At 40.2% G+C, this 115,343-nt stretch carries 108 protein-coding genes, 4 tRNA genes, 3 rRNA genes and 15 pseudogenes (1 of these 130 only partly in view); 51 read left to right on the forward strand and 79 right to left on the reverse strand.

Going from position 1 to position 115,343, the window contains the following annotated elements:
- The 4 genes and pseudogenes from NYZ99_RS15020 to porV all read right to left on the reverse strand — a co-directional run.
- Positions 1-1,135, reverse strand: a pseudogene (locus NYZ99_RS15020) (pyruvate dehydrogenase complex dihydrolipoamide acetyltransferase); it reaches 531 nt to the left of the window's first position.
- A 4-nt stretch (positions 1,136-1,139) separates the two neighbouring features.
- A complete protein-coding gene (pdhA, locus tag NYZ99_RS15025; RefSeq protein ID WP_260572048.1) occupies positions 1,140-2,138 on the reverse strand; it encodes a pyruvate dehydrogenase (acetyl-transferring) E1 component subunit alpha in 999 nt (332 codons plus the stop codon).
- Between the two features lie 401 nt (positions 2,139-2,539).
- The gene (locus tag NYZ99_RS22145; RefSeq protein ID WP_338039046.1) at positions 2,540-2,812 is read right to left on the reverse strand and encodes a cytidine deaminase family protein; all 273 of its coding nucleotides are present in this window, start codon (positions 2,810-2,812) and stop codon (positions 2,540-2,542) included.
- Between the two features lie 77 nt (positions 2,813-2,889).
- Positions 2,890-4,041 (reverse strand): type IX secretion system outer membrane channel protein PorV, encoded by a 1,152-nt coding sequence (gene porV / locus NYZ99_RS15035; RefSeq protein WP_260572050.1) that lies wholly within the window; start codon positions 4,039-4,041, stop codon positions 2,890-2,892.
- 365 nt (positions 4,042-4,406) lie between these two features.
- Between porV and gldJ the strand changes: the two genes are divergently transcribed.
- Both gldJ and NYZ99_RS15045 read left to right on the forward strand, forming a co-directional pair.
- Positions 4,407-6,071: a gliding motility lipoprotein GldJ gene (gene gldJ / locus NYZ99_RS15040; protein WP_260572052.1), complete on the forward strand. Its 1,665-nt coding sequence runs from the start codon at positions 4,407-4,409 to the stop codon at positions 6,069-6,071.
- Positions 6,072-6,136: 65 nt separating this feature from the next.
- Positions 6,137-7,409: pseudogene (locus tag NYZ99_RS15045) on the forward strand (UDP-N-acetylmuramoyl-tripeptide--D-alanyl-D-alanine ligase).
- 38 nt (positions 7,410-7,447) lie between these two features.
- Here the strand turns inward: NYZ99_RS15045 and NYZ99_RS15050 are convergent.
- Positions 7,448-7,522: transfer RNA gene (locus NYZ99_RS15050), tRNA-Val, on the reverse strand.
- A 170-nt stretch (positions 7,523-7,692) separates the two neighbouring features.
- Between NYZ99_RS15050 and NYZ99_RS15055 the strand changes: the two genes are divergently transcribed.
- From NYZ99_RS15055 to NYZ99_RS15085, 7 genes are all read left to right on the forward strand, one after another.
- Positions 7,693-8,301, forward strand: a complete 609-nt coding sequence (locus tag NYZ99_RS15055; protein WP_260572053.1) for a c-type cytochrome domain-containing protein — start codon at positions 7,693-7,695, stop codon at positions 8,299-8,301.
- Complete coding sequence (locus NYZ99_RS15060) at positions 8,270-10,894, forward strand: DUF1553 domain-containing protein (RefSeq protein WP_260572054.1); 2,625 nt, start codon at positions 8,270-8,272, stop codon at positions 10,892-10,894. The genes NYZ99_RS15055 and NYZ99_RS15060 overlap by 32 nt, the downstream gene beginning before the upstream one ends.
- 11 nt (positions 10,895-10,905) lie before the next feature.
- A complete protein-coding gene (locus NYZ99_RS15065) occupies positions 10,906-12,372 on the forward strand; it encodes a DUF1501 domain-containing protein (protein WP_260572055.1) in 1,467 nt (488 codons plus the stop codon).
- Positions 12,373-12,385: 13 nt separating this feature from the next.
- Positions 12,386-13,438, forward strand: coding sequence for an NHL repeat-containing protein (locus NYZ99_RS15070; protein WP_260572057.1), 1,053 nt, complete (start codon positions 12,386-12,388; stop codon positions 13,436-13,438).
- A gap of 14 nt (positions 13,439-13,452) precedes the next feature.
- A complete protein-coding gene (locus tag NYZ99_RS15075; RefSeq protein WP_260572058.1) occupies positions 13,453-13,758 on the forward strand; it encodes a DUF2231 domain-containing protein in 306 nt (101 codons plus the stop codon).
- Between the two features lie 58 nt (positions 13,759-13,816).
- Entirely contained in the window at positions 13,817-14,818 is a 1,002-nt protein-coding gene (locus NYZ99_RS15080) for a c-type cytochrome domain-containing protein (RefSeq protein ID WP_260572059.1), read from the forward strand.
- Positions 14,819-15,077: 259 nt separating this feature from the next.
- Positions 15,078-16,301, forward strand: a complete 1,224-nt coding sequence (locus NYZ99_RS15085) for a site-specific integrase (RefSeq protein ID WP_260572060.1) — start codon at positions 15,078-15,080, stop codon at positions 16,299-16,301.
- Between the two features lie 424 nt (positions 16,302-16,725).
- Here NYZ99_RS15085 and NYZ99_RS15090 read toward each other — a convergent pair whose 3' ends face one another.
- The 4 genes from NYZ99_RS15090 to NYZ99_RS15105 form a co-directional block, all read right to left on the reverse strand.
- Complete coding sequence (locus NYZ99_RS15090; protein WP_260572063.1) at positions 16,726-17,100, reverse strand: hypothetical protein; 375 nt, start codon at positions 17,098-17,100, stop codon at positions 16,726-16,728.
- 183 nt (positions 17,101-17,283) lie between these two features.
- Positions 17,284-17,619 (reverse strand): hypothetical protein, encoded by a 336-nt coding sequence (locus tag NYZ99_RS15095; RefSeq protein ID WP_260572066.1) that lies wholly within the window; start codon positions 17,617-17,619, stop codon positions 17,284-17,286.
- Positions 17,620-17,661: 42 nt separating this feature from the next.
- A complete protein-coding gene (locus NYZ99_RS15100) occupies positions 17,662-18,306 on the reverse strand; it encodes a DUF1593 domain-containing protein (protein ID WP_260572068.1) in 645 nt (214 codons plus the stop codon).
- A gap of 219 nt (positions 18,307-18,525) precedes the next feature.
- A complete protein-coding gene (locus NYZ99_RS15105; RefSeq protein ID WP_260572072.1) occupies positions 18,526-19,530 on the reverse strand; it encodes an SMP-30/gluconolactonase/LRE family protein in 1,005 nt (334 codons plus the stop codon).
- Positions 19,531-19,827: 297 nt separating this feature from the next.
- Between NYZ99_RS15105 and NYZ99_RS15110 the strand changes: the two genes are divergently transcribed.
- From NYZ99_RS15110 to NYZ99_RS15120, 3 genes and pseudogenes are all read left to right on the forward strand, one after another.
- Complete coding sequence (locus NYZ99_RS15110) at positions 19,828-21,099, forward strand: DUF1593 domain-containing protein (protein ID WP_260572075.1); 1,272 nt, start codon at positions 19,828-19,830, stop codon at positions 21,097-21,099.
- 144 nt (positions 21,100-21,243) lie between these two features.
- Positions 21,244-21,446, forward strand: a pseudogene (locus tag NYZ99_RS15115) (hypothetical protein).
- Positions 21,447-21,463: 17 nt separating this feature from the next.
- Positions 21,464-22,657 carry an esterase gene (locus tag NYZ99_RS15120; protein ID WP_260572078.1) on the forward strand — a complete coding sequence of 398 codons (1,194 nt, stop codon included), beginning with the start codon at positions 21,464-21,466 and terminating at the stop codon, positions 22,655-22,657.
- A 110-nt stretch (positions 22,658-22,767) separates the two neighbouring features.
- Here NYZ99_RS15120 and NYZ99_RS15125 read toward each other — a convergent pair whose 3' ends face one another.
- The 20 genes and pseudogenes from NYZ99_RS15125 to NYZ99_RS15220 all read right to left on the reverse strand — a co-directional run bounded on the left by NYZ99_RS15125 (position 22,768) and on the right by NYZ99_RS15220 (position 37,966).
- Entirely contained in the window at positions 22,768-24,261 is a 1,494-nt protein-coding gene (locus tag NYZ99_RS15125; protein WP_260572081.1) for a DUF1593 domain-containing protein, read from the reverse strand.
- A gap of 11 nt (positions 24,262-24,272) precedes the next feature.
- Positions 24,273-25,448: an alpha/beta hydrolase-fold protein gene (locus tag NYZ99_RS15130; RefSeq protein WP_260572083.1), complete on the reverse strand. Its 1,176-nt coding sequence runs from the start codon at positions 25,446-25,448 to the stop codon at positions 24,273-24,275.
- 10 nt (positions 25,449-25,458) lie between these two features.
- Positions 25,459-26,214, reverse strand: a complete 756-nt coding sequence (locus NYZ99_RS15135) for an FGGY-family carbohydrate kinase (RefSeq protein ID WP_338039458.1) — start codon at positions 26,212-26,214, stop codon at positions 25,459-25,461.
- 27 nt (positions 26,215-26,241) lie between these two features.
- Positions 26,242-26,913 (reverse strand): annotated as a pseudogene (locus NYZ99_RS15140) (FGGY family carbohydrate kinase); the annotation flags it as partial.
- Between the two features lie 2 nt (positions 26,914-26,915).
- Entirely contained in the window at positions 26,916-27,719 is an 804-nt protein-coding gene (locus NYZ99_RS15145; RefSeq protein ID WP_420845133.1) for an ABC transporter permease, read from the reverse strand.
- Positions 27,720-27,883: 164 nt separating this feature from the next.
- Complete coding sequence (locus NYZ99_RS15150; RefSeq protein WP_420845134.1) at positions 27,884-28,246, reverse strand: ATP-binding cassette domain-containing protein; 363 nt, start codon at positions 28,244-28,246, stop codon at positions 27,884-27,886.
- Between the two features lie 16 nt (positions 28,247-28,262).
- Positions 28,263-28,634 (reverse strand): ATP-binding cassette domain-containing protein, encoded by a 372-nt coding sequence (locus NYZ99_RS15155; RefSeq protein ID WP_260572089.1) that lies wholly within the window; start codon positions 28,632-28,634, stop codon positions 28,263-28,265.
- Positions 28,612-29,373, reverse strand: coding sequence for an ATP-binding cassette domain-containing protein (locus tag NYZ99_RS15160; protein WP_260572091.1), 762 nt, complete (start codon positions 29,371-29,373; stop codon positions 28,612-28,614). Before NYZ99_RS15160 ends, NYZ99_RS15155 begins: the two co-directional genes overlap by 23 nt.
- Positions 29,373-29,941: pseudogene (locus NYZ99_RS15165) on the reverse strand (DUF2291 family protein). The gene NYZ99_RS15160 and the pseudogene NYZ99_RS15165 overlap by 1 nt, the downstream one beginning before the upstream one ends.
- A gap of 67 nt (positions 29,942-30,008) precedes the next feature.
- Positions 30,009-30,947 (reverse strand): D-ribose ABC transporter substrate-binding protein, encoded by a 939-nt coding sequence (locus tag NYZ99_RS15170; protein WP_260572096.1) that lies wholly within the window; start codon positions 30,945-30,947, stop codon positions 30,009-30,011.
- 7 nt (positions 30,948-30,954) lie between these two features.
- The gene (locus tag NYZ99_RS15175) at positions 30,955-31,410 is read right to left on the reverse strand and encodes a PKD domain-containing protein (protein WP_260572099.1); all 456 of its coding nucleotides are present in this window, start codon (positions 31,408-31,410) and stop codon (positions 30,955-30,957) included.
- Positions 31,411-31,428: 18 nt separating this feature from the next.
- Positions 31,429-32,400 (reverse strand): annotated as a pseudogene (locus NYZ99_RS15180) (DUF1593 domain-containing protein).
- A 7-nt stretch (positions 32,401-32,407) separates the two neighbouring features.
- Positions 32,408-32,833, reverse strand: a complete 426-nt coding sequence (locus NYZ99_RS15185) for a PKD domain-containing protein (RefSeq protein WP_260572102.1) — start codon at positions 32,831-32,833, stop codon at positions 32,408-32,410.
- Positions 32,834-33,005: 172 nt separating this feature from the next.
- Complete coding sequence (locus NYZ99_RS22150) at positions 33,006-33,074, reverse strand: hypothetical protein (RefSeq protein ID WP_338039460.1); 69 nt, start codon at positions 33,072-33,074, stop codon at positions 33,006-33,008.
- A 67-nt stretch (positions 33,075-33,141) separates the two neighbouring features.
- Positions 33,142-33,900 (reverse strand): annotated as a pseudogene (locus NYZ99_RS15190) (DUF1593 domain-containing protein); the annotation flags it as partial.
- Complete coding sequence (locus NYZ99_RS15195; RefSeq protein ID WP_338039461.1) at positions 33,845-34,654, reverse strand: transketolase family protein; 810 nt, start codon at positions 34,652-34,654, stop codon at positions 33,845-33,847. The gene NYZ99_RS15195 and the pseudogene NYZ99_RS15190, both read right to left, overlap by 56 nt.
- Positions 34,540-34,815 (reverse strand): transketolase family protein, encoded by a 276-nt coding sequence (locus NYZ99_RS15200; RefSeq protein ID WP_260572107.1) that lies wholly within the window; start codon positions 34,813-34,815, stop codon positions 34,540-34,542. Before NYZ99_RS15200 ends, NYZ99_RS15195 begins: the two co-directional genes overlap by 115 nt.
- Before the next feature lie 6 nt (positions 34,816-34,821).
- The gene (locus NYZ99_RS15205) at positions 34,822-35,646 is read right to left on the reverse strand and encodes a transketolase (protein WP_260572110.1); all 825 of its coding nucleotides are present in this window, start codon (positions 35,644-35,646) and stop codon (positions 34,822-34,824) included.
- Positions 35,647-35,652: 6 nt separating this feature from the next.
- Complete coding sequence (locus tag NYZ99_RS15210; RefSeq protein ID WP_260572112.1) at positions 35,653-36,936, reverse strand: L-fucose/L-arabinose isomerase family protein; 1,284 nt, start codon at positions 36,934-36,936, stop codon at positions 35,653-35,655.
- 260 nt (positions 36,937-37,196) lie between these two features.
- Positions 37,197-37,966, reverse strand: a pseudogene (locus NYZ99_RS15220) (DeoR/GlpR family DNA-binding transcription regulator).
- Between the two features lie 763 nt (positions 37,967-38,729).
- Here NYZ99_RS15220 and NYZ99_RS15225 point away from each other — a divergent pair.
- The 8 genes from NYZ99_RS15225 to NYZ99_RS15260 all read left to right on the forward strand — a co-directional run bounded on the left by NYZ99_RS15225 (position 38,730) and on the right by NYZ99_RS15260 (position 44,976).
- Entirely contained in the window at positions 38,730-39,569 is an 840-nt protein-coding gene (locus NYZ99_RS15225; protein ID WP_260572117.1) for an esterase, read from the forward strand.
- Between the two features lie 8 nt (positions 39,570-39,577).
- Positions 39,578-39,886 carry an alpha/beta hydrolase gene (locus tag NYZ99_RS15230; RefSeq protein WP_260572119.1) on the forward strand — a complete coding sequence of 103 codons (309 nt, stop codon included), beginning with the start codon at positions 39,578-39,580 and terminating at the stop codon, positions 39,884-39,886.
- 184 nt (positions 39,887-40,070) lie between these two features.
- Positions 40,071-41,627 (forward strand): SusC/RagA family TonB-linked outer membrane protein, encoded by a 1,557-nt coding sequence (locus NYZ99_RS15235; RefSeq protein ID WP_260572121.1) that lies wholly within the window; start codon positions 40,071-40,073, stop codon positions 41,625-41,627.
- Positions 41,588-43,183, forward strand: coding sequence for a TonB-dependent receptor (locus NYZ99_RS15240; RefSeq protein WP_260572122.1), 1,596 nt, complete (start codon positions 41,588-41,590; stop codon positions 43,181-43,183). Before NYZ99_RS15235 ends, NYZ99_RS15240 begins: the two co-directional genes overlap by 40 nt.
- 96 nt (positions 43,184-43,279) lie before the next feature.
- Positions 43,280-43,792, forward strand: coding sequence for a RagB/SusD family nutrient uptake outer membrane protein (locus NYZ99_RS15245; protein WP_260572123.1), 513 nt, complete (start codon positions 43,280-43,282; stop codon positions 43,790-43,792).
- Positions 43,780-44,259, forward strand: coding sequence for a hypothetical protein (locus NYZ99_RS15250; RefSeq protein ID WP_260572124.1), 480 nt, complete (start codon positions 43,780-43,782; stop codon positions 44,257-44,259). The genes NYZ99_RS15245 and NYZ99_RS15250 overlap by 13 nt, the downstream gene beginning before the upstream one ends.
- A complete protein-coding gene (locus NYZ99_RS15255) occupies positions 44,193-44,561 on the forward strand; it encodes a hypothetical protein (RefSeq protein ID WP_338039048.1) in 369 nt (122 codons plus the stop codon). The genes NYZ99_RS15250 and NYZ99_RS15255 overlap by 67 nt, the downstream gene beginning before the upstream one ends.
- Positions 44,524-44,976: a RagB/SusD family nutrient uptake outer membrane protein gene (locus tag NYZ99_RS15260; RefSeq protein ID WP_260572126.1), complete on the forward strand. Its 453-nt coding sequence runs from the start codon at positions 44,524-44,526 to the stop codon at positions 44,974-44,976. Before NYZ99_RS15255 ends, NYZ99_RS15260 begins: the two co-directional genes overlap by 38 nt.
- Positions 44,977-45,182: 206 nt before the next feature.
- Here the strand turns inward: NYZ99_RS15260 and NYZ99_RS15265 are convergent, their stop codons facing one another.
- The 3 genes from NYZ99_RS15265 to NYZ99_RS15275 all read right to left on the reverse strand — a co-directional run bounded on the left by NYZ99_RS15265 (position 45,183) and on the right by NYZ99_RS15275 (position 48,276).
- Positions 45,183-46,544 (reverse strand): ATP-binding protein, encoded by a 1,362-nt coding sequence (locus tag NYZ99_RS15265; protein ID WP_260572127.1) that lies wholly within the window; start codon positions 46,542-46,544, stop codon positions 45,183-45,185.
- Between the two features lie 168 nt (positions 46,545-46,712).
- Entirely contained in the window at positions 46,713-47,165 is a 453-nt protein-coding gene (locus tag NYZ99_RS15270) for a JAB domain-containing protein (protein ID WP_260572129.1), read from the reverse strand.
- A gap of 307 nt (positions 47,166-47,472) precedes the next feature.
- Positions 47,473-48,276, reverse strand: coding sequence for a M23 family metallopeptidase (locus NYZ99_RS15275; RefSeq protein ID WP_260572131.1), 804 nt, complete (start codon positions 48,274-48,276; stop codon positions 47,473-47,475).
- A 96-nt stretch (positions 48,277-48,372) separates the two neighbouring features.
- Between NYZ99_RS15275 and NYZ99_RS15280 the strand changes: the two genes are divergently transcribed.
- The 10 genes from NYZ99_RS15280 to NYZ99_RS15325 all read left to right on the forward strand — a co-directional run bounded on the left by NYZ99_RS15280 (position 48,373) and on the right by NYZ99_RS15325 (position 55,039).
- Entirely contained in the window at positions 48,373-49,563 is a 1,191-nt protein-coding gene (locus NYZ99_RS15280; protein WP_260572133.1) for a hypothetical protein, read from the forward strand.
- A gap of 120 nt (positions 49,564-49,683) precedes the next feature.
- Positions 49,684-50,511 carry a hypothetical protein gene (locus NYZ99_RS15285; protein WP_260572135.1) on the forward strand — a complete coding sequence of 276 codons (828 nt, stop codon included), beginning with the start codon at positions 49,684-49,686 and terminating at the stop codon, positions 50,509-50,511.
- A 49-nt stretch (positions 50,512-50,560) separates the two neighbouring features.
- Complete coding sequence (locus tag NYZ99_RS15290) at positions 50,561-50,773, forward strand: hypothetical protein (protein WP_260572136.1); 213 nt, start codon at positions 50,561-50,563, stop codon at positions 50,771-50,773.
- Positions 50,751-50,987, forward strand: coding sequence for a hypothetical protein (locus tag NYZ99_RS15295; protein WP_260572138.1), 237 nt, complete (start codon positions 50,751-50,753; stop codon positions 50,985-50,987). The genes NYZ99_RS15290 and NYZ99_RS15295 overlap by 23 nt, the downstream gene beginning before the upstream one ends.
- Positions 50,987-51,427 carry a hypothetical protein gene (locus tag NYZ99_RS15300; RefSeq protein ID WP_260572139.1) on the forward strand — a complete coding sequence of 147 codons (441 nt, stop codon included), beginning with the start codon at positions 50,987-50,989 and terminating at the stop codon, positions 51,425-51,427. The genes NYZ99_RS15295 and NYZ99_RS15300 overlap by 1 nt, the downstream gene beginning before the upstream one ends.
- Positions 51,399-52,103: a hypothetical protein gene (locus tag NYZ99_RS15305; protein WP_260572141.1), complete on the forward strand. Its 705-nt coding sequence runs from the start codon at positions 51,399-51,401 to the stop codon at positions 52,101-52,103. The genes NYZ99_RS15300 and NYZ99_RS15305 overlap by 29 nt, the downstream gene beginning before the upstream one ends.
- Before the next feature lie 15 nt (positions 52,104-52,118).
- Positions 52,119-52,904, forward strand: coding sequence for a hypothetical protein (locus NYZ99_RS15310; protein WP_260572142.1), 786 nt, complete (start codon positions 52,119-52,121; stop codon positions 52,902-52,904).
- Positions 52,905-52,942: 38 nt separating this feature from the next.
- Positions 52,943-53,116 carry a hypothetical protein gene (locus NYZ99_RS15315; RefSeq protein WP_260572143.1) on the forward strand — a complete coding sequence of 58 codons (174 nt, stop codon included), beginning with the start codon at positions 52,943-52,945 and terminating at the stop codon, positions 53,114-53,116.
- The gene (locus NYZ99_RS15320) at positions 53,088-54,641 is read left to right on the forward strand and encodes a TraM recognition domain-containing protein (protein WP_260572144.1); all 1,554 of its coding nucleotides are present in this window, start codon (positions 53,088-53,090) and stop codon (positions 54,639-54,641) included. Before NYZ99_RS15315 ends, NYZ99_RS15320 begins: the two co-directional genes overlap by 29 nt.
- A 5-nt stretch (positions 54,642-54,646) precedes the next feature.
- Entirely contained in the window at positions 54,647-55,039 is a 393-nt protein-coding gene (locus tag NYZ99_RS15325; protein WP_260572146.1) for a helix-turn-helix domain-containing protein, read from the forward strand.
- Positions 55,040-55,202: 163 nt separating this feature from the next.
- Here NYZ99_RS15325 and NYZ99_RS15330 read toward each other — a convergent pair whose 3' ends face one another.
- Positions 55,203-55,463 carry a hypothetical protein gene (locus NYZ99_RS15330; protein WP_260572148.1) on the reverse strand — a complete coding sequence of 87 codons (261 nt, stop codon included), beginning with the start codon at positions 55,461-55,463 and terminating at the stop codon, positions 55,203-55,205.
- Between the two features lie 111 nt (positions 55,464-55,574).
- On the opposite strand from NYZ99_RS15330, the gene NYZ99_RS15335 reads away from it, so the two are divergent.
- Positions 55,575-56,354 carry an SOS response-associated peptidase gene (locus tag NYZ99_RS15335; protein ID WP_260572150.1) on the forward strand — a complete coding sequence of 260 codons (780 nt, stop codon included), beginning with the start codon at positions 55,575-55,577 and terminating at the stop codon, positions 56,352-56,354.
- Between the two features lie 102 nt (positions 56,355-56,456).
- Positions 56,457-56,639 (forward strand): hypothetical protein, encoded by a 183-nt coding sequence (locus tag NYZ99_RS15340; protein WP_260572152.1) that lies wholly within the window; start codon positions 56,457-56,459, stop codon positions 56,637-56,639.
- Between the two features lie 105 nt (positions 56,640-56,744).
- On the opposite strand, the gene NYZ99_RS15345 is transcribed toward NYZ99_RS15340, so the two are convergent.
- Genes NYZ99_RS15345 through NYZ99_RS15365 form a run of 5 tightly spaced genes read right to left on the reverse strand, consistent with a single transcriptional unit; the run spans position 56,745 to position 59,479 of the window.
- Positions 56,745-57,923 (reverse strand): hypothetical protein, encoded by a 1,179-nt coding sequence (locus NYZ99_RS15345; RefSeq protein WP_260572153.1) that lies wholly within the window; start codon positions 57,921-57,923, stop codon positions 56,745-56,747.
- A gap of 50 nt (positions 57,924-57,973) precedes the next feature.
- Positions 57,974-58,600, reverse strand: coding sequence for a hypothetical protein (locus NYZ99_RS15350; RefSeq protein ID WP_260572155.1), 627 nt, complete (start codon positions 58,598-58,600; stop codon positions 57,974-57,976).
- On the reverse strand, positions 58,588-59,022 hold the full coding sequence (locus NYZ99_RS15355; RefSeq protein WP_260572156.1) for a relaxase/mobilization nuclease domain-containing protein: 435 nt from the start codon (positions 59,020-59,022) through the stop codon (positions 58,588-58,590). Before NYZ99_RS15355 ends, NYZ99_RS15350 begins: the two co-directional genes overlap by 13 nt.
- A 13-nt stretch (positions 59,023-59,035) precedes the next feature.
- Complete coding sequence (gene mobC / locus NYZ99_RS15360; protein ID WP_260572158.1) at positions 59,036-59,230, reverse strand: plasmid mobilization relaxosome protein MobC; 195 nt, start codon at positions 59,228-59,230, stop codon at positions 59,036-59,038.
- Between the two features lie 45 nt (positions 59,231-59,275).
- Positions 59,276-59,479, reverse strand: coding sequence for a hypothetical protein (locus NYZ99_RS15365; RefSeq protein WP_260572160.1), 204 nt, complete (start codon positions 59,477-59,479; stop codon positions 59,276-59,278).
- A 531-nt stretch (positions 59,480-60,010) separates the two neighbouring features.
- Between NYZ99_RS15365 and NYZ99_RS15370 the strand changes: the two genes are divergently transcribed.
- The 15 genes from NYZ99_RS15370 (at position 60,011) to NYZ99_RS15440 (ending at position 71,137) form a co-directional block, all read left to right on the forward strand.
- Positions 60,011-60,238, forward strand: a complete 228-nt coding sequence (locus NYZ99_RS15370) for a hypothetical protein (RefSeq protein ID WP_260572162.1) — start codon at positions 60,011-60,013, stop codon at positions 60,236-60,238.
- A complete protein-coding gene (locus tag NYZ99_RS15375; RefSeq protein ID WP_154920396.1) occupies positions 60,195-60,530 on the forward strand; it encodes a TrbC/VirB2 family protein in 336 nt (111 codons plus the stop codon). Before NYZ99_RS15370 ends, NYZ99_RS15375 begins: the two co-directional genes overlap by 44 nt.
- 11 nt (positions 60,531-60,541) lie before the next feature.
- The gene (locus NYZ99_RS15380) at positions 60,542-60,865 is read left to right on the forward strand and encodes a DUF4133 domain-containing protein (RefSeq protein ID WP_260572165.1); all 324 of its coding nucleotides are present in this window, start codon (positions 60,542-60,544) and stop codon (positions 60,863-60,865) included.
- The gene (locus NYZ99_RS15385; RefSeq protein ID WP_260572166.1) at positions 60,850-61,722 is read left to right on the forward strand and encodes a hypothetical protein; all 873 of its coding nucleotides are present in this window, start codon (positions 60,850-60,852) and stop codon (positions 61,720-61,722) included. The genes NYZ99_RS15380 and NYZ99_RS15385 overlap by 16 nt, the downstream gene beginning before the upstream one ends.
- Before the next feature lie 48 nt (positions 61,723-61,770).
- Positions 61,771-63,387 (forward strand): TraG/VirB4 family ATPase, encoded by a 1,617-nt coding sequence (locus tag NYZ99_RS15390; protein ID WP_420845230.1) that lies wholly within the window; start codon positions 61,771-61,773, stop codon positions 63,385-63,387.
- A gap of 4 nt (positions 63,388-63,391) precedes the next feature.
- A complete protein-coding gene (locus tag NYZ99_RS15395) occupies positions 63,392-63,682 on the forward strand; it encodes a hypothetical protein (RefSeq protein WP_260572168.1) in 291 nt (96 codons plus the stop codon).
- 2 nt (positions 63,683-63,684) lie between these two features.
- Positions 63,685-64,011 (forward strand): hypothetical protein, encoded by a 327-nt coding sequence (locus NYZ99_RS15400; protein ID WP_260572170.1) that lies wholly within the window; start codon positions 63,685-63,687, stop codon positions 64,009-64,011.
- Positions 63,998-64,924 carry a TraJ family protein gene (locus NYZ99_RS15405; RefSeq protein ID WP_260572171.1) on the forward strand — a complete coding sequence of 309 codons (927 nt, stop codon included), beginning with the start codon at positions 63,998-64,000 and terminating at the stop codon, positions 64,922-64,924. Before NYZ99_RS15400 ends, NYZ99_RS15405 begins: the two co-directional genes overlap by 14 nt.
- 47 nt (positions 64,925-64,971) lie before the next feature.
- Positions 64,972-65,589: a hypothetical protein gene (locus NYZ99_RS15410; RefSeq protein ID WP_260572172.1), complete on the forward strand. Its 618-nt coding sequence runs from the start codon at positions 64,972-64,974 to the stop codon at positions 65,587-65,589.
- Positions 65,590-65,591: 2 nt separating this feature from the next.
- The gene (gene traM / locus NYZ99_RS15415) at positions 65,592-66,608 is read left to right on the forward strand and encodes a conjugative transposon protein TraM (protein WP_260572173.1); all 1,017 of its coding nucleotides are present in this window, start codon (positions 65,592-65,594) and stop codon (positions 66,606-66,608) included.
- A 177-nt stretch (positions 66,609-66,785) separates the two neighbouring features.
- Positions 66,786-67,547, forward strand: a complete 762-nt coding sequence (locus tag NYZ99_RS15420) for a conjugative transposon protein TraN (protein WP_260572175.1) — start codon at positions 66,786-66,788, stop codon at positions 67,545-67,547.
- Positions 67,547-68,086, forward strand: a complete 540-nt coding sequence (locus tag NYZ99_RS15425) for a conjugal transfer protein TraO (RefSeq protein ID WP_260572177.1) — start codon at positions 67,547-67,549, stop codon at positions 68,084-68,086. Before NYZ99_RS15420 ends, NYZ99_RS15425 begins: the two co-directional genes overlap by 1 nt.
- A 10-nt stretch (positions 68,087-68,096) precedes the next feature.
- On the forward strand, positions 68,097-70,145 hold the full coding sequence (locus tag NYZ99_RS15430; protein ID WP_260572178.1) for a DUF3872 domain-containing protein: 2,049 nt from the start codon (positions 68,097-68,099) through the stop codon (positions 70,143-70,145).
- Positions 70,084-70,623 carry a TraQ conjugal transfer family protein gene (locus NYZ99_RS15435; RefSeq protein ID WP_260572179.1) on the forward strand — a complete coding sequence of 180 codons (540 nt, stop codon included), beginning with the start codon at positions 70,084-70,086 and terminating at the stop codon, positions 70,621-70,623. The genes NYZ99_RS15430 and NYZ99_RS15435 overlap by 62 nt, the downstream gene beginning before the upstream one ends.
- Positions 70,610-71,137 carry a hypothetical protein gene (locus tag NYZ99_RS15440; protein WP_260572181.1) on the forward strand — a complete coding sequence of 176 codons (528 nt, stop codon included), beginning with the start codon at positions 70,610-70,612 and terminating at the stop codon, positions 71,135-71,137. The genes NYZ99_RS15435 and NYZ99_RS15440 overlap by 14 nt, the downstream gene beginning before the upstream one ends.
- On the opposite strand, the gene NYZ99_RS15445 is transcribed toward NYZ99_RS15440, so the two are convergent.
- The 31 genes and pseudogenes from NYZ99_RS15445 to nhaD all read right to left on the reverse strand — a co-directional run bounded on the left by NYZ99_RS15445 (position 71,138) and on the right by nhaD (position 94,259).
- A complete protein-coding gene (locus NYZ99_RS15445; protein ID WP_260572183.1) occupies positions 71,138-71,599 on the reverse strand; it encodes a hypothetical protein in 462 nt (153 codons plus the stop codon).
- Between the two features lie 1,451 nt (positions 71,600-73,050).
- A complete protein-coding gene (locus NYZ99_RS22155; RefSeq protein ID WP_338039051.1) occupies positions 73,051-73,389 on the reverse strand; it encodes a DUF5655 domain-containing protein in 339 nt (112 codons plus the stop codon).
- Positions 73,390-73,426: 37 nt separating this feature from the next.
- On the reverse strand, positions 73,427-73,957 hold the full coding sequence (locus NYZ99_RS22160; protein WP_338039052.1) for a PDDEXK family nuclease: 531 nt from the start codon (positions 73,955-73,957) through the stop codon (positions 73,427-73,429).
- Positions 73,958-74,058: 101 nt separating this feature from the next.
- Positions 74,059-74,667, reverse strand: a complete 609-nt coding sequence (locus NYZ99_RS15455; protein WP_260572185.1) for a M48 family metallopeptidase — start codon at positions 74,665-74,667, stop codon at positions 74,059-74,061.
- Positions 74,667-75,452, reverse strand: coding sequence for a DUF3387 domain-containing protein (locus NYZ99_RS15460; protein ID WP_260572187.1), 786 nt, complete (start codon positions 75,450-75,452; stop codon positions 74,667-74,669). Before NYZ99_RS15460 ends, NYZ99_RS15455 begins: the two co-directional genes overlap by 1 nt.
- A gap of 8 nt (positions 75,453-75,460) precedes the next feature.
- A complete protein-coding gene (locus NYZ99_RS15465; RefSeq protein ID WP_260572188.1) occupies positions 75,461-75,955 on the reverse strand; it encodes a type I restriction enzyme subunit R domain-containing protein in 495 nt (164 codons plus the stop codon).
- Entirely contained in the window at positions 75,952-76,350 is a 399-nt protein-coding gene (locus NYZ99_RS15470; RefSeq protein WP_260572189.1) for a hypothetical protein, read from the reverse strand. The genes NYZ99_RS15465 and NYZ99_RS15470 overlap by 4 nt, the downstream gene beginning before the upstream one ends.
- Positions 76,334-77,875 (reverse strand): type I restriction endonuclease subunit R, encoded by a 1,542-nt coding sequence (locus NYZ99_RS15475; RefSeq protein ID WP_260572190.1) that lies wholly within the window; start codon positions 77,873-77,875, stop codon positions 76,334-76,336. Before NYZ99_RS15475 ends, NYZ99_RS15470 begins: the two co-directional genes overlap by 17 nt.
- On the reverse strand, positions 77,875-78,393 hold the full coding sequence (locus tag NYZ99_RS15480) for a Pycsar system effector family protein (protein WP_260572192.1): 519 nt from the start codon (positions 78,391-78,393) through the stop codon (positions 77,875-77,877). The genes NYZ99_RS15475 and NYZ99_RS15480 overlap by 1 nt, the downstream gene beginning before the upstream one ends.
- On the reverse strand, positions 78,365-79,414 hold the full coding sequence (locus tag NYZ99_RS15485) for an adenylate/guanylate cyclase domain-containing protein (protein WP_260572193.1): 1,050 nt from the start codon (positions 79,412-79,414) through the stop codon (positions 78,365-78,367). Before NYZ99_RS15485 ends, NYZ99_RS15480 begins: the two co-directional genes overlap by 29 nt.
- Entirely contained in the window at positions 79,414-80,145 is a 732-nt protein-coding gene (locus tag NYZ99_RS15490; RefSeq protein WP_260572195.1) for an adenylate/guanylate cyclase domain-containing protein, read from the reverse strand. The genes NYZ99_RS15485 and NYZ99_RS15490 overlap by 1 nt, the downstream gene beginning before the upstream one ends.
- Positions 80,146-80,150: 5 nt before the next feature.
- On the reverse strand, positions 80,151-80,912 hold the full coding sequence (locus NYZ99_RS15495; RefSeq protein ID WP_260572197.1) for a DUF2971 domain-containing protein: 762 nt from the start codon (positions 80,910-80,912) through the stop codon (positions 80,151-80,153).
- Between the two features lie 78 nt (positions 80,913-80,990).
- Positions 80,991-81,419 carry a restriction endonuclease subunit S gene (locus NYZ99_RS15500; RefSeq protein WP_260572198.1) on the reverse strand — a complete coding sequence of 143 codons (429 nt, stop codon included), beginning with the start codon at positions 81,417-81,419 and terminating at the stop codon, positions 80,991-80,993.
- 97 nt (positions 81,420-81,516) lie between these two features.
- Positions 81,517-82,215 (reverse strand): restriction endonuclease subunit S, encoded by a 699-nt coding sequence (locus NYZ99_RS15505; protein ID WP_260572200.1) that lies wholly within the window; start codon positions 82,213-82,215, stop codon positions 81,517-81,519.
- A gap of 58 nt (positions 82,216-82,273) precedes the next feature.
- A complete protein-coding gene (locus NYZ99_RS15510) occupies positions 82,274-82,735 on the reverse strand; it encodes a hypothetical protein (protein WP_260572202.1) in 462 nt (153 codons plus the stop codon).
- The gene (locus NYZ99_RS15515) at positions 82,729-83,001 is read right to left on the reverse strand and encodes a hypothetical protein (RefSeq protein ID WP_260572204.1); all 273 of its coding nucleotides are present in this window, start codon (positions 82,999-83,001) and stop codon (positions 82,729-82,731) included. Before NYZ99_RS15515 ends, NYZ99_RS15510 begins: the two co-directional genes overlap by 7 nt.
- 14 nt (positions 83,002-83,015) lie before the next feature.
- Positions 83,016-83,633 (reverse strand): Fic family protein, encoded by a 618-nt coding sequence (locus NYZ99_RS15520; protein ID WP_260572206.1) that lies wholly within the window; start codon positions 83,631-83,633, stop codon positions 83,016-83,018.
- Between the two features lie 18 nt (positions 83,634-83,651).
- The gene (locus NYZ99_RS15525) at positions 83,652-84,710 is read right to left on the reverse strand and encodes an N-6 DNA methylase (protein ID WP_338039462.1); all 1,059 of its coding nucleotides are present in this window, start codon (positions 84,708-84,710) and stop codon (positions 83,652-83,654) included.
- The gene (locus NYZ99_RS15530; RefSeq protein ID WP_260572207.1) at positions 84,673-85,182 is read right to left on the reverse strand and encodes a type I restriction-modification system subunit M N-terminal domain-containing protein; all 510 of its coding nucleotides are present in this window, start codon (positions 85,180-85,182) and stop codon (positions 84,673-84,675) included. Before NYZ99_RS15530 ends, NYZ99_RS15525 begins: the two co-directional genes overlap by 38 nt.
- A 247-nt stretch (positions 85,183-85,429) precedes the next feature.
- Complete coding sequence (locus tag NYZ99_RS15535; protein WP_260572208.1) at positions 85,430-85,741, reverse strand: hypothetical protein; 312 nt, start codon at positions 85,739-85,741, stop codon at positions 85,430-85,432.
- 380 nt (positions 85,742-86,121) lie between these two features.
- Positions 86,122-86,757 (reverse strand): hypothetical protein, encoded by a 636-nt coding sequence (locus NYZ99_RS15540; RefSeq protein WP_260572209.1) that lies wholly within the window; start codon positions 86,755-86,757, stop codon positions 86,122-86,124.
- A 28-nt stretch (positions 86,758-86,785) separates the two neighbouring features.
- Positions 86,786-87,538, reverse strand: coding sequence for a DUF4230 domain-containing protein (locus NYZ99_RS15545; RefSeq protein ID WP_260572210.1), 753 nt, complete (start codon positions 87,536-87,538; stop codon positions 86,786-86,788).
- Between the two features lie 506 nt (positions 87,539-88,044).
- Positions 88,045-88,422, reverse strand: coding sequence for a hypothetical protein (locus NYZ99_RS15550; RefSeq protein WP_260572211.1), 378 nt, complete (start codon positions 88,420-88,422; stop codon positions 88,045-88,047).
- A 303-nt stretch (positions 88,423-88,725) separates the two neighbouring features.
- On the reverse strand, positions 88,726-88,980 hold the full coding sequence (locus NYZ99_RS15555) for a hypothetical protein (RefSeq protein ID WP_260572212.1): 255 nt from the start codon (positions 88,978-88,980) through the stop codon (positions 88,726-88,728).
- A 2-nt stretch (positions 88,981-88,982) separates the two neighbouring features.
- Positions 88,983-89,252, reverse strand: coding sequence for a helix-turn-helix domain-containing protein (locus NYZ99_RS15560; protein WP_260572213.1), 270 nt, complete (start codon positions 89,250-89,252; stop codon positions 88,983-88,985).
- Positions 89,253-89,505: 253 nt separating this feature from the next.
- A tRNA-Val gene (locus tag NYZ99_RS15565) sits at positions 89,506-89,580 on the reverse strand.
- A 58-nt stretch (positions 89,581-89,638) separates the two neighbouring features.
- A complete protein-coding gene (locus tag NYZ99_RS15570; protein WP_260572214.1) occupies positions 89,639-90,850 on the reverse strand; it encodes a bifunctional folylpolyglutamate synthase/dihydrofolate synthase in 1,212 nt (403 codons plus the stop codon).
- Positions 90,847-91,783, reverse strand: a pseudogene (locus tag NYZ99_RS15575) (energy transducer TonB). The gene NYZ99_RS15570 and the pseudogene NYZ99_RS15575 overlap by 4 nt, the downstream one beginning before the upstream one ends.
- A pseudogene (locus NYZ99_RS15580) lies at positions 91,784-92,171 on the reverse strand (ExbD/TolR family protein).
- Between the two features lie 9 nt (positions 92,172-92,180).
- Positions 92,181-92,873 (reverse strand): MotA/TolQ/ExbB proton channel family protein, encoded by a 693-nt coding sequence (locus NYZ99_RS15585; protein WP_260572215.1) that lies wholly within the window; start codon positions 92,871-92,873, stop codon positions 92,181-92,183.
- A gap of 50 nt (positions 92,874-92,923) precedes the next feature.
- A pseudogene (gene nhaD, locus NYZ99_RS15590) lies at positions 92,924-94,259 on the reverse strand (sodium:proton antiporter NhaD).
- Between the two features lie 287 nt (positions 94,260-94,546).
- On the opposite strand from nhaD, the pseudogene NYZ99_RS15595 reads away from it, so the two are divergent.
- The 3 pseudogenes from NYZ99_RS15595 to NYZ99_RS15605 all read left to right on the forward strand — a co-directional run bounded on the left by NYZ99_RS15595 (position 94,547) and on the right by NYZ99_RS15605 (position 101,988).
- A pseudogene (locus NYZ99_RS15595) lies at positions 94,547-95,687 on the forward strand (acyl-CoA dehydrogenase).
- 317 nt (positions 95,688-96,004) lie between these two features.
- Positions 96,005-100,512 (forward strand): annotated as a pseudogene (gene gltB, locus NYZ99_RS15600) (glutamate synthase large subunit).
- 9 nt (positions 100,513-100,521) lie between these two features.
- Positions 100,522-101,988 (forward strand): annotated as a pseudogene (locus NYZ99_RS15605) (glutamate synthase subunit beta).
- Between the two features lie 53 nt (positions 101,989-102,041).
- Here NYZ99_RS15605 and NYZ99_RS15610 read toward each other — a convergent pair.
- Genes NYZ99_RS15610 through NYZ99_RS15620 form a run of 3 tightly spaced genes read right to left on the reverse strand, consistent with a single transcriptional unit; the run spans position 102,042 to position 104,293 of the window.
- Positions 102,042-103,562, reverse strand: a complete 1,521-nt coding sequence (locus NYZ99_RS15610; protein WP_260572216.1) for a sensor histidine kinase — start codon at positions 103,560-103,562, stop codon at positions 102,042-102,044.
- Positions 103,555-104,142: a LytR/AlgR family response regulator transcription factor gene (locus tag NYZ99_RS15615; protein WP_260572217.1), complete on the reverse strand. Its 588-nt coding sequence runs from the start codon at positions 104,140-104,142 to the stop codon at positions 103,555-103,557. The genes NYZ99_RS15610 and NYZ99_RS15615 overlap by 8 nt, the downstream gene beginning before the upstream one ends.
- Positions 104,123-104,293, reverse strand: a complete 171-nt coding sequence (locus NYZ99_RS15620) for a hypothetical protein (RefSeq protein ID WP_260572218.1) — start codon at positions 104,291-104,293, stop codon at positions 104,123-104,125. Before NYZ99_RS15620 ends, NYZ99_RS15615 begins: the two co-directional genes overlap by 20 nt.
- Positions 104,294-104,634: 341 nt before the next feature.
- Here NYZ99_RS15620 and NYZ99_RS15625 point away from each other — a divergent pair, with 341 nt between their 5' ends.
- Positions 104,635-105,210: a hypothetical protein gene (locus NYZ99_RS15625; protein ID WP_260572219.1), complete on the forward strand. Its 576-nt coding sequence runs from the start codon at positions 104,635-104,637 to the stop codon at positions 105,208-105,210.
- Positions 105,211-106,272: 1,062 nt separating this feature from the next.
- Here the strand turns inward: NYZ99_RS15625 and rrf are convergent.
- From rrf to NYZ99_RS15665, 7 genes and pseudogenes are all read right to left on the reverse strand, one after another.
- Positions 106,273-106,384, reverse strand: a 5S ribosomal RNA gene (gene rrf, locus NYZ99_RS15630).
- Between the two features lie 133 nt (positions 106,385-106,517).
- Positions 106,518-109,347 (reverse strand): 23S ribosomal RNA (locus NYZ99_RS15635).
- A gap of 144 nt (positions 109,348-109,491) precedes the next feature.
- A tRNA-Ala gene (locus NYZ99_RS15640) sits at positions 109,492-109,565 on the reverse strand.
- 113 nt (positions 109,566-109,678) lie between these two features.
- A tRNA-Ile gene (locus NYZ99_RS15645) sits at positions 109,679-109,752 on the reverse strand.
- A 151-nt stretch (positions 109,753-109,903) separates the two neighbouring features.
- Positions 109,904-111,429 (reverse strand): 16S ribosomal RNA (locus tag NYZ99_RS15650).
- The 16S, 23S and 5S rRNA genes sit together here with 2 tRNA genes alongside, the layout of an rRNA operon.
- Before the next feature lie 427 nt (positions 111,430-111,856).
- Positions 111,857-113,862 (reverse strand): annotated as a pseudogene (locus NYZ99_RS23000) (putative porin).
- 116 nt (positions 113,863-113,978) lie between these two features.
- Positions 113,979-115,160: a RagB/SusD family nutrient uptake outer membrane protein gene (locus NYZ99_RS15665; RefSeq protein WP_260572222.1), complete on the reverse strand. Its 1,182-nt coding sequence runs from the start codon at positions 115,158-115,160 to the stop codon at positions 113,979-113,981.
- Between the last annotated feature and the right edge of the window lie 183 nt (positions 115,161-115,343).

A 115,343-nucleotide genomic window follows, 5' to 3' on the forward strand; every position in this document is an offset into this window, starting at 1 on the left:
GCAAAGTGTTTATCTGTGCGCGAGAGGCGATGGCATTATCCATATCCACCTCAATGGTCAAATAAAAATGAGGCGCTGTAAATTTAGAATTACCCAATGCCTTGGCAATAGCCTTACGCATATTGGAATTCTTGGTTTCCTCAACACCTTCTTCACCAGCTGGAATTGCCATAGATACAGCTGGCGAACTTGTAGCTTTTTCAGTTTTTGCAGCCTCCGGAGTCGATTTAGCGGCTTCCGAAGGTTTATAATTTTCAATATCCTTTTTGATGATTCTACCATTGTCACCGAGAACCTGATACCTTGGACAGGTCAATACCTTTATCCTCGGCTATTTTCTTGGCAAGTGGAGATGCAAAAATACGGTTGCCATCTGATGTTGATGTTCCAGTATCCTCGCTAGATGATTTTTTGGATTCTGAAGACTTACTTGTTTCCGCTTCCTTGGATTCGGATTTAGCGCTTTTTTTGGCTCCTGGTTTTGCATTTAGAACAGCATCAACATCTGTTCCCTCTGGTCCAATTACCGCTAGAACGGCATCCACCGGAGAAGATTCTCCTTCTTGTATACCTATATATAATAACTTTCCGGAATAGAATGATTCAAATTCCATCGTAGCCTTATCGGTTTCAATCTCAGCAAGAATATCCCCTTCTTCAACATCATCACCCACTTTTTTTAGCCAGCTGGCCACGGTTCCTTCTTCCATGGTATCGCTAAGTCGTGGCATCTTCACTATTTCCACTCCTTCAGGAATTTCTCCTCCGAAGCCTCATCCCCCTCAGTGACTTCATCATTAGAAGATTCATTAGTTGCTTCTTCTACTTTATCCTCTGAACTTTCTTCTTTCTTTTCTGAACTTCCACCACCATTCAACAGGGCGGAAATATCTTCTCCCTCTTCTCCTATAATAGCCAATAAAGTGTCAACAGGAGCTCCATCCCCTTCCTCAATACCAATATGAAGCAAGGTACCTTCATGGAAAGACTCAAATTCCATAGTGGCCTTGTCCGTTTCAATTTCGGCCAAGATATCACCTTCTTCTACTTTATCTCCTACGTTTTTCAACCACTTTGCGACCGTACCTTCTTCCATGGTGTCGCTTAGTCGCGGCATGTTAATTACTTCAGCCATTTAATTACAATTTATGTTGAACGAATGGAAAATCTTCTTGCTCGTATACCATATCATACAATTGCTGTACGGGTGGGTAATCAGATTTCTCAGCAAACTCCTCGCATTCCTTGACCAAATCCTTGACCCTTTTATCTATCTTCTTGATTTCCTCGTCCGTTGCGTATTTTTTCTCTTTGATAATATCCAAAACCTGGGTTATTGGATCAATTTTTTTATACTCCTCAACCTCCTCCTTAGTTCTATAATGCTGCGCATCCGACATAGAATGTCCTCTATATCTGTATGTTTTCATTTCAAGGAAAGTTGGACCTCCGCCGGAACGAGCCCTTTCGATGGCTTTGCTCATTTCTTGGGCCACGGTAACGGGATTCATTCCATCTACCGGTGCACAAGGCATTTCATAACCCAAGCCCAATTTCCAAATATCTGTAGAAAAAGAGGTTCTTGCTACGGATGTTCCCATAGCATACCCATTGTTCTCACAAACAAAAACTACAGGTAGTTGCCAAAGCATTGCCAAGTTAAAAGTCTCGTGAAGAGAACCCTGCCTTACGGCTCCGTCACCCATATAACATAACGTAACGGCATCGCTTCCGTGATACTTATCCCCAAATGCCATTCCTGCACCCAGTGGAATCTGACCTCCCACTATACCATGCCCTCCATGAAAACGATGTTCTTTGGAGAATATGTGCATGGACCCTCCCATACCTTTGGAAGTTCCGGTAACTTTCCCATAAAGCTCCGCCATAACTTTTCTAGGATCCACCCCCATTCCTATAGGCTGTACATGATTTCTATAGGCTGTGATCATTCTGTCCTTTGTCAAGTCCATAGCGTGCAAGGCTCCCGCCAAAACCGCTTCCTGACCATTATATAGGTGAAGAAAACCTCTTACTTTTTGCTGGATGTAAACTGCTGCAAGCTTGTCCTCGAACTTACGCCAAAACGACATGTCCTCGTACCATTTCAAATAAGTTTCCTTGGTGATTTTTTCCATCGATTTAAAAATTTAATACAAATTAGTCGGACTCAAAAGCAATGTTCAAGAAGTACATCACAAGAGAACAAAAATACACATATAAATGAATGGATAAAAATAATAGAAATAAAAGCAAGAAGAAATTACACCCTTAACAAAAAATGAAATTTCCGTGTTTTAAAGGGGTATTAAGAATCTATTTTTATCCTAAATATGAATTATCAAAACCCAAAGGCAAAATATCGGATATAGAGGAGCACTCAATGATCTTACCACTAGCACCCATCATTAATATTCTAATAGGCGATTTTTGCTTAAACTCGTACTCAAAAATAGCTTGACGACAATTTCCACATGGCGCTGCAGGTTCTGTAATTTCCTTAATTGTGGAAGAAACGGTTATAGCCAGTGCCTTAATACTAATATTTGGGAATTTCGCCCCAGCATGAAATACCGCCACTCTCTCGGCACATAGTCCGAGATGGATAAGAGGCATTTTCCTGGTTACTTCCTATCACAATTTCCCCATTGCCCATTTCCAATGCTGCTCCTACTTGAAAATTGGAATAGGGGGCGTAGGCATTTTCCTTGGCTTCCCTAGATTTTTCAATTAAGATTTTATCGTTCTCAGGTAACTCATCCAATGAATCATACACAATGATATCAAAACTAATTTTTAGTCTGTTCGCCATAGGATTGATTTGAATTGTGAAGATACGAAACAAAAAAACCCGCTAACTGCGGGTTTTCAGATATTTTGTGTTCTTCCTTAATCGTTATAAAATTCCTCGCCCAAACTAAACGTTAAACCAAAACGCAAAGTGTTTTCCAATGGGTTTCTCACTTGAGAGGTAGAGAATAAATACGAAAGATCAATTTGTGCGGATTTGAACTTGAATCCAGCCCCAAGGGTAAAAAACTTTCTAGACCCTTTTAATTCGCTTTCATTAAAATATCCTGTCCTTACCATAAAGGCATCTTGATAGACATATTCTGCTCCCAAAGCCCATGTAAACTCCTTTAATTCCTCACTAAAACCGTCAGGAGCATCCCCAAAAGAACCAAAGATACCGCTAAAGCCACTCTCATTCTGATAAATATCATTATCCGCGGAATCGATTACACCGTCACCATTTTGGTCTTTAGGGGTAGGAACTAACAATTTATTAAATTCAGAAGTGATTCCTATGAGATTGTCCTGATCTAATATAAAATCAAACCCAACTCCAAATTTTAAGTTGCTAGGTAAAAAGTTTTCCTGGCCACCTTCATCATATTGCATTTTGCCCCCAATATTGGAAATATTGAAACCTGCCCTCCAACGACCATCGAAGTTATTATAGGCAATTTCCCTGGAACGATAGAAACCGGCAACATCTACCGCAAAGGAACTAGCCGCTTGGGAATCTACCGAGCCACTTTGTTGGGGCAATCGTAAGTTTGAACGTATGTACCTACCCGCTACCGCCATGGAAAATGTTGGGCTCAATTTTAGGGAATAAGATCCATCCAACGCCAATTCGTTAGGTTTTGCCAAAGTACCTGGATCATTGGCAAATTGTCGAAGTTCTATTTCACCCAAGGTAAAATACCTTAAGCTAACTGCAAAAGCACTTTGCTCATTAATTTTATTGTAATAACTACCGTTTAAAAGGGAAATATCTGTTATAATACTTTCCAAATAAGGAGTGTAGCTTACCCCTATTCCCATTTTTCTTTCTGCAAAAGCAAATTTAGCGGGATTCCATTGCTGGGAAAAGGCATCCGTTGAGGTTGCAACCCCCATATCTCCCATACCCGCGGAACGGGCATCGGCAGCAATAGTCAAAAATGGGATCGCAGTGGTTATTACTCGTTGATCTTCCTGTGCATTGGCTTTTACCAATAACACGAGCATTAAAATAAAAATGACTTTTTTCATTAATTCAATAGTTGATATAAAGTGGGCCAATTTAGTATTTCAAATCTTTATTCCCCTTAATTTTATATGTAAACGCTGTTTTCAACGTTATCTTGCACCTTAAGGATATATTTTTAGTTTTTTTTTAAAGTAATCGAGAATTAGGCATCTAAATTCTTCCTTTATGTTATGCCACGAATATACTATATCCGCATTTGGTGCGTTATCCCTCATAGAAAAGAATTACATAAAAAATATTTTAATCGATGAAATATAATAATCAAAACATCGTTTTAACCAGCGAAAGCGATAAAATTTAATTAAAATCCAAATCAAATTAGACTAGCAAACTATTAGTTTAAACAGATTGAACTCAAGTCCTAATTATGAAAAAACAGTTTATTAAAGTTGTACTCTCATGCACCGTAATTGCGGGAGGTTTTACAGTTACCAGCTGTTCCAAATCTACATCCTCCAAAAATGTGTCTAGAGCTACAGGTTGGAAGATAAATGAAAAGGAAGGTGGTTTTCAATATAATACCGATTTTAAAGAGCAAGAAACCGCTCCGGGACTGGTATTTGTGGAAGGAGGGACCTTTACTAAGGGAAAGGTACAAGATGATGTGATGCATGATTGGAACAACACACCAACATCACAACATGTTCAATCCTTTTACATGGATGAGACCGAGGTTACCAATGTGATGTATCCGGAGTATTTGGATTACCTAAAAAGTGTTTATCCACCTGAAAATCCTAAATATGCAAATATTTATAAAGGTGCACTACCCGATACCTTGGTTTGGAGAAACAGGTTAGGATTTAATGAAACTATGACCAATAACTACTTGAGACATCCTGCATATGCAGAGTATCCGGTAGTTGGTGTCAACTGGATTCAAGCAACCCAGTTCGCAGAATGGAGAACTGACCGAGTGAATGAAATTATGTTGGAAAGGGAAGGATATTTGGCCAAAGACGCAAAATACCAAGCCTTAAATGGAGAGGTTGCGGGTACATTTAGCACAGAAGCTTATTTGAACCGACCTGAGTCCGTTTATAACGGACAAATTGATTCCCTGCAAGGTAAAATGAAAAAGGATAGTGTCCCTGCCTTTGCCAAAAGAAGCAGCGGAGTAATCATGCCGGAATATAGGCTTCCAACGGAAACGGAATGGGAATATGCGGCACAGGCCCAGGTTGGTCAAAGAGAGTATAACAACTATAGAGGAAGAAAAAAATATCCTTGGGAAGGAGATTATACCAGAAATGGACAAAGGGTTGGTAGAGGTGACCAATTGGCCAACTTTAAACAAGGTAAAGGTGATTACGGCGGAATTGCAGGATGGTCTGACGATGGTGCGGATATTACTGCCGAAGTTATGTCTTACAAACCGAACGACTTAGGTCTGTATGACATGGCAGGTAACGTAGCAGAATGGGTAGCCGATGTTTACCGACCTATAGTTGATGATGAAATAAGTGATTTTAACTATTACCGAGGTAACATTTACATGAAAACCGCCATAGGGGAAGATGGAAAAGTAAATATTCTAAGGGATTCTATCGTATACGATACTTTACCAAATGGAAAAGTTGTGGCCGTAAATCTTCCGGGTGAAATAAAAATGGTTCCTATCGACGAGGAGGAGACCTACTTAAGAACCAATTTCTCTTCAAGCGACAACAGAGGTTATAGAGATGGAGACCCGGGATCTTCCAGGTTCTTTGACAGATTTAGTGATGAGGAAGAAAACTCTAAGCAAACCATGTATAATTCTCCAAAACACAAAGTTGAGAGGGATTCTACTGGAAACTTGATAAGACAATATGACCAGTCCAACAATAGAACTTCTCTTATAAACGACGAAGTACGAGTTTACAAAGGAGGTTCTTGGAGAGATAGGGCATATTGGTTAGACCCTGCACAAAGAAGATATTTGCCACAGTATATGGCAACGGATTATATTGGTTTTAGGTGTGCAATGTCTAGAGTTGGATCTAAATCAAAGACTAAAAACAAAACAGTAAGAGGAAAAAAAGCAAAATAATTTTTCTTACCAGCACATAATATAAAAGCCCTTTTCATAAAGGGCTTTTTTTTATCTTCGAGTTCATGAAAATAAATGAGCTGCACGAGATTTTTCTGAACTACCCAAGTATTTGTACGGATACCGGAAAAATTAAATCCGGAGATATTTTTTTTGCGCTTAAAGGTGATAATTTCAATGGAAACAAATACGCTGATGAAGCCTTAAAAAAAGGAGCATCGTATGCCGTAATTGATGAAGGGAAGTCTTCCGGGAATCAAAAAATTTTAGTAGATGATGTCCTAAAAACGCTCCAAGAATTAGGAAATTTTCATAGAAAATTTTCCAAAGCAACAGTTATTGGCCTAACGGGTAGCAATGGCAAAACCACGACAAAGGAACTCATAAACGCCGTCTTATCCCAAGAATATAACACAGTGGCCACTTACGGAAATCTTAACAATCATATTGGGGTTCCCCTGACATTACTTTCCATTAAAAAAGACACTGAAATTGCGATTGTAGAGATGGGAGCGAATCACCAAAAAGAAATCGCTTTTTTATGCTCCTTAGCAGAACCAGATTTTGGATACATTACGAATTTTGGGAAGGCACATTTGGAAGGTTTCGGCGGTGTGGAAGGGGTTATAAAAGGTAAAAGCGAATTATATGATTTCCTCATTGAGAACAATAAAGGAGTCTTTATGAACGCCGATGACCCCATACAAAAAGAGAAACTCAAAGACTACATCAAAAAATACGGATTCAGCACTACTGATTCCAAATTCTATCCAATTTCCTTAGTAGAAGCAAATCCGTTTGTAGTTGTAAATTTCGAAAAAACCACCGTATCGACGCAGCTTATAGGCGAGTATAACTTCACCAACTGCTGTGCCGCAATCATTATGGGCAAATATTTTAATGTGGGATTGGAAAAAATAAAAGAGGGTATTGAAAGCTATATTCCATCTAACAATAGATCACAAATTATTGAACGTAAGGGTCACAAAATTATTCACGGACGCATATAACGCCAATCCAACAAGTATGGCTGCAGCTATACAAAACTTTTCTAGGATGTTCACTGGGAACAAAATTCTTTTTTTAGGCGATATGTTCGAACTTGGAGAAAGTGCACCCGAGGAGCATCAAAAAATAGCGGATTTGACCAAGGAACTAGGTTTCAAAAACGTATATCTTATTGGCGGAAATTTCTTTAAAGTGAAAAGCAAATTCAAAAAAGTGGAATCGTTTGAACATTTAAAACACCATCTTCAAACGGTTGAAATCGATAGTTCCATAATCTTTATAAAAGGTTCTAGGGGAATGGCCTTGGAAAGAATTTTGGAACTTCTTTGAAATACCTTTAGCTATCAAAATCAATGTGGAAAAGGAAGTGGGATATACTGGATTCGAACCAGTGACCTCTGCCCTGTCAAGGCAGCGCTCTAAACCAACTGAGCTAATATCCCATTTTGGATGGCTAAGTTACTACTAAATTTTAGTTCGCTAAAAAGAATGTAATTCAAATTAGAAAGGTCAATCTCCTTTGGACAAATATCTATAAAGTTCTTCTCATTATTAAATGTAACCTTTTCAAAAAAAGATGTACATTTAAAGAAGAACCTCGACACCTATCTAGATGAATTTCAAGTATTTTGGCCTCTTCTTTTTAATACTTTTCCTATTCGGTTGTCAATATAATGTTCCGGAAGAGTTAGAGGTAGCTTATGCTGATTTGCCTGAAAATATAGATTTCAACTACCATGTTAAGCCTATTTTGTCAGATCGATGTTATGCATGCCATGGGCCGGATGAAAATACACGAAAAGCAGGCCTGCGGTTAGACGTAGAAGAAATTGCATTCAAGATGCTCGAATCGGGCAATACCGCATTCGCTAAAGGAAGTCCAAGTGATAGCGAGTGTATTGAAAGAATCCTTAGCGACAATCCTGAAATTCAAATGCCACCTCCGGAATCTAACCTATCGCTCTCCAAAACAGAGAAGGCTATTTTGATCAAATGGGTAGAACAAGGGGCCAAATGGAGTAATCACTGGGCCTTCCTTAAGCCCAAAACACAACCTGTTCCCCAACATTTAAACCAAGATTGGCCATACCACAATGAAATTGATGGTTTTATACAGGAAAAACTGAAGACTAATAAATTTTCCCCTTCGCCGAGAAGCCGAGAAGGAAAAATTAATTCGAAGGGTAACAATGGATTTAACTGGGTTACCTCCCTCCATTGAGGAAATAGATGATTTTCTAAAGGACTCAAGTAATGAAGCTTATGAAAAATTGGTGGACAGACTGCTCGAGACCGATGCATATGCAGAAAGATTGGCCTTGGACTGGATGGACCTTTCAAGATATGCAGATTCCCACGGACTCCACGCCGATGGGGCCCGATTGATGTGGCCATGGCGTGATTGGGTCATAGATGCATTCAAAACTAACATGCCTTACGACCAATTTGTTACTTGGCAATTGGCGGGAGACCTTCTACCCAATTCCACAAAAGATCAGAAATTGGCTACGGCGTTTAATAGAAATCACCCTATGACCGCCGAGGGCGGGGCCATAGAAGAAGAATTTAGACTGAATTATGTTTTTGACCGTACAGAAACCGTTTCTACAGCTTTCATGGGACTTACAGTGGCCTGTGCAAAGTGTCATGATCATAAGTTCGACCCTATTAGCCAAGAGGACTACTTTCAAATGTCTGCATTCTTTAATAATGTCAAGGAATTGGGAATGACCGGTGACGATGGTAATTACGGGCCGATGCTCTCCCTTCCGGACAAAAATACAGAGGTAAAGTTGAACGATCTTCAAAGTAAGATTGGCAAGAAAGAAAAGCAACTGGCACTGACCAAAAATGAAATGGCACAACTTGAGAAATTTATCAAGTCCTTACCCGACTCATTTACTGAAACCGGAAAGTTGGATTACTATCCACTAGATAAGCTCTCAAAAACCAATAAAGGTCATGTTGCGGATCAAAACAAGGATGCCACTACAAGGGAGGCGCCAAAAGTGGTGCAGGGCATCAAGGGTAAAGCATTTCTTTTCAATGGGGAATATGACGAATTATATCTTCACAATATTCCAAACTTTGAATGGATGGATTCATTTTCTGCAAGTCTATGGATCAACACCGCAAAAAGGGATTCTTCAAAAACCCGGACCATTATGGGCACATCCGGGGACAAAAACAATTTTTGGCGCGGCTGGGATTTTTATCCGGATGGTTCCAATCGTCTTAACGCAAGGCTCATCCACTCCCTGCCCCATAATTATATTCAGGTTAGGACTAAGGATTCCATCAAAACAAATGAATGGAATCATGTGGCTTTTACCTATACCGGTTCATCAAAAGCAAAAGACCTGAACCTTTTTATCAATGGTAAAGAAGCTGATTCAGAAATAGTTTTCGACAATTTGTATAAAAGCATCAAGACGATTAGAAGCGGGGACCATTCGGCTTATCATGCTCCTGTAAGGGTAGCAAAAAGTTACAGAGGCTTTACTGGCGAGAATGGAATTTTTCTAGGTAAAATTGATGAAATACGACTTTTTACTAGGAGTCTGTCTCCTATTGAGATTAAAAGATTGGCATCGCTCCAAAACGAAACGGATAATCCTCCAATAGACAAGACTTATTGGGTTCAGCAATCCGCGGAAGTTCAAAATTTGGAAAAAGAATTAAAAGCGTTAAGGGCAGATTGGCTAACAACCATGGAACCTGTTATGGAAGTAATGGTTATGGAAGAAATGCCAACAAAAAGAAAAGCCTTTTTATATGATCGTGGAAATTATGACCAACCCACCTTGGAGGTCGATGCGAATACCCTATCCATTTTACCGGAATTTCCGGAAGATTTGCCAAAAAATAGATTGGGTTTCTCAAAATGGCTTTTTTCAAAAGATCATCCTTTGACCGCTCGGGTTACGGTCAATAGATACTGGCAACTCCTTTTTGGGAAAGGATTGGTGGACACACCTACAGATTTTGGTGTGCAAGGATCTCTCCCTAGTCATCCTGAGTTGTTGGACTGGTTGGCCATTACATTTATGGAAAGTAATTGGGATGTAAGGGCATTATTGAAAAAAATGGTTATGTCACATACCTATAGGCAATCTTCCAAAGTATCTGAGGAACTATGGCAAAAAGACCCCGAAAACCTTTATCCGGCAAGAAGCAATACCTACAGGTTACCTGCGGAACTAATAAGGGATAATGCATTGGCAGCCAGTGGGCTATTGGTAGAAACAGTTGGAGGTAAAAGTGTAAAACCATACCAACCCGCTGATCTCCGGATTGAAAAAACAAGCTTTTCACATGAATTAATGAGATATAAGGAATCAAAAGGCGATAGTCTATATCGCAAGAGCCTTTATACGTTTGTAAGACGTACGCAACTCCATCCAGCAATGATAGCCTTTGATGCTCCTTCTAGAGAGGTTTGTACCATCTCAAGGGAGAATACCAATACGCCACTGCAGGCTCTTGTGCTGTTAAACGACAAACAGTTTGTTGAAGCGTCTAGAGTACTTGCGGAAAGGATTCAAAAAGAAGGCGGCGACACCTTGGAGAATCAAATTACCCATGCTTTTAGACTGACAACAAGCCGTAAACCTAAAACAGCCGAGTTACAATTGTTAATGGAATTATTTAACCAACAAAAAAGCAGATTTCAAAAAAATCCAACCGAAGTCACACAGCTATTATCAGTAGGGAATAAAATTGCCGATAATTCCCTGGACATGACAAAGACGGCCGCATTGACAATAGTGGCCAATACCCTATTGAACCATGATGAGGCCTACACTAAAAGATAATCCAAAAACCTATGTGCAACAATCACAATAAAAATTATTCAAGAAGGGATTTTTTGACCAAGACATCTTTAGGCATGGGCGCACTTAGCCTTGGTTCACTAATGGATTCCTCATTGCTTTTTGGAAATACCCCAAAAACACTACAAAAAGATTTCGCAAACGGCGGAGGGGTTTTGGGTCAGCCTCATTTTGCACCAAAGGCCAAGAGGATTATTTACCTTTTTCAGAGTGGGGCTCCATCCCAATTAGATTTATTTGATTACAAACCACTCTTAAATAAAATGCAAGGCCAAGATTTGCCGGAAAGTGTGCATGGGGGACAACGATTGACCGGAATGACATCCGGGCAAGCCTCTCTACCTTTGGCAGGTACTTTGTCAACATTCAATCAATTTGGTGGCAGTGGTGCTTGGATGACGGATTTAATGCCGCATACTTCCAAAATAGTGGACGATCTATGTTTCATAAAATCTATGTATACGGAAGCTATCAATCACGACCCGGCCATTACCTTTATACAAACAGGATCCCAATTACCCGGAAGGCCGTCTATGGGCTCTTGGCTAAGCTATGGTCTTGGTACCGACAACAAAAATCTACCTGAATTTGTTGTGCTGGTAACAAAAGGAAAAACAGGAGGTCAGCCCTTGTATTCAAGACTATGGGGAAATGGATTCTTGCCTTCTCAGCATCAAGGAGTTCAATTTAGGGCGGGAAAAGACCCTGTACTATATTTAACCAATCCACCTGGAGTAGATTCACAAGGAAGAAGGGAGCAGTTAGATTATCTTCAAAAGTTGGAGCAATTAAACCAAAAGGACATCGGAGATCCAGAAATATTGGCAAGAATGGCTCAGTATGAAATGGCCTTTAGAATGCAAACCTCGGTTCCGGAAATTATGGACACATCGGACGAACCAGATTATATTTATTCCATGTATGGCGATGACAGTAAAATTCCCGGAACTTTTGCTGCCAATGCACTTCCGGCAAGGCGGTTGGCCGAAAGAGATGTGAAATTCATACAATTATATCACCAAGGGTGGGATCAACATGGAAATTTGCCCAGTGCCCTTAAAAGACAGTGTAAAGATACCGATCAGGCAACGGCCGCACTTATAACAGACTTGAAACAAAGGGGAATGCTTGAGGACACCTTGGTCATATGGGGTGGTGAATTTGGACGGATCAATTACTCACAAGGTCAGTTGACAGAGACGAATTTTGGCAGGGACCATCATGGTAAATGCTTTACAATTTTTATGGCTGGCGCTGGAATTAAAGGGGGAATGACCTTGGGTGCCACAGATGATTTTGGTTTTAATATCACGCAACGGCCCGTTCATATTCATGATTTTCAGGCCACTGTAATGCATTTATTGGGAATTGACCATGAACGCCTAACATTTAAATTTCAAGGAAGAAGATATCGCCTTACGGACGTTCACGGTGAAATTGTTAAAGAAATTTTGGCCTAAAATAAATCGGTACATGAAAAATAAGAGAAGAGTATTTATAAAAAATACGCTTGCAGCCACAACTGCAAGTATGATAATACCTAAGGAGACTTTCGGTATTTTAAAACCTAAAAAATATATGGACGGTATTGTTGGACATGGTGATTTTACCTATAAAGTGGATAAGGAGTGGGGAGTACAAGACCCATCTAAAGTACCTATTAATGATTGCCATGAAATGGTAATGGACAACCAAGGAAGAATATTGATGACGACTACCGGTGCAAACAATGATAATATCATCGTTTATGATACGTCCGGAAAAGTTTTAAAATCTTGGGGAAGGGAATTTCCAGGGGCCCATGGTCTTTCCATCATGGGAGAAGGAAGCGACCAATTTTTATTTATAACAGACCCGGAAACACATAAAGTTCATAAAACAACATTGGATGGCCAAATTTTAATGACATTGGAGAGACCTCGGGAAGTATCCGGTTACCAAAGTGATGAACAGTTTAAACCGACCGAAACCACCATTTTACCCAATGGTGAGTTCTTTGTAGCAGATGGCTACGGGCAAAATTATATCATCCACTACAACGAGAAAGGGGAATATTTAAATCATTTTGGGGGGAGCGGAGAAGATTCCGATAAGTTTAATTGTTGCCATGGTATCACCCTTGATACAAGAGATGCCACCAACCCGACACTTTTGATTACTTCACGTGCAAGTCAAGAGTTCAAAAGGTTTTCTTTGGATGGAGAACATTTGGAAAGTACTAAATTACCGGGGTGTTCCATTTGCAGGCCAGTTATTCATGGAAATAATATCTATTTTGCGGTAATTGTAACAAAAACTTGGGATTCCTGGGACGGTATGCTGGCCGTACTGGATGCAGATAATAAAGTAGTTTCTTTTCCGGGTGGTAGCGCACCTGAGTATTTAAACAATGTCCTCGTCGAACCTAAATATGACGGGACTACCTTCAGGAATCCGCACGACGTCCTAATCGATTCCGATGGTAATCTGTATGTTCCACAATGGGCATCGGGAAAAACATATCCCATTAAACTCCACAGGGTTTAAATCAAATATTATAAATGACGCTGTTCCTATCCTCAGACTTTACCTATTTTTTAGGTCGGTTTCATCCCGTTTTGGTCCACTTGCCCATCGGATTTCTGTTGTTGGCCATTTTTATGGAATGGTACCAACGACTCAAAGGAAGGAAAATTGATCCATTAATTGGGTACGCATGGTTATTGGGGAGTGTTGGAGGTTTAGCCTCCATTATTTACGGATGGTGGTTAGGGGAAACAGGACTATATCTCGGAAGAAGATTTGTTTTTTCATCGTTGGCTTGGAGTATCATTAGTGCTATTGGCATTTATTGGTTGGAGGCTTAAAAAAAATTGGAAACACTCTTCGACTTGGCTTCAGTCTACTGTAAACATACTTGTCCTTTTGGTTATTTTTATAGAGGGACATTTGGGAGGCACCCTTACCCATGAATCGGATTACCTTTTGGAATATGCTCCACCTTTCATCAAAAACAAGCTAACGGAAAAGAATGAATTTAGTAAAATCGATTTTTCCAGTCGGGATTCCATATTGGTTTATAAAGATTTATTAGAACCTATACTTCAGGAAAAATGTTGGGCATGCCACAATGCCGATGTCCAAAGGGGAGAATTGAATATGCAACATCCCGATTCATTGCTCATAGGAGGTGAATCCGGGTCAATTCTAATTGCTGGGAATTCTACCAAAAGTGAACTTTTTAGCAGGGTTACACTTTCGCAAAAGAGCCAAAAATATATGCCCCCTGTCGGGGAGCCCCTAACCTATTCGGAAATTCAACTATTGGATTGGTGGATTACAAATGGCGCAGATTTCAAAATGAAAATTGAAGAAGGAAATACGTCAGAGCCTATAAAATCAATACTTTCAAAAACATATGGAATCGATACCTCACCCGGACCTTGGTACGAATCGGTAAAAATCAAGCCAGCGGATTCTTTAGATATTGCAAAACTAATAGATAACGGGTTTTTGGTAAAAAAACTTGGAGAAGATAATAACCTGTTAGATATAGAGTATAACGAACAAAATCTTACCGAAGAAAAAATCAAATTGTTATTGAACGTGGCTAATCATATTACCTGGCTATCACTGGCACAAAGTAATATATCGGATAACCAAGCCAATTATATTTCCCAATTCCCTAACCTCACAAGGCTGCAATTAGAAAAAACCTATCTTACCGATGCAGGTATTAAGCAGATTTCGATGCTAGAGCATTTAGAAAGTATTAATCTATATGCGACCGGTGTTTCGGAAAAATGCCTGGAAGACCTGTCCAAGTTTCCAAACTTAAAACGCATTTATCTTTGGAATACATCGGCAGATAAAAACATAGTACAGGAGTTCAAAGTTAAAAACCCCGAAATGGAAATAATTTTCTAGAAAAATCAGGAAAATACATCTCTTTGTTCAAGTAAAAACAAAAAACCCGTACTACGTTAAGTACGGGTTTTTTTAATTCGTGGGCCCTACTGGATTCGAACCAGTGACCCCCTGCTTGTAAGACTGTTGAATTATGGTTTTATTTGGCTCCATAAATTTTTATATTACTGTATAACAACCACTTATAAAATATAATATTTCAAATAATACCGAATAAAACCTATATTTGTTTATAAATAGTTTATAAATTTTAAAACAGATGCTAACCACCAAGGTTCTACTTAATAAAGTTAGACAAAAAAAAGATGGAACCTATCCTCTAGTTATCAGGATAACTTACGACCGTAAAACCACCTATCTTCCTCTTGGAATAAATATGACAGATAAAGACTTTGATGCAAAGAATCAAAGAATAAAATCTTCAAGTAAAGTTACATCGAATGTTACCCGACTAAATAATGCTATTCAAGAAAAAATTAAAAAGGTATATGATACAGTTACTTTACTAGAACAAGAGGGAAGGGCTGAAGTTATATCTATGCCTTCTCTTAAAAAAGAAATACAAGGCAAAGGTAGGAACGATATCGATTTTTTTGCATTTACTGACCAAGTAATATCCGATTTAAAAACGGCAAGAAAGTTTGGCAACGCAGGAGTGTATAGAGATTTGAGAAATTGGATTGTTAGGTCATATGGAGAAAAACCTTTACCCTTTAGGCAAATAGATTATACATTTCTTAAAAAATTAGAGACCAAGCATTATGCCGAGGGAAATACGGCTGGGGGATTAAGCGTTTCTATGAGGACACTTCGTGCTGTATATAAAAGGGCTATCAAATCTGGAATAATCAATGAAAAGTACAATCCCTTTAGAGATTATGCCATAAAAAGCGGTACCCCAAAAAGAATGTTTTTAAACGAAGAACAACTGAATATTCTGAAAACTGCTGAATTTAAAGAAAATGTGCTTACAAAGGCAAGAGACCTATATCTAGTTTCATTTTACCTAAGAGGCATGAACTGGATGGATATGTCTTTATTAAAAGGCCGGGATATTCAAGGAGACTTAGATCGAATTACTTACATAAGAGCCAAGACAAGAAATAAATTATTTTCCATTAAAATTGTTCCAGCCTTGAAGGAACTGTTGAAAAAATACAATGAGGTCGATTTTGATAAAGATTCTTTCGTTTTACCCATTTTGCCAAATAAAAAAATGAGTCCCAACCAATTGTATGAAGCAGTGAAAAATAAAAGGAAGAGACAAAATGGGTATTTAAAACGTATTTCCAAAGTACTCGACCTTCCTCATTTCACAATCTATAGTGCACGACATACGTATGCAAATATTCTAAAAAGAAGTGGTGCACCAAGCAATATCATACAAGACAGTCTTGGCCACACGACTGAAGCAATGACTCAGGCCTATTTAAATTCATTTGAGACTAGCATAATAGATGAATTTGACTCCAAGATAATGTGAGACACAAAAGTCAAATGATTTTACCAAAATAGTACTTTATAAAATGAGCAGATGGTTTTAATAAAAAATCCACATCACCAATTATAGCATTTCAAATAATTTGTCATATTCTAAAGGTCTCGGACACATTAATTAAATGTAATTAAAGATGGTTTGATTTTGAAAAATCCAACTTTCACTCTTTAAAAATATAGCAGGGAACTGGCAACTCAGGTAATCTGTTAATTCAACTTATTGTCAGGAAAATTTAAATTATGTCATATTGAATAAAAGAGGTATGTAGGTAATGTTTAGTTAATAAATTAGAATCTGGACTGAGAATAGCGTACCAAGGATATAACATTTTAAGAATTAAAATTCATCCTATGACAATAACTATGATACGTTATGATAAATTCTCGAAGATTAATCTACCAACTAATGATTATCCAACGGTAATAATGTATTGTGCAAAACGTGTCATAGGTCTAGAAGCGTCATCCTTAACTTCTAGATTTATTACAAACACGTCGCCTTTCTTTGCGTCGTTGGGTACGACAAACTGTGTTTTCCAACCATTTTCAGAGGAAACTGCAAGGCCTTTCCCTTTTCCGTCCTTATAGGTGCAGGAAATAGCAGGAATCCACCATTTCGCCGTGAGATTGTCCCCGTCCGGGTCAACTGCTTTACCTGAAATTTCAACTGTTCGTCCAGGCTTTGCACTTAGTTCCAGATTGTCCTTGTTTACAATTGGAGCATGATTACAGTCTTCCGGCTCTTTTATCGCCCAATCAGCTCTTGCCGCTAATTCTTCCCACATTATGATAGTATAATGGTCACCCACACTGGTATCCTGCGATTGAGCATTTTCTCTAAATATATACTGACTTGTTCTATGAGTAACATCTGAACGCAGTCCAATATCTATATAAGAAGCGCAGCCAAATTGACAAATACTCCAATCATAAGGTTTAAAGTCGACACGCTTAAAATCTTTAAGGCTTTACGATTCCCAGCCTAGTTCTGCCGATTTTGCCCAATCCATGTAGGTAATAAGACCATAATTGTAAATAATAGGTTCGCCATAAATGGCACGACCTTCACCCATCAACTGGATTTCCTCCGGTAGCTTGCCATGCCCCTTTTTATATGCATCAAGAATAAAATCTGCATGTAGATATGGTTGCAATTTTTCATTAGCTCGCCTGTCTGAGTTATAACTGGCCGCAAAGAAGGAACCGTAGCTAAAAAATCCAGTTCCATATCCTAGGTCTTGCAAACCGGGGAACATCTCATCAATATTACTATCAGCGCGACAATTGTCCTCCCCGCTTCCCATGAAGCGAACTTTGGATATGACTTTTGCTAGAACAGTTTCCCATTACGGAGTGCCATGATACTTTTCGTAAATTGAGTAAAGCGCTCGAACTGTAGTATTAATTCCACCCCAATGTTGAATATGGAGTGGTCGCATATCATCATCCATAATGAGATCCATAATCAATTTAGAGCCTTCGGTCTCGAAACGGTAGTCCCCTTCAAATTCAATATTACCTACTTTAGATATACTTCGGATGTATTCGGGAGTCGGGAAATTGGGATTATTTTTACTCATCATTTGATAATCGATCTCATAATAATCCACTATTCTGTCAAGCCACGTAGGATCAACAGGACGGTATTCCGTAAGATCGGCTGCACTTTCCACACGATGTTCGCAATGCTGGGCGTTACACCGGTAATTTGGAGTAATCTCACCCAGTGTATGCTGCCCATTGTCCCCGTTAAAATGATACATACCTGAAGTCCAAACAATTCCAGCAAGGTCATATTGGTCAGAATACATTAGGCTTAAAATAAGACCATTCATATCATCTGCTTCTAAATCGGTTGTTATTATAATTCTAGCCTGTTTACTTTTATCCACCTTCAAAGCCAAATTATCGGGTTGAATTTGTTGTTGCCCTTGTACATTTAAATTGAACATTCCAACCACGATAATTAAAAACCTAAATACACGTTTCATTTTATTTATTTTTAATAATAATAATTAAAACAAACATATATAATAAATATTCATAAATAATAATAAATAATAAAAATTATATATTTCTTGTTTTCAATACTTCAATGGATTACTGGTTTTGTTGTGGTATTTTAAATAACGAGAACCGTTCTAAACTTTTGAATTTAGATTTGTAGTGGCACCTAACAATCTCCAAGCTCTATTTGAGGTAAATATGACTTAAAAATTTACTGGAAGCCCTTCGTTCTTCAACTCCATCGAAACCAATTTACCAGTTGCACCGAGTGTGATATAAGCTTTTTTGAAAAAAAATGAAATGCTCGTGGTCAGGAAATCACCAGTGGCAATATGCCCTAAAATTTGTCCTTGGGGAGAGATTATAGTAATCCCTCCATTTATCAAGGTAGCCACGTAAATATTGCCTTTGATATCAAGCGACAAAGAATCAAACATTTGATTTCCAGGTAAACCAACTATCAATTTTTTGGATTCTAGTTTAAGTTTCCCGGTATCCTTTATCTCATAACTATAGAGCCTACCTGTGGTGGTCTCGGCATAGTATAAATACTTTTCGTCGGGCGATAACCCAATACCATTAGGAGATTCGAGATTATCGGCCTGCAAACTAATGTAACTTCCATCCGGTTTGGCGTAATAAATGGCCCCATGTTCTTTATATTCTGAAAAATACTTTCCTTGATCAGTGAACCACATTCCACCCTTTTTATCGAAAACAATATCGTTTGGAGCGCTTAACCTTCGCCCATTACAGTGGGTGTAAACCGTTTCCGTTTCTTTGGTCTCCAAATGAACCCTTTGAATAGAACCATGCTTATAATCGTCAGCCGCTTCACCCGGTATCAACATATTTACTCTTTCTATCCATTTTAAGCCCCCATTATTACATATATAAACCGCTCTGTCCGGTCCTATGGCAGCCCCATTGGGACCTCCGCCGAGCTTGGCAACTTCGGTCACAACTCCATCAGGAGAAATATTGGTCAAAGTACCACGCGCCATTTCCACCACCAATACACTACCATCGGACAAAGGAATTGGCCCCTCCGGAAACTGTAGTTGACTTGCTATTTCATGATTGGAAGTGGCTACTTCATTCTCAACATATACGTCGTTTTTTATGCGCTTACATGAGAATATCGAAAGTAAAACAAAAAATATCAAAGTTGAATTAATATAGTTCACGATGTGCAGTGGATAGCTCATATTTATAAGGTTTTATTCAATTCGTAAGCACCATTTATGATTTAAAATAATTATTATTATTTTCTTTTATTATCTTTTTTTTGTCTTAATGGAGATTAATTACTAATATTACAAAATTAAAGTAACTTTAATGATACATTTAAAAAATAATACAAAGTTATTTGGGAATAAGGAAATATTTGGTCGTTATCCTTTTTGACCTTAAAAATACGAGGTGCTTCTTACCTATTCAAAAAGTTGATTTCCTCTAAGAGCATGAAAAATTAATCGAAATACTTAATAACGATAGAATACACAATGAGAAAATTAGTTTATTTGATATACACGGTGGTATTGGCCACAATGGTGTCTTGTCAGCCTTCTGACTCCACGAATACAAATAAGGAAGGATCCAACGAAACCCTCAAGCCTAGAACCATAGTAACTGCGGATCCTGAATTGGATGATAACAATTCTATGATTCGTTTTCTTTTGCACGCAACAGATTATCAAATTGATGGGCTTGTCTATACAAGCAGTCGCTTTCACTGGAAGGGAGATGGAAAAGGAACCACCCAATTTATCGAGGGTAGTGAATATGATCATTTGGGATTAGGTCCTCAGACATCATGGCGGTATACACAGGAAGAACGTTTTATAGATGATATTCTAGATGCCTACGAAAAAAGCTACAAGAACCTTAAGGTACATGATCCCGAATATCCAACCCCTGAATACCTACGTTCTATAACGGTACAAGGTAATGTTGAGTTTGAAGGGGATTACTCTTACGATACCGAAGGTTCTAACCTTATTAAAAAGAATATACTGGATGATGGAGCAGGACCTTTATTTCTTCAAGCTTGGGGTGGATCCTCTTCAATTGCCGCCGCATTAAGGTCTATTGAAGACGATTATAAAAACACACCCAAATGGGATAGTATTTATAAAAAAGTCAGTAAAAAGATTGTGTTAGCACTTTCTGGTGACCAAGACAATGCCTACAATAAGTATATCGCAGTGAATTGGCCCGATGCCTATGTTGAAAATACTCGTGGGGGTATGGGCGTCTATGACAATAGTGAATATGATTTTTTGACTTCGCCGGAATGGACTGAAAAGAATTTGAAGCTAGGCCCCATAGGGGATTTGGTTAGAACGTGGGGTGACGGGAAACAGATGGTACCTGGTGATGTTATGGACTATATTGGTATGTATAATGGTCAATCAGTTCAGGAATTGGCCGACATTGGCTATATTGTTTGGAGATCTCCGGAGCCCATTGGAACCCTCTACGGTGATGGGGACAGTTTTTGCTTTTATAACCTTATTGATAATGGTCTGCGTGCATGGGAAGATCCCACGTGGGGCGGTTGGACAGGGCGGTGGGATCCTAAATCCGATACCCCTCGATCAGGTCATCCAGGTTATATGAGTGCAGACATTATGATGCTCCACAATAGGGTCGTAGAAGCAGCTAAATCCGGAGAATCGGTAAATCTTGCTGCCTTAATGGGGAATCGAATTCCTGAATCGAATACTGAAGCCCAAACATTTCCAAATATGTATCCGAGAAAGGAACTTTTCTGAAGCCGCAAGAATGAAATGGTCGGTGACCCCAAATTATGAAGATGCCAACCATTACCCAAATATCACAGGTCCTTGAGTCTTAAGGCAAAACCTGGTGAGCAAGTGATCATTGATGCTAGTGTCACCGATCCTGACGGGGATGAGGTGGATATTAAATGGTGGTATTTTCCCGTGGGAACCTATCAAGGGGATAGTCTCTCAGTGGATAATCCCAAGAAAACTAAGACTACCTTTACCATACCCCGAATGCCAAGCCTGGTGAAACTATCCACCTTGTTTTACAAGCGGCAGATCAAGGTGCACCTTCACTGATTAGATATTTACGTACCGTTATAACCATTCAATAATTAAAAATATTTTTAATATGAAGAAAATAGTTTTTTTGACCCTTTTTGCTTTAGGTACTTTGTTTGCCAAAGCACAACAGAATTTATTTGGAGCACAGGACATAGAGTCCGCGGTGGTACATCCGGACAATACGGTGACATTCCGTTTCGTTGCCCCGGATGCAAAAAAAGTGGAAGTAGCTGGAGATTTTGCCGAAAAAGCCGAGGAGAATCCTGTTGGAGGAGTAGTTGGAACTGGACTTCTACCCATGACGAAAGACGAAAACGGTGTTTGGACACTGACCACTAAGCCATTGGCATCTGAAATGTATATGTACCTTTTTGTGGTAGATGGGGTTGCCACAGCCGACCCAAACAATCCATACGTTTTTCGAGATTTTGCTACCATTAGCAATGTTTTTGTGGTTGGTAATGGGTTAGGTGATAATTATTTGGTAAACGATGTACCTCATGGTACGGTTTCTCATCCTTGGTATCCATCAAAAAAGTCGGGCAAAGAGAGAAGATTGACCGTATATACTCCACCAGGTTATGAAAAGGGTAAAGACAAATATCCAGTACTTTATTTATTGCATGGCTACGGGGGTGACGAAGGCGAATGGAGTTCATTTGGTAGGGCTACCCAAATTTTGGACAATTTAATTGGTAAAGGTGAAGCAAAACCCATGATCATGGTCATGCCAAATGGGCATATGGCCATGGAGGCGGCACCCGGTGAGAGCACTATGGGATTCTATAAACCCAGCAGTGAAAAGGATAGGGCTGATGAACCTGGGGACTTTGAAATTGGCTTTAAAGAGATCATCGATTTTGTTGAAGCTAATTATCGAGTTATTCCTGATAAAGCCCATCGAGCCATCGCTGGTTTGTCAATGGGTGGGTTTCACACTGTCCATATATCTCGGATTTATGAGGACACTTTTGATTATATTGGAGTCTTTTCATCCACAGGAAGTTTAAGACGTGTTTCCGCCGAAGGTATTTATAAAGAATATAAGAAAGGGCTGAAAAAACAAAAGGAAAATGGATTTGAATTATATTGGATAGCCATTGGAACCGACGACTTTCTGTTTGATTCGAACATTGATTTTAGAAAAACATTGGATGATGTTGGCTTGGAATACACCTATGTGGAAACCGATGGCGGACATGTGTGGAAGGTATGGAGAAAATACCTGACCTGGTTTACCCCAATGTTGTTCAAGCACTGACATCTTTCTCATATAATAAAGGCTATCCGAAAGAACAATTCTTTTTGATAGCCTTTTTTTATTCTAACGTATTTCGAAGTGGAATTTTACCAAGTAAATTTGACTGACCTTTATTTGATGGTGATTATTACCCGTTGATACCTGGTCAAAGATGGGAATCCAGCATCACTACCCTCAACAATTACATGGTATTCTTCACCAGTTTTAGCAGTTTTTGGCAATTGTACTGTGGTAACCCCTTCTTTGGTTTCTACAGTGGCAGCGCCATCTCCGGCTTCGGCATAAGGCCAAATGTTGAACCAAACTCCATGACCATCAGGATCGGTAAATGTAGGATTCAAGGTTACTTCTTCTCCAGCAGCCGCTATAATCGAAGTTCCTTCAGTTACATTGATTACCGGGGCATGGTTGGCCTCTTCGAATGACTTTACGGCCCAATCGGCTCGTGCAGCAAAATCCAATTGCATGGCCTTGATCCATCGGGTCTGTGGATAGCTGGTATCCATCTCACCTGTTTCTGGATTTAAGTCAGATGCGGCCTCCCCATCTTCATATCGGTACGGATTTTCGGCTGATTGCTCAAAACGGCCACTCCACCCGCCGCGAGAAGGATCCTCGTAATTGACCAACCCAACATTGACCAAATGCAAAAAAGCTGGGGAATCACCTTCGGAAATGAAATCATATTTTGAAAAACTGCCCCGTTCCGTATTTACGATTTTTGAAATATCACCCTCAAAATGGTTGGGGTCGCCTTCCTGTTTCTGTCCGTCGCCATAGGAGTAGTATTTTTCAAAAAGCGATTCGTGGTCATTGATGATATTCGGGCCCATAAAACTACCCTCTAAATAGGGTTGCTGACTTTTGGGCACAACCCTTTTCCAAGGATAGGCAAAGCACCAAAACTGATTGGCATTATAAAAAACCCGTATCTCCGGCCAATTGGGATCTATGTATTTTTTGTAGGTCGCATCTTGGTCCATGATTGTATAAATAATGGCCTTTTTAGAAACTTTTGCCTTGATTTCCTTCCAATTGCGTTTTTTGGAATAATCTTCTTCAATTGACTTTAGAGCGCGGGCAATCGTATTGGTGCCACCCCAAGCCTGAAGAAAGATTTCACGCGGATCATCGTCCAATAATTTTTGGGCGATCCATTCCGATCCATTGGTTCGTGTAGCCATTTCGCCCTCAAAATCGATATTGCCCACTTTTACCAGTTGCAACAATGCCTCAGCGGAGGGATAGCGCTCATCGTGCAACATCAGTTTGGGGTGAATTTTGGCATATTCCGCCAACAATTCTTGGATCCAATTGGTTCCCGGCCACCGTAAATCCGTAACGTTTTCCCCATAGATCCTACGGGTCATTTCCATTTCAGAGGTAAACGGTGTTCCTTTACCATCTCCTTTCCAATGCCACATGGAGCTGGAATATACCAATCCTTCCGTATCAAATTCATTGGAATACATGAGGTAACGAATAAAGGTATCCACATCATCAATTTCGCCATCGGTGGTAACAATGGTTCGCTTGGGTTGGTCCTGTGCCGTGATTTGTGCAACCGCAAAGGTGAAAAGGAGCAATAGTATCCAGTTTTTCATTTTCTTGATTTTTATTTAAACAATTGTGGGGCAATTTCCTTTAGGTACAAGCGCCAGGACTGCCAATCGTGTGTACCCTTGTTTTCGCGATAGGTGTATTGAAAATCGATGGAATCGTATAACTCGCGCAGTTTTACCCCGGTTTCATACAAAAAGTCATTGGTTCCCATTCCGATCCAATACATTTTCGGGTTGGCTTTTTTCAGTGCTTCCAATTGTGCAACATGGGCCGCTTTGTCATAATTACCTCCGGTACTGGCATTGAAAGACGAAAACAGTCCCATACTCATAACTCCGATGTATTTGAACATTTCCGGATTTGCATTGGTGATGTTACGGGTCTGATACCCTCCCATGGAAAATCCGGAAACGGCCCTATTTTCCGGCGTTGCCTTTACACGGAAATTCTTTTCGATATAAGGAACAATGTCGTTCACTAAACTTTTTTCAAATCGTTGCGAGGCCATGGAGCCAATTCCGGACTCGGTTTGTACAACCGGATTTCTGCTCAAAGGTGCCGCAGGGGTATCGGGATTACCATTGGGCATCACCACTATCATAGGCTCTACTTTTCCCTCGGCAATCAGATTGTCCAAAATAAAGTTGGTGCGGCCTCTGCTCAACCAACATTCTTCGTCACCACCGCCACCGTGTAGCAAGTACAGCACAGGATAGCTTTTGTCGCTTTTTTCATAGCCCGGAGGTAGGTATATGTGCATACGCCGATTACTGTTCAAGGTAGGGGAATCATACCAAATCGATTGAACGGTGCCATGCGGTACCTCATTGGACAAATAGACTGATGCACCTTCACCCGGAATTTTAAGCATGTTCATGATCCATGCCCCATCACGGGTGACCATTTTATTGTTGGGATCTAATGCAGAAACACCATCAACCACGTATTCATATTCATAAACATCTGAGGGTAACGGCCCAACTTTAGCTTCAAAAATGCTATCGTTCTTGACCATTTGAATGCGTTGGGTGGGATCCCAGGATCCCCAAACCACTAAATTTTGTGCATCAGGCGCTTTAATTCGAAACTTTACTGAGTTATCCTCCAAGATTTCCAATGGCTTGTAATTTGGCACTGAGCGTTGAGCCCTACCTAAAAACCCATAAAAGGATATGGCGATGAGAAAGACAATTTGGCTATTCATCAGCTTGGGTTGTTCTAAATTCATATGAATTAGTTTATTGGTGTTGTTTTACACGTGCCAACCACGAATTATATCTTGTATTAAGCGATGTTACCGCCTCAGAGGTATCTAATGGAATGGTAGTTCTTAGTTCGGATATATGTTCCAAATCCCTAAATGTTCCGTCCGTAAGACCAGCTAAGTAAGCTGCTCCTTGTGCCGATATATCACTATTATCCTGTAAGGTAATATGGACGTGCAATAAATGCTCCAAGGTTTGCCTTATGTACTTATTTTTGGAAAGTCCCCCATGCATAGCTAATTGCGGTACAGCATGTCCCAAATCTCCTTCCATAGCATCTATTACCGCTTTTATTTGAAAACAGATTGCATCTAAAGTTGCCGCCACTAAATGTTCGTTTTTTGTGCCGAACGTGATACCATGGAAACTGGCCTTTCGATCCATCTGCCAAAATGGGGCTCCTAGCCCACTAAATGCAGGGATTAGCAACACCTCGCAATCATGGGCCACTTTACGTGCCATTTCTTCTGTTTCCTCAACATTGGCTATAATATTTAGACCTTTTAGCCATTCTATCATTGAGCCACAGGATACAATAGCGCCTTCCCAGGCATATGCCACAGTATTACCCACACTCCAACCAATTGTGGTCAACAACCCATTTTTGGAGGGCAATGGAGTGTCACCTAAATGCATGAGCAGGGAGCATCCTGTGCCCAAGGTCATCTTGGTATCCCCTTTTTTAAAACATGCCTCACCGAACATCGCCGCATGGGAATCACCAATCATTGCGGTAATCGGGACCTTATTAGGTATAAGACCGAATACATCGGTACTCCCATAAGTGTGGGAGGACGATTTAATCTCTGGAAATTTCAAGGCATCCAATTGCCAGGTCTCCAAAATTTCACTATCCCACTGCAATTCGTGAATATTAAATAAAAGGGTTCTAGAAGCATTCGTATGATCCGTTAAAAATTGTTCACCATTGGTCAATTGATACAATAACCAAGTGTCCACAGTACCAAAAAAAATATCCCCTTGGGTAATTTTCGATGCTATTTCCGGTTCATTCTCCATTATCCGAGAGAAGCTTACTTGCAGAAAAATAAGGATCCATCAATAGTCCTGTTTTTTTTCTCAACCAATCATTTTAGTCCTCAGCTTTTCGCACAATGAAGTTGATCTTTTACAGGCCCAAACTACAGCGGGATAGACCGGTTTACCATCGCCATCCCAAAGAACGAAGGTCTCTCTCTGGTTGCTAATACCTATGGATGTTATTCTTGTCGCATCAATATCCTCTAAAAGTTGACGGCATGCGGTCTCAACGCTGCTGATTATATGCATTGGATTTTGCTCGACCCTGCCATCCGGAAAATACTCAGTCCTTAAATCCGCTACGGCCCTTTTAACTACCTTTCCTTCACTGTTGAATAAAATTGCCTTGGTACTGCTTGTACCTTGATCGATAGCTAGGAGGTACATAATTATTCCTTGTTAGTTTTGTCCATTATTACCGCCAATAAAATAACTGCTCCTTTGACCACCTGTTGCCAAAAGGGACTTACGTTCAATAGAACCAGGCCATTGTTCAGTACACCAATTATCAAAGCGCCCAAAACGGTACCCAAAATAGTTCCCTTACCACCGCTTAATGACGTCCCGCCAATGACCACTGCCGCTATGGCATCCAGTTCATAACTCAATCCGGCATTGGGTTGTGCACTATCCAATCTTGATGTCAGCATAAGCCCACCTATCGCTGCCGTTATACCGGAAATTGTGTAGACGATAATTTTTACGCGTTTGGTATTGATACCGGATAAAAGGGCAGCATTCTCATTACCCCCGATAGCGTAGATATAGCGTCCCGCAGCTGTTTTATTCGTCATAAATACGGCCAACAGTACCACTACCAAGGTTATCCACACGGGAAAGGGCACCCCAAGGAACCAACCTGTTCCTATAAATCCAAAACTCTCACTCAAACCATTTATTGGAAAACCACCGGTATACAACATCGTGAATCCTCTTGCCATGGTCAACATGGCTAGGGTCACAACGAAGGCGGGTGCCTTGAATTTTGTAATGGCAAACCCATTGAACCATCCTAATATGCCACCTACCAAGATGGCCGCCAAAATACCTCCTAAAAGTGTAAAACCTATATTAATGCCTTCAGAGGGAATATCGATACCAAATTTTAAAAGTCCAGCTCCAACGGCACCGGCAAAAGCCAAAATGGAACCCACTGACAGGTCGATACCTTTGGTTAAAATAACCAAGGTCATGCCCACTGAAATACATATATTAATAGATATTTGACGTAAAATATTCCAGCCATTATCGACTGTCAAAAAATTCTCTGACAGTAAACTTATAGCAATACACATTATGAAAAGTGCTATAAGGGGTTGGAATTTGGTTAACCTTTCTTTCGTTATCGTTGCTATCATTAGACTATTGCTGCTTTAAGTATATTTTGTTCGTTAGCTTCGTTAATTGAAAACTCCCCTGTTAGGTGTCCCGAACTGAGTACCAAGATCCGATGACTGACCGCAAGAATTTCCGGTAACTCTGAGGATACCATAATAACACTCATCCCTTGAGAAGCTAACTGGTTTATTAATTTGTGGATTTCACTCTTGGCATTGACATCAATTCCCCTTGTGGGTTCATCCAAAATCAAGATTTTTGGATTCGTCGCCAACCATTTGCCCAAAATAACCTTCTGCTGGTTTCCGCCGCTCAAGTTCTTAATGAGCTGTAAATCGGAATCTGTTTTTATTCTGAGCCCTTCAATATATTTTTTTGCCAAAGCCCTCTCCTTTTTTTTAACTATGACTCCCCTTTTCGACATCGAATTTACGGTGGTCAGTCCAATATTTTTTCTGACATCCGCGACCTGGAATGATACCATCACGCTTTCTATTCTCCGTGACCAAAGCCATGCCCGCCTTTATTGAATCTAGGGGGGACTTCAATTTCAAAGGTTTTCCATCAATTTTCACCTCCCCGGAAACGTCTTTAGGGTGTAGTCCAAAAATTGTTTCCAAAAGTTCGATCCTTCCTGCGCCCATTAAGCCAAACACCCCGAGTACCTCTCCTTTTTTTAAATGAAAAGAAATACCTGTAGAATTTTCAAATTCCGGTATTTTCAACCCGTCTACCTCCAACACCTTTTCATGATTGTTCTCTCGGTACATCTTCATTATGCCGATGCAACTTAACTTCCCGGCCCGCCATCATTTTAATTAAGTCGTCCTCCTTCACCCCTTGAATTGGGCCCGCCCCTATAAATTGTCCATCTCGTAATACCACATAATCATCGCACATGGTAAATATTTCATTCATTTTGTGCGAGATGTATGCAATTGCCTTCCCTTCTTTTGTAAGCTCTTTGATAATATTGAACAAAATTTCAGCTTCCGAATCCGATACCGCCGAGGTGGGTTCATCCATGATCAAGACTTTCGTATCAAGCAGTAATGCCTTAGCAATTTCCAACAGTTGTTGTTCCCCTACCTTAAGGTCCTTTACCTTTGTATTGGGATCGACTCTCAATTGCACCTTTTCCAAAAGAACCTTTGCTCTACGTTGCATTTCCCTCTCATCCAAAAAACCCAGTAGCGTTTTTATTTCCCTCCCGAGAAAAATGTTCTCTACGACAGTTAGTTGGGGCAATAAGTTGAGTTCTTGGTGAATGATCGAAATTCCTGCATCCTGGGCATCTCTAGTATTTTTGAAAACTACTTTTTCACCGTCCATATACAAATCACCTTCATAGTCGAGATGCACCCCGCTCAAAATCTTCATTAAAGTCGATTTGCCCGCACCGTTCTCCCCTATTATACTGGTGACCTTGCCAGCCTTTAAGTGCAATTGCACGTCCTTTAATGCAGTAACACCTGCGAAACGCTTGGTTATATTCTTGGCCTCCAGCATTATTGTATTCGGATTTGTATAGGTTGTATTTCAATTTGGGAGAAAGAGGGAAACTTTTTATTCATTTCCACGGCTCCAATTATAACCACCGAGTCACCTAATTTTACGGTTTCTAGGAATGGGGGTATCATCTCGTTTCTGACAATTTCATTTAAGGCAGCGGCAAGGGCGTTTAAATCCGAAGTATTCGGAACTCCTTATTATCTATCAACCCTGAAGCATCGCGAATAGCATTGCCATAGATAAATTCGGTTTGGAGATGCGCATCGATATTGTTTCTGTCCACCAACAGGACTTCATTTTCATTTATCTCGCTAACGATCCCTGAAGTGCTAATTAGAAAATAACCCACGTCCCCCAAAGCGATTGCGTTCGACCATTTCTGAAAGGCCGTATCACTATCTATTTTCAATTGTGCCACAAGTTCGTTCAACGGAATGGCATTATCGTAGTTGTTTGGTAAAACGGATTTTAACAAATTTTCAGCGTACTCTTCAGCATCGAAGGTGGTCTGTTCCCCTAAAGGGTCTCCAATAGGACGAATAGTAATGGAAAAGTATCCCAACAATAGGACTAGGAAAACCCGTGAAAATATATTTTGTAAATTTCATCGGTATAAATTAAATGAAGTTTCTTTATTCACCGTAGGCCGCATAATTACTGACATTTTTAGCTGTAACAAGCTCGACGGCAACCGGTATTTTTTGAGCAAAATCACGTTTTCCCTTAATATATTGATCGGCAAATATAGCGGCACGTTCCGCCATAACCTTTGGAAATTGCATTCCTGTTGCCGCTATTTTTCCTTCCTGAATGGCATCAACCACATCATCAGCTCCATCAAATCCAAAGACTTTCACCGAATCAGCCATTCCAGCCCCTACCAAAGCTTGATATGCTCCCATCGCCATGGAGTCATTTCCACAAAATACGGCTTGAATATCCGGGTTTGCCTGGATAATACTTTCCATCACTTCCAATGCCTTGCTACGATCAAAATCCGCATTTTGTTGCGCTACCATTTTTAACCCTGGATAATTGTCCACTACGGAATGAAACCCATTGGAACGGGCCCAAGTGTTATTATCACCAACAAGGCCCAACAGTTCGACATAATTCCCTTTTTTATTTAGCTGCTTTGCAAAATAGGCCCCTATGGACACACTACCTGAATAGCTATCCGATAATATTTGTGAGGTCGCCGCATCCGATGAGTTAATTTCCCTATCCATACAAAAAACGGGTATGCCCGCATTTTTAGCTCTTTTTACATTGACGATACTTCCATCTGCATCCGTTGGATTAAACAGTATGGCATCAAAACCGGAAACAATGGCATTATCGAAATGGTCTGCCTCCAAGGCAGTATTGTTCTGAGAATCGAATATTTTTGTTTCATAACCCAATTCCTGGGCTTTTGAAGCGGCCTCCTCCCCCAAAAAAACGAACCATGGATTATTCAAGGTCGAAATGATGACCGCTATTTTCTTTTTACTATTTTCCTGGGTTTTCTCTGAACGGTTACACGCCACTAATACTAGAATGCAAAAACTAGCAAAGAATAAGTTCTTCATACGCATATTATTCTGGAATTACATTAACGATCACTCTTTGATATCTTGTTAAACTGGGGCTGCCAGTATCGGTTACTTGAAGTATTACATGTATGGTTTCAACCTTATCAGTAGCGGGAGCCTCAAAACTTACCGAATGGGTATCCGCATTTTGTAACTCTATTACACCTCGACGACCTACATTCATCGTTCCTACCTCATTATAAACAAACCACTTGTAGGTTAAAACATCGCCATCAGGGTCGGTAGAAGCTTGTCCGCTTAAAGTAACGGTTTCTCCGGAATGAACTAATATTTCATTTTCATGATTCAATTTAGCTACAGGGGGATGATTAGCATCTTCATATTTGGGGGAATTGCTCCAATCGATACGAGCGGCAAAATCGTGTTGATAGGCTTCTCTCCACCGCCATATAGTAGCGTGATTGCTGGTATGATAGGATTGTGTTTGTTCGCTATACACTTCATCAACCGTATTGGTTCATATAGGTCTGCTCTCCTCCTGATACATATACTTTTTATATGGAGGAATGTATAGCTCGTACCTACCACCCCAGCTGCCGTAGTTTGGATGTTCCGGATGGCTTAATCCATTATTGACCAAACCAAGAAAGGAAGGGGTATCGCCTTCCATAAGGTATTCGGTATGAGGATGTTCAGCACCTAAGGGGCCGTGGTTTTTACGTATATGTTTATCTAACCAAGGATTGTCTACAATTGAAAAATCAGGACCATTGAATCGTCCATGGAATTTATCCCCGGAAATACCGGACTATGTTGCATAATGATATTGTCCGCCACCATTTTCTTCGAATCCTGGACTCACAATGTAGAAGATACCGGGAAAATTCTTTCTAATCCATGGCCCTGAATCGTCTTGGTCCGAGATGGTATATACTCTTATTTTTTTAATGATACCAGCTAACTCATTAGCTGTTTTGGTTCGCTGCATTTTCCAAAGTGCCTGTGCCAAAACATTGGCCCCGCCCCAAGCTTGGATATAAACCGGACGGTCATCTTCACTTTCGAGCACTTTTATCAACCACTCCGAACCTTCCGAATCTTGTCCTTCACCTACTCCTTCCATACCAAACTTTGGAATTCCAATTTTCACAACACTTCTTAGATAGTCGTAGGTAGGGTAACCACTTTCATGAATCTCGAGATTTTCTCTGACCTTGGCGTATGCGTCGATAATTTCATGAATACGCCACTCCGCCGTTTTATCCCGTTGCCAGCACGAGGTTGTCGCTACGATACCTTCAACATCCCACATATTACTATAGGTTAAAAATCGTACCAAGGATTGGGCATCGTCGGGTTCGTTTTCAATGTCGGTTAGCACGAATACCCTAGGTTTCTCACTAAAGTATTGGGCTTCCGTAAAATCATTCGATAGTAAGCACAGGAGTGAAATTATTAGGGTTCTACCTTGATTTATCCTTCGGGACATACTAGGGCTATTTAGGAACTATATTCACTATAACCCTTTTGTATCGAGACAGGGCTGGTGTACCCTTATCCGTTACCTTGAGGATGAAATGTGCTGTCTCGGGTTTGCTCACTTCGGGTGCCTTGATGGTGTGAACGAAATATAAATTGTCCGAAAGCCCATGGGTTATTTCCTTATTATAGCTCCCCACCTCCGGATACTGAAACCAAAAATAGCTTAAACCATCACCATCAGGATCGGTAGTGCCACTGGCATCCAATCCGAATATTTCACCGGATTTCACCGTTATTTCGTCGTCATGTCCAAGGGCCGGTACTGGTGGATGGTTAGCCTCTTCAAAGGATTGGGTACACCAATCCATACGTGCGGCGAAGTCATTTTGAAAATCGTCCCTCCAGCGCCATAATGTGACCTTGTTGTCCGTAAATGTCAAGGTGTCCTTTCTTACCGCTCTTCCAAATTCATTTGGAATTATTGGACTATATGTATCATCAACGTTGATTCATATTGGTCCGGTTTCCTGCCCAATGGGAACACCTCCTGCACGTCCTTGTGGTACCGAATCCGGTCTGTATAGTTCATAACGGCCACCCCATGCACCCCAATCAGGCTTTTCTCGGATTGTTAAGTCCGTTGGGAATTACCGAAAGCCAAGATGGCGTATCCCCTTCCATACCATAGGCTACATCTCGGATACATGGCACCTAAAGGTCCATGGTTTTGCTGAATATTTTCGGTTATCCAAGAATTGCTAATGGTCGTATTATCAATTCCCTGCACAGGTCGATTTATGGCTATCCATGTGGCACCAAAATATCCTCCTGGGCTTACGATATAAAAGAGTTCAGGAAACTCTTTCCGTATCCATGCCGCACTATCGTCCTGGTCTGAAATGGTATAGACCCGCATTTTGGAAATTAACCTACTGGCCTCTCTTTTGCTTTTGGTATCCCTGATTTTCCATAGCGCTTGCGCCAAGGTGTTTGGACCTCCCCAAACAGAAATGTACACCGGTCTATCGTCCTTTTCCTCTAAAACTTTTATGATCCAATCCGACCCTTCGGAATCCTTTCCTTTGCCCACACCTTCCATGCCATACACCGGTAGGCCTTGTTTGACCAAATCCAATAAAACTTGAGCTTCGGGAAAACCTTCTTCGTGTTTGAGCAAATTGGGTTGTACTTTCCCATAAGCATTGATTATTGATTTAAGGGTTTCAGGGACAACCTTGTTTTTTTGATGTACGGAGGTAGTTGCCACTATTCCTTCAATATCGATTTCATTGGAATACAATAATAATCTAACCAAAGTTTGGGCATCGTCCGGATCTGCCTCGATATCCGTTAGCACCAATAGTCGATGGCTTTGGGAAAAGAGTGTTATCGTTCCGGATAGAAGACATATTAAAAAAAGTGAGAATTTGATCAGTGATTTCATAATGATTTTAGTTATTAAGTAAGTCGGTAGCACTTTGGAATATTCCGTCTTCCGATATACCATAATGACGGAAAATATCACCTTGTGATCCTGTTACGGTGTATTCATCGGGAATGGCCATAATTCTGAATGGATTATGGTAGCCCTTTTGGAACAAATGGGAGGCACATGCCTCTCCCAAGCCCCCATAGATCATATGTTCTTCCACGGTAATGATCGGACGCCCGTTTTTGGCTAATTGCTCGAGTAATTCGGTATCCAATGGTTTTATGGTATGCATACTTACTACCGTAGCTTCCAATCCCAATTTCTCTTGGAGCTTTTGGGCTGCCAACAAGGCGGGATAGACCGTCTCACCGTTCGCAATAATGGCCAAATCCGTCCCTTCCCGAACGATTCTTCCTTTACCAAAGGCAAAGGTTTTATCAGCATCTCCCAAGTAGGGCATATCCTTTTTTCCGAACCTTAAATACAATGGTTTTTCATGGGCAATAGCCGCTTTTACCGCCTGCTCGGTTTCAAAGTTATCTGCCGGGGCGACTATGGTAATATTATTAATCGCACGTAGCGCAGCAAAATCATGCAAACTGTGATGAGTGGTTCCCAAGGCTCCATAGCTCACTCCCGCACTGATGGCAACCAATTTTACGGGATTATCGGAATAACAGACATCATTCTTGATCTGTTCCAGTGCCCTGGCACTTAAGAAACAGGCAGGGGAAACTGCAAAAGCCTTTTTCCTGCGGATGCGAGTCCGGCGGCGACACCCACCAGATTCTGTTCGGCAATACCTACTTCGACTATCTGTTTTGGGAATTTTTCCGCAAAGGGCACCAACTTTCCCGACCCCCTAGAGTCACTTGTGACGACAATAAGGTCTCTGTCCGTTTCGGCAAGTTTCATCAAAGTATTTGAGAAGGTGACCTGATTGGCAATGCCCATTTTTAAATCCTTTTCCTCTATTTTATCTAATTCCATGTAAATCTAGATTAATGCCTCAGCTTGCGACAGTTCATTTTGGGCCAACTCATATTGTTCAGGACTTGGAACCCCATGGTGCCATTGCAGGTTACCTTCCATATAGCTAATTCCTTTTCCCTTAATCGTGTGTGCGATAATGAAATTTGGCTTTCCTTTTTCAAAAGGACCGTTGTTCAGTACTTTTTCCAAGGCCAGTACATCATGCCCGTCTACCTCTTGAACGGACCAACCAAAGGCTTCCAATTTGTCCTTGACGGAATCCGTATTCATTACTTCTTGATTGGAACCTGTAATTTGCTGCTTGTTATAGTCCAAGATAGCGTAAAGGTTGTCCAGTTTATAATGTGCGGCCGCCAAAAAAGCTTCCCAGTTGGATCCTTCAGGCAGTTCGCCGTCTCCCATGAGGGTGAAGGTACGATGCGATTTTTCATCCAACTTGGCGGCGATGGCCTCGCCTACGCAAATGGGCAATCCATGCCCTAAGGCACCCGTGTTTTGCTCTACACCATGTACCTTTTTGGTGGGGTGGCCGATATAATGCGACTGATAGCTGCATAACTCATCCAAATCAGACATTGGAAAAAAGCCACGGTCCGCCAAGGTTACGAATAGGGCCTCTACACAATGGCCCTTACTTTGGATATATCGATCACGGTTTGGATTCTTAAAATCTTTAGGGTCGACGTTTAACACGCGGTTATATAATACATTTAATATATCGGTACAGGAAAGACTCCCGCCCGTATGGCCAGCTTTCGCTTTATAGATATACTTTAAAAGCGTCTTTCGTATGTATACCGATTTTAATTTTAATTCTTTGTCCGTCATTCGCTGTTATTTGTGGTTGTAAACTTCCCAACCCATATAGTTGCCCAAAGCTTCTTCCAATACCGCTCCGGTTTTGGAAGCATTCATGACCACATGATGTTCAAACCCGTTTCTGCAGACGTAGTTCATCAATCCCTGTAGGTCGTTTATCTTGGCAACGGCCCTATTGCCAAAGGTTTTCAGAGGGTCGTCCGTAAGTTCGCCCTCCCCAATGTAGGCCTTTATAATTCCCTTGGGGTCGTCCGTACTGATTCTTCCGTAGGTCAAAGGATTGGCCGGTGTTCTTCCATCCAAGGCACCATAGGTATTTTCCACCCCAACAGAATTCCCTAGAATAGGGGCATTGCTGATTTCAATATCCGGAAGGAAGGATTTGGCCCAGTTACCACAATGGAACAACACACATTTATTGGGGTCATCCGCATAATTGTTGTTCCAATCCACCAAGGCACTTGGAGCGCCGGATGCCAATTGCATGGCATACATGCTCAAAGTTCCGGTAACGTCCACCTCGCACGCCGAAGGAAGCATGTTTTCGCTCATAATACTCATGCTAGTACATACGTTACAGCCAAAATTCTGCTGTAGCGATGTCCAACATTGTATGGCGGTAGCATCCAAGGCGTACTCCTCTACGAACTGATTGAGGACCACATCCAACTTGGCCATTTGGATCATGGCCGCATCAGGTGTTTTTCCCTTTGGGGCATAGGAATTGATAGCTTCCGGATGTTGTTTTACGGCAGCATCGTCCTTTGTCAATTTATCCGCCTTCCCCAGTATTTCGGATAGGTGCACCGTGGTTACCGTAATACCGTTTCTTTGAAGTATCTTTTCAGAATAGCGCACCGTGTTAAAGGCTCCTGGACGGGCACCCACGGCACCAATACGAACATTCCGTAATCCTTTGACCACCCTACAAACCGCTACAAAATCCAAAAGGTCTTTTTGGAAGGCTTCCTCGGCAGGGGACATTACATGCCCACTCGTTAGCGAGTATTTTATACCATATTGATACAGGTTGTTGCAGACCGATATTTTTCCGCACCAAGAATCACGTCTGTTTACAACGTTCATTTTGGAAAGTTCATCAGGATAGGCCTGTACCAAGACCGGTACATTTAGGTTGGCTAATTTTAAAGTATCGGCCACCCCTCTTTCATCCCCAAAATTGGGTAATAAAACCAGAATACCTCCAATTTCATCCCTGTGCTTTTTGAACAGGTCGGCACATTTCTGTGAGTCCTTATAGACCTCTACACCGCCCAATTTGGTATCGGTCGTTTCCAATAAAATAGGAGTAAGGCTTAGTTTTTTAAATACCTCCGGAATTTCGGTTCGGCTTTTTCCACAAGACTGTCCGGAAAAAAATCCCGATTTCCTATGATGATTCCTATGGATAGGTTCGTCTTTGACATATTTAATATTTCATATAATTACAATAGTGCATGACCGGTCATGCAAGGCAATTGGAAAATCCATCCGGTCGCTTTACTATTTTTTTAATAAAATTTGCTTAAAGCGTTTAAAAAAAGAGATTTTCTTTGGTGCTATGTGGCCGTAATGATTTCAATTTCATTCTCTTTAAAAACATTTTTGTATTTCTGCTCCAACCCGTCGTCAGTGATGAGATAATCGATTAAGGAAAGGGCTCCCAAACTTGCAAGGGCATTTTTTCCTACCTTACTACTATCTGCCACCAAATAGGTGATATCCGCAGCATCGATCATGGCCTTTTTAACCACCAAATCACTGATACTCGGGTAGGTCAACCCGATTTTAATGAAATACCGGCTGTGGCCAAAAACAGTTTTTGCACGTTGAGTCCCTCAAAAAAATCGGCCGCCTTCTGTCCGGTAAGGGATAAGGTCGGTGGTTTGAATTCACCACCGGTCATGATGACTTCGATACCCTTTTCCGTTCCCAACATAACGGCGATGTTCAGGGCATTGGTGATAACGGTAATGTCCCTCAAACCTATCATTTTCTTGGCAATTTCAGTCGTTGTAGTACCGGAGTCCAATATCACTGTATCACCAGGCTCGATAAATTCGATTGCTTTATTTGCTATTCGTTCCTTCTGCTCCATATTTTCCCTATTTGCAAGGGACAAGGCCTCTACTTGAGATTTAATATTTTTCAGAAAAGCTCCACCGTGTTCCTTCACGATCAGTCCTTTTTTCTCCAATTTTTCGAGATCATTGCGAATGGTTACCTCCGTTACCTTAAAAATTTTCGCCAAGTCTACAACCTTGGCGGAGCCATCTTCTCTAATTAATTCTAAAATTTTATCCCTTCTAACGTTTGAGAGTAATGCCATATATTTCACGCATCAAAATTAATAATAAATATTCGAAAATAAAAGAAAGTGTAAATTATGTGATCAAGGAAACACAAAATTACATTACAATATAAGGATTTTGTTAAGAATGTCTTAAATATTTTAGAAAGGTGTTAACGGATTCAAATAAAAAAACTTAAAAAAACAAGGCCCATCAATAGGATGACGGGCCTTACTTAAACTAACAACATCTCTCATTTAATTCAACCTAATCGCGTAATGAAAGAATGATTACAATCTTAAAACAATGATTTAATTATAAGTTGGCCAACCATGGTTACTCATGCCAAGGATGAATGTAAATTAATGCTCCTACGAAAACATTTCTTTCGTATTCGAAAAGAAATACTTTTCAAACACTTACGATTAATTATCATTTTAAGCGTTTTCAAATATAAAAAATAAAAAACAAATGAAAATTAAAATAAGTTAAAAGCTAAATAAAATAGTTTTTATCTATTCATTTTAGTCCTTGCCCTTGAAGCATGGATTAATGAACATGCCCTCGCCCACTACTTCAGGTCATTGTATTATGGTTATACTGCCCTTTACAATAGAATGGGTAAAATATTTAGTTCAGGGAACACTATCTCAAATGTGTATATCACATATTTCCAACTTCTATTTTTTCTTTTTGATATAATTATCTATTCCTAATTATTAATATTTTAATTTATTATTATATTTTTCTATTATTATTTTATACTTTCGTAATAATAAAATTGAGAAAAAAATAAAAATAATGCTGCGTAAGACGAGAATGGGAATCCTTTTTTGTGGGTTTGTTTCCTTTTTATATAGTCAAGAACCTTCGGCGCCAAAATCACCGGAAGTACTTTCGGATAATTCGGTAATCTTTCGTTTAAAGGCTCCTAATCTTGAGACTGTGGCCGTTTCAGGCACATGGCCCAGTGAATATGACTATGTCCAACCCATGGAGAAAAAGGATTCCATATTTGAATTAACATTGGGGCCTCTCCCCTCCGGAATGTATGAGTATACCTTTCTTGTGGATGGTATCCGTGTATTGGATCCCAACAATAAGGAAGTCACACGTGATGGCACCCATATTGAGAATAGGCTTATGATCCCAGGAGATCAAGCGGACTATTATGATGTCAAGTCAGTCCCTCATGGCAAAGTAACATCCTTATGGTATGATTCCCCTGTTACGGGCAGCCAGCGACGCATGTATGTATACACCCCGCCAGGATATGATAATACCTCTAAAAGTTACCCTGTACTGTACCTCCTTCATGGTGGAGGGGGCGACGAAGATGGTTGGATAACCCGAGGAAGAGCCAATTACATTTTGGATAATATGATAGCGAAGAACGAAGCGGAGCCTATGATTGTCGTCATTACAAACGGTGATCCCAAAAATTACGCGGCCCCTTTGGATATGTCCATTGACAGAGGGGTTCCCGAAGCGCCTGGAATCAACACGATGGCATCTAAAAAATTCGAAAAAAGCTTGGTTGAGGATGTAATACCCTTCGTGGAAAAAAATTACAGGGTTAAGGACAATGCTCAAAATAGGGCCATCACAGGGTTTTCGATGGGCGGATATCAAACCCAGTAATATAACCAATGCCTATCCGAGATAAGTTTAAGTATATAGGAGTCATGAGCATGGGTCTCTTTTCTTCCTTTCGTGGTAACAATGACTACAGCAAGGAAAATCATATTGCGCAACTTCAATCCTTAAAAGAGAACCAACCTTCCGAATATTGGGTTTTTATGGGTAAAAAGGATTTTCTGTATAAAACCGTTACGCCGCTTAATGAACTTTATAAAGAAGTTGGGTTACGATATACCTATAAAGAGGATGACGGACGACATGATTGGTATTCTTGGAGAAAATACCTTACTGAGTTTCTCCCTGTCCTCTTTAAGTAACAAAGACCATAAAACGTATACACCCTTTAAATAGATAATTTTTACACGCTACCTAATTACCAGTACAACTAATTATGAAAACGTAAGGACCAACACTTGAAAAACACTCATCAATGGCCAAGAAGTCATCGATTTTTTTGGCCGATCACTTAAACTCAAAAATTAACTTAAATCAAAACAAATTATGAAGCAAAAACCCAACAAATGTTTTTTAAAACCTAAGGTACAGCGCATTCGGCTACCTTTAGGTTTTGCGCTACTGCTGATGATTTTCGGACCAAGAATGTCATGGGCCCATGATGAAAAGAGTATCACCATAGAGGTTTCCAATCCAACGCCCCAATCTACCGTCTCAGGTATGATTATAGATGAGGCGGGTCAGCCGTTACCAGGCGCCAACGTAGTTGAAAAAGGAACCACGAATGGTACCCAAACGGATTTTGATGGAAATTACTCCTTGACCGTAGACGATGGGGCTACGCTGGTAGTAAGTTACATTGGATTTCGGATCAAGGAGGTTCAGGTAAATGGACAAACAAGCATAAACGTTACCTTGACCGAAGATGCTGCGGCACTGGATGAGGTAGTTGTTACCGGATATGCCGTTCAAACCCGAGGTGACTTAACAGGATCCGTCAGTAGTGTGGATGTCTCGGAAGCTACCAAGGCGCCGATTGTCAGTGCTGCAGAGGCACTGGAAGGGCGCGTTACCGGGGTTACCATTACGAATAGCGGAGCTCCGGGTTCTTCACCCGTGGTTAGAGTTAGGGGTTATGGTACTGGTAACAGCAACGACCCTCTTTATATCATAGATGGAGTCCAAACGGATGACGCAAGTATTCTAAATACTATCAATCCAGGTGACATCGAGCAGATCAACGTATTAAAAGATGGGGCGGCCGCCATTTACGGAGCTAGGGCTTCCAATGGGGTTGTCATCATTACTACTAAAAGTGGGGGATACAACATGGATACCGCAAGAATATCCTTGGATATGTATACTGGTTTTTCCAATGCGAGAAATGTCCCTGAAATGTTGAATGCCCAACAGCATGGCGAGATGATTTTCCAGAGTATCAGGAACGATGGTGGTACGCCTTCACATGCCCAATATGGTGATGGTCCAACACCTGTGGTACCGGATATGCTTCAAAGAACTCCTGTGGATGTCACTGTAAACCCGAATGGAACACGATGGTTCGATGAAATTTACCGGTCGGCTCCTACCCGGAGTGCCTCCATGACGTTTGAAAATGGTAGTGATAAATCTAAATATCTATTTTCAGCGAGTTACTTGAATCGTCAAGGAATTCAATTGGCCACTGGATTCAAGCGTGGATCTGCGCGTTTGAACTCTGAATTCAGGATTGGAGACCGTATTAAGGTTGGGGAGCATACCAATATATCCTTTACCGGAAACAATGGAGGGGGTTCCCAGGTGGAATTTGCTTACAGAAACTCCCCTTTGGTTCCGGTATATGACGATAATGGGAATTTCGCCGGTACCTATAGTAATGATACGGGCTTGTCGAATCCAACCAATCCTGTAGCCACGCTACTAAGGGCTGGTGATAACTTTACAAAATCCTTACGTGTATTTGGGGATATTTATGCCACTTTGGATATTGCCGACGGTTTGATGTTCAAAACATCGATTGGTGGATCTATCAACGCATATAACGATAGAAGGTTTCAGAAATTATGGCCGAGCATTCAGAGCCTTTGGCTACCAATACCATGACGGAGCAGGATTATGATCGATACGAATGGGTTTGGAACAATACGTTGAATTTCAATAAATCCTATGGTGATCATTCCATCAATGCCCTAATCGGTATGGAAGCTTTGGATGTTTCTCAAAAAGGAAAGGAGATCAGCAGGATCGATTACTTTTTTGAATCCCCAGATTACTACTTGTTAAGTAATGGTGGAGGCGCGCCGAATGTCAATTTTGCCTATGATGGTGGTTCCTCGTTATTCTCTCTTTTCGGTACCATCAATTATAATTTTGCCGGAAGGTATTTGTTAACCGGAACCCTGAGACAGGACAAGTCCTCGAGATTCGTAGGGGATAACAAAAGTGATATTTTCCCTTCCTTCAGTGCCGGTTGGATTCTTAGTGAGGAAAACTTCTATCCTGAAGATGCTTTGGTCAGTAGGGTGAAGTTTAAAGGTTCATGGGGACAATTGGGTAATCAAACATTGCCCGTAAACAATCCTACCACGAACATTTCGGTGTTGAGTGAGCAGTTTGCCAATTATGTATTCAATGGTAGCGGTGGCGCTACTGCCGGAGCTATCTTGAATGCCGTTGGAAATCCAAATTTGAGATGGGAAACCAGTGAGACAACAAACATCGGCTTGGAATTGGGATTCTTTGATAACAAACTAAACCTTACCGGGGAGTATTTCATTATAACCACGAAGGATTTGATCAATCAGGATGCCAGTTTGATAAGTTCTACCGCTATCGATGCGGCACCACCCTATGTGAATTTGGGTTCTATACAGAACAAGGGTGTTGATGCGAGTCTTTCTTATGCCGATGTAACAGAATCAGGCTTCCGATATGGAGTAAACGTCAATTTCTCCTCGTATAGAAATGAGGTGATAGATTTGATTAGTGCCTTTCAACCTGGATTTGGTGGTTTCAGAACCTCTGGTACCGTCACAAGAACGCAGGAAGGTGAACCGATATCCTCTTTCTATGGTCGTGTGGTCGATGGTATCTTTGCCTCCGAGCAAGAAGTAGCCTCCAGTGCTGACCAAGGGTTCGCTACCCCCGCGGATGGTGTGGGAAGGTTTAAGTACAAGGATTTGAACAATGACGGAACCATCAATGATGATGATAGGACCTTTATAGGAAATCCGCATCCTGACTTTACCTATGGTGTCAACTTAACCGCAGGATATAAAGGCTTTGATGTGTCCGCTTTTTTTGCCGGTTCTCAAGGTGCTGAGATCTATTTCAATGACAAGGTATATTCTGACTTCCCTACGTTCTTCAATGGAAACAGAAGTACCAGGGTATTGGATTCATGGACTCCGGACAATTTGGATGCCTCTTTGCCAGCTCTTAGTCAGAGTATCACCAATAATGAGGGAGGTCCGAATACCTATTATGTAGAAGATGGTTCCTATATGCGATTAAAGAACCTACAAATTGGTTATTCCTTTAATGAGGACGTATCAAGTATGTTGGGTATGGACAGTATTCGTTTTTATTTACAAGGAACCAACCTGTTTACCATCACGAATTATTCGGTGTTGATCCGGAAATTCAGCCAAGATTCGTAAATGGCAGCATTGACAACTTGACTATAGGTGTGGACAACAACAATTATCCATTGGCGTCCATATATACTTTTGGAGTAAACTTAAAATTTTAAAAAAATGAAAAAGAGATTAATTTATTTAACATTGATTACGGGCATGCTCATAGCGGCTTGTAGTGAAGACTTTACCGATAAACCGGCCATTGGTGCACTTTCGGATGACGCGCTTCAAAACGCCACAGGTGTCGATTTGAAATTAGTGGCCGCCTATTCCGTATTGGATGGTGAGCGAATCAATAGACAAGGAGAAGGTGTCGCGGCCGGTGGTGATAACTGGTGGACCGATGTCGCCTCTGATGATGCGCATAGAGGAAGTACCGATGCCGATAATACAGCCCTATTTCAAATAGAAGTACTGAACTGGGAAACAGGTAACAATTGGTTTTTGGGAAGATGGAGCGCCCTTTTTGGGGGTGTTAACCGCTGTAATGCGGTATTAGACCTGATCAATCAAATAGAGGACGGGGATTTTTCTACACAGTTTGGGGAAGCATCCTTTCTACGGGGCTACTATAACTTCGAACTCCAAAAATTCGGGGAAATGTTCCCTTTATTTCTGTGGAGAATTTAGTGAATCAAGAGTTCAACCAACCCAATCCTGGCCCAATTTGGGCAGAAATTGAGGCCGATTTTGAGGCAGCTATTGCCAACCTAGGTCCTGATACGGGAATAGGAAGAGCAAATATTTGGGTGGCCAAAGCATTTTTAGGGAAGGCATATCTCTATCAAGGCAAATGGGATCAAGCATTTACCGTATTGAACGATGTGGTACTCAATAGTCCGTATAGTTTAAATGCCGAATTTGTGGATAATTTCAACTATGCTGGGGAGAACGGCCCTGAATCCATGTTTGCCATTCAGTTTTCTGCGGATGATGGTAGGTCCTTTAATGGGAACGGTGCCGGTACATTAAACTTCCCAGGGGGTGACCTTTGCAAACTTGTTGCGGTTTTTATCAACCGACTCAGGATTTGGTTAATGCCTATCAGACGGAAGGTGGATTGCCACTTTTGGACACGTATGCCGATACAGACGTAAAAAGTGATTACGGTATCAATAGTTCCGAGCCATTTACCATTCACGATGGGCCTGTGGACCCGAGATTGGATTATACTGTCGGTAGAAGAGGTATAGACTACAATGGTTTCGGACTTAATCCAGGTAAGGAATGGATCAGAGCTACATTTGCGGACGTTTCCGGGCCTTACCTACCAAAGAAAAATATGTATCAGGCCGATGAAGTAGATGCCCAGCGTGGTACTGGAGGTTGGGGATCCGACTGGTCTCGGAATCAATTACAATGTGCTACGATATGCGGATGTGCTATTAATGGCCGCTGAAGCCGCTGTTGAAAAATCGACACCTGATTTGGGAACTGCATTGGAGTATGTAAACATGATAAGGAATAGGGCCAAAAATACCACCTATGTTCAAAATGTAGATGGCACGGGATCTGCTGCTAACTATGAGATTGAGCTTTACACCTCATTTCCTAGCCAAGATTTTGCCAGGAAAGCCGTTCGCTTTGAAAGACGTTTGGAGATGGGAATGGAAGGACATCGTTTATTTGATTTGAGAAGATGGGGAATAGCCCAATCCGTTATCAACACATATATTCAAAATGAGGCGGAGGATATTTACCTGTCCGATTATGGTCGGTATGGAACCTACCAGGAAAAACATGATTTGTTTCCTATACCCATTAATGCCATTGACCAGAGTGGCGGGGTTTTAACTCAGAATCCTGGATACTAAAACCATTTGAGATTAGCTAAGAAAGAGGGCATTTGTGGATGCCCTCTTTTTTTTTGTAAAATTTTCACAGAAAACCTTCGGTACCTATTTTTGGCACAACGAAGATTTTTTTTTCAAAAGCATTGCACAAATGGTGTCCTTTTCCAAGGAGATTCGTTCCTCATTTCTTAAAATTCCATTGTAAGGGAAAATAATAGCGGGCTCATTTAGATTTGGTCATTGTCCTTTGTGAGGATTTGAACATACTTAGGCAGCATAGATCCTACATAATAGGGTACATTCATTAATATAAACTTAGTCCCTTTGTCGGTTACCGCTTCTTCTATTTTAAACTTACCCGCATACATTCTGATGGCATAACGATGGGGTGCCCGATCCATGAATTGATGCAGGGATTTCAGGGAGCCTGTAGGCCCCGATTTGATTTCAACGGGTATGACCATATACTTATAGGAAAAGACCAGGTCCACTTCCGAGGACGCCTGGCTTTTCTCCCGTACCCAAAAATGGGGTTTATGATACTGAATCGTTTGCAAGGAAATCAGTTCCTGGGTAATCATGTGGGGGATGATACCTCCCCTTGTGGCATCGTTTAAATCCGACAGGCCCAATAATTGGCCTTGAATGTTCAGGGCATGATTGACAAGTCCTGTATCCAAGAACTGGAGCCTTGGGGATTTTCGGAGGTTGGGTTTTATGGGTGGTGTCAAGTCTGTGGTAGGGTATATCAATTGGATGATCTTGGCCGCATCTAGATTTCGTAGGGCCTCCCCTACCTCTCGGGAACGATAATTGGAATTCCCAAAGTTTTGGAATTTTATGCGTTGGTCGAGATACATGGGTGCCGTATCCATGATATGTCTTACGACCTTTCGTTCCGTGGCGTTCGAAGTATATTTTTCCACATCTTCCTTATAGGTTCCCCAAATACTTTCATAGGTACGCGGTAATTGTGACAAGGTTTCCCCATCGATGGTGCGTTGAATGATTTCGGGCATGCCTCCAAGAATGGCATACCGATGAAAAAGTTGTAAAAGGGTGTCATGGGCAATGGGGGAAACGGGAGCCGTTTCCAATTGCATAAACCCAGTATAGTGACCAATGGCCTGTAAATACTCCGAAAAATTCAGCGGAAACAGGTATAGGTATTCGATACGTCCCACGGGAAAACTTTCCACCTCCTGAATAGCAAATTCCAACAAAGATCCAGCAGCGATGACATGCAAATCGGGTATTTCTTCATAGAAATAGCGTAATAACTGGATGGCCTTGGGTTCCTCTTGGATTTCATCGATGAAGAGTAGGATGTCCTGGCCTTCCTTGGGTATTATATTATGGGCCGGATAAAGGGCCTCCATGATGGTAGACACCTCCCCGAATTGGGTAAAAAAGGTCTTATCCCTTGATTTTTCCAGGTTGAGGGAAATAAGGACATCGAAGGATTTCCCAAATTCCTGTACAAGGGTCGTTTTTCCCACCTGGCGGGCTCCCCGAAGAACCAAGGGCTTGCGGTTTTTGCGGGTTTTCCAGTCCTCTAGGGACTTCATTGCATGTCTATAGAAGGCCATGTATTGGTTTTTGTAACAGAATAAAGGTAGTTATAAATAGCATTTGTAACAAAATAAAGGGTGTTTTTATAATTTCTTGTATAGAAATAAGGGGTGTTTAATCACAAAAGCCCCAAGGACTTGGGGCTATACTCTAGAAAAGGATTGAAAAGAAGCTATTAACTATACTTATAGGATACCGTTATCCGCAAAGCTGAAATAGTCTTCTTCCAAGGGGGAGAGAATAATATGATCGAGTACCCGAATATCGAAAAACTCGGCCGCCTTTTTTATTTTTTGGGTAATCTGTTTATCGGCTTCACTGGGGCGCAGGGTACCGCTGGGGTGGTTATGGGCCAATATCATGGCCACGGATAAGGATTTAAGGGTCACCGCGAAAAGGATCCGTATATCTACAACCGTACCGGAGATACCCCCTCGGGAGAGTTCAAAGATACCGTTGACCTTATTATTGTTGTTGAGTAGGAGTACTTTAAAGGATTCGTGTAGGCCGATGGCATCCTTGTTCCAAGAATGATAAAGGAGGTCGGCCACCGATTTGGAATCTACAAGGGGCTTTTGGGATTGAAAAAGGGCTTGGTTGTGATAGCTAACCTGAATTTCGCTGACGACTGTTTGCATGAGGTATATCCTTTGATTTACATAGGCAACCCCTTGGTTTTTAGGGCATTTCCTATACTTCAAGATACGACCGAACCCTTGGAAAACCGACCAAAAACCCCTCAAACCCCACCCCCGTCTTTCTTTCCCTTTCCACAAAAAAAGGCCCCATAGGGCCTTGCGTTAGGGATAGCAGCAACATCGCCTTGGTAGGCCGGACTCCCCGTTTAAAACCGATATCCTGCAGTACCCTATCCCCTCTCTTGGACGGCCCAACCGGCGATACCGTGTATAGCCCGGCCAACGCCTATATAACTTCTTTACCCATTCAAGGAATTTCCGATACATTTTCTATTCGGCCTAGCAACCACTTTCGGAGTATGCTACGTTTACGTCCAAAAGACTTTTGAGGGTCGATAGGTTTCCCATGGCGGATCAGTTCGTAGTGCAGGTGAAAACCCGTAACGTTTCCTGAATTTCCAACGCTGGCGATTACCTGGCCCTGTTCGATTCGGTCACCGACCTCAACAAATGATGCTTCCGGATGGGCGTATAAGGTTTCAAATCCATCGGAATGGCCAAGGACAATGACCCGTCCATACCCTTCCTGAACGTCCACTACTTTTACCTGGCCACTTGCCGTGGCATGGACAGAAGTTCCTTTAGGCGCCGCCAAATCATAGCCCTTATGGTTTTTATACCTTCCTGAAATAGGATGTGTACGCATACCATAGGCACTTGAAATCCGGAACGTCTGTATCCGTAGTGGAGTAATGGAGGGTATTCGTGACGCATGCCGTAGCACCTCATTACATCTTTCGAAATCTGTAATAAGATTTGAACCTTCATAACCTTCAAAGGTCTTCTTTGGCTCTCCATAAAAATCTACCGAATGGACATTTTGTTCCGACAGTTCCTTTGTATCTACACCAAGGAGGGATACTGCTTTTCCTATGGATCGGGTATCTCTCGTACGGGTACTTCCAAGTGTAGGCCCTTCCTTCGTTGCTTTGGGGCTATACAGCACCACACATAGCAATAGCCCCGCTAGATACATCCAATAGCTAATTGTCTTTTGTGGATAGCCACTAGCTTGTCCCCGCATCACTTTTTTAAGGAAAGACTTTGTCAATTCAAATATTTTATTAGTTTTGTTATAATTATTTACAATAATAATATTTATTTACAAATAAAAATGAATACAAATAGGGTACATTCAAATTTACATTTGCACCTTCCACGACTGCTTCGTTACTTCGGAGGCACTTGCTTAAAACAGCAAGATAGCTATGCCCTGTATCGATTTCAGGGAAGCCATGTAGTCATGATTCATACCGAGGAAGGCTATCGGTATTACGAAGTACAAAGCCCTGAAAAGAAGTTGGAAGCCTTTGATTTGGTTGTTTCTTATATGGCCAAAATGGAAACCAATCCTCGCATACCTATTTGGGATAAGGTTTTCGAATTTTATAACAACCTTTCGAAAGACTCCGACCTTGTACTTATCGAAAAGTATGAACCAGCATTCAAAACGGTCAAAAAGGATTTCAATCATTTCCATACCTATTTGTCCGGATCTGCGGCAATGGAACATCCTTTGTACACGTCCGTGGCAGGGGATTCAGTTTTCGAAAAACGTTTTGGGCAAGGCCCGGACAAACGGATTTTGTTCCCTTTGTATAATATACAAAACGAAGTATGCGGGTATTTTGAGGATGACTTGGAAGACATTCGTCCCTATGGGGAATCTGCCATGGAACACGGTTTATGGTATTCCCAAATCCCCGAAAAAATCGAGGCCCTTTTTGTTTTCTCGAATCCTAAGGAGGCTATGGCCTTTCATCAAAGATTCCAATTGAAAAACGCCGTATATCCGGCCTTAGGAAGTATCAATCATACGACTACCCGCATTTTATTCCAAATCCATCGACTGACCAAAATGAAAAAGATAATGCTCTCTTTTACAGGCGACAGTAAAATTGCAGGGTTTGTTCGGGATTTGCATTTTATATCCTTCATGGAGGAAGAATTTAGATTGCGTGTTGCCGATGGAGGCATTCAAATTGAATGCAAGCAAAAAGACCCGAAGGCCTTTGCCCGATTCTACACGCACTGTAGGGATTACAATGAGGGATTGCGAAAGCACTTTTTAAAACACCGATCCATTTTGGACCAGCACTTGGTGAACGCCTATAGTTTGGTCTTGTCCCAGGACGGGGAGCAAATAAATTTAAGGGTTCCTTTGGAAATCAATGCGCTACAATTGATGGTTTGGAGCTATTACAAAATCTTTCTACATACGACCTTGGACATACTCAAGCCAAAAAAAGTCGATTGGAATTTGGAATGGGAGGAAATCCCTTCCCTACAAAACGAAGGAAAGGAGGTGCAAGTGGAAGAGTATCGTATCGCACAATAAAAGAAAAAGGGCGCTCCCGCCCTTTTTCCATCATATTCCTTAACGAGTGAACAACTCACATTCATTCGTTATTCAAAAGTAACCATAATCATATTCTTTAACAATTTAAATTACTCACACATGGAAACACGGATTGAAAAAGTGTTCGTTAAGATGAACCAAGTATGGCTAAAAGGGGAAGCCATTCCCGCCACAGAAAACACGTATAAGGTACGGGTACCCAATTATCCCGACTTTACCATTGAAAAGGACAGTGAATTTTTGGAACACCAAAAATTTCCAGCACAACGTTTTGCCATAGGCGATGCCAAAGAGCGGTTGGAAGGAGCCTATATTAGTTTTGGCAAGCTTCCGGACAACATACAGGATGCCATTATCAAAGGAGAGGAATACTTACACAGTAGTTCCTATATCGCTGACGGATCACTAAAGCATCAAGTAAAAATGGTCGAGATGGTCTATCAGCAGAATACAGGCTCCAAACTGGATGTACAGATTAAACGGAACGAACCCGTTCCTCCTGAAGAGGCCAAGGCCTATAACTATCAGTTTACAAAGGAGGAGTTTAATCAGATGAAGGAACAAGGAAAGGTAATCTCCTTTACCGGAACTTCAACGAATGGCGAGCAATTTACCAAACTGGCCTATTACGAGCCCCGCTTGAACGACATCCGTACAAAGTCCGCCCTTTCCGAAAAGACCTATTTTTATGGGCAGCCCCTTACCAAGGAACAGGCGGATGCCTTGAACAAGGGCAAGGAGACGGAGATTACCATACCCACAAAGCGCGGGGAGAAAACCTATTTGGTGAGCTGGAGTCCCAAGGCCGAGCGTTTTATCACTAAATCTGTAGAGCAATCGAAGCTCAACAATATGGAAGTGACTGCAGAGACTGTGCAGCCCGATGTAAAAAAAAAGCGTACTAGGGGCCAAACCGTAAGATTATAGTTCCATCCCATGTAACAGGGTAGGTCCTTTTGACCTGCCCTTTTATCTTATGAATGTCCTACCCCCATATGCGGAACATATTGACTATTACAAGGACTGTATCGCCCACATCAACTCAGTCATCGATTTTCCCGGATATCTACAACGAAACGGCTATCAATTGATCGCCAAAAGTGCAGGATCTATGGAGTTCAAAAAAGATGATGAACGTCTCGGTGTTGAACACCCAAAGAAATCCCATGAGCTATTTCAACCGTCATGACTCCGTGGATAAAGGACGCTTTTTCTCCTATCTTCGGAAACGTTCCGAAACCTTCTATAAGGCCATTTCTCCGGGCATGGACCTCAGCGGGGAATACTTGCACCTACCGCCTGCAACCCAGCCCAAGACACTCCCTAAGACCAAAACAACGGATTTATCGGATCGGTACCGTATGGTGCCTTTGAAAAACGCCGAATATCTCACAAAGGACTGATGTATTTCCGAGGCCACACTTCGGACCCGGTATTTAAAGACCGCATTTTTAATGCCTTGTACGAGTTGAAACGGGGTGGCACCATTGCCAACATGGCCTTCCCTAAACTCGATGAATTCGGTACCATTCAGAACTATGTCCTTTACAATAGACCTTATACCGCCAAACCCAATAAACCTCCTCAAAAGTTTCAGGTGGTTTTGAATTCCAAGACCATTACCTCTTTCATTCCCAAATTCCAAAGGAAAAAACAATACATATCGTTTTTGGGGAAAGTGCCATCGACCTGTTGTCCTATCATGAATTATATGGTACCCACGGAATTGGTACATCAGTTTTGGAGGACAGGTATATCCAAAAAAGATACACTTTTTTATAAAATTATTGGACGGGCAACAACACCGAAAATCCATGCAACTGGTTTCGATCATGAATCATGACCTCCAAGGGGCCCGCTTCGACTTGGATATCTTTTCAAGTCTAATCAACCATGGCGAGAATAAGGTTCATATTGAAAACACCTATGAAAAGCACAGATGGACCGTCCATATCCGATATACACATATGGAACTTACCCATCAACAAAGCCATTTTGGAGCAGTAACAAAAGCCTTAAAAGCCCATGAGATGTCCGATGTCTGCATCCAATTAAAAGACAGCCTTCTAATCACCCTGGAAGTTATAGACCCAAGGACGAATACCCTACCACCGAATCGGCTGGAACTCCTACGATTATTGACCCTGACATTGACTACATTATATCTAAAGATTCCCGTCAACATTCATAAATCGCAGCATAAGGATTGGAACGAAGACCTGAAGCATACCAAACAACCGGGATACGAATTAGTCCCATGGAACCGAGATAGCCAGTTGAAGACTGGTGATCGGGTGTATTTGAAAATGACTACGGGTCCCGAAGGCACTACCCGCCCAGGCACCGTAATCAAAGTCATGGAAAAAGGGGTGCTATGTGATTTTGGATTAAAGACACCGTACGCCATTCCCTTTGTTCAGATTCGGGCCCTAGAACGGCCCATACCTAAAGAACAAACGTCACTTTCCAAGGCCGTGGGAAAAACGTCCAAGAGAAACGCTCCAAACCTAGGCCTATAACAAAAAACAGATCTCATGGAATCCCAAAAAATTGCCTTTTCCGCCATGTTCATCTCGGTCATCTGTTTTCTATCGATTGGCTTTTTAGATCATTACCCTACCATCCATCAAGAGATGAACGTACTAGGTTTACAATGGGTGTATAGTTTTTTGAAACGTTTTGGCCCTTTGGAACGACCTTACTTTAACCGCCTGTTTTTATTATTGACCATTTTTGGGGCCGTTATGTGCTACTACCCCAAAAAAGTACCTGGAAAAACCATATCAAAAGGTTTGTTCCTGTGGTGTTTGGGGGTTATACTTCTCCTGCTATCACAATCTCTTATAGCATCCAAACGGCCCATAATTCCCGTTACCATTGGCTGTTATTTCTTGGGTTTTGTGTTAAGTCTTTGGGGTACCCTTCACCTTTTTCAGGTAGTACCTTACGAACCCCTATCCGAGAAAGACCCATTTAATGTTGAAAACGAGACCTTCCAACAAATGGAACAGCGTATCGACACCCCCTACTCTGTCAACATACCCTATGACTATTACCATAAAGGGCTATTACGCAAAGGATGGATCAATTTCATCAATCTGTTTCGGGGCTTGTTGGTCGTGGGAACCCCGGGAAGCGGGAAGTCCTTTGCCGTTATCGAGGAAATCTTGGAACAGTTGATTCAAAAAAATTTTCACTGTTACTGTATGATTTTAAGTTTGATACGCTTAGTACCATTGCTTACAACTATTGGCTACGGGAAAAGCAAACCTTTGGGAAGGAAAACCAAACAGCGCCATATTCAAAGTTCTACGTATTAAATTTTGACAATGTTGAACAATCCCATCGATGTAATCCATTGGATCCGTACCTATTAAAAAGTCAAATGGATGCTTCCGATGCCGCTACCGTCATTATGAAAAACCTCAACAAGGAATGGATCAAGAGAAATGATTTCTTCTCCCGGAGTGCCATCAGTTTTGTGTCGGGACTTATCTCGGTATTTGAAACGCAAATCCGAGGAATACGGTAAGAATATTTGTACCCTACCCCATGTCATTATATTGTCCACCGTCAATATTGAGTATTTACTTTCCATCATGTTGGAAGATATAGAAGTCCGAAACCTCATGATACCCTTTAAGGATGCCTTGGAGCGGGAAGCCGGTCAGCAATTAGCAGGACAGACGGCCAGTGCACAGATTTCCCTATCCATGTTGGCCAATAAGGAAATATTCTATGTGATGACGGGAAATGATTTTCAATTGGACATTAATAACCCGGAACAGCCCAAGATCGTTTGTATCCAAAACAACCCTAATCGTTCCGAAATCTATGCCGCCCCTATTGGTCTATACATCAACAAGACACTGCAATTGATCAATCGACCGGGTTGCCGACCTTGCGGGTTGCTATTGGACGAGCTACCCACGGTATTTATTATGGGACTACGAAAAATCATCGATACAGGTCGCTCCCATTTGGTGGCCACAGTATTGGGCATACAAAGTATCAGTCAATTGATAGCCGATTATGGTCGGGAATTGGCCGATGTTATTTTTGACAACTGTGCCAATGTGTTCAGTGGTGCGGCGAAAGGAGAGACTGCCCGGCGAATCAGCGAGATCTTTGGGCGTATCCATCAGTCAAAAAAAGCGCATACCCTGTCCAAGCAGGATACCACCATGAACATCAGTTCGGAAATGATGGACTTATTGCCTAAGAGTAAGATTTCAGGAATGTCCACTGGATATTTTGGAGGGATGGTAGCCGATACCTTTGAACATCCCATACCCCAAAAACTCTGTTATGGATTGTTACGACCTAATTTGGCTTCCAAGCGGATACAGAAGAAATATGCCTTACCTGCCATTCGCACCTTTGTACCCGAGGATTACGAGGAACAACTGCAGCAACGCGTTCAGGATTTGGAGGACCTTCAATTTTATGATGTCTTATACCGATTGGATTGGCATATTTCCGATTATTATGGGTTCTATCATGACCACATACCAACAATTGCCGCAAATTCTTATATCTCTGAGATTGAGCAATGGGACTTTATTAATTTGGTGAAGGATTATGGCCTATTTGATTATCGTACCGAGTTGTCCCATTGTATCCAAGATAATCCGAAGGAAGACCACCTATTGAAAAAATTACTAAAATCACTGATAGCACGGTATATCAAAAACAAGGAAAAGAATCGGGTGTTGGACGCAAATTTCCATAGTATTTTGGAAGATGTTGATGAATTGGTCCAAAAGGAGTATGTCAAGAACCATGGGACATCCCCAACATCGGGCGTATTTGATACGGAAAAGGTGGTCGGCATGGACCATAACACCGAAGAAAACCAAAGTACCACGGAGTCTTCCGGAAATACCGACACCCATTTGAATCCGGAGGAGCTCTTGGACCGGTATACAGGTAAACAAGAAAAACCTACTTTTGGGGATAGAAAACCAAAATTGAAGGAGGATTTGTTTGTTTTCGGCTCTTTATTACAAGCCAGCGAACCATATTCCAGCTATCCCGTAGAAATCGTCGAAACATGAAAACAATGGAAGATATATTTAACGGCAAGGCCAAGGACTTTTACTTTATAGGCGAACGCTTACAACAAATCCGGGAGGAACTCATTGAAAAGGATCCTACTGAGGATAAGCGTCAAAGCCCATTTTCGAGGAAGGCCATGGCCGAACGCCTGGGAGTGGACTATCAAACCATTACCAACATCGAACGAGGACTCTTGTCCTTTAATACCATCAAGCTTTTGTTGTATTATTATTCCTTGGGGTACAATCCCATTTGGGTAATGTCCCCGGACAATGAGTTTATCCCTAAAATGAATGTAGGAGCCAATCTGGTCTACCAAGATGATGTGCAGCAACATTATAAGGAATTGGAGTCCTCGATTGTAACCGCCCTGACCACATTTAAAAATCAGATATAGCACCTTATAGCCTTACCTTTTATTTATACATTAATCCTTTCCTAAAAAGTAGTAAGTAATAGATCGGATATTTTATTTCTTGAAAAGGAGTTGGCTTCATCTGTGAATTGATGGTAAAAGAAGTATTTTTATATCCTGAATCCGTACCGCATACCCATAAAATTTAGGCAACTTCGAAGCGTTCCCAGCCCTTTTCCGGCAAATCGTATCGATCTATGACCATAATAGTATTAATGCCTATCATAGGATACTTATATTTTAGGGTTGTTGGGAAATCACCACTTTCCAAAAAGAACAAGGAGATGCGCTTGGGAAAATTCAGTTTTCTATTTTGACATTCCCTATGGAGTCTATGATGCCCTATTTCCATCAAAAGATGTTTGATGGCATATCGATCATAATTCCTAAAAACCACCTGTTTCATAAAATTGGATATTTTCCTTATTTTTGGATTATTTCCAAATATAAAAAATCATAAAAAGGTAGTAACACCTTTTAACACTGAAATTAGTACCTTATAAAATAAACAAGAAGTATGTGTTATGATGTCAAGGCCCAGTTGGAAACCCAATTACGAAGGGCGAAACGTGATTCCGATGTCCATGCCATAGCGGAAATTAAGAACCGTTTGGCTGGACTTACCGATCATCCTTATCACCATGTTTACGGATTTAAGCATCCAAAATTAGTGATATACACGAATGAGCCTCCCATGGAACCTGTGATTTCCCAATGGGGTCTCGCCCCCCATTGGGTAAAGGACAAAAAGCAATTATATGGTGCTTGGAATAAAACCCTGAATGCAAGGGGGGAGACCATTTTTGAACTTGAATCGTTTAAGTCCTCGGCCATTCATAGAAGGTGTATCATTCCTATAGACGGTTTTTATGAGCATCGGCATTTCAAGGGCAAAACGTATCCTCATTACATCTATCGAAAGGATGGGAAACCTATGAATTTGGCAGGGCTATGGCGTGAATGGACAGACCAGGTCACAGGTGAAGTCTTACATACCTTTTCCATTGTAACAACTACAGCCAATCCTATGATGGAGAAAATACATAACAACCCGGCGGCATCAGAAGAACCGCGTATGCCCGTAATCCTCCCGGAGGAATTGGAAGAGCAATGGCTTCAGGATTACGAGGAAGAACTTACGGAACAGGCTGTCAACCCACTTCTACAGCCTTTCCCGGAGGAATTAATGACCTTTCATACCGTGGGCCGTTTGAGAGGGAAGGAATATGCAGGGAATATTCCTGAAATCAATGAAAAAGTTTCCTATCCGGAACTAGACCAGCAGCTATTATTCTAGACCCGAATTCCGTTTTCCGGTGCGGTACGTGATAGAATATTTGGATTATTTTTTCCTTCCAAAGAAGTTTTCAAAATATATTTGCGGCATCAAGACCCAGCCATGACCAAAAACATAATACGACTCTATACTGCCATGGACGACGCGACCCGTATCAAGGCATTACACTATGTCAAGGATGACATCATTTCAGATCCAAAATATTCTTTTGATGAATCCTCGATTATGAATGAAACTATACCGAGTCCATTCAAGAACGTGTTGTTGTATTGTTTCAGAATATGATCAATGGGCCAATGATAAAATAGGGAAAATAACTTTCCCATATAGACCCTCTAAGACAGTTTCACTCAAAGGGGTGTACTATTGGATATGATGGGTTATCAATGATTATAGACCTTGTTTATTGAACTTGGAATAATCTGTCAACTCGTCCTTAAATGGATTAAATTCCAATTCATTTCGCCCCTTTTGGGAACCCAATAAGCTACCAATCGTATAGGCGCTTGCAAGTATCAACTTTCGGTTCTTATAGTTATTCTGATTTTGCGCTACTTCCAATATAACTTTTTTAAGCCCCTTTTGCATATGAAACTCCATTATCTCAGGAGCCAAATTGGGACGAATTCCCTTGAAGACGATAAAATAGGCCGCTTTTTTATAGTATTCATTTTGTATGAGGTAAGCTGTCCAAAGATGGTCGAAGGTATCCCTACCATTGCCTTTCAAGAGGGTTATATGAGTATGTTGGTTCTTGAATACGATATTTTTATCAGGTAGGGAGTTCAGATAGGCCTTGGTTTTCAGATCTAAAGGAATTGTGGCATCCGTTTCCCCGTATATAGCATGCAAATACATATCCCCATCTATTTCACTGACATGGAAACCTTGATGATTTAAAAGATGTAAATAGTCCTTGGGAGATTTTTCAAATGACTGGTTCATTCGCTCTATGGTCTTCCAATAAGCATGTAGGGAATATGTTTCAAAGGTTTTTCTATCCTCTTTTGCCATTTGTGAATAAAGTCTTTTAAAAACCGTCGGAAGAAAATAAGAACTGGCATATAAGGATTCGTTTTTCGGATTTGCCCCTACCAACAACCGTAGCACCTTTCCGTGTTCGCGAATAAAAGTCGAAGGAAACTTCATTTCATTTGACCTTGTATTAAAATTTCCCATATCGAATGGGATGCTATGCACCGATGAATCCAAGTACCGAACCGAACCATTTTCATATACCAAACCAAAGCTTTGGAACAATTCGCTTATGGTATCACTGGAATAATCTTCACCAAAAACACGCTTCTCAATGACTTGGGAAATCAACTGGGATTGGGATTCCAGCAACTGGGTCTCCCTTTTATGATGCTTTTGGACCAGTTTGTTCTGTATTCCTGCATACTGGTCATTCCATTCTTTAAGTAGGTCGAGACCCTCTTTTGGGGAATACTTTGACAATAGGGCAAATTTTGGATGTTCCCAAAAATCATTTTGAATAGCGGAAAAAGTTTGTCTTGCTATAAATTCTGAAACAACAAAACCTGCATGCATCCTTGCATGTTTATTCAAAAGAATTTCTTCGACGCACTTGATTAGTTCCAGCTGAAATTGAGATCCATTTACATCAATAACCGAGTCCGAATCAGATTGAAAAGATACAATTCGGGATATAGTTTCCTGTCAATTTCATCGTACTTGAAAATATATCCCGATTTGTCAAAGATGGTAAACGATTTGGGCTGACCCATTTGGTTGAATTCCAAACTAGTATCCAATTTCTGAAATTCAAGAAGGATAGTTTCGAGATCCTTGAGGTGTATTGTTTTGAATAGTTTGAACACGGTATCCAATTGCTTTTTTAAACGTTGTCTATGGGTAGGCAGTAGTTTGGAACGGGAATTTTTTTGAAATAATCGTTCCAGTTTTGGCCCGCTGAGGTTTGGATGTACCTTATATCCTTGAATGAATCGAGACTTGTAGCCCAGTGCTTTTGCTATACCGTAGGAAACCCCCACCCTTCCTGATTTATTACGGGTTGTGCTTACTACAAGATGATACGGCTGTATTAAATGTTTTAACTCCTTAAAAGACCGTGGTTTGTATTGTTGACAAAGAGTGTTGAGTACATCCTGCATATAGAAGCGTACTCCAAGACCGTCATCGGGAAGGCTTCTTTCTTCAGGTACCCGAATGACCGGAAGGTTTTGACAACGTTTGGATTCAGGGGAGGGCGTTAAACCAAACATTTGCTCCAGGTATTTTTGAACTGCCGATTTACGGAAAAGTCGTGGGAGTTATTAATCAGTTTTCCCGATTCCTTGACCCTGGTACTTACGATATGTATATGTTCATGTTTGGTGTCGTCATGCCGAACAATAACAAACGGTTGCTCTCCATATCCCATTTCCTGCATATAGACTTCAGATAGTTTGCAAAACTTGGAATCGTCTAAAAATTCACCATGAGGTAAATTCAATGTTATATGTACAAATCGTTTGTTGGATTCGTGCCTACTCCCCAAAAAGTGGAAATGATGTTTTAAGAGTTTGGGATATTGAAGTATTTGTTTCGGAATATTACCCATTCCCAATACAGAGGCGTGTGGTTTATCGAGTACATAATTCAACACCCCTTGTACATTTTTACGATATAAGATTCGGGCTATCATCTAGGTCGATTTCTCATTTAATAGTTTCCGAGATGTCCAACAACAGGACATGCATTTGCCTGATTTCCAAATTCAGCGAAGCGTTCGGCTGTCGTTTTTCTTTGTAATGAACAACCTTTGTCAATTGATTAATATTCGTTCCTATTTTGTTGATTTCATAAACCATTTGGGTCATCGAATCGGGTAAACGATTGTCTTTCTCATCCACATCTTGAAAGATCCGTTTTCTTAAAAAGGACCCACTGTACCCTTATTATCCATGTCCGAGATGAAAACGTTTCATAAGGGCACTCAGACGCTCTACCTCGGCCTGGTTCATACGAACCTTGAAGGAATGTTTTCTCTTTTTGTCCCCTAATGGTTTTCTCCCTCCCCGGTTTTTCATGGTATGGATTATAACATCAAAATGCGCCAGCATCACTTCGTAGAAGTAGACAGTTTTGGAACTCCAAAACATAACTTGCCATCCGTTTTACGGATAAATATAGATAAGGAATTCTGTTTTTAATAATTTGATTATCAATATTTTATATCATAAAACCACATGAGACCACATGAGTTCATATGGCAGCAATTCAATTGTATCGAACTTTAGATTTTATTCCAATTTGTGGTAAGGGGAAAGAAAATTTGATTTGAATTTCTAAGAATTACGTAAATCAAACTTTGTGGATAAGCAGCAAAAATTGAAGGTAGTGTTTAAGCATTTCGAACCGTAATTACATAACCAAACCCAAAACAATATGACTATGTTGTTTGATAAAAGCCTGCAAAAGAATGTTCGAAATCCCCTTATTATGATTTAAGAATATATAACAAAATGTATTGATCTTCGTTTTATACTCATGTTTCGCTCTAATCAACTATTGTTTTGAGAACGTTTTGGGCAATCGTCCTGGGATTGGTGTTTATATATTACGGATATGTTTTTTTGATTCTGTGGAGAAAAAAACAATCACGGAAAAAAAATCTGTCAAAACTTGATAATTTGCAAATAAATAATATATTTGTAAATAATTCGGATAATAAAAACACCGATTTAGAGGCAATACTCAACCAAGTTAAGGAAGTGGAAGACCATTCCAAACTCTTGGATGCCTTTAAAAAGGAATCATCCGAAGAAGCATCATATTCCTTAACACTCAAAAAAAATGAAAAACTCAAAATCGTTCGTGACGATTCCTCGTCCGACCCTTCCGACGACCCCCAAACCTAAGTTACTATTACTCCTTTCAATCCTTCTTTTCTCCCATTCGTCCTTTTATGGGCAATTTGAAGAGCTCATTTCAGAAACGCAGGAATTCCAACAACATACCCGAACACTTTCCAATCATATCATTGGCATTATCAAAATGATTGCTGGGGTAGCCGTAGTGATTAGTGGACTTACCTATGCCTACATGAAAGACCAACAGAGCGACCTTACCACCAGGTTAGGACGAACTGTGATTGGTATTGCCATCTTTTTAGCCCTTATTGCCGTCGGAGAGGAAATAGCTGCCCTGTAAAACCCTATGTCATGGAGGAAATATATTATCCAATCCATAAGGGATTGCAGAAAGAGGTATTCTATTTGGGGCTAAAAGCCAAGTATATTTATTATGGACTCTACCTTGGTATCGGCATAGTCCTAGGTGGCTTATTATTATCTGCCTTTCTCCCCATGCTTTGGTCGATGGTCATTATCGCCATCTTTCTTTTCGCTCTGTTTCTTACTCTATTGGCATATTCACGTACCTATGGAGCTTATGGATTTATTAAAAAAGTAGCTGACAGAAAACTCCCAGCTGGAATGAAACAGCATACACCGTTCAAAAATCTTCCCATATGGAAAAACGTCTAGACCTATGGGATGCTTTTCCCATCTATGGATATGAAAAAGGAACCTTGATTTCCAAGGAAAAAGGATGTATGACCATACCATTGCAGTTGGTTCTTCCGGAGGCATACACCTTGGATAAGAAAGACTTCGTAAGACTTCAAGAATTGTTCTACAACATCATTCACGTTTTAGGATCCCATTCCATGCTACACCGCCAGGATTACTTTACCCAAGAATACTATCGGACTATACCTGGGCATTTGCAAGGGGACTTTTTGGAACGGGCTAGTGAACACTATTTTGAGGATCGTCCCTTTTTGGAGGCCACCCACTATTTATACCTCAGCAAAGTGCCCAAAAATTATATACGACTCAATTCCAATCGGGTGAATAGCCATTTGAGTAAAAACCGGGAATTCTTTTTGACCCATTCCGTTCCTGAGGAGTTTATGGACTCGGTATATATCGAATCTTTCAAAACACAAGTGAGTCAAGTAATCAAACTTATAAAGGAAACGGGCCTGATAGAAGTGTATCGGTTAGGGTATGATGAACTATTTGACATTCAAGGACTCTATGCCCGTTACCATCGCCTATTGGATAGATCCGGCAGCTTAGGGGATGTAGACTTTCGTGGAAACGACATCCGAGTCGGAACGAGATCGGCCCAATTTTTTACCCTTGAAAATCTTGAACAATTTACCAAGAATATATTACACCCTTCGAGTATTATGGGGGGTATACCACGGACAAGAACCCTTTTCCGATTGGGAACCTCTTTTCATTGGGCTTTAAGATTCCCTGTGAACATATCGTCAATCAATACATTTATATTCCAGATCAGGAAAAGGTACTCACACAATTCCGAAAAAAAATAAAACGCTTCCGAGAAATTCAGCTACGGAAAAACTACGGATGCCAATCAAATATATGCTGGGCAAGTCCATAGCTTCATAGGGGACTTACTGGAAAATCATAAACAAGCCGTCTATTATCATTTAAACGTCATGGGGATTTCCAATGGACGAGAAAATACGAATCGCATATCCAATACTATAACGACCGCTTTTAAAAGACTGCGGATTCAACCCAAGTACAACACCCTGGATCGAAAAAATCTATTCTTTGGAGGGGTGCCCGGTCATTCCATCGGATTGCCAACAGAACTATTCCTACCCATGGCGAGTGATATGGCCGCATCCCTCTTGTACTTTGAAGGAGGGCCCAAGGAGTTTTCAAGTTTTGAAGAGAAATTTCGGTTGGTCGATCGTATCACCGGTCGCCCATTATATGTAAGTATGTATCGTGAGCCTGAAAAAAAGCATTGGATATTCAACCGTGGCATGCTGGTCGCTTCGGGATCCGGTGGCGGAAAGTCCTATTGGATCAATCATTACATCGCCTCGGAACTTCGTAAGGGTGGGGAAGCCATACTTATGGAGGATGGCCATTCCTATGATAAACTGACCGAAGTGTTCAACGGAGTAATTCTAGAACATCGGGATAATGCGCCTTTTACATTTAATCCATTTCTACTGGATTCCCATGATGTTCAAGTTTCTGATCTTGGAAAGAAAAGACTAACAGAGGGCAAGCTATTGTTTTTGGTTACCCTTCTACAACTGATTACCAATGAAGATAGAATGTCTAAGGAAAGCGAAGTAAAAAGCACTTTATTGGAGCATTTAATCACGTCATATTATGATACACAATGGCAATCAGAAAGACAGCATTTCAAATTCGACAGCTTTTTCGAATTTGCCAAAACCTCGCTCTTCTCCCTGATACGTACCTATAGTATTTCCCAAGAGGTATTTGATCCACATGTCTTTCTTTTTCTACTTCAAAAATACCACAGTACTGGGGTTCGCGGAAAACTTTTGAATCAGGCAGACGAGCGATTGACTGGGTTAAGCACCAAGAAACTGGTCTATTTTAAATTGGGACGCTTGATAGACAATGCCTTGTTATTTCCTATCACGGCTTTGATGATTATGGACCTTTTCAATAAAAAGATGCAAGATCCGGGGAAACTGACCATTAATAAAATATTGGCCGTAGACGAAGCCTGGAAAGCTTTGGAACGCCCCGAACTTGCCCATTATTTCAATGCGCAGTCCAGGATGGCCCGAAAGTTGGGCGGACAACCCATTTTCATTTCCCAAAAGGTGGACGACTTCGTAGCCTCTGAAATTATCCGGGATGCCATAGTTGTCAATTCCCATATAAAGGTGTTTTTGGACATGCGTGATTTTAGTGCGTCTTTCGACCGTATCCAAGCACTATTGGGTCTAGGAGAAAAACAAAAGCAACTGATCCTCTCATTGAACAAGGATACTCCCGAAGACCGCTCCTTTCGGGAAGTGGCCATTTGTTGGATGGATAGGGTCAAGGTGTACGGGGTCGAAACCTCTTTGGAGGAACGCTGTATCTACGAAACCAATCCCAATGATTGTGAGACCATCAAACAATTACATAAAGAACATCAAGAACATTGGCCGTTAACGGCAAAGGCCTATGCCTTTCACAAAACAAAAAAATAAACATATGAAAAATTCACTACTGCTCATTATGCTCATTTTACAGTATCCCCTTCTATCCCAAATACCCGTCACGGACGCGGCAACCAATGGCAGTTTGGGACTGGTAAATAGCCAACTCATTCAGAACAATATTCAATTGAAGGCCATGAACAAAAACCTGTTGCGCCTTATCCAATTAATGGAAAAGAACAATCGTATCACCACCAATTCCAAGGATATCCTTCAAGAAGAGTTGGAAGCAAAGAAAAAGACGCCCAGCTATGTGCTGCAATCTTCCGATGTAAGCCGAATTTGAATTTGAAGTCGCAAATAATGGACACCTATCGGATCCTACGGCAAACCGTACAACAGTACGATTATCTAACATCCAAGGAGAAACAGGAATTTTTACGCTTTGTGACCGAGGTAATCTTGACGACAAAAAACCTATTTACCCAAGGTCAGCATACATTGACCACCCCTTCCCTTTTACCTCCGGGCGAACGATTAAATAAGATTAGGAATATTAATGCCGATTTGGAAGTGTTGCTAAAAAAACTTCAGGAATATGGGGATCGTTTAGCCCGGAGAAATGCCTTGCGAAAAAGCAAGCGGAGTATAATCCAACTCAATGAACCACAATAACAGAATTATGGCTGAAAAAGGAATTAGAGCGAACGTAAACCAATTATTCGACCAATATGTACTGGATGCCTTTGAGGCTGCCAATCATATTCTAGGCATCGGTCAACAGTTTGCAAGCATAGGTATCGTCATCACGGCCATAGGTTTATTTATGATTCCGCAACGTAGGGCCGACCTTTTAAGTTATTTAAAATGGGTTCCCCTGGCCCTTTTGCTGTTAAATTATAAAATCATGGTTTGGACCATTTTTGAATTTTATGAAGGCTTGGGCCGAGCCTTTCAGAGCAACGACTTATCCTGGGACATTCTTCATTATAAGATTATGGGGGCCCAAATCAAGGCCATGGAAGGCACCGATGGCAATTGGAGTCTATTGAATTTGGATGCGGAGGCATTAGAGTCTTTGGCGATGGGGGCAATGACCTTTGGGGCGACCTCCATATCCTCGGTAATTTCTGTCATAGTCTTCGTGGGAATAAAGGCCCTTTCCATTGTTTATCTGTTTGTGCTCATTGCCTTTGGTCCTCTTAATATCGGTCTGTCCTTTATTCCTGCCTTCTCCGGAATGTGGAAGGCCTGGTTACAAAAATTCATGAGCGTTTGTCTTTGGATACCCATATTGTATCTCATAGACCACTTTTTATTGCAGCTCATGGATCGATTGATAGAGGTCTTGTTATATCGGGACAAGCCCAATTTGGGAATGGTCCTTACCACAGCCCTGTTATTGATCATGAACGTTTTTGTGTATCTGAAGGCACCTACCCTTTCGAATTTCATTGTGCAGGGTATGCAAGTTAGTGCCAATCATTTTAAAGACAGGACGAAACATTATACCAAAAAGGCCGTACAGGCAGCCGCGGATACCAAGTCGGGAGGACTTACCAAGGGCATTCGAACGATGATCCAATAAAACCGTTGACCGATGAAATCTGAAGTTGACCGAAAATGAAAAATCACATGACCGAAAAATACATGATTTTCAACGATTTAAGCAAAATAAGAAGTCAGAGCAATCGCGTTCTATACCTATCTTTAATACTCACGTTTGTCGCCACCCTCCTCAATGGCTACCTAACCTACCTGACAAACGAAAGTGCTAAGAATAATTTCTATTTGTTGGACAATGGTCAAAAATTGGCCGCAGTCCGCATTCGAAGTTACCAAAGAGCGGTTGATATACTTTGCGAGGGCCATATACGGAACTTCCATCAACTGTTTTTTGGTCTAGAAGCAGATATGAGGTATATAAAGAGAAATATAGAGGGGCAGGCTCTTTACATGGGTGATCATTCCATACAGCGTATGTACAATCGCTTGGTGGACCAAAACTATTATGAGGACGTAGCCAAAAGCGGATATTCCATTGAAGTGGAAATGGATTCCATTCAAATCGATTATGCCAAGTATCCTTTCGCCTTCCGATTTGCGGGAAAGCAACGCTTATTAAAAAACGGGAGAACGGAATATCGCAACCTGATTACCCAGGGGTATCTTGAGGAAACCAAATCCTCACCCAATAACCTCAACGGACTTAAAATCATCCAATTCCATGTAATGGATAATCAAGACCTATAACCATGGAGAAAATTACCACTCTTATTACGAAGTTCAATACATGGATCAACAAGCATCAAAAGTTTGCCTTATCCCTTCCTATCGGAATTCTCCTCCTATTATTCTTTATCACGAACAGCTTAAGTTCCATGCGCGATGTGTCCTCCTCTGATACGAAAAAGAAAGGCTATAATAATTTTTTGCCCAACCAAGAGAACGAACTTGAGGTAAAGGATCCGCAGTCACTTTTCAAAAAAACACAAATGGATTCTTTGAAGATGCTCAGGAAAGACAATGTTCTAAAAAATATTGTTGGGGCTCCTCAGGAGGTGGATTCCTTGCAGGAATTACTCCAGGAATTGGACAATTTCTCTATGGATTTGGAAGATGAAACCAATGTTACCCTATTGGAGGATACTAAAAATGGCACTTCGGAAATGTCACCCTACGAAGCAAAAAAATCCGAGGTTTCAGAAAAACTGGCCTATCGTCAAATGCTGATGCGTGGCCGGGAAGAACGCTTATCCCAAAGTCAGGACTACTCGGCGCCCGGAACCTTTACGGACACCGTAGCCATCAATAAGGGACTTCACTGGAACGTAAGCATTTACAAAGACCAATTCATACTTCCTGGATCTCGGGTCACCCTCTTATTAAATGAATCCGTTCATTGGAGGGGACATACATTCCCCAAAAACACTTTCGTATATGCAAATAGCAACCTGCAAGGAAACCGGGTTGTTCCGGAAGTTTCACACATCGCTTCCGTTCCGGTAAGCCTGATGGCCATAGACCCTTTAGATGGTATAGAGGGATTGCACAACGAAAGAGCCGGGGAACTTTTACAGGAGTTTAAAACCGATTTGGAAAAACAGGGAATCGACGAAGTTTCCCGATTGACCGGAGCCAATATAAATAGCCCATTGGCCTCAAGACTGATAAGTTCCTTTGGGCAATTCTTCCAAAAAAGGAAATACAGGGAACAAGATAAAATTCTGTTGGTACATGGTGACCAATTGTATTTAGTAAACAAAGACTAGCCTATGACCAAACTTATACTTCTATGCATTGTGATGGCCCATGTAACCTTTATAATCAATGGCCAAAACCCTACAAAAAAATCCTTGGACACCATAGAGGTTTCCGAGAGGATATAAGACCATACTCAGTTTTCCGAAACAATTGTAGAAAGCATTGTAGGCAATGAAATAGGTTTCGTGGCCAATGTTCCCCAAAGCGAGGCCAATCGCTTCCATACAAGAATGTTGAAGCTATTCTATGATGATTTGGTTATGGAGGAAATACCCTATACCAATTTGCATGTTATTACGGAGTCAGGTTTGGTTTATGATTTCATGTTAAGGTTTACCGAAAAGCCCAAACAGTTGAGTTGGTATATCACTCCTGAAATGGCTTCGGCACATATGGATAAATATCTTAAAACATCGAATCCACCTACTAATGGGTATTCCAAAACGGTTAACGACCCAACTATACAAAACCCAATTATTCGGGTAGCATCAGAAATTCCTATAGATTCAGAACAAAGGAGCTTGGAAGGGAATTGCGCAAAACTACAGTTCGAAAAGGCCCGAATCCATCGGTATTTTTCCCGGGCCGACCAAGTGTATCTATGGCTAAAGGGCATCTTTTATCAGGATGAAACACTGTATTTCCAGTTTCGGATTGTAAATGACGAAGGTCCGGATCCGGACGTCAACTTCATCAAGTTCCATATAGCTACGGAATATGACCGTAGCCCTAGCAACCAACGTCGGGAGGTGGAACCATTATATGTGTATAAGCTACCGCAAACTGTTTCCGGTAAAAGTGAAAATCATTTCATCGCAGTCTTTGAAAAGTTTGCTTTGGACAAGCGGAAAACCATGCTCGTCGAATTAGACGAGGCCTCCGGATCCCGCAACCTTTCCCTTTCTATCGGACATGAACTGATCAATAACCCTGTAGCCTTTAAGTGATGAAAAACTACACCCTTTATTTACTTCTTTTAACTGGCCTTTTTACCTACAGCCAAGGAAACAGATACGCCTCTTCCATTGGAATTAGTGGAGGTTATGCGGAGGATGGGATTGGCTTCATGGCGACGTATAATCACCACACCAACCGGAATCAATATGCCCAACTGAGCATTTTTGGCGCCATTGCCGAGGACAAAGGCGAATACAATATTCCCTATCGACTTTTTACCGTTCAGCCGGGTTATTTTCTAAAGGTATTGGAGCAGCGAACTTTTAAGCGGTATGGCCTTTATGTTGGTGGGGGTGGGGTCTTTGGTTATGAGGTCATCAATAATGGCAGTACCGTTTTGGATAACGGGGCCCTTATAGATGCCAAAAGCCAGTTCCTTTATGGACTATATGTGGGAATAGAAGGAGAGTACACCTTGGGCGATTCGATTTCCCTATTGCTTAAAGCCAACGAATATTATCATATCAATAGCGATGTCGGAAGCTTCTACCCGTATGTCGGCATCGGGATCCGTTATTTTCTGTTTTAAATTAACACCTATGAAAAAATCCAACCAATCCATACTGCTGTTTATACTTCTATTACTTTCAATTTTATTCCTTGCCTATGCCTGTAGTAAGGATTTTGATGAATTGATCTTGGACGACTTCGACTTTACCTTGGAGGTGGTGCATTCAGAAAAGGGTTTTGTTTTTGAGCCTAGAAAGACTTCTTTCCTATTGACACCCGAAAAGGAAATATTAGATGTTTCCTACTTTACTACTTTTCGACATCAAAAAGGGAAGGGATATTATTTAAACGCAGCAGGAGATACCCTATCTCCCTTGGACACCTTGAGTATTGACAAACTGGATTGGGATTATGAATATATGCCATTGGAGACGGGTACTCACGATATTGGTTTTAAGGTGTGGGATTCCAATAAAAGGGTACATGAAATGGGCATTCGATATGAAATTGAATATGCCCCCTTTATGTTCATCCTAACCAAGGGCAGCAACGAAAACATTATCAATTCCAAAAATCCTATAAGTCTTTCACTCATACGAGAACTTGGAGGCCAAAGCACAAATAGCGAGGGTAGTTTTGAAATCGCCTATACCATTGAAAATGGTTCGGGCACCCTCTACCATGACAATGATGTATACGAACCCGGAAAGGCTTTCACTTTTGACAAAGGCACCCACGGCTTGGCATATGAACCTACCACTTTGGGTAATCACACCATAATCATGACTGCAACGGCCCCGGACGGTGCCACGGTATCAAAAACCTTGGAATTGGAGGTACGACAATTGGATTTTAGTTTGAATGTTACCGCATCGGCCTCTCAAATAGAGTTAGATTCCAATTTGGGAATACGCATTCATTTAGCCAATGAAGATGAGGATTCCAATGTTACCTATGAAATCACCCATTCCTTTTCAGCCGACAGTGAAGGCGCGGGTACCGTGAGGAACCGGAATGGAGGGGTACTGACCCCGGGAGGTTATGAGTCCATAGACCCTGCATCGTACAATTATACCTTCACCAGCAATACCCTGGGAAAACGCACACTTTATTTCGACGTCCGGGATTCGAACGGGCAAACAAAACGAGATAGTGTCCAATTGGAAGTGGCCAATATTCCCTTTAGCTTTCAAGGCGATGCAGAAAGTAATGCCATTTATATGGGAGAACCCACTTTGCTGAATTTCGAACTGAAATCAAACGGGAACACGGAAAATATAGACTACACTATCTCCTATATTTTAGAAGAGGGCGATGGCTTGCTTACCGACAATTCGGGTACCTCCTTAAATACCGCTACCTCCTACCCTATAGATTTGGGTGTATTCGCTTTAGTATATGCTCCTAGCAGTGTGGGATCCCATACCCTTGCCTTTATGGTTACCGACAATTATGGTCAGGAAGTAGGTCCCGTCGTAATCGATTTAGAAGCCAAAGCCTATGATTTCGAAGTGGCCTTGACCCCGGCCCGGACTACTACTTTTGTAAATTCTTCGATAGACTTACTCTTGGACATCAATGAAATTCCCGAGGATATAGGCATCAATTATGAAGGATATTTTACGTCTACCCGTAGTGGAAATTTAATACTCAATGGAACATCGTATCTCCCTGGCCAACGTTTTAGTCTGTCACCCAATCAAAATACGATACAATATTCAGGAAAAGAAACGGATCCACATGGAATTACCTTGAGTATTGCTTCGGACGCCGGGGTGACCAAAACCGTTCAGACCACCCTTACCTTTGACCAATTGGATTTTTTCTTCTCCGGAAATGCCCAAAGGGACGAGCTGTCCGTAGGGGAACTAACGGATATAAACTTTAATATATCGGAACCCTTAGGTAATTCCACATTCACCATTCGCTATACTATTTCAGGAAATGCCCTTCTCCGGGATGAAAATGGGAATACTTTAAACGCAGGAACCATTTATGACATCACAAATACCAACTTTACTTGGGTTTTGGAGGCTACTAGCCCAGGTAATATTGGTTTGAACTTTATTGTAGCCAATGATACCGGTCGCGGAAAAAACAGTTACTATTCCGATAGAGGTATCTCCCAAGGACTATAATTTTACGGTCAATGCAAATCCTTTGGAAGCCTATACAGGAGAATCGGTAGCCATCAACTTTTCCCTCAATGAGTTGGGAATAGGTGGTGACACCTATGAACTCTATTTCTCCAACGGTTCGCAAACGGGCCAATTTGAATACGACGGAAATGTTTATTCGGCAGGAGAACGTATTCCTGTTCCTACCGGCACATTTGAAGCCGGATATACAGGAATTTCCGAAGCGAACCATGCTATCCAGTTTACGGTACAATCCTCTTCAGGGGTTCAAAAAACAGCCTCTATAAATATCGATTTCACGGACTATGAGGAGGAATTCGATTTGACAGTAAGCGAACCTGCAGTCAACATCTATATGGATACCCCTTTCCCATTTTCCTTTGTAATCAATGCCCCCCAGGGGCATCAACCAGAAGGTTACATATACGTTGAGCTTTACTTTCCCGGATATCTATGCGGGGTATATGACATACAATAACCAAATTTATCGGGAAGGGGAACCCATACCGTTGGACTATGGATCCACGCGCATTGACTTTATGCCTGTGACAGAAGAATCTTTTGATATCGATTTTACTATTGAGAATTCCACGGGAATAAGCAGACAGGTGAGTGAATCCGTAACGGTTCTTAAAAAACCCAAGGTAGCTGCCAAAGGGGAAAAACGGAATATCAATTGCGGAGGCTTGAATGGTTGTGACTATGAAGTCTTGTTATTCACCTGTTTTGAAACCAATTGTTCGGAGGCTTACCAAGGAGCATCCCTACAGCAAGTGGAGATACGAATTTACAACCGTCAGGACAGGCGATGGGACACTTTTTTATATAACTATGACGATGCCAGGGGCGATGGTTCCAACCGTTATTTCAAGCTAGAGGAAGAACCTAGTGAAGGAAGGTTAAAATATTTGGATCAAGAATATGAAGTAAGGGTCATGGATACCAATAATCATTGGAGTATAACTTACACTGGTCGTATTGCAAGGGTATAGTTACTTAATAAATGTTATGGTAACTATAACAGATTCTCCACCTAATACATCATCTGTATCAACGACTAATTTGTTTTGGGTCATTTTGACAATGCGCATTTCATTACGAACATCGAAACTGATTACCGTATTATTGTTTACAAGCTCATAATTATCCTGTTCAACATTAGAGAATTCAGTATCCTCAGAGCAAGGAAGGCTGTTTTCGTTTAAGGAATAAGAACCTTTCTCACCAACACCTCTTTCTGTAAAAAATGTGAGATTGTCTTTTAAGCATTGTCGTATTTCCTGTGTATTATAGAGGTCAATATTAACTATGCCGTCCCCATTGATATCAACTGCCCTATCAGTTGTAATAGCAGCATATTCCCATTGACCTAGTAAAGCTTTAGCTCTATCCACTCCTGTAATTTCATCATTTTTATGACAGGATAACAAACTAAGAACAAATGCCACAATCAAAAAAAAATGAAATTTATAACTCATGTGAAAAATAAATCAAAACCCTTGCTGTTAGTTAATTAAACTCAAAAAAAATCTATTCATTGCATTGTAGTTCAATAAAAGTATAAGTTACCAGGATTCTAATTTGACCATTGTATTTTTTTAATAATTTAACCCATATACTAGCTAAATCTTGAATATTTCAAATAGATCAAGTCTATTTTTGCTTGAGATTTTAGTTTACTTTAAAGAAAGGCAAACCTAACAAATGGAAATTTTGTTAAAGTAATATTTTAGTGAGAGTTGTCATCCGGGTAAAATAAGGTCCCTACGGAGCAATTTGGATCCCAATTTTAAATGCCATTAAATAAAAATTGAATAACATAATATTTATAAAAGACAAAAAACAATCGATAATTTAAAAGCTATATTGTTAAAAACTTCAATAATAAAGTATACGAAAAAACACCTATATATTTGAAGCTCAGTACATAAAATTCGAATAAATAAATATTCGCAAAAAGGACTATGGTTTATAAAATATATCGAAATCTGTGTTTTTCAACCAAGAAATGTGTATATTTATTCATGATAAAGAAAAAAACATTACATTTGTTTTCCGTTAGAAATAACGGTTGTTTTTTTTTCTAAAATGGAAAATCCCCTGGCGTCAATGTCGGAAAACAATTAAACCAAGGGATTTCGTAGATAGCGATCTCGGAGACTAACAATAATATTGTTAGTCTTTTCTTTTGCGCCTGCCCCATTTATCCCAAAAATCTATTAGACCTAAGATAACCAAGCAAACAGCACAAAATGTCGCTACCAGCTGCATCTCTAAACTGGTAAATTCCATAATGTAAAATTTAAAGGTTAATAATGCCTTTCTAATTCTATGATAAGAATTTGATCGATGAAGAGCTCATTCTTTATACACTAAACGACAGGCTTATCTTTAAATTTCAGGAACTTACCTTACTTCTAAGGGTGCACTTACAAAGTTAAAATTATTTAGCTAAAACACATTAACTTAAATTCACAAATAATATATTATTATTAAGTTATTAGATATTTTTAAATTTTAATTGCTTTTTTTATAAATATCGTATTTTTATGTTATTCATTTTACGAATTCGACAATTTACCTATATGGTCTCTTATTTCAAATTTAAGATATGTTAAAATTTAGTGTTTATTTTTGATAATATTTAGTCAGGAAATCAATAGAAATAGCATACTAATAATATTAAATGTGATTTTGCTCCATTTTTTAGCGATAATATATTTTTTTAGATCTGCCATCCTTCTCAATTAATTTAGTTTATTTTAAAACTAAAAGACTGATTTTGATATGAGCATTGTTACGAAGAAAGTAATTCGAAGCTCCTTTTTTATCTCACTATTCTACAATATAATTAGCCAGGTCGAGCGATAGATTTAATTAGTCTTAGTTTGAAAACAACGGGCACTTAAATGGCTTGCTTTATCAAACTCAAAACATACTCAAGTTGAGAATCATCTTTCAAATCTATCTCATAGTCGCCATAGCCATAATGTCCTTTGTTTGCAACATTCTTGGATATACCCATCGAGTCTTTTACTTCTCCCCATTTTGCATTGATCCACAGCTTAATATTTTTCTTCTGTAAATGGAGGTAAGCTATATTTCTATTGTCCTTATTAAATGCGACATATAACTTCTTTGGAACAATTTCAATATCGTTGGTAAGATTTATGATTGCATCCCTGTAAGTTTCATAAAGTTCAATGATGGTTTCCGATTTGTCCTGAAGGTGATCATCTTCCATGTAAACCTTAATTTCCCTCGTTACCGCCTCTAATTGATTATTTCTCGGACGAAAGTGGTTTAATACTTTCTGCGGACTTACTCTTTTTGACTTGATTAATACTTACCAAATCATTCTCATATCTTTTTACTTCCCGGAGCTCGATTGCAATATCTTTAAAATTAGTAGCAGTTTTTTGGTTGTCTGTAAAGCCTGTTGATACAAAGATGACTCTTGTTTGGCTCCAATCAACGTCAGAACGTTTTAATGTACGTTTTTGAGTTTCATTGTACTCGACAATGAAATCAGCCTTGTTTTCCAACATTAAACTTAAATAGGTAAATCCTTGGTCAACGACACTGATATTTTTACTTCGCTTATACTCAATTATAACGAAGGCTTTGGATTGAATATCGTAAGCCAAAGTATCTATCCGTTTCCCTTTAATAGAAAATTCAGATTTTACAAGTTGTAATCCCATTATTATTTCTAGGTTATGTTCAAAGAGGGATTGAATCTCCTTTTCTAGTTTAAAAGGCTTTTCTTTTACGCTTTTAAGCTTTTTCTCTATTGTATTGTATAAATTCATTCCGGTCGGTTTAGGCTAAAGTATTTTCAAGTTTATTTTTCCACTTTTCCCAATCGGGCATCTCTTTAGTCTGTAAATCAAAGAAAGCCTTGGTATGGTCTCTATGAATCGAGATGGCATAATTCATGAATTATTACATATTCGATACACGCTTTAGGAGCCTTAATTAATTCAGGGTTCAGAAGGATTCTTCCATGAGTAGAACATGACCCCCATCTGTATTTCATTGGTTTAATTTCAATTCTTTTGGGAACAACATTGTACTTTTTAAATCTATCGATTAAAGGATTGGCTAGTTTTTCGAACCAATTTTCAGCTTTATGGTGATACCAATCCAAAAGTAATTGTTCTACGTTTGATCTATCTCTTATGTTTACTTCTATAAAACGCCCGGTATACTTAACCTTTTCTTCTGCAGTGTCAGTAATAATTTTAAGTTGGTACTGCCTTCCAAGATATAAATGAGTTTCACCCGAAACGTAACGCCTTTCCGGTGTTCTTGGCTCAAAGGATAAAAAATGGTCTTTTTGCTTTAGAATCCAAGGGGCTTTTTTTCTGATTTTCGATTGGATTTTATTCATCGAACTACCTAAAGGGGCCTTGACCAAAACATGCCTATTTGGTTGAACCGTAATTCCTAAGGTTTTTCGAGCAACAAAGGTTAATTGGTACTCGATTTCTTCAGAACCAAACTGCAAAACTTGTCTCATTACTTATAGCGAATTTTAGCAACATCTACCATCCTTTCTGCAATCTTGTCAATTTCTTTAAAGCTTAATTTCAGTTCATATTTGTCCCGGACTTCGTCAATGATATAATCCCCAATTAAAAAAATCATTTTCTTAGGAATATCAATACTTTTTGACCAATCCACTTTTTTCAAACCTTGTATTATTTCATCACATTTCAAGGCTAGTCCTTCTGAAACCATTGCCAATTCCGCCTTATCTTCAATTTTTGATTCAAATTCCTCCAAAGAAATACCATAAAATGCCCGAGCGACCTCCTTTTCCTTTAAGGAATCAGGTAGTTCCGAATCTGTTTTGTTCAGCACAGCTTCCATAATTTCTTCCATCTTTTTGAGGTATTCGGCTTCGTTTATTCGCTTTTGTAAATAGTCATCTATGGCTTCTTTGATCAACTGTGAAAATCGTTTATAGAAAGCTGGATCTTCATCCATCTTTTCACTGATATGCTTCGAAGTACGTGAAGCAATCATATCGGCTTTGGCCGCCTTTCCAACTACTTTTTCCACTTCCTGTTCAAAAGCCTCTTTATCAAAGATGTTCACCAAATCCGTTAACTTGACTACTCCTTCCGTAGGTATATGCGTGTCGATTAATTTTTGAATTTGACCTTCATATTTCTTGAAGTCAATTTTGTCCGAATATCTTGATATTACAGAATTTCTGAGCTTTACGAAAAATGCTAAATCATCTTTATATCTATTAAGTTGTTTATCCGGGGTAGACTTATGAAACTCAATCGAAGACAATGCTAATTTTAGAATTCGGCGTAATTGGACAACCTATTGTAAAATTTTGTCCTTATTGCCTCATCCCTCAATAATTGTTGATATGCCTCCGCATCCTTTTTATTTTCTATGGAGTTGAACAACTGCCATAAATCTGAATGAACCTGGGGCAAGCGTTTTACCTCACTAGCAATATTTGTTATAGTTCCTTGTAATTGTAATTCATCAAAATCCTCGAACGTAGAATACGTTTTAATGGCACTATCCAATTCTTGGAGCACACCATAATAATCTATTACGTAACCATAATCTTTATCAGGGTAGACACGATTTACCCTGGCGATTGCCTGTAACAGGGTATGCCCCAAAAGTTTCCTTGTTAAATATAAGACCGTATTATTTGGGGCATCGAACCCTGTAAGAAGCTTGTCCACCACTATTATCAATTCCGGTTGATTATCATTCTTAAAACGGTTCACAATATTCTGCTGGTACTTATTTGCAGAGCCATGTTCATCCATCATGCGGTGCCGAATTGTTTTACAGAATGCGGGGTTTGGCCAAAAGCGGAATCTTCCCCTTCCCGTTCATCGGGAGGTGAGATGACCAGTTCAGAAGTCACCAACCCTATACTATCCAAAAAATTCTTGTACTTAACTGCGGCCGCCTTGCTTTGACAAACTACCTGACCTTTGAAACCAGTGCCTTGAAAATTCTTTTGGTAATGCTTGGTAATATCCCAGCAAATGGCATAAATCTTTTGTTCCGCGATATTTAGTTGGTCTGCCTTACTAAATTTCTTTTTCAAATCTGCCCTTTCATATGGGGTCAAAGGCTCGGAAATCATATTGAAGTAATTATCCAAAGGGGCAGCATTTACATCTTGGAGTGCATGTTTACCTTCATAGAGCAGAGGCACTACTGCTTTGGTCCTTAACCGCTTGGTCTACGGTATAGCTATCGATAATAGTTCCAAACTTGGATAATGTATTCTTGTCCTTTTTAAACAAAGGGGTACCCGTAAAAGCGATAAAACATGCATTGGGCAATGTCTTCTGCATTTCAATATTGAACGTACCGTGCTGCGTACGATGGCCCTCATCAACCAAAACGAAAATATTGGGGCTTTCCAAAGGTGTGTTGATTCGTTTTACGGCAGTTTCAAATTTATTGATGATGGTGGTTACCACTGCATCGTTTTTATTTTCCAAAAGCTCTACTAACTGACTTCCCGTCTTCGCATTTTCCACATCATCGTAACCACATTTTTGAAATGTCCCGGTTATCTGCCTATCCAAATCCGTTCTATCAGTTACAAGAATAATTTTAGGATTCTTTATAGTAGGTTCCAAGGCGATAGCCTGTGCCAATAGTACCATGGTCAATGATTTTCCGCTACCCTGTGTATGCCAAACAACCCCTCCTTGACGTTTGCCATTCTTTAGTTTGGTTAGTTGCTCCATAGCCTTTTTAATAGCAAAATACTGTTGGTAACGTGCTACCTTTTTGATGCCGTTATCAAATAATATAAAATCAAAGGCCAGCTCCAACAGTCTCTTGGGCCTACAGAGGTTGTATAAATATGCATCCTGGGGCGTTGGTTGAATTTCTTCCCCTTCCAGTTGTTCAAAATGGGCCTTTACATATTTAAAACGTTCTACGAACATTTGCCCTTTTACTTCTTTGGGCAATGCTTGATTTTTAAGCCGAAATAGCTCTCCATTAAAGGTAGCTTCTTCTTTTTTTGAACGGAAGCTTTCCTTCCATTTGGCCCAAAATTTGGGTTCCGTGCCGGTAGTAGCATAGCTACCTTCATTCACCGTTAGCACCAAAAGTAATTGTGCAATCGCATACAAACTTCTAATACCATCATCTTGTTGATTGCGCAATTGCTGTGAAATAGCCTGCTCTAATGGTTCTTTTATATCCGGGCGTTTACATTCAATAACAGCCAATGGAATACCATTAACAAACAGGACAATGTCTGGGCGATAATGATCTTTGCGTCCACTACGGAGCACATTAAATTCCTCGGTAACATGGAAAACATTATTCTTTGGGTTTTTCCAATCTATGTAATGTACGTCAAAACTTTTACGGTCGCCATCCACGATTTGCTCTAGGGATTTCCCTAAAGTGAGCAATTCATATATTTTTTGGGAGGTGGTCAAATAGCCATCAACCATAGGTACGTCACGTAAGGCAATAATGGCGTTTTCAATATTGCCATCGCTAAAAGGCACTTCTTTTGTGGAAGACACTTTAACTGAATTTATTTTGTGTAACTGCTTTCGCAGTATTTCCTCCAGTAATACATTGGACAGTTTATCACCACGTGCTTCATTGGCTTCTTGCTGATTTATATAGGTATACCCCATCTTAATGAGCAGTTGTAAAGCTGGGATTTGCGAAATATGGTCTTCTTTGAAAGATGGTGTTTCCATTATTGCTTTGTGTAGTTATAGATAAAAAAAACAGCACCCAATATTGGTGTGAGAAATGAAGATATACTCAACCAAAGAGCTAAAGTAAAATAATCATATTTCCTTTTTGTTATCGTTGCATTAGTTATGATTTGCTCCGCTAAATGCTTATGATAGTCCTCTATTTTCTCATTTTCATTTTTATATCTATTAATAATATCATTTGCCGTTTTACAACGAAGAACATCAAAGTATAGAAAATTGTCATTTTCCTTTTTAAAGTCGAATGAAGGTCTTAATATTTTCAAATTAGGCACAAACGATAATAACGCCCCTAGTGAACTTACAGAAAGCATTATCATTGCTGAAACTAAATAAATTTTTAAGGTGAGAACATCAGGAAAACTTTCCCAAATGAACAATTTGAGAATACCAAAAAATACTACGCCATTAAACCCAAGAAGCATAGCATTTTTTGTTTCCGCAAACTTCAACCAATCGTTAACATTCTTAAAAATAAGTTCCAGTTTTTCTTCCATATCTCATAATTTTTGTGCCGCTATATAGAATGTGTCCGTACCGTAAACAACTCCGAGAATAAAATGATTTGTCAATATGACTTTGAATTTTCCAATGCTCCTCCTTAACGCATTGCATTTCAGGATAATTCTTGCTTAAAATAACGTATACTTCTTCCGTAATAAGTATAGGCTTAGTCATGATTTTTTTAGTTTTCTTGTTAAAAGACTCAATGTTTCCAAAAAAATCAAATCCGACACCACTAGTGGAGTTATTGATTCTTCTCAAAAATTCCTTTTCCGAAAGAGTAACTTTCATTTTGGAAGGCTCACGTGGCAATGGAGGGAAGTTACTAAAAAGTGGATTTTCCTTTGATCCGTCCATTTTTATTAGTCTGGATAGATAACTGAAATTATCCCTATATTCAATCTCATACTCTTTTTCCTCATATTTTTTGTTAGCTAAATCTGTAAGTTTCGAAGCAATATTTGCAGTATTTCCAAGCCAAACAAGGGCTTTATATTCTCTGTTTTCCTCTCCTCTTTTTTTGGAACCCGTTTTGACCACTTGCATTTTACCATAATCAACTCCAATTCCACACTCAATCTCATTACGTTTAAAATGCCGGTTAATTATATACGTAGCAACCGAATTTAATAGAATTGCGGTATTAATGGCATTTTTGACACAATCCTTTCTATCGAAAACAACCATAACCCTATCTCCAATGATGTTACGTACTTTGCCCCCATGATAACTGGCTGCCTGTACCATAGATCTTACAAAAGCGCTATATAATCTCACCAAGGTTTTATTGTGATGGCTTGCTGAAATTTCAGTGGATTTTCGAATGTCGATGAATAAAACACAAGTTATTAATTCTATGGTGTCAATTTTATTTTTGGAGACACTTGGAAAAGTCAACCCGTAATCATCAATACTTGGAACCAACTCAGTATATGATAGGTTAACAGCAAAATTTGAGTCAACCATAGTTTTAACTTCCTCATTAATTAGCCTCAAAGTGTCTTCTAAAGCCATTATATCTTATGTTTTGTTTTAAATGAAGTGTAGCTTACCCCTTTCAGACTTCCTGTACTAAAAGGACCTGATACTTGCCATCCAAATTCATACAATCCAATATTGTAATAATCAATTTTAGAAACTCCTGAATAATAATTCACCCTTTTATCAATACTAACGCTTTCAAGCCTAAAAAGCTCTGTTACGGGCTTGCCTACAACGGTATATTCCTCATAATGTAAAGAAGTATTATTGTAGTAAACAATTGTGCCAAAGTGCAATGCCACCTTTGAATAAAAAATTGTGGAATTGGTTTTCGATATAATTTCTTTGGCACATAAATCAGCTTGCTTTATACATTGATTTGCATTACCCTCATAGAAAGGAGGTCCGAAAACACAAATAATGCCGTCCCCTATGATTTTGTCAATTTCGCCATTGTATTTATATATAATGGGAATTACAATCTGATAATACTGATCTAGAATATTTGCAATACCATTTCCATCTAAATGCGAAAAACGAGTAGAGAAACCACAAATATCAATGAATAAAAAGGCTAGATTCGCGGGCAATCTATTTTGGAAATGACGTGTATAAAGATTTCCCTGTCCTAGATTACTAAATTTCCTTGAAAGTGCACTAGAAAACGATTCATTTAAAGACCTTGAGTCTAAATCTAAATTTCGAATCACACTTTGTTTGCCATAGGCCTCGTTCAACCTTTGAATCATTCTTAAATTCGCCATAATACTTAATCTTTTAACCTGTCGTAAAACTGATAAAAGGGCTCTAGTTCAGATTTTCTAACAGTGATGTTATTACCAAATAATTGAAACTGTTTCTTGTATTTTCGAAACAAACTCTCATCCATTGCAGGATGTATAATTATAGTAATGGGTAAATCATCAAAATTGTCCAGTTTGTATAATAAATGCCCTGGCCTGTCTTCGGTATTTGTAGTATCTATTAAAACCACTCTGTATTCATTTTCATGAGCAAATGATTCATCCTTTCTGAAAGCCAAATAAAGAACAGTATTGTCCTGTTCATTTTCAATTACCCTTGGATAATCCTGATATTTTATCCTTCCAACAACGACTCTTTGTTCCTTGTTGTTAATATTCGATTCAACCGACTTCTTGATGGTTCGCTGAAACACTTTCCTGTCTATTTTGACTGCAAATCCATTTTCCCTTGCATAGAATCTCCACATCCCATCTGATTCCCTGTCCGAGTTAAACCAGCAGCTTACATAGTGTGCAGATTGCGTTAGTTTCAGTTTATGACCTATGTCACTCAGCTTCTTTTTTGATTTTGTTTTTAAAACTCTCCAATCTGCCAGCATTTTTGGATTAATTTCTTTCTCATCATCCACAAAACAAATATCATAGGCCGTTCTTACCTCCGTTATATTATAGGTGGATATTCCTTCAAGCTTATCATCGAAACGGTACATCGCTGGCATATAAAGTGCTTTTGACTTCAAAAAGCTTGTGACCTTTTCTTCATCCATATATCTAAAAACATACTTCTTTCTAATGCCTTTGGTGTGATACGTGTTCCATTTCTTGCCTAATAAGCCCATAGTATTCTAATTACTAATTAACCTCTTTCTCCCCGTCAATAACTGCTGCATCATACCCTTTTTCTGTAGTTCAAGTTGTTTCATTTGCTCTTGAAGCAATTGAATTTCTATATCCGCTGCATTTAAGATTTGTGCAATAGCTGTCTGCTCCTCAACTGACGGTATTTGTAATTTCAATCCAAAAAAGTCTGAAAGGCCAATATTGAGTAGTCCATGTGCTCTACCACCTTCTTGGGCTATTCGCATCAACCCTTGTTTCATTCTTCCGGCCTCAAAAAATTGATTCATAAAATTGGAATCTACATTCTCTTTTAGTCTAAAACAGATGTACAGGGTTGTAACTACCGCCTTATCAAAATCATCCAATCGCTTAAAAGCCCCCATTGGATAACCATTCGAATAACTCTTGTTATAACAGTATTCACCTCTGTTCACCAAAGTGTAGTTCAAAAGGGTGCTACTGGCTACTCTCTTATTGAAGAAATCTTCTTGTTTTATAAATCCTTTTTGTGCCGATATGGTAACAACATTATCATTTAGCTCCGTATTTTTTCTCGGTAACTCGTTTTGCTATGTTTGACAAACTTACCTCTTCCCACTCCCCATCAAAGCCCGGAAGCCGTTTCTTACCTGTAAGCAATTGCTGCATTAAGCCTTTTTTACGCTTTTTCTTGACTTTGATCAGGTTACCTAGTTTGGTGATTGCGGTGTCCCATGTGGAAAGGCATTGAGCAATGGTTTTTTGTTCTTTTAAAGACGGAATGGGTATTTTTATTGACCCCACTCCTGAATGATTAAGTCCCTCCCTATTTCCTCCAACTTGCATTGTTAAAATACTTTTTTGTCCACTGTATGAGCTTAGAAAAATTTGAAGAAAGTGATTATTTAGTTTTTCTTTCACAGTCCTTACTATACATACATGCTGATTTACATTGCCCTCGACAAAATCTTTGGGGACGACACAACTTCTACCGATTGATGCCCCAGTAATGTTTAATAAAACATCACCTGGTTTTACAAAAGTATTTTTCATCATTTCGTGTATTCCCCTTGGAATTAAAGAATCAGTATCTAATAAAAGAGAGTTATTTAAAACGTTCTGACTTCTTATAAAAGGAACGCCACTTGAAACATAGATTTGAGACCCTCCCCGTGGCGTACTACCACTACCAATTTTCGATGTATAATCTGAAATCCTACCAACATCCCAATTCTCTGGAATCCAACCCAACTTGGTATGTTTATAGCCTGGTCGTACCTCTTCGGCGTAGACCCTATTTTCTTTGGTTTCAGCCATTACTTTTGTTTCCGTTTTTATCGTCTACCAATTGCGAAAGTTGCCTAACCAATTGGTGTACACTCGCTTTTGCAGCATTTTGAAGCTCCCCCTCGTTTTTTTTCAACCCGTACACGTATTCTCTTTTGGCATGATTAGGGTAATGCTGGTCAATCTCAAATTTGTAGTCATGAAAATATAGGGTAAACCCTAGGCTAAAGTGCTTTTGTTCAGGCAAAAGGGGCTTGAACTCTTTTAAAAAAATTCGAAACTGTATGTACTGCATATCCCCCAAATCAAAACCTTGCCAGTATTCCTCTCTTTGGTCCGGCAGCCATTCATACTTTTTTGTAGGCCTACCTTTTGTTGTAATTTCTGCAACGTTCTCAACAAACTTATCCCGCAACTTGGCCCACTGACGGTCGTATTCGAAAAGCAAGGGGAGAAAAATGTCCTCCAAAACCTTATTTACCAAGGCCTTTGTCCTTTTAGGTACATTGGTCGCAACTTCGGGGCGTTCATTTTTTGTTCCAATAATTGGAGTTCCTTGTCCAAATCCTCTGGTTCGTCCAAGGCTTCTCCTTTTGCGGCCGCAATGGCCAATCTGGTAGTTATTAAAGATTCTGAGGCAATCATCTCCGCCAACGGTATGGGGTCTTGTAATGTGCTTAGGTTTAACATACGATAATATTCCTCTCGGTTTTCCAAACGGATGATGGCCGGAGTATACCCACATTGCATTAAAATAAGGTTACCTAAAATTCGGACAGCCTGCCATTGCCATCTCCAAAAGGGTGGATTTGAATAAATCGTACCTGAAAAGCCGCGGAGACTAAGACGGGATGGAGGTTGTACTTATTTTTCTTCCGTTTGGGCTTTATTATTTGATTGGTTAACCAATTCACCAACGAATTCAACTCCTCCGGCACTTCAGCGGGAGGAAGAAAATCGATACGCTCCTTATTTACTGTGTACAGATAATTGGGTTTGGTCTTATATTCACCGGGATTGATTTCGGCTTTTTCATCACTATAAGGTTCCACCATAATCATTTTATGGAGTTCCTTAATTAAGTTTTCGGTAATCATCACATCATTGTCAACCAAGTCCAAAAGCTTTTTGAGTACTTCATTGTGCCCACGCATTTCCAAATAATCACGAAAAGGCTTTCCTTTTGCGGTGATGCCATGAAGAATAAATGCCTTTGTCTCGTGTGCGGAAAGGGTATTACCCTCAATGCTGTTGCTATGATAGTTCCAGTCCAGCCGCAACTTTTGTTCAAGACGTTGTTGCTGCTCGGCCGAGAGTGGCCTCAAAGCATCCAATTTCTCTTTAACCTTATCAAGTTCACTTATAATTTTTGGTAATTCCATGATGCGCTAATTTTGAATTTATGCCAGGTGTAACTTTTGAAGGTAGGCTTTCATTTCCTTTTGTACCTCGGCTAATTCCATTTCCAAGGTGTCGATTTCCTTTTGTACCTCAGTAATATTTATCTCCGCTTCTTCCTCAAAAGTGTCCACATATCCGGGAATATTGAGGTTAAACTCATTCTCCTGCAACTCTTTATAAGGAGCTACATAGCTATATTTTTCCTCTATAACTCCGTAAATCAATTTATCAGCCTTAAAGTCCTCATAAGTAAGAACTATTCGTTCTATATGTTCAGGCAATAATTCATTTTGGTTTTTACCACTTACATAATGGGCACTGGCATCAATAAAAAGCGTTTCCTTTCGATTTTGTTTTCCCTTATTAAAAATGAGGATTGCCGCAGGAATGCCGGTACCAAAAAATAGATTGGCAGGCAGACCTATAACAGCATCCAATAAATTATCTTCAATTACCTTCTTCCGAATTCGTCCTTCGGCACTTCCACGAAAAAGTACTCCATGTGGAACTACCACGCCTACTTTTCCGGTACCCTCATAAGCACTTTCTATCATATGAGAAATAAAAGCCCAATCCCCTTTACTTTTTGGTGGCAAACCTCCGGAGAACCGACTGAATTTATCATCTTCCAATTCATCTTGGCCCCATTTATCTAAAGAAAAAGGAGGATTGGCAACTACCGTATCAAATTTCATAAGTGCATCCCCTTCAATGTGTTTTGGGTTACGAAGAGTGTCCCCCCAACGAATCGAAGCATTATCAAAGCCATGCAGGAACATATTCATTACAGCAAGGGCCCATGTGCTGCCATTAGCCTCTTGCCCGTACAATGAAAAATTGTTGTCCTCTGCCTCTTGAGCTGCTTTGATTAGTAATGAGGCGGAACCACAAGTAGGGTCATAAATACGAGCCCCTGATTTTGATTTGGTCAATTTGGCCGTAAGCGTTGACACTCCGGCTGGGGTGTAGAATTCACCCGCCTTTTTGCCCGCATCACTGGCAAAATTTGCGATCAGAAATTCATAGGCATCCCCTATTATATCTTTGCCTTCCGAGATGTGATGGGGTTAAATCAAGCTTAACAAAGTCTTGAAGCAGGTTTTTAAGTCGTGAATTCTTTTCTTTTTTATCACCCAGATTGCTGCTATTGAAACTTATGTTTCTAAAAATTCCCGCTCCATCCGCACTGGTCAATTTTTCCCTATTGGATTCCTCCAAATCCGCCAAACCGATATCAATTAATTCACCAATATTGTCCTCGTTTCGACTATCATAGAGATAACTGAAATGACTGTTGGAAGGAACTACAAAACGTTCCAATTGCATTGCTCTATCTGCCCTCTCCTTATCCCCATTGTATTTGTTTAGGTATTCTGCATGCTTTTCAGAATAAACATCTGAAACATATTTAAGGAACAGCATAACCAATATGTAGTCTTTGTATTGACTTGGATCGATTACCCCCCTAAATGTGTCACAAGCATTCCAAACTACAGAATTGATATCTTTTGTTTTTACTTTACTTTCCATAATTATTTATTGAATTCTCTCTTTTAACTTTAATTCCAACTCTTTTAATTTTAATAGATCTAATTTATTTGCCAACCTTGTCTCCTCAGCTTTAAGCCTGCTCAATGTTACAATGTCACTTTGAACTTGCAAATCGGAACAGGAACCTCTAAATCGGCCAAAATACCTTTGTTGATTGCAGGCAAGGCACTTCCTCTTCCGGAATTTATCAACTCTAGTTGTGTGGATTCCAAATTGATAAACCATACTAAATATTCGGAAGTACCTTCTTGGATACATGCCTTAAAACTAGAAAAATTGATGAAGCTACCGCGGGCGACTTTTCTTCATGATAAAAGAACGCATTAAATCCATGATGACCCTTTGCCAAAACTAGCACATCCCCTTTTGTCAAATAGTGAGATTCTAATTTTGGATAATCAAGTATCGTAGGCTTTAAATTTTTATCCAGCATATCATCCTGGACAAAATCCCTAGCTTGCAAATAATAGACAGTCCCTTGCGGGTGTCTTTTCCGGTTTAATCCGGAAACTATTTTTGCCAACTTTGATAATTTCATTTATTTTCTTGTTATTAGCGTACAAATGTAAACTAATAAATTGAAAATACAAATTAATTTTATTGTTATTGATGTACAAAAAAATGAGGTGTCAATATGTTCTTCTTAGGGATATCCATTTTTATTTAACAGAGTTCAAAAAAAACAAATCCATTTAATCAAGGTATTCTTGCAGTTGATTTCCAATTATTTGATTAGACTAATAGGTGAGTGTATTCTTTCGTCAGTAGATAAAAAGCCAAACTTTTTAATAATACACATTAAAGCACCTATGCTAATAACATTTTGGCTAAAAAATAGATAATCTTAAAAGCATTTTGTACAGGATGAAAATTTGAAATCGTTAGTAAAGGCGAGCCTGCAATCTTCAGAATTTCCAATTATTCTGCAGCATTGACAGGAACCAAATCAATATTTTCATTAATTATTTTTTCTACCAGATTCCCAATTTTATAAACCGCAGATTTATATTTAGAATACCATCTATGGCGAAAGCCCAACATGTGCATATATTCGTGCATGTAATGACCCCCCAATCCTCCTTTATTATTATCTTTTTTAAATTTTTGAAGATGCTGTGGACATATTTTAGTAATTCCGTCAATTCCTCCTTCAAGTCCAATTGTGCCAGTTTTCGATCCTATGACACAACGTTTGTTTACCCAAATTGGATCATCGTCATTTAGATTTAAAGTTCGAAATCCAATATCCATAACATAGTTTTCTCCTTTTATCTTGCCTGGCCCATTAAGTTCATGAGCAGCTAGTATTCTTTTGTATAGCTCATTGTTTGATATATCTCCTTTCCGGGTCATTTTAGTGGATAATAGGCTATCTCTAAAAGCCTCTGAATTAATTACTAATTCCAACCTAGAAACCACCTCTTTTGCAAATAATTCACTCTCACCGTAATCTTTCATAAAAAAAACATCAATTTTAGTTTGATTTGAATTAGCCGTTTCTTGGGAAAACAAAATTGCGGCATTAAACAATGCGATATAGAATAGATTTTTCATGATAATAATTTGAACGCACCTGCTCAGATTATAAAAGATATCTGTTTTCAAAATCATTATCCACTTCAATCACATTATAATCCAATGATTCGATATTTAAGTCTTCAATATTTATCCAAATTTCCTGATTTGTAAAATCAATTTTAAGACTATCTATAGAAGCTTCAATTTTTTCTTTGAATTCGATATCTATCAGATTATCAATCTCCTGTTTTTTTTCAGAAAATACCACGTCATATTTCTCCTCTTTGCTAAAATGAAATAATAGGTCTTCGATGAATCCTTTTGCTTCAGTTGATGCCTGTTTAATAATGCCTCTCTTTTCAGCATCTACTATTATTCTGTTTCGACTATTTCTCATTCGAGAAACTAAACTTTTCAGTAAATCGCCTCTTGCACCACCAAAACTCACTAAGAAACCATTTCTAACTGCTTTAATCTCCGTTTCATCACTAATTAAGTCTAATTTAGGTTCCTCTAATACAGGCTTAGGTAGAGTTATAACCTTATTAGCACTATCCCTTTTGAAGCCCCTCAAATCTACACTTGCTGAAACGGATACCGGATATTTGATTATCATTAAAAGTTTCTTCCTTTCATTGTCATTTTTATGAAGAAAAATAACATCATGATATTTATACTCAACAAGATGTAATTTGCGTTTTAGGATCACTTCGTTAAACCCTTCCCATCCACTGGGGCGTTTAGGCCATTTTAAGTAAATAATATATCCTATACCCAATAGGACTATTGCTACTCCCAAAAACTTCAAGTACTTCATATTTTCTTTTTTAAGTTACAGATTTGGATTAAATATTTTAATTATTCCATGTCTTCTTTTATTCCAAACATTCAATAAGTTTTTACTTACAATCGACCTCCTAGGACCTTTACTTATAACACTTTGACAATTACTCCCAGGATTACCACCGAATCAAAAAAAATCAGTTTATTTCCTATTTCTAAGCAAATCCCTATATGAGTGGTTATATTCTTTGAATTGTAAAAAAATAATATGTCTCCGCTTTCTATAATTTCTAGAGGCGGTTCGTTTATCCTTTCAACCTTTAGGCAATCATAATAATCACAATATTTACGTATTGGTGATGACCATTCATTTGGGTTTGAGAAAAATCGGGAATTTGCAAAATTAGAAGGGTTTTGTTCGCTTCCGAGAGAAAAATTTAAATCCACTCATCAAAAATATTTGATAAATGAATCCTGAACAATCAAGGCCGTAGAGTTCTTCTTGACATTTATTTCGCTCGCCCCTATATCTGACAGGCTTCATTTTGGATTGATGGTTTTTTCCACCCCAAACATATGCAAGACCATTTTGGCCATAATGATTGAAATTCGTGTTATCAGTAAGATATAGCGCGTTTTGAAGAATACGTTCCTTAAGATTTCTAGCATAATCAACTGTAAGAAAACCTTTTTCTGGAGTGCGGCTTCTAATAACTCAGAGTTAATCGTATCATTAAAAATATTTTTAGAGAGTACTTCCTCAACTGAAAACTCAAATTCAGAATAATCATAATAATCCAGTCCATTATTTGATTTTGGTTTACAACCAATAATGATTAGGACAAAAGGTATCAGATAAAGGATTTTCATTCTGTTTTGTTGGTTCCCAAAGTTTAATCGTTCAAAACTTTTTTTCAATACCCATAAAAGGGTATTTACTTGGGGGAGAAAGCCAAGTGGCGTAAGTCAACAATTTGGAGTACCACAATATAAGAATAGAATTCTTAAGTTAAGACATAGGAAAACCTTATAAATTTTGAGGTTATTCTATTATTTTTCAATACATATTCCTACGAATAATGATTTTTTCAAGGAAGCAAATTATTGACTTTTGAGAAGATAGTTTTGAAAATAATTGAATCCAGCTTTACTTTTTGCAAACCAAACTACATAAAACTATATGTGATTTAGCTTTATAAACGATGGGAAAAAATACTCCTTTTACATGGAAATACCTTTGTTTGGTTTTTTCAATTTATTATTGAGGCTACTATTTGAAGGCTTTTGGCCTAATTTCTTGACATTTGATATTTCAGAAATATACTGCTGAATACCATGATGGTAGGGTTTTAAGGATTCCGGAACAGTGGTATCCAATTGAAACATAGATGACCTCAAGTCCATTTCCTTAGCTATATTATACCCGCGATTAAAGCCTTTTTTATACTCCTCAGATATTTTGATTTGTTCATCCATAGTCAAAAGGTTTCTCGTGCATGCTTTTCAAGGTATGCATTAATTGAATCCCTGTCGTAGAGAATTATTTTCTTCTGCGGTTGGGAGTATCGAATTTTTCCTTCATTTCGAAGTTTTTGTAGAGTAGTAGTTGATTTAATGCCCAATTCCTTCATGGCTGTTTCGCCGTCAATCCACTTTTCAGGTTGATCCTGTCGTTTGGATTCTATGTGCTCAATTACTTTATCGAATAAAGCATAGAATGCATCCTCTTGTAAACAAACTACTTGCATGTCCCTAATGTAATAAATTAAAAAATATACCTCTTATTTAATTGGACCTGTGACCATTTATTCGGGATGTGGGGAAATTTATACTAGAAATTATTCCTAAATTTTTGATTATTATAGGGAAATTTAAAAATAATATATAACTACCTAAATATCAGTTTGTAAAGAAAATTGGAAAGAAAAATATGTGTTTATAAATAGTTTATAAACCGAAAATAAAAAAGCCCCCACATCTGTGAAGGCTTGATTTTACTAGTGGGCCCTACTGGATTCGAACCAGTGACCCCCTGCTTGTAAGGCAGGTGCTCTGAACCAGCTGAGCTAAGAGCCCCAAAAGGAGTGCAAATATAGAATAGTTTTGTTTACTCCAAAAGAAAAAAATAAAAAATTTAAAGAACTTCGGCCACTACAAAAGTACTTCCCCCTACAAAAATAAAATCGGATTTTGTAGCAGCTTGTTTAGCAGCAGTATAGGCCGCGGGGACATCCTTAAAAACTTGACCAATTAAATTGTATTCCATGGCCATTTCCTTCAACAAATTGGCCGGTAGACCACGTGAAATTTTCGGTTGGCAAAAATAATAGGCAGCATCGGTAGGAAACATAGGAAGTATTGATTTTAAGTCCTTTTCCTTTACAAACCCCAAAACAATATGAAGAGTATCATATTTTTCTTCCTTCAACTGATCTAATACCAACTGCAACCCTTCCCTATTATGGGCAGTATCACATATAATTTTTGGTTCTTCGCCCAACTTCTGCCATCGCCCCAATAAACCAGTATTTTCAATAACGTTCATTAATCCATTTAAAATATGCTTTTTGGTTATGTCAAAACCGGACAGCTCATTTAAAACGGTAATGACACCTTTTATATTCTTTATTTGATATTTACCGCTTAAGGAGGATTTAAAGGTTTCGATTTTAAGCTGGTCCGCAAAAATTAATTTTGCTTTCCTTTCATTGGCAACTTGTTCAAAAACCGGTGCAGTCTCTTCTTGGTATTCACTTATTACCACAGGAGTGTTGGCTTTTATGATTCCTGCCTTCTCAAAAGCGATTTTAGGTAAGGTATCTCCCAGCATATCCATATGATCAAAGCCGATATTCGTAATCAAGGATATTTCGGGGCTAATAATATTGGTAGAATCCAATCTTCCACCTAGTCCAACTTCGACCACAGCCAAATCCACCTGATTCTCAGAAAAATATTTAAAGGCCATACCTACGGTCATTTCAAAGAAAGAAAGATGTCGGTTTTCAAAGAAATCCTTGTTTTCTGTAATAAATTTTACCACAAAATTCTTGGGTACCGGTTTTCCATTAATCCTGATCCGTTCCCTGAAATCCTTAAGATGTGGAGATGTGTAAAGTCCGACTTTATAACCGGCTTCCTGCAATACAGAGGCAAGCATATGGCTACTGGAACCCTTACCATTGGTTCCCGCAACATGGATACTCTTAAAGGATTCATGAGGATTACCTAGACATTCCGAAAATTCAAGAATACCATCCAATTTATTATTAAAAGCTATCTTACCCTTTTGTTGATACATTGGAAGCTGAGAGAACATCCAATCCAAGGTCTGCTGATAGGTCACTCCCCCAATTTAAAGTTTACCACTACAAATCCAATCTGTTGACTTGGGGCATTGGAATCCAAATTCCACTTGTGCATGAAGGCTGTCTTTCTTGCAGGTTCTAAAAGACATTGTGCATTATTGGTCGTTCCCTTAACACCAGGCGTAGCACTAATTACTTTACCACTCCTGTCTACCACAATCTTAACAACTACTCGTCCGGATTCATTGCATTCCTGTGGAACTTTTCCCTTGCTAACCAAGGATCTTCCATTCAAGCCGTAACCACCCGTTCCGCTGCCTGATCCAGGACTACCATAATAACTTGTAGCATAGGGGTCTCCATCCGGACTACCTTTGTCTCCTGCCCTATTATCATCCCCTTCACTTCCGGACGCGGTTCCGTCCGATTTATTAAGTCCGCCCATGAGTTCGTCCAATCTCCTCTTTTTAGCCTCTTGTTCCTGTCTCGGCTCTTTCCTCCGCATCTCTCTTTTGCTGGGCTATACGTTCAGCTTCGGCCTTGGCTTTTTGTTCCGCTTCTTCAGCCTTTCTCTTTTGTTCCGCAGCTTCCGCATCTGCTTTTCTTTTGGCTTCCTGGGCTTGTTTTATTCTGATGGATTCCTCATCCTCTTGGGTAAGGACTTTTTCAGATGGAGCTTCTTTTACCTGCTCTTCCTCGACCTTTTCTTTGATTTCTTCAACAGCTTCTGAAACTTCTTGTTTTGTAGGTTCTACCGGAGGAGATTCCAACGGTTCCGAACGCACGCGTTCCTTAGGTTGAACCCTTCCGCTTCCAAAATCGGTCGTACCAAAATTCACCGATATTCCATTTTCAATCGGTGGATCCATATAGGTTAGCCCAATGTAGAAAAGCACCAACAACAAAATGCTCAAAAGCAATGTTGTTAGTGTTAAGGACTTTTTCTTGTGTCTCGTATCTAAAAATGCCATCTAGTTCGGCCGCACCGCCAAAATGACCTTGTAATTATTCCTATTGGCGATATCCATCACGTTAACTGCCTCTTTAATGGCAACGCTCTCTTCCGCTCTTAAAATAATAGTAGGTTTTTCTTGGCCCTCAAGTGCCTTTTTTAATTCAATTTCAATGTATTCTCCGTTAATTCTCTGATTGTTCACAAAATACTGTAAGTTCTTGTCTATACTTACGGATACATTTTGTGTATTCGTGGATTTTCCTTTTGCCTTTGGCAGTAATAAATCCAATGCATTCGGTGAATTCGCCGTTAACATAAAGAATATCAATAACAGAAATACAATATCCGTCATTGATGACATGCTAAAGTCTCGGACTTACTTTATTCCTCCCTTTTAATTTCATATTGAAAAATTAAAGTGGTTCGTTCAATAAATCCAAAAACTCTACGGCATTGGCTTCCATTTTATGAATCACCTTGTCCGTTCTATTCACCAAATGGTTATAACCCATATAAGCGATAATACCTACAATTAAACCGGCCACTGTGGTTGTCATTGCTGTATATATACCGGAGGCCAAAGACCCCATTTCCGCCTGACCGCCACTACTTGCCATTTCATGAAATGCCAAAATCATACCAATCACCGTTCCCAAGAACCCAATCATTGGGGCCGCACCGGCTACGGTAGCCAACACGCTCACGTTTTTTTCAAGTTTATAAACTTCTAAGGTTCCAGCATTCTCAATCGCGGTATTGATATCGTCCAAAGGTTTCCCAATACGGGAAATTCCCTTTTCAGTAAGTCTTGCAACAGGAGAATCTGTCTGAGCGCATAAAATTTTGGCAGCCTCCAATTTTCCTGAAGTTACATGATCCCGAATCTGGTTCATGAAATTCTTATCTATTTTTGAAGCCGCATTTACCGCCAAAAGCCTCTCAAAATAAATGTAAAGGGCAACGCCGAGCATTAAAAACAATACGGTAATGATAATAACACTGCCCGTGCCTCCATTAAAAACCAAGTCCATTACGGAAAGTGTTTTCTCTTCAGAAATCACTTCGCCCGCGGAAGGATCCTGTGACAAATCTTGTATTAACAACATAGTATTCTTTAAATGAAATTTGCCATTATAACGGTGAATTACAGATTAAATTATCCGTGCAGGACAAAATCTCGCAATAAAATAAATACTCCGGCTCCCGCTATAAATCCAACAAAGGCAAGCCATGCTATTTTCTTAAGATACGAGAAAAAGTCAATTTTTTCCATACCCATGGCCACAACTCCGGCCGCAGAGCCAATAATCAACATACTACCACCCGTACCCGCAGAATATGCAATAAAATGCCAAAGTGCGTTATCTAAAGGCTCCCCGAACATCCCCATACTTGCGGCTACCAAAGGCACATTATCTATAACGGCAGAACCCACACCGAATAACATCACCACGATATCCGTATTTGGAATGGCTTCATTAAGACTTTCGGCATAGTGGAAAAGCATCCCCAAGGATTCAAGGGCCGCCACTGCCAATAAAATTCCCAAAAAGAACAGTATACTGGGTAGCTCAATTTTTGATAAGGAATGGTGAACAGGACTATGATGGCCCTGAGTATCGTTATCCTCATTGTCCAAAGAAGTGATACTAAACTTCTTATTACTATAGATTTCCGCAAAAGTTGCCACCACAGCCAAGGAAAGCATCATGCCTACATATGGAGGCAAATGGGTAATAGTCTTAAAAAAAGGTACAAATACGATTGCGCCCAGCCCTAAATACAGCATGGTAGAACCATACTTTGATTTTGGTGCCTCTTCTTCAAAACTACCTTCAATATTACCCTTAAAGGCACTATTTGTTCCAGCAATAAGCGTAGGCACTACCATACAGATAATAGATGGAATCAACACATGTATTACTAATTGCCCAGCCGAAACCTTATTGGCAATCCAAAGCATGGTGGTGGTAACATCACCTATAGGGGACCAAGCACCACCAGCATTTGCTGCGATAATTATCATACCCGCAAACCAAAGCCTAGTATTACGGTCGTTAACTACCTTTTGTAATATGGTAATCAAAACTATAGTTGCCGTAAGGTTGTCGATTATTGCAGATAGAATAAATGCAAGAATTGAGAATAACCACAATAACTTTCTTTTGCTTCGGATCCTAATATATCCTTTAATAGTAGCGAAACCATCAAAATAGTCTATTATTTCAACAATCGTCATGGCCCCTAACAGAAAGACAAGAATCTCTGCGGTCTTACCCGGATGATGCAATAAAATTTCATCCGAGATGAGTAGGTTCTAATTCCCTTAATTCAGCATTTACCTCAAAAACTGGCATATGGTTCAATGCAATAAGAGCCCATAATATGGCCATCATGGCCAAAGCGGGAATCAACTTGTCTATCTTAAGGTTATGCTCAAGGGTAATGGCGAGATACCCTGCCAAAAAAACAATAATAATAATGGTTTCCATGCGATGTTGGTTTTTAGTTTCCTATTATCTAAGGAGTCAAATATAAGACTGAATTATAAATTTTGAAATTCCCTAAAGATATCCAAAATTGTCAATCTTACCATAGGTAAAAATAGATTATCCCAAAGGAGTTTGAAAGTCAAACTATTACAAATGGATTTTTAACAAAAAAATTCTGGACTAAAGCCAAGCAAGCTATAAAATCAAAAACATAGATTCCATAATAGATTAAGAAATTTAAAGGCATACACTTATATTTGTGTATACACCAAAAATTAAGAATCACCATGGATTTTAAACTTAGCGAAGAACAAGAATTAATTAAACAAGCAGCGCGTGATTTTGCCCAAAATGAACTTCTTCCAGGGGTTATTGAAAGAGATGAAAAACAAAAGTTCCCGGAAGAGGAAGTAAAAAAAATGGGGGAATTGGGTTTTTTGGGTATGATGGTAGACCCAAAATATGGCGGAAGTGGATTGGATACCCTTTCCTATGTTTTGGTTATGGAAGAATTGTCCAAGGTGGACGCATCATCTTCGGTGATAGTATCTGTAAACAATTCATTGGTTTGTTGGGGCCTTGAAACCTTTGGAACAGATGAGCAAAAGGAAAAGTATTTACAAAAACTTGCAACAGGAGAAATAATAGGAGCCTTTTGCCTTTCCGAACCGAGAGGCGGGAAGCGATGCTACTTCACAAAAAACAACGGCAATAGACAAGGGCGACCATTATCTTTTAAATGGCACTAAAAATTGGATAACCAATGGAGGAACGGCTGGGATATATTTGGTGATTGCCCAAACAGATAAGGAAAAAAAACATCGAGGAATTAATGCCCTTATTGTCGAGAAAGACATGGATGGTTTCGTAATTGGGCCCAAAGAAAATAAATTGGGCATCCGCGGCAGTGATACCCATTCCTTAATGTTTAACGATGTAAAGGTTCCTAAAGAAAATAGAATAGGCGAAGATGGGTTTGGTTTTAAATTTGCCATGAAGACCTTGGCAGGGGGAAGAATTGGAATTGCCGCCCAAGCTTTGGGTATAGCTGCAGGAGCTTATGAGCTGGCGCTAAAGTATTCACAGGAAAGGAAGGCTTTTGGCACTGAAATCAGCAATCATCAAGCCATAGCCTTTAAATTGGCCGATATGTATACCCGGATACAAGCGGCACGTCTTTTAGTCTATCAGGCGGCCAAGGATAAAGATAACGGTGACAATTATGATCTATCTGGTGCCATGGCCAAATTATATGCTTCACAAGTAGCAATGGAAACGGCCGTAGAAGCGGTACAGATACATGGGGGTAATGGTTTTGTAAAAGAATATCATGTGGAGCGTTTAATGCGAGACGCTAAAATCACCCGCATTTATGAAGGTACTTCAGAGATTCAGAAAATTGTGATTTCAAGGTCTATCTTACAATAACCGAACCTAATTCTAAACATACCCTTAAAATTTAGGGGTACGCACCTTCAAAATAAAACTAATTCCTGTTATCAGAAACAAAAGAAGGGGTAAAATTGTTACAAACAATCAATTCAAGATGTTGACCCCGGTTATTGGTATGGAGGTTATTTATTAATGTCCTACATTTATTAATATGATAAATTCAACCAACCAAAAATTATGAATTAAAGGTTTTTTAACCTTTATTTAAAAACGTTGAATATTTTATTTGATTATGACCAAATCACTGATTATAGTTTAAATAAAATAATATTTTTGGAGAAATACGATAAATTATGAAATTGAAGAAGCAAGGTTTATATCTGCCGAATTTGAACACGACAACTGTGGGGCCGGTTTTATTTGTAGCCTCAAAGGAAAGAAATCCAATGATATAATACATAAGGCATTGGAGATTCTTGAACGTCTTGAACATAGGGGTGCGGTAAGTGCCGACGGAAAGACGGGAGATGGTGCCGGTATTTTGATCGATATACCTCATGCATTCTTCAAAGAGGTATGTTCTTTTGAACTGCCCGAACAAGGGGAATATGCTGTTGGTAATGTGTTTTTCCCTCAAAAGCAGAATCAAAGGGAATTTTGCATCAAGGTATTTGAGGAAAATATTAATAAACAAGGTCTTAAACTTCTTGGATGGAGAGATGTACCGGTTAATCGCTCAGTACCGGGCAGAATTGCGGCAGAAACAGAGCCTTTTGTCAAACAGGTATTTATTGCAAAAGAAAGCAAGGAACAATCGTATTTTGATTTCAACTTAAAATTATTCATCGCACGAAAAATTACGGAGCATGCGATTATAAAGTCCAAACTTTCTGAAAGTAAATTTTTCTACGTACCTAGCCTTTCTACCAAGATAATAATATTCAAAGGGTTATTAATGCCAATGGACATCAGCCTGTATTATTCAGACTTAATGGATCCAAGGGTGGTAACGAGATTGGCTTTGGTACACCAACGTTTCTCCACTAACACCTTCCCAACATGGGATTTGGCTCAGCCCTTTAGATATATGTGCCACAATGGAGAGATAAATACTCTAAGAGGTAATGTGTCTAGAATGTTCTCCGAGACAAGAACTTTTAGAAAGCGAAATGTTTGGGGAAGAGATAAAAAATATTCTTCCTATCGTATTGCCAGGTAAATCAGATTCCGCTACCATGGATATGGTAGTAGAACTATTGTTGATGACAGGACGTTCATTACCCGAGGTAATGATGATATTGGTTCCGGAGGCGTGGGAGAAAAACACGGAAATGTCCGAAGCGAAAAAGGCCTTCTACGAATATCATTCCTGTATGATGGAACCTTGGGACGATTCTGCCTCCATCCCATTTACGGATGGTAATTATATTGGTGCCCTACTTGACAGAAACGGACTTAGACCTTCTAGATACTCCGTGACCAAGGATGATTACGTTGTGATGTCATCTGAAACAGGTGTGGTTGAAATTGCTCCTGAAAATGTTGAGTTTCATGGTCGTTTGGAACCTGGAAAAATGTTCTTGGTGAACATGGAAGAAGGTCGTATAGTAAATGACGAGGAAATCAAAGAAGAGATTGCCAAAAAGCACCCTTATAAAAAATGGCTTGACAATAACTTGGTACATTTAAAGGATATACCTTATAATGATTGTCCATTATTTTTAGGTGAAGCTTCGTTGGAAAAGCGAAAATCAGTATTCGGATACACCTTGGAAGACATCAACACGATTATTCTTCCTATGGGTAAGACCGGCAAGGAACCTATCGGTTCAATGGGGTCTGACACACCCATCGCCGTTCTATCAGAAAGGCCACAACTTATATACAATTATTTCCAGCAGCTATTTGCACAAGTAACCAATCCACCTTTGGATGGTATTCGTGAGGAGTTGATTACGGATATAAGCCTGACCTTGGGAAGCGACCATAATATTTTTGAATTTTCCGAACTGCACTGTAGGAAACTAAAAATCCAAAATCCTGTTATTTCCAAGGAGGATCTTGACAAAATAAAAAATTATGATGCAAGCCCTGACTATAAGGTAGTGTCTATTCCCATGTTATACCCCGTAGAAAAGGGACATAATGGATTGGAAGATGCATTACAATCCATTTTGATGGAAGCCTCTCAAGCAGCGGACGAAGGGGCTAATATTATTATATTATCCGATAGGAACGTCAGTAAAGAAAATGCTCCTATACCAGCATTATTGGCCTGTTCTTTTATAAACAGTGGTCTTCAAAAACTGGGCAAGCGTTCCAAGCTTAGCATTATAATCGAATCTGCCGAACCTCGGGAAGTTCATCATTTTGCGTTATTGTTCGGGTTTGGGGCAAGTGCTATCAATCCATATTTGGTCAACGAAATCATTGGCGAGCAAATCGAAGAGCAGGATATTCAAGATTTTACCTTTGAGGAGGCCGTTAAGAATTACAATAAGGCCATTGGTAAGGGAATCTTAAAGGTGATGAACAAAATAGGAATCTCTACGTTGAATTCCTATCGTGGTTCGCAATTATTTGAATGTATAGGTATAAACACCAAAGTCGTTGAAAAATATTTCCCAAACACTCCAACAAGAATTCAGGGAATTGGACTTTATCAGATTGAAAAAGAGGTGGCTAAACGCCATCATAGGGCATTTTCAACCCAGGAGGTCGATGCCAATTTAGACCTCGAAATTGGTGGTGAATATAGATGGAGAAGGAATGGTGAAAAACACATGTTCAATCCTTTGACTATAGCGAAGCTTCAAAAATCCGTCAGAAATAATGAACCGGAAACGTACAAAGAGTTTTCCCAAATGGTGAATGAACAGGCCAAAAACCTAATGACCATTAGAGGACTTTTTGAGTTTAGTAATTATGACCCTATCCCATTGGACGAGGTAGAGCCATGGACGGAAATTGTAAAAAGATTTAAGACTGGAGCCATGTCCTACGGGTCCATAAGCAAAGAGGCCCATGAGAATTTGGCCATTGCCATGAACAGGATTGGTGGTAAAAGTAATTCGGGCGAAGGTGGAGAAGATGAAGAACGATTTTATAAAAACGCCACGGGAGATTGGCGAAATAGCGCCATAAAACAGGTCGCTTCAGGTCGATTTGGAGTAACTTCCAACTACCTTACCAATGCAAAGGAAATCCAGATAAAAATGGCCCAAGGGGCCAAACCAGGGGAAGGAGGTCAATTACCGGGTCCAAAAGTAAATCCGGCAATAGCTAAAACCGGAAATTCCACGCCTTATGTAGGTTTGATCTCGCCACCGCCGCATCATGATATTTATTCCATTGAGGATTTATCCCAATTAATATATGATTTAAAATCAGCTAATAGAAAAGCTAGAATCAATGTCAAATTGGTATCCGAAGTGGGTGTTGGTACGGTAGCGGCTGGAGTTGCAAAAGCAAAAGCGGATGTAATATTGGTTTCCGGTTTTGATGGTGGCACTGGAGCTTCTCCACTAACCTCTTTGAAACATGCAGGTTTACCTTGGGAATTGGGTATTGCGGAGGCTCAACAAACTTTGGTACTGAACGACCTAAGAAACAGAATTGTTTTGGAATGTGATGGCCAACTTAAAACGGGCCGGGATGTAGCTGTAGCCTGTCTACTGGGTGCAGAGGAATTTGGCTTTGCCACTGCTCCATTGGTGGCTTCAGGTTGTATCATGATGCGCGTTTGCCACTTGAATACCTGTCCAGTAGGTATCGCAACACAGAATCCGTAACTACGTAAAAAATTCGAAGGAAAACCCGAGCACGTTGTTAACTATATGTATTTCATAGCCCAGGAATTAAGGGAGATTATGGCGCAGCTTGGTTTTAGAACAATCAACGAAATGGTTGGTCAGGTACATAAACTTGATAGAAAAAAGGCCATAGATCATTATAAGGCCAATGGAATTGATCTGACTCCTATATTACATCAAGTGGATGTTCCAAAAGGAACAAAGTTTTACAATACAGAGAAACAACATCACGATGTATTTGATTCAATCGAATTCGATATTATTGAAAAAGCAAATCCATCCTTGTTCCGAAAGGAAAAATTGACATTGGATTACCCCATTTGTAATACAGATAGGGCCGTAGGAGCCATTATCAGCAATGAGATATCCAAGACTTATGGTGCCGAAGGGTTACCAATTAATACTTTAAAACTCAATTTTACCGGGTCTGCCGGGCAAAGTTTTGGAGCCTTTGCGACTAGAGGTTTGACCATGATTGTTAATGGAAATACTAATGATTATTTAGGAAAGGGACTTTCCGGTGCCAAATTGGTAGTACGGGTTCCGGAAGGATCCACCATCGTACCGGAGGAAAATGTTATTACCGGCAACGTGACGCTTTATGGTGCTACAGCTGGTAGGGCCTATATAAATGGTAAAGCCGGTGAACGTTTTTGTGTAAGAAATTCGGAGCCAAAGCCGTAGTAGAAGGTATTGGAGATCATGGTTGTGAATATATGACAGGAGGGGTGGCCGTAATACTTGGAGAAGTTGGAAGGAACTTCGGCGCAGGTATGAGTGGTGGAATAGCCTATGTGCTGGATGAGAAAAAGACATTTAAGAAAAGATGTAGCGGAGAAGGACTCAACCTTTTGAAGGTGGAGGAAGATAAAGATGTAAAACAACTGAAAGATTTGATTACAAGTCATTATAATTCCACATTGAGTCCATTAGCTCAACGAATATTGGAAAATTGGGAAGAATATTTACCTAAATTCATCAAGGTTTTCCCGGAGGAATATAGACAGGCGTTAATACGATTGGAAGAAGAAAATTTACAAACAATTTAAAATCGAGAAATGGGGAAGACAACAGGATTTTTGGAATTCGATAGAAAGGTAGAATCATATGCTCCGGTAGAGGAGCGTATTAAAAACTATAGGGAGTTTACACTACCTATGGAAGAAAAAGATGTTAAAGACCAAGGTGCCAGATGTATGGATTGTGGAATCCCATTCTGCCACAGTGGTTGCCCACTTGGAAATTTAATTCCTGACTTTAATGATGCCGTTTATCGTGGCAAATGGGAAAAGGCAAGCGAGATTTTGCACTCCACAAATAATTTCCCTGAGTTCACGGGTAGGTTATGTCCAGCTCCTTGTGAAGAAGCCTGTGTATTGGGAATCAACGAAGATCCCGTGACCATTGAGAATATTGAAAAAAATATCGTGGAGACGGCTTTTAAAAAGGGTTGGATTGCGGCAAAGCCTCCATTAGAGAGAACAGGTAAAAAAGTAGCCGTAGTTGGCTCCGATTCCGCAGGATTAGCCGCTGCCCAGCAATTGAATAGGGCTGGTCATGAGGTAACCGTTTTTGAAAGGGATGAAAAACCAGGCGGATTGTTGCGGTATGGAATTCAGATTTTAAAATGGAAAAGCATGTAATAGATCGAAGACTAGAAGTATTAAAAGATGAAGGTATCGAGTTCAAATGCAGTGTTCATGTTGGGAAGGATATTAAAGCCGACGCCCTAAAAAATGATTTTGATGCCATTGTTTTAACTGGTGGAGCCACCGTTAGAAGAAGATTACCAATAGAAGGTGCTGAACTTAAAGGCGTTGTACAGGCCATGGATTTTCTTGGACAAAACAACAGACGTGTCGATGGAATCAAAGATTTGGGCGAAGAAATTTTGGCGACCGATAAGGACGTTATCGTCATTGGAGGTGGTGACACGGGATCTGACTGTATAGGTACTTCTTTTAGACATGGAGCTAAATCTGTTTCTAATTTTGAAATTATGCCGATGGGTACTCCGAGAGCGACCTAAAGATCAACCTTGGCCATTTTGGCCGATGAGATTGAGAACTAGCTCCTCCCACAAGGAAGGGGCCGAACGTTTCTTCAGTATTTCGACCAAAAAATTTATTGGGGATGAAGAAGGCAATCTTAAAGGACTCATAACTTCTGAGGTAGAATGGGTAACCGTGCCAGGACAAAGACCCCAATTAAAGGAAGTTGAAGGTACAGAAAAAGAGTGGAAGTGTGAATTGGCGCTCCTAGCATTAGGTTTTACCGGTTCTGAAAATACCGTAGCAGAACAATTAGGCTTGGAAATGGACAATAGAACCAATATAAAAGCCTCTGAAATCGATTATAAGACAAACATTCCTGGTGTTTTTGTTGCTGGAGACCAGCGCAGGGGTCAATCACTGATTGTTTGGGCCATTTCGGAAGGAAGACAGGCCGCACACCACGTGGACAAATACCTAATGGGAGAATCTGCATTGCCATTAAAAGGCGATGGGGATTTGCCAAGGGTATAAGCAAAATTGTAAAACGCCTAGAACTTCGGTTTAGGGTGAAATCATTGGTAATATTATTGATAGGTATAGGGCAAATCAATGACCACTTTGGTTCCTGATTTCCCCTCTTCCAATGTTTCCATATCTAAAATTACAATCTGTCCTTCAGTTTCGTATTGTTGGGAAAAATGTTCTAATCGTTCTTTGGATAAGGAAATACCCACGGAGTCATTTTTATGTACTTTTCGTTCTTTAATATGCCTAGATTTCCGTAAGCCTATACCGTTGTCCAATATCTCGATTCGTACCTGAGTCTTCATATGTTTGGAAAGAATTATCTTAAGTTCCATATTTTCCTTCTTAGGCGACAATCCATGCCAAATGGCATTTTCCAAAAAGGGCTGTAAAAGAAGGGAAGGTATTTTGATGCCTGTTGGGTTTATATCCTGGCCGCATGCAATCGAGAACTCGATTTCATTACTGAACCTGAGGTTTTCAATATTCACATAAAGTTCCATCGTCTCCAGTTCATCGGACAAACTGGACTCCTTTTCCATAGTAGAGGCAAGAATCCTGCGAATCAACTTGGCAAACTTGTTCATGTAGTAAACAGCCTTTTCCTTATCGCTATCAATAATATAGCGCTTAATGGAATTCAAAGAATTAAAGATGAAATGGGGGTTCATCGCGCTCCTCAATGCCAATAGTTTTAGTTCGGCCAATTCTTTGTCATATTGGGTCTGTAGTCCCTTTAATCGCTCTGCTTCCGCCTTAATTTCCATAGCCTTCACATTTCCCTCTAATTGCGCCTGGACTTTTGACCTTAAATCTTCGTTCTCCCTGAATTGGGCAATTAGTGTTTCTTGTGAACGATTACGCTCATCCAAAATCAACTTTTGCTTATAGCCCGGAGCAAGAGCGAAAAATATATTTTCTATGACCAAACCTATATAAAAAATACTATACCGTACTTCTTGCTCTTCAGGTGAAAGACCAATTCGTTTTATAATTGAAACGACTAAGGAAGTCATTAATAAAAAAAAACCTCCCATAACAATATAGAATCGCAATGGAGATTTTAATTTAAATAAAGAGATAAATAGTAATAGACCAGATAAGTACGTTAAGGCGGAAAAAGCCGGATGTCCTTTCATTAAAATTTGCATGTCCCCAGTAATGACATAGAGTAATTCTAGAATAACAGCATACAGAAAAATGATTCTCACCGTCCAATAGAAAAAGTGATACCACTTATTTAAGTGTTTTTTAAAATCTAAAAGATCGTAGACAAATACAATGTAAATAAGATTATAGGATAAAATGAAATTAAGCTCAAGATGGTCAATAAATCCTCTAATGGGTTCAATGAAATCTATTACAAATCCAACTTTTGATCTATTGAGCAATCCAAAGAAAATCATAAATGTATAAAGGCTATAATACAAATAGGCTTTGTCCTTATGCTGAAAATAAAGTAAAAAGTGGTAAACGCTTAAAATGAATAAAATACCAATGACAAAAATCGTGATACCGTTCTCATTTGGATGATTGAGGACATCCACTAACCCATGCTCAAATAAAAGAAAGCTACCCATTTAAAGCTTGCATTAACTTATGCTTCTTGGTTACGGAAACAGGTACATTGGTTCCATTGCATAACACCAAATATTGCCCATCCTGATTTACAAACTCTTTTATGGCGCTCAACCGGGCCACATAGGAGTTATGAACCCTAAAAAACCCATGGCCCAACATATCTTCGAACTCTTTTAATCGCTTGCTGAATACCTCTTTGCCACCGTTTTCAAAGTGAACCTCTGTGTAATTACCATCCGACTTACAGAACAAAATATCGTTACGATCAATGTAAAGTGTCTTGCCAGCCATGGGAAGTGCCAATCGTTTATCTTCAGACTCCCTCCATTCCCTTAAGAGATGTTTCAATTCGTTACCCAAAACATTTTTTTGCTTGTTGGCCCTAATGCGTTCCATTGCCTCAATAAGATCATCGGAATCCACAGGCTTTAATAAGTAATCCATCGCATGCTGACGAAAAGCCTTAATGGCATAATTATCATAGGCAGAAGTTATGATTAGGTCAAAATTCCGGTATTTGAGCATATTCAACATCTCAAAACCATCCATTTCGGGCATTTCAATATCCGAGAAAAACACAATCCGGTTTTAAATAATTGATGGCAGATATGGCCTCTACAGGATCAGTGAACGCATCCAAAACCTGTACATCCTTACAGAACCGCTCAATTTCCCATGAAAGGTTCTTTATGGCATTGTATTCGTCGTCAACTATAATGGCCTTGATCATTTTTCACTTCTTAAGTCTTTTAAAGATAATCATTTACGGTACATGACAGTCTGCCATCACATACTTGGTACACTTGAGCACATGATTGGAAAGCTTATGAAGATTCTTGGCGAATTGAACAGTAACAGAATAAAAATACCATCCACAACCCATTGTATGTCAAATATATATGCCCTTATAGCAATTAAACATTTGAAACTTCAATTATCAGCAACGTTTATAGCTTTGAGAGTGTTCCTCCAAATAAAAATAAGTTCAATGACTGCTTTGCAAGCATATTTTATGCCTGATTAAAGCTGGATTAAATCAAGTTTTAAAGTAAAATCAATCTATTCTCTCTTATGAGAACCATAATCACCTTTTCAGTTTTCCTGTTGACTCTTTTCTCTTGCAAACAAAAAGAAAAAGAATCAAAATCCGAACAAACCCAAATAAGCAAGATATCACCTGAGGAAATGGGAGAGGACCGGATTGTTAGCCAAGGTATGGAGTTTTTTGTGGCCAACACCATATACTCAAGATGGAACAAGTTGACCTACGAAAATGAATCTCCTGAAGCCCATTTTATTTTAATGGATTTATATCCTGAAGGAAAAAATACCCGGAATACAAAAGAAGAGGTTTTACCGCCTTTTGATGAAAACATGAAACTTATAATGGAAGGTGACATCGATAATGCAGTGGCCGCCTTCGGAAAATTACCCCATTGGTTTCAAGAAATAACATATATCGGGGTTACAGGGCCTATTTCACCTCATAAAATTGCCACCAGCACTATATATCTAGAACCTGGGCTATACATAATGGAGTGTTATATGAAAATGGCCGATGGTACTTGGCATACTTCACACTGTATGTACAAAGAAATCATCTTTACAAAAGAAAGTACCAAAATGGAGCCGCCAAGATATATCTAATCTTGAATTATTAAATAAAAAAGAGCGCAAGCAGTACTTGTAAAGACTGAGCTCATGGAATATAGAACATTATTAACAACCTAAATATTTGAGTAATGAGAATACACCTATTTTTAAAAGTTGCATTAGTTTTTTTGGCAATGGATGCCTGTGAATCGTGTGAACCGGAGGATTTGTTAGATATAGAATGCCGAGAACCAAAAGGCAGAAGATATTAGTGCTGCTGAAGATGCTGCTGATTTTTTTCGGCAAGGAGCAATTAATAATGAAAATCTAAGTGAAGAAGAGTTTGAAGAAACTATAGCTGAAATTAATAGTATTTTGGAAGATACAAAGAGAGAAGTAAGAGAGCGTCCATGTGACTAACCCCTAATACAGTAAATTCGTTTAAAATTTATGTAGTTAGAATATCATGTAAAGAAAGAGCCTTTGGCTGAAGTTTAATTTATTATACCCCATTTTCGAAAAGGATTTACATGAGGCTTTTGTTATCCTTGGCTACAAGGACAAAAATGGTGTTGCATCAGGAGACAAGACACCTATGATTGGTATAAAATAACCAATAATAGTAATGGGTCAATTGAATTTAAATTGGAGAGTTGCCCATCTGATTTATGGATAAACATAAAAATCTATAATCATTTAGGTGCAGAACTTCTTAATGGTAATTACATTGCAATTTAAGGTAGCACCCTTCAAACCAGCCTGGTAGCGCCGATCAATATAAAACAAAAACCATGCCCATAAGAATTTATTATGTTAGATCGGAGATTGCTGGAAAAATAAAGATCGACCTAAATGTTGATATAATTCTAGAATTTTGGAATGAATCATATGAGTTCTCAGTTAATCTTATAGAATAAAAAATAAAGGCTGGTCTAAATAAGGGCAAAAAGTGTTCCAACTAAATGGGAGATGGCATTATAATATTCTTCCTTTGGCAATATTGATCTTTCCATGAATAAGCCAAAAATAACTATTTAAGAAGATGTAAGGAAAGGGATAATTTCTAAAATAGACAAATAAAAAAGGCCCCTTACATGACTGTAAGGGGCCTTTCGAGGAAGGCGGCTACCTACTCTCCCACTTAGTGTAGCAGTACCATCGGCGCAAACGGTCTTAACTTCCCTGTTCGGAATGGTAAGGGGTGTGCCCCGTCGCCATGGCCACCTATGTTTTCAATATTGTAAGGTATGACATAAATAATGGAACAGGTACCTAAAGATGAAGGAAGCACGATGCTTTCGCAAAAAGAAAGTTGTAAAGAAAAAAGGATCGCTCCCTCCCGGTGTACGGGAGGGGCGTAGTTGCGCAAGCCTGACGGGCAATTAGTACCACTCGGCTACGGACGTTACCGCCCTTCCACCTATGGCCTATCGACGTGGTCATCTCCCACGGCCCTTTAAAGAGATCTCATCTTGTGGCGGGTTTCGCGCTTATATGCTTTCAGCGCTTATCCCATCCCGACATAGCTACCCAGCGATGCCCCTGGCGGGACAACTGGTGCACCAGCGGTCAGTCCAACCCGGTCCTCTCGTACTAGGGTCAGAGTCACTCAAATCTCTAACGCCCGCAGTAGATAGAGACCGAACTGTCTCACGACGTTCTGAACCCAGCTCGCGTGCCACTTTAATGGGCGAACAGCCCAACCCTTGGGGCCTTCTCCAGCCCCAGGATGTGACGAGCCGACATCGAGGTGCCAAACCCCCCCGTCGATATGAGCTCTTGGGGGAGATCAGCCTGTTATCCCCGGCGTACCTTTTATCCTTTGAGCGATGGCCCTTCCATGCGGAACCACCGGATCACTATGCTCTTGTTTCCAACCTGGTCGACCTGTATGTCTCTCAGTCAAGCGCCCTTGTGCCATTGCACTCTACACACGATTGCCAACCGTATTGAGGGCACCTTTAGAAGCCTCCGTTACTCTTTTGGAGGCGACCACCCCAGTCAAACTACCCACCACGCACTGTTCCCTCTTGCGAGGGTTAGGCCCCGATCAAACAAAGGCTGGTATTTCAACAACGGCTCCTCCACACCTGGCGATGCAGATTCAAAGCCTCCCAGCTATCCTACACATTGTTTGACCAAGGTCAATACGAAGCTATAGTAAAGGTGCACGGGGTCTTTTCGTCCCACTGCGGGTAACCGGCATCTTCACCGATACTACAATTTCACCGAGCTCATGGCCGAGACAGTGTCCGGATCGTTGCACCATTCGTGCAGGTCGGAACTTACCCGACAAGGAATTTCGCTACCTTAGAATCGTTATAGTTACGGCCGCCGTTTACCGGGGCTTCAATTCAATGCTTCTCCCCGAAGGAATGACATCTCCTCTTAACCTTCCGGCACCGGGCAGGTGTCAGGCCCTATACTTCTTCTCTCGAATTTGCAGAGCCCTGTGTTTTTGATAAACAGTCGCCTGGACCTCTTCACTGCGGCCCCCCCGGAGGGGGGCGACCCTTCTCCCGAAGTTACGGGTCTATTTTGCCTAGTTCCTTAGCCATGAATCTCTCGAGCGCCTTAGAATACTCATCCCGACCACCTGTGTCGGTTTACGGTACGGGCCGCACATCTCGCTTTTCTTGGAAGTCGATACTCCGGATTATCGCCTTGGCCGTAGCCTCGGCGTACTATCGGGGCGTTACCGCTCCCTTCAACGTGCAATTCCGTCTGCACGCACCAAATTCTCGCCTCCGTCACTTTTGGCGATGTGCGGGTACGGGAATATTAACCCGTTGTCCATCCACTGCCCCTTTCGGGTTCGCGTTAGGTCCCGACTGACCCCCAGCTGATTAGCATAGCTGGGGAAACCTTGGTCTTTCGGCGTGCGGGTTTCTCGCCCGCATTATCGTTACTTATGCCTACATTTTCGTTCGTGCACGCTCCAGGACCCCTCACAGGTATCCCTTCGGCGCAGGCACGATGCTCCCCTACCACTCCTATGGAGTCCATGGCTTCGGTAATATGCTTATGCCCGATCATTATCCATGCGGAACCGCTCGACCAGTGAGCTGTTACGCACTCTTTAAATGAATGGCTGCTTCCAAGCCAACATCCTGGCTGTCAATGCAGTTCCACCGCGTTTTGTCAACTTAGCATATATTTGGGGACCTTAGCCGATGGTCCGGGTTCTTTCCCTCTCGGACATGGATCTTAGCACCCATGCCCTCACTGCGTTACATCATTTCATAGCATTCGGAGTTTGTCAGGAATTGGTAGGCGGTGAAGCCCCCGCATCCAATCAGTAGCTCTACCTCTATGAAACTAATAACACGCTGCACCTAAATGCATTTCGGGGAGTACGAGCTATTTCCGAGCTTGATTGGCCTTTCACCCCTACCCACAGGTCATCCCAAGACTTTTCAACGTCAACGGGTTCGGCCCTCCACTATGTGTTACCACAGCTTCAGCCTGCCCATGGGTAGATCGCACGGTTTCGCGTCTACTACTACCGACTATGGCGCCCTATTAAGACTCGCTTTCGCTACGGCTCCGCCCCTGAAGGGCTTAACCTTGCCGGTAAAAGTAACTCGTAGGCTCATTATGCAAAAGGCACGCCGTCACCCCGAAGGGCTCCGACCGCTTGTAGGCGTATGGTTTCAGGATCTCTTTCACTCCGTTGTTCACGGTTCTTTTCACCTTTCCCTCACGGTACTGGTTCACTATCGGTCTCTCAGGAGTATTTAGCCTTGGCGGATGGTCCCGCCGGATTCATACAGGGTTTCACGTGCCCCGCACTACTCAGGATACCACTATCTAAATGTTCTTTGCCTATACCGGGCTATCACCGTCTATGGCCGCTCTTTCCAAAGCGTTCTAGTTCATCACATCTCGAACAGCGTGGTCCTACAACCCCGTTATTGCCGAAACAACAACGGTTTGGGCTAATCCGATTTCGCTCGCCGCTACTATCGGAATCACTTTTGTTTTCTCTTCCTCCGGCTACTTAGATGTTTCAGTTCACCGGGTTCGCTTGCCTTACGGCATGACATGTCTTCAACATGCCGGGTTGCCCCATTCGGATATCCGCGGATCATATCGTATGTGCCGATCCCCGCGGCTTTTCGCAGCTTATCACGTCCTTCTTCGCCTCTGAGAGCCTAGGCATTCCCCATACGCCCTTTTCCAGCTTGTCGCCTTTCCTTTTGTTCTATTCTACTTGTACTCTTTACTTTATAAAGATTCGTGTTTCTTTCTTTTTAGGTATATACATCGGCACAAAAGTACCTCTGTATTCCCTGTTCCAATATGTCAATGAACCTGTCGCCCCTCAAGGGCATGTGGAGAATATCGGAGTCGAACCGATGACCTCCTGCGTGCAAGGCAGGCGCTCTAGCCAGCTGAGCTAATCCCCCATTTCTTTAGTCATGAGTCATTAGCCGGTAGTTATCAGCGATAACCCTGTAACTCAACCTCTAAAATTTCCAATACTTCATCCTCAATGAACGTTCCCCCAAAACGGGGCTCGTAGTCCCAGGCAGACTCGAACTGCCGACCTCTACATTATCAGTGTAGCGCTCTAACCAGCTGAGCTATGGGACTGTCCCTACTTCCAGGGCAGCGCCCCTTCCGTATTTGTTATATATCATGATTGCGGAGATTTTCTTTCCAAGAACATAAATAAATCGAAAAAACGGGATCGAAGGACCTTCGAAGGCCGCCGGTGATCGTCCCTTGAAGGGACAATCTCTAGAAAGGAGGTGTTCCAGCCGCACCTTCCGGTACGGCTACCTTGTTACGACTTAGCCCTAGTTACCGATCTTGCCCTAGGCCGCTCCTTGCGGTGACGGACTTCAGGCACTCCCGGCTTCCATGGCTTGACGGGCGGTGTGTACAAGGCCCGGGAACGTATTCACCGGATCATGGCTGATATCCGATTACTAGCGATTCCAGCTTCACGGGGTCGAGTTGCAGACCCCGATCCGAACTGTGACAGGTTTTATAGATTCGCTCCGCCTTGCGACGTGGCTGCTCTCTGTACCTGCCATTGTAGCACGTGTGTGGCCCAGGACGTAAGGGCCGTGATGATTTGACGTCATCCCCACCTTCCTCGCGGTTTGCACCGGCAGTCCCGTTAGAGTCCCCATCTTGACATGCTGGCAACTAACGGTAGGGGTTGCGCTCGTTATAGGACTTAACCTGACACCTCACGGCACGAGCTGACGACAACCATGCAGCACCTTGCAATCCGTCCGAAGAAAAGTCCATCTCCGGACCTGTCGAACTGCATTTAAGCCCTGGTAAGGTTCCTCGCGTATCATCGAATTAAACCACATGCTCCACCGCTTGTGCGGGCCCCCGTCAATTCCTTTGAGTTTCATTCTTGCGAACGTACTCCCCAGGTGGGATACTTATCACTTTCGCTTGGCCGCCCAGGCCTCAAGGGCCCGGACAGCTAGTATCCATCGTTTACGGCGTGGACTACCAGGGTATCTAATCCTGTTCGCTCCCCACGCTTTCGTCCATCAGCGTCAGTACATGGTTAGTCACCTGCCTTCGCAATCGGTGTTCTATGTGATATCTATGCATTTCACCGCTACACCACATATTCCGGCAACTTCACCATGACTCAAGACCAGCAGTATCAAAGGCAATTCTATAGTTGAGCTACAGACTTTCACCCCTGACTTACCGGCCCGCCTACGGATCCTTTAAACCCAATAATTCCGGATAACGCTCGAATCCTCCGTATTACCGCGGCTGCTGGCACGGAGTTAGCCGATCCTTATTCTTACGGTACCGTCAGTGGGGCACACGTGCCCCTTTTTCTTCCCGTATAAAAGCAGTTTACTACCCATAGGGCATTCTTCCTGCACGCGGCATGGCTGGATCAGGCCCTCGCCCATTGTCCAATATTCCTCACTGCTGCCTCCCGTAGGAGTCTCAGTCCGTGTCTCAGTACCAGTGTGGGGGATCCCCCTCTCAGGGCCCCTACCCATCGCGGTCTTGGTAAGCCGTTACCTTACCAACTAACTAATGGGACGCATGGCCATCTTCTACCGCCCGAAGGCTTTAACCACGTCCCGATGCCAGGTCGTGGTACCACGGGGCATTAATCCAAGTTTCCCTGGGCTATTCCCCTGTAGAAGGCAGGTTCCATACGCGGTGCGCACCCGTGCGCCGGTCGTCAGCGGAGCAAGCTCCCTGTTACCCCTCGACTTGCATGTGTTAGGCCTGCCGCTAGCGTTCATCCTGAGCCAGGATCAAACTCTTCATCGTTGTTCTTTATATACTCGTCCCAACGACCTCCGAAATATGACTCCCCGGCCCCGATTCTCTCGATCTAATTCTTTATGTTATCTACCATCGCAAAACTTCCTAAAAAGCTCGCGATTCTCTCCACAATATTTCAATGAACAATTCTGTAACAAGGCCGGTCACCCGACCCAATCATCGCCCAGTGTCTCACTAAGCGGGTGCAAATATACGCACCGTTTTTAATTCTACAATAGCCAAAGCAAAAAAAATTAAAAAAAAATTGATTTTATTTTTAAACATCTGAAAACCAATTTTTTATAAAGAAAATAAATGAAAGGAAATTATTCTAAAATAGTAAAATACTGTATATCAAATAGCTATTAATAATCACAAGAATTTGGCAAAACGTCAAGTACCTATATCACAGCCTCTTAAAAATACTCTTATTCTATGAAAAAAAGTTCCAAACCAAACCGAACCTTATAACAAAATCACGATATGGATAATTTGGCGCCGCATAATAGTCATAACCACTAAAAGAAGAATTAAAATGCTCGGCCTTTAGAAAAATTCTCGTTTGCTGGATTCTTGCATTAATAAAAAAGTCCAATAAAGGGAAACCACCTAATTCTTCTGTATCCTGTACGAAGAATTCTCCCAAAACTGAGTTGTAACCGTTCATCTTGTATTTGGAAAAGTATTTTAAAGTTACGCCAGTTTGCAAATACATCGCCTTTTTAAAAACATCCGAAGAAAAGTATAAACTGTTTCGCGTTATCAAAGGAGGTACATTGAATACGTTTGAATCCTGAGAAACTGTTTGATACATTACCGTGTTGTTCAAAGCAAATTTACCCAGTCTAAACTCCTTTGCATACATTAACTTCAAATAGGAAATTCCCTTGTCTTCCTGAAAAGGTTTAATGTTCGCTTGTTCCGCACCTTCCTCAATTTCTGCCGAAGGACCCATGGAGAAATATGCATAATTGTCCATGTTTGTGTATTTGGCCGAGATATTTCCAAAAAACTTGGAATCTAGATTTAGATCCAAACTGTTAACCCTTTCCTTTTTGAAGGTGTCCGTATTCTGCCAATTATAATTAAGGTATTCACTCTGATATAGTAGAAAATTAAAATCGGGCATACGGGAGGAGGAATGCAAATTAAATCCGAGTTGATTCTTATCATTTAAACTATATGATGCGGAGGCATCCAAAATATTACCTGATAAATCCCCGGAAAGATTATATTTAAAAGAACCTTCCAGCTCTAACCCACCAATTTTTTTTTCATAATCCGCCCCTAGGGCCAATTCAGTACCCTTAAGCTGACTTTGAATCTCTTGTCCGTCTTCGTTAAAAAATAGGCTATTAAAGTAGTAATTGTAGGTATATATATTAACATTACCCTGCAATCTTCCCAAGACCCTATTGAACAACTCAAGTTTGAACTGGTTATAAGTCGTTTTAAGACTTGCTTTATCATTGATTGGGGATAATATAACATCCCCAAAATAACCGTCCCCAGTAGAATGCAAAAACTGGTAATACTTAGTTTCGTACTCAAAGGTGTGTCCCAACGATAAAGAAGTCCTTTCCACATAACTTGAATCTTTATTCCTTCTTATCAATTTATAGGAATGTTCCGGATAATATCGTTTACCCGAACTACATTGTCCGCATCATCGAAGCGAACGTCCACTTTTGGACGATCCGTAAAATCCGTGTCACCAGATTCAAATTGCAGTTCTTTATCCGTAAGTCCACCATTTTCTTGGGATTTGATGTCTTGGGCCGCTATATGTGCCCTAAGGTTATATCTGCCATTCCTTGATTGATAATTGGTAGTTGTAATAAAATTACCGGATTGAACCTGATTGGAATTGTATTTTCCTAACGACCGATGCCCTTTATATCCAATAGAAAAGTTTAAGCGCCTGGAGGTATTAAAAGTCAACATGGCATCCAGTAATTGACCTTGTTCCAACGTGGTCTTAAAAAGAATATCGGTCATTGGGGTGGCTACATTGTAATAATTGATGTCCTTAGTTTCCCAATAATTAAAATGTTTGGCCTTGGCACCCAATTTTGGATACATAGTAGCCCGGTCCAAATCCACACCTAAGTAATTATACGTTTGCCCGATATTGGACAGTGGCATCAATTCGAAATCATCCTTTCTTAGATAATTGTATTTATATTCCTTTTGAATGGTTAGAGTTGTATCCAAAAAGGTAGTGTCCCTTGCATAGGATATGATTTTATAGTCCTTAATGGTCACCTCATCGCTACTATCTCTTTTCAATTCAGGTTTGGGAAGGGGTCTTGAATTTTTTTTTATGGGAAGGGAATCTGTTCCGGAAATTGAATCTAGGACTTTTGAATCGATTTCCTCTTGTTGGGCACATAGGGAAAAAGTAAGACTGCTAAAGAAAACTAGGAAGAAATACTTCATGCGTATTTTTATCAAGCGCAAAGTTAATTTTTTTGTTCATAACTAAATGTGAAAGTTTAGAACAATAAAAAAGGCCCCAAAAAATGGGGCCTTTTCAATTATCAAAAAGGGTAAAATTAATAACCGTCGTTCTGAACCATATTTGAGTTCGCATTCATCTCAGACAGAGGAATAGACCATGCAAACAGGTTGTTAGGATAACTCAGTGTGCTTACAGTGTTTCCAACCGATCCAACTGCAACAGCCGATTGACCAGTTCTCATTAAATCATCAAAACGGAAACCTTCAAAAATCAACTCTCTTCTTCTTTCATTAAGAATATCACCCTTAGTAACAGATGTGTAAGGAGTAGCATTTCTGTTATTGGCTATTAGGTTCATCTGAGTAACTGCGTCGCCACCAGTTTCCAAAAGTGCTTCTGCATAGTTCAGAATAACTTCTTCATAACGAAATAAAGGAATGTTATCAGAACCATTATTGGTGTCAGGGTATTTGCCTATATTTCTTAGAGCAGAACCGCCATCTTGGTATCCAAAAATATCCAGGCGAACATCGCCCGCATCATAAATATCCAAAACCTCAGGCAAAACCTGTACATCACCATAACCACCAGGTTCGTCCCCAGGATATCTATAGATATAACTTAGCGCATTAGGCCCAAGATTATCAGCAGTACTAAAAGCTAATTCAAACATTACGTTGGTCCCACCTTCAGTTGCCCAGCTAGACACATATGCATCAGCACCTATAACAGAATACAAACCAGAATTGATGACAGCTTCAGAAGCAGATACAGCTCTACTCCAATCTCCAAAATAAACAGCCACTCTAGCCTCTAAAGCTTTTGCTACATATTTAGAGACAAAAATCTTTGAGCTATCATAGGAAGAGTCCATCATTCCAAAAGCTGTCTCCAAATCAGTGTATATAGCCTGCTTAACCTCATCAATAGAATTTACGGAAGGAAACAAATCCTCTCCTTTGAAAGTGGTGACTATAGGAACTCCGAGCGAGCCACCACCCGCATGCTGCTGACCATATGTACGTAATAAATCAAAATGTCCTAAGGCTCTTAAAACCATAGCTTGACCCTGAATGTGAGCGCCATAATCTAAATCACCCTCTAAAGTGGAAAGATCAGTATTTATAATGATATTAACATTAGCCAAAAGCTCATAAACGTCCTCCCATATAAAACCAGTGTTGGCATTATATTGAAACTGAGATTGTGTTGTAAATCTACCCGAATTACCATTAGAGAAGGTATTATCAGATCTAACCTCATTGGTCGCAATCAAGTCTCTCCCGTAATATTCTGAGCCGAGAAAGTATATTGTGAGCACCTTTAAGAATACTATATAAGTTATCAACACGGGTTACACTCCCGTCCACACTTTTACTCTGTGCAAGTGTAGGATCTAAATCCTCAGTTGTACACGAAGACGCTAATAAAACTGCAGAAGCAGCAAATAGCATAATAT

The sequence above is a fragment of the Maribacter litopenaei genome (genome assembly GCF_025244665.1).
Taxonomy (GTDB): domain Bacteria; phylum Bacteroidota; class Bacteroidia; order Flavobacteriales; family Flavobacteriaceae; genus Maribacter; species Maribacter litopenaei.

Coding starts and splice junctions, on each gene's coding strand:
- pdhA (WP_260572048.1), bottom strand. CDS start 2,138: ATGGAAAAAATCACCAAGGAAACTTATTTGAAATGGTACGAGGACATG.
- NYZ99_RS22145 (WP_338039046.1), bottom strand. CDS start 2,812: ATGGCGAACAGACTAAAAATTAGTTTTGATATCATTGTGTATGATTCA.
- porV (WP_260572050.1), bottom strand. CDS start 4,041: ATGAAAAAAGTCATTTTTATTTTAATGCTCGTGTTATTGGTAAAAGCC.
- gldJ (WP_260572052.1), top strand. CDS start 4,407: ATGAAAAAACAGTTTATTAAAGTTGTACTCTCATGCACCGTAATTGCG.
- NYZ99_RS15055 (WP_260572053.1), top strand. CDS start 7,693: ATGAATTTCAAGTATTTTGGCCTCTTCTTTTTAATACTTTTCCTATTC.
- NYZ99_RS15060 (WP_260572054.1), top strand. CDS start 8,270: ATGGATTTAACTGGGTTACCTCCCTCCATTGAGGAAATAGATGATTTT.
- NYZ99_RS15065 (WP_260572055.1), top strand. CDS start 10,906: ATGTGCAACAATCACAATAAAAATTATTCAAGAAGGGATTTTTTGACC.
- NYZ99_RS15070 (WP_260572057.1), top strand. CDS start 12,386: ATGAAAAATAAGAGAAGAGTATTTATAAAAAATACGCTTGCAGCCACA.
- NYZ99_RS15075 (WP_260572058.1), top strand. CDS start 13,453: ATGACGCTGTTCCTATCCTCAGACTTTACCTATTTTTTAGGTCGGTTT.
- NYZ99_RS15085 (WP_260572060.1), top strand. CDS start 15,078: ATGCTAACCACCAAGGTTCTACTTAATAAAGTTAGACAAAAAAAAGAT.
- NYZ99_RS15090 (WP_260572063.1), bottom strand. CDS start 17,100: ATGTGGGAAGAATTAGCGGCAAGAGCTGATTGGGCGATAAAAGAGCCG.
- NYZ99_RS15095 (WP_260572066.1), bottom strand. CDS start 17,619: ATGGGAAGCGGGGAGGACAATTGTCGCGCTGATAGTAATATTGATGAG.
- NYZ99_RS15100 (WP_260572068.1), bottom strand. CDS start 18,306: ATGAAACGTGTATTTAGGTTTTTAATTATCGTGGTTGGAATGTTCAAT.
- NYZ99_RS15105 (WP_260572072.1), bottom strand. CDS start 19,530: ATGAGCTATCCACTGCACATCGTGAACTATATTAATTCAACTTTGATA.
- NYZ99_RS15110 (WP_260572075.1), top strand. CDS start 19,828: ATGAGAAAATTAGTTTATTTGATATACACGGTGGTATTGGCCACAATG.
- NYZ99_RS15120 (WP_260572078.1), top strand. CDS start 21,464: ATGAAGAAAATAGTTTTTTTGACCCTTTTTGCTTTAGGTACTTTGTTT.
- NYZ99_RS15125 (WP_260572081.1), bottom strand. CDS start 24,261: ATGAAAAACTGGATACTATTGCTCCTTTTCACCTTTGCGGTTGCACAA.
- NYZ99_RS15130 (WP_260572083.1), bottom strand. CDS start 25,448: ATGAATTTAGAACAACCCAAGCTGATGAATAGCCAAATTGTCTTTCTC.
- NYZ99_RS15135 (WP_338039458.1), bottom strand. CDS start 26,214: ATGATTGGTGATTCCCATGCGGCGATGTTCGGTGAGGCATGTTTTAAA.
- NYZ99_RS15145 (WP_420845133.1), bottom strand. CDS start 27,719: ATGACCTTGGTTATTTTAACCAAAGGTATCGACCTGTCAGTGGGTTCC.
- NYZ99_RS15155 (WP_260572089.1), bottom strand. CDS start 28,634: ATGTACCGAGAGAACAATCATGAAAAGGTGTTGGAGGTAGACGGGTTG.
- NYZ99_RS15160 (WP_260572091.1), bottom strand. CDS start 29,373: ATGCTGGAGGCCAAGAATATAACCAAGCGTTTCGCAGGTGTTACTGCA.
- NYZ99_RS15170 (WP_260572096.1), bottom strand. CDS start 30,947: ATGAAGAACTTATTCTTTGCTAGTTTTTGCATTCTAGTATTAGTGGCG.
- NYZ99_RS15200 (WP_260572107.1), bottom strand. CDS start 34,815: ATGGAATTAGATAAAATAGAGGAAAAGGATTTAAAAATGGGCATTGCC.
- NYZ99_RS15205 (WP_260572110.1), bottom strand. CDS start 35,646: ATGACGGACAAAGAATTAAAATTAAAATCGGTATACATACGAAAGACG.
- NYZ99_RS15225 (WP_260572117.1), top strand. CDS start 38,730: ATGCTGCGTAAGACGAGAATGGGAATCCTTTTTTGTGGGTTTGTTTCC.
- NYZ99_RS15230 (WP_260572119.1), top strand. CDS start 39,578: ATGCCTATCCGAGATAAGTTTAAGTATATAGGAGTCATGAGCATGGGT.
- NYZ99_RS15235 (WP_260572121.1), top strand. CDS start 40,071: ATGAAGCAAAAACCCAACAAATGTTTTTTAAAACCTAAGGTACAGCGC.
- NYZ99_RS15240 (WP_260572122.1), top strand. CDS start 41,588: ATGGCCGAGCATTCAGAGCCTTTGGCTACCAATACCATGACGGAGCAG.
- NYZ99_RS15245 (WP_260572123.1), top strand. CDS start 43,280: ATGAAAAAGAGATTAATTTATTTAACATTGATTACGGGCATGCTCATA.
- NYZ99_RS15265 (WP_260572127.1), bottom strand. CDS start 46,544: ATGGCCTTCTATAGACATGCAATGAAGTCCCTAGAGGACTGGAAAACC.
- NYZ99_RS15270 (WP_260572129.1), bottom strand. CDS start 47,165: ATGCAAACAGTCGTCAGCGAAATTCAGGTTAGCTATCACAACCAAGCC.
- NYZ99_RS15285 (WP_260572135.1), top strand. CDS start 49,684: ATGGAAACACGGATTGAAAAAGTGTTCGTTAAGATGAACCAAGTATGG.
- NYZ99_RS15290 (WP_260572136.1), top strand. CDS start 50,561: ATGAATGTCCTACCCCCATATGCGGAACATATTGACTATTACAAGGAC.
- NYZ99_RS15295 (WP_260572138.1), top strand. CDS start 50,751: ATGAGCTATTTCAACCGTCATGACTCCGTGGATAAAGGACGCTTTTTC.
- NYZ99_RS15300 (WP_260572139.1), top strand. CDS start 50,987: ATGTATTTCCGAGGCCACACTTCGGACCCGGTATTTAAAGACCGCATT.
- NYZ99_RS15305 (WP_260572141.1), top strand. CDS start 51,399: ATGCAACTGGTTTCGATCATGAATCATGACCTCCAAGGGGCCCGCTTC.
- NYZ99_RS15310 (WP_260572142.1), top strand. CDS start 52,119: ATGGAATCCCAAAAAATTGCCTTTTCCGCCATGTTCATCTCGGTCATC.
- NYZ99_RS15325 (WP_260572146.1), top strand. CDS start 54,647: ATGGAAGATATATTTAACGGCAAGGCCAAGGACTTTTACTTTATAGGC.
- NYZ99_RS15330 (WP_260572148.1), bottom strand. CDS start 55,463: ATGAAACAGGTGGTTTTTAGGAATTATGATCGATATGCCATCAAACAT.
- NYZ99_RS15335 (WP_260572150.1), top strand. CDS start 55,575: ATGTGTTATGATGTCAAGGCCCAGTTGGAAACCCAATTACGAAGGGCG.
- NYZ99_RS15340 (WP_260572152.1), top strand. CDS start 56,457: ATGACCAAAAACATAATACGACTCTATACTGCCATGGACGACGCGACC.
- NYZ99_RS15350 (WP_260572155.1), bottom strand. CDS start 58,600: ATGTTTGGTTTAACGCCCTCCCCTGAATCCAAACGTTGTCAAAACCTT.
- NYZ99_RS15355 (WP_260572156.1), bottom strand. CDS start 59,022: ATGATAGCCCGAATCTTATATCGTAAAAATGTACAAGGGGTGTTGAAT.
- NYZ99_RS15365 (WP_260572160.1), bottom strand. CDS start 59,479: ATGTTTTGGAGTTCCAAAACTGTCTACTTCTACGAAGTGATGCTGGCG.
- NYZ99_RS15380 (WP_260572165.1), top strand. CDS start 60,542: ATGGAGGAAATATATTATCCAATCCATAAGGGATTGCAGAAAGAGGTA.
- NYZ99_RS15385 (WP_260572166.1), top strand. CDS start 60,850: ATGGAAAAACGTCTAGACCTATGGGATGCTTTTCCCATCTATGGATAT.
- NYZ99_RS15395 (WP_260572168.1), top strand. CDS start 63,392: ATGAAAAATTCACTACTGCTCATTATGCTCATTTTACAGTATCCCCTT.
- NYZ99_RS15405 (WP_260572171.1), top strand. CDS start 63,998: ATGAACCACAATAACAGAATTATGGCTGAAAAAGGAATTAGAGCGAAC.
- NYZ99_RS15410 (WP_260572172.1), top strand. CDS start 64,972: ATGACCGAAAAATACATGATTTTCAACGATTTAAGCAAAATAAGAAGT.
- traM (WP_260572173.1), top strand. CDS start 65,592: ATGGAGAAAATTACCACTCTTATTACGAAGTTCAATACATGGATCAAC.
- NYZ99_RS15425 (WP_260572177.1), top strand. CDS start 67,547: ATGAAAAACTACACCCTTTATTTACTTCTTTTAACTGGCCTTTTTACC.
- NYZ99_RS15430 (WP_260572178.1), top strand. CDS start 68,097: ATGAAAAAATCCAACCAATCCATACTGCTGTTTATACTTCTATTACTT.
- NYZ99_RS15435 (WP_260572179.1), top strand. CDS start 70,084: ATGATACCGGTCGCGGAAAAAACAGTTACTATTCCGATAGAGGTATCT.
- NYZ99_RS15440 (WP_260572181.1), top strand. CDS start 70,610: ATGACATACAATAACCAAATTTATCGGGAAGGGGAACCCATACCGTTG.
- NYZ99_RS22155 (WP_338039051.1), bottom strand. CDS start 73,389: ATGGAAGATGATCACCTTCAGGACAAATCGGAAACCATCATTGAACTT.
- NYZ99_RS22160 (WP_338039052.1), bottom strand. CDS start 73,957: ATGAATTTATACAATACAATAGAGAAAAAGCTTAAAAGCGTAAAAGAA.
- NYZ99_RS15455 (WP_260572185.1), bottom strand. CDS start 74,667: ATGAGACAAGTTTTGCAGTTTGGTTCTGAAGAAATCGAGTACCAATTA.
- NYZ99_RS15465 (WP_260572188.1), bottom strand. CDS start 75,955: ATGATGGATGAACATGGCTCTGCAAATAAGTACCAGCAGAATATTGTG.
- NYZ99_RS15475 (WP_260572190.1), bottom strand. CDS start 77,875: ATGGAAACACCATCTTTCAAAGAAGACCATATTTCGCAAATCCCAGCT.
- NYZ99_RS15480 (WP_260572192.1), bottom strand. CDS start 78,393: ATGGAAGAAAAACTGGAACTTATTTTTAAGAATGTTAACGATTGGTTG.
- NYZ99_RS15485 (WP_260572193.1), bottom strand. CDS start 79,414: ATGGCTTTAGAAGACACTTTGAGGCTAATTAATGAGGAAGTTAAAACT.
- NYZ99_RS15490 (WP_260572195.1), bottom strand. CDS start 80,145: ATGGCGAATTTAAGAATGATTCAAAGGTTGAACGAGGCCTATGGCAAA.
- NYZ99_RS15495 (WP_260572197.1), bottom strand. CDS start 80,912: ATGGATGAAGAAAAGGTCACAAGCTTTTTGAAGTCAAAAGCACTTTAT.
- NYZ99_RS15515 (WP_260572204.1), bottom strand. CDS start 83,001: ATGCAATGTGGGTATACTCCGGCCATCATCCGTTTGGAAAACCGAGAG.
- NYZ99_RS15520 (WP_260572206.1), bottom strand. CDS start 83,633: ATGGAATTACCAAAAATTATAAGTGAACTTGATAAGGTTAAAGAGAAA.
- NYZ99_RS15530 (WP_260572207.1), bottom strand. CDS start 85,182: ATGGAAAGTAAAGTAAAAACAAAAGATATCAATTCTGTAGTTTGGAAT.
- NYZ99_RS15535 (WP_260572208.1), bottom strand. CDS start 85,741: ATGAAATTATCAAAGTTGGCAAAAATAGTTTCCGGATTAAACCGGAAA.
- NYZ99_RS15540 (WP_260572209.1), bottom strand. CDS start 86,757: ATGAAAAATCTATTCTATATCGCATTGTTTAATGCCGCAATTTTGTTT.
- NYZ99_RS15545 (WP_260572210.1), bottom strand. CDS start 87,538: ATGAAGTACTTGAAGTTTTTGGGAGTAGCAATAGTCCTATTGGGTATA.
- NYZ99_RS15555 (WP_260572212.1), bottom strand. CDS start 88,980: ATGGATGAACAAATCAAAATATCTGAGGAGTATAAAAAAGGCTTTAAT.
- NYZ99_RS15560 (WP_260572213.1), bottom strand. CDS start 89,252: ATGCAAGTAGTTTGTTTACAAGAGGATGCATTCTATGCTTTATTCGAT.
- NYZ99_RS15585 (WP_260572215.1), bottom strand. CDS start 92,873: ATGTTGTTAATACAAGATTTGTCACAGGATCCTTCCGCGGGCGAAGTG.
- NYZ99_RS15610 (WP_260572216.1), bottom strand. CDS start 103,562: ATGGGTAGCTTTCTTTTATTTGAGCATGGGTTAGTGGATGTCCTCAAT.
- NYZ99_RS15620 (WP_260572218.1), bottom strand. CDS start 104,293: ATGATCAAGGCCATTATAGTTGACGACGAATACAATGCCATAAAGAAC.
- NYZ99_RS15625 (WP_260572219.1), top strand. CDS start 104,635: ATGAGAACCATAATCACCTTTTCAGTTTTCCTGTTGACTCTTTTCTCT.